The sequence below is a fragment of the Streptomyces sp. NPDC041122 genome (assembly GCF_055592445.1).
In genome coordinates, this window is sequence record NZ_JBVIYQ010000007.1 from 229140 (window position 1) to 342990 (window position 113851).

The 113851-nt window shown below is 72.0% G+C and carries 102 protein-coding genes, 2 pseudogenes and 1 riboswitch (2 of these 105 only partly in view); of the genes and pseudogenes, 61 read left to right on the forward strand and 43 right to left on the reverse strand.

Features of this window, described 5'->3' with window-relative positions:
• The 3 genes from ACZ6B8_RS25295 to ACZ6B8_RS25305 form a co-directional block, all read left to right on the forward strand.
• Nucleotides 1-361 carry the 3' portion of a helix-turn-helix transcriptional regulator gene (locus ACZ6B8_RS25295; RefSeq protein ID WP_471071483.1) on the forward strand. The gene continues 332 nt to the left of window position 1, outside the view, so the window shows 361 of its 693 coding nt (coding positions 333-693); its start codon lies off the left edge, out of view; its stop codon occupies nucleotides 359-361.
• 32 nt (nucleotides 362-393) lie between these two features.
• Entirely contained in the window at nucleotides 394-882 is a 489-nt protein-coding gene (locus ACZ6B8_RS25300; protein ID WP_471071480.1) for a DUF3291 domain-containing protein, read from the forward strand.
• Between the two features lie 125 nt (nucleotides 883-1007).
• Complete coding sequence (locus ACZ6B8_RS25305; protein WP_471608734.1) at nucleotides 1008-2087, forward strand: polyprenyl synthetase family protein; 1080 nt, start codon at nucleotides 1008-1010, stop codon at nucleotides 2085-2087.
• A 25-nt stretch (nucleotides 2088-2112) separates the two neighbouring features.
• On the opposite strand, the gene ACZ6B8_RS25310 is transcribed toward ACZ6B8_RS25305, so the two are convergent.
• A complete protein-coding gene (locus ACZ6B8_RS25310; RefSeq protein WP_471608735.1) occupies nucleotides 2113-2730 on the reverse strand; it encodes a hypothetical protein in 618 nt (205 codons plus the stop codon).
• A 99-nt stretch (nucleotides 2731-2829) separates the two neighbouring features.
• Here ACZ6B8_RS25310 and ACZ6B8_RS25315 point away from each other — a divergent pair, with 99 nt between their 5' ends.
• The gene (locus ACZ6B8_RS25315) at nucleotides 2830-3321 is read left to right on the forward strand and encodes a hypothetical protein (protein WP_471608736.1); all 492 of its coding nucleotides are present in this window, start codon (nucleotides 2830-2832) and stop codon (nucleotides 3319-3321) included.
• 90 nt (nucleotides 3322-3411) lie between these two features.
• Here the strand turns inward: ACZ6B8_RS25315 and ACZ6B8_RS25320 are convergent, their stop codons facing one another.
• From ACZ6B8_RS25320 to ACZ6B8_RS25330, 3 genes are all read right to left on the reverse strand, one after another.
• On the reverse strand, nucleotides 3412-4176 hold the full coding sequence (locus ACZ6B8_RS25320) for a ZIP family metal transporter (protein WP_471608737.1): 765 nt from the start codon (nucleotides 4174-4176) through the stop codon (nucleotides 3412-3414).
• Between the two features lie 64 nt (nucleotides 4177-4240).
• A complete protein-coding gene (gene thpR / locus ACZ6B8_RS25325; RefSeq protein WP_471608738.1) occupies nucleotides 4241-4870 on the reverse strand; it encodes an RNA 2',3'-cyclic phosphodiesterase in 630 nt (209 codons plus the stop codon).
• Between the two features lie 141 nt (nucleotides 4871-5011).
• Entirely contained in the window at nucleotides 5012-6250 is a 1239-nt protein-coding gene (locus ACZ6B8_RS25330; RefSeq protein ID WP_471608739.1) for a PP2C family protein-serine/threonine phosphatase, read from the reverse strand.
• A gap of 384 nt (nucleotides 6251-6634) precedes the next feature.
• Between ACZ6B8_RS25330 and ACZ6B8_RS25335 the strand changes: the two genes are divergently transcribed.
• A complete protein-coding gene (locus ACZ6B8_RS25335; protein ID WP_471608740.1) occupies nucleotides 6635-7471 on the forward strand; it encodes a lysozyme in 837 nt (278 codons plus the stop codon).
• Nucleotides 7472-7565: 94 nt separating this feature from the next.
• Here the strand turns inward: ACZ6B8_RS25335 and ACZ6B8_RS25340 are convergent, their stop codons facing one another.
• Complete coding sequence (locus tag ACZ6B8_RS25340; protein ID WP_471608741.1) at nucleotides 7566-8687, reverse strand: epoxide hydrolase family protein; 1122 nt, start codon at nucleotides 8685-8687, stop codon at nucleotides 7566-7568.
• Nucleotides 8688-9097: 410 nt separating this feature from the next.
• Here ACZ6B8_RS25340 and ACZ6B8_RS25345 point away from each other — a divergent pair, with 410 nt between their 5' ends.
• Nucleotides 9098-9682, forward strand: coding sequence for a CGNR zinc finger domain-containing protein (locus tag ACZ6B8_RS25345; protein ID WP_471608742.1), 585 nt, complete (start codon nucleotides 9098-9100; stop codon nucleotides 9680-9682).
• Between the two features lie 510 nt (nucleotides 9683-10192).
• Here ACZ6B8_RS25345 and ACZ6B8_RS25350 read toward each other — a convergent pair.
• Complete coding sequence (locus ACZ6B8_RS25350; RefSeq protein ID WP_471608743.1) at nucleotides 10193-10657, reverse strand: hypothetical protein; 465 nt, start codon at nucleotides 10655-10657, stop codon at nucleotides 10193-10195.
• Between the two features lie 529 nt (nucleotides 10658-11186).
• Nucleotides 11187-12152 carry a pirin family protein gene (locus tag ACZ6B8_RS25355; RefSeq protein WP_471608744.1) on the reverse strand — a complete coding sequence of 322 codons (966 nt, stop codon included), beginning with the start codon at nucleotides 12150-12152 and terminating at the stop codon, nucleotides 11187-11189.
• 398 nt (nucleotides 12153-12550) lie between these two features.
• On the opposite strand from ACZ6B8_RS25355, the gene ACZ6B8_RS25360 reads away from it, so the two are divergent.
• The 5 genes from ACZ6B8_RS25360 to ACZ6B8_RS25380 all read left to right on the forward strand — a co-directional run bounded on the left by ACZ6B8_RS25360 (nucleotide 12551) and on the right by ACZ6B8_RS25380 (nucleotide 18866).
• A complete protein-coding gene (locus ACZ6B8_RS25360) occupies nucleotides 12551-13438 on the forward strand; it encodes a DUF2382 domain-containing protein (RefSeq protein WP_471071442.1) in 888 nt (295 codons plus the stop codon).
• Nucleotides 13439-13718: 280 nt separating this feature from the next.
• Nucleotides 13719-16472 (forward strand): discoidin domain-containing protein, encoded by a 2754-nt coding sequence (locus ACZ6B8_RS25365; RefSeq protein WP_471608745.1) that lies wholly within the window; start codon nucleotides 13719-13721, stop codon nucleotides 16470-16472.
• Nucleotides 16473-16591: 119 nt separating this feature from the next.
• Nucleotides 16592-17227 (forward strand): ATP-binding cassette domain-containing protein, encoded by a 636-nt coding sequence (locus ACZ6B8_RS25370; protein WP_471071436.1) that lies wholly within the window; start codon nucleotides 16592-16594, stop codon nucleotides 17225-17227.
• Nucleotides 17224-18093, forward strand: a complete 870-nt coding sequence (locus tag ACZ6B8_RS25375; protein WP_471608746.1) for a metal ABC transporter permease — start codon at nucleotides 17224-17226, stop codon at nucleotides 18091-18093. The genes ACZ6B8_RS25370 and ACZ6B8_RS25375 overlap by 4 nt, the downstream gene beginning before the upstream one ends.
• Nucleotides 18051-18866 (forward strand): metal ABC transporter solute-binding protein, Zn/Mn family, encoded by an 816-nt coding sequence (locus tag ACZ6B8_RS25380; RefSeq protein WP_471608747.1) that lies wholly within the window; start codon nucleotides 18051-18053, stop codon nucleotides 18864-18866. Before ACZ6B8_RS25375 ends, ACZ6B8_RS25380 begins: the two co-directional genes overlap by 43 nt.
• A 122-nt stretch (nucleotides 18867-18988) precedes the next feature.
• On the opposite strand, the gene ACZ6B8_RS25385 is transcribed toward ACZ6B8_RS25380, so the two are convergent.
• Nucleotides 18989-20662 carry a class I adenylate-forming enzyme family protein gene (locus tag ACZ6B8_RS25385; protein WP_471608748.1) on the reverse strand — a complete coding sequence of 558 codons (1674 nt, stop codon included), beginning with the start codon at nucleotides 20660-20662 and terminating at the stop codon, nucleotides 18989-18991.
• Nucleotides 20659-22509 carry a CoA transferase gene (locus tag ACZ6B8_RS25390; RefSeq protein ID WP_471608749.1) on the reverse strand — a complete coding sequence of 617 codons (1851 nt, stop codon included), beginning with the start codon at nucleotides 22507-22509 and terminating at the stop codon, nucleotides 20659-20661. Before ACZ6B8_RS25390 ends, ACZ6B8_RS25385 begins: the two co-directional genes overlap by 4 nt.
• Nucleotides 22510-22650: 141 nt before the next feature.
• Here ACZ6B8_RS25390 and ACZ6B8_RS25395 point away from each other — a divergent pair, with 141 nt between their 5' ends.
• From ACZ6B8_RS25395 to ACZ6B8_RS25405, 3 genes are all read left to right on the forward strand, one after another.
• Nucleotides 22651-23829 (forward strand): acyl-CoA dehydrogenase family protein, encoded by a 1179-nt coding sequence (locus ACZ6B8_RS25395; RefSeq protein WP_471608750.1) that lies wholly within the window; start codon nucleotides 22651-22653, stop codon nucleotides 23827-23829.
• A gap of 145 nt (nucleotides 23830-23974) precedes the next feature.
• Nucleotides 23975-24607 (forward strand): TetR/AcrR family transcriptional regulator, encoded by a 633-nt coding sequence (locus ACZ6B8_RS25400; protein WP_471608751.1) that lies wholly within the window; start codon nucleotides 23975-23977, stop codon nucleotides 24605-24607.
• On the forward strand, nucleotides 24604-25026 hold the full coding sequence (locus ACZ6B8_RS25405) for a Dabb family protein (protein WP_471071415.1): 423 nt from the start codon (nucleotides 24604-24606) through the stop codon (nucleotides 25024-25026). Before ACZ6B8_RS25400 ends, ACZ6B8_RS25405 begins: the two co-directional genes overlap by 4 nt.
• A gap of 53 nt (nucleotides 25027-25079) precedes the next feature.
• Here ACZ6B8_RS25405 and ACZ6B8_RS25410 read toward each other — a convergent pair whose 3' ends face one another.
• From ACZ6B8_RS25410 to ACZ6B8_RS25440, 7 genes are all read right to left on the reverse strand, one after another.
• A complete protein-coding gene (locus ACZ6B8_RS25410) occupies nucleotides 25080-25988 on the reverse strand; it encodes a phosphatase domain-containing protein (RefSeq protein ID WP_471608752.1) in 909 nt (302 codons plus the stop codon).
• Nucleotides 25988-27076, reverse strand: coding sequence for an RNA ligase (locus tag ACZ6B8_RS25415; protein WP_471608753.1), 1089 nt, complete (start codon nucleotides 27074-27076; stop codon nucleotides 25988-25990). Before ACZ6B8_RS25415 ends, ACZ6B8_RS25410 begins: the two co-directional genes overlap by 1 nt.
• A 160-nt stretch (nucleotides 27077-27236) precedes the next feature.
• A complete protein-coding gene (locus ACZ6B8_RS25420) occupies nucleotides 27237-28244 on the reverse strand; it encodes a sugar ABC transporter permease (protein ID WP_471608754.1) in 1008 nt (335 codons plus the stop codon).
• Between the two features lie 226 nt (nucleotides 28245-28470).
• Nucleotides 28471-29700, reverse strand: a complete 1230-nt coding sequence (locus tag ACZ6B8_RS25425; RefSeq protein ID WP_471608755.1) for an MFS transporter — start codon at nucleotides 29698-29700, stop codon at nucleotides 28471-28473.
• Between the two features lie 132 nt (nucleotides 29701-29832).
• Nucleotides 29833-30864 (reverse strand): hypothetical protein, encoded by a 1032-nt coding sequence (locus tag ACZ6B8_RS25430; RefSeq protein WP_471608756.1) that lies wholly within the window; start codon nucleotides 30862-30864, stop codon nucleotides 29833-29835.
• A complete protein-coding gene (locus ACZ6B8_RS25435; RefSeq protein ID WP_471608757.1) occupies nucleotides 30861-31880 on the reverse strand; it encodes a hypothetical protein in 1020 nt (339 codons plus the stop codon). Before ACZ6B8_RS25435 ends, ACZ6B8_RS25430 begins: the two co-directional genes overlap by 4 nt.
• A 212-nt stretch (nucleotides 31881-32092) precedes the next feature.
• The gene (locus tag ACZ6B8_RS25440; protein WP_471071393.1) at nucleotides 32093-32587 is read right to left on the reverse strand and encodes a hypothetical protein; all 495 of its coding nucleotides are present in this window, start codon (nucleotides 32585-32587) and stop codon (nucleotides 32093-32095) included.
• 136 nt (nucleotides 32588-32723) lie between these two features.
• Here ACZ6B8_RS25440 and ACZ6B8_RS25445 point away from each other — a divergent pair, with 136 nt between their 5' ends.
• A complete protein-coding gene (locus tag ACZ6B8_RS25445) occupies nucleotides 32724-33704 on the forward strand; it encodes a LysR family transcriptional regulator (protein ID WP_471608758.1) in 981 nt (326 codons plus the stop codon).
• Nucleotides 33705-33720: 16 nt separating this feature from the next.
• Here ACZ6B8_RS25445 and pgl read toward each other — a convergent pair whose 3' ends face one another.
• The 5 genes from pgl to ACZ6B8_RS25470 form a co-directional block, all read right to left on the reverse strand.
• Nucleotides 33721-34470, reverse strand: a complete 750-nt coding sequence (pgl, locus tag ACZ6B8_RS25450) for a 6-phosphogluconolactonase (protein ID WP_471608759.1) — start codon at nucleotides 34468-34470, stop codon at nucleotides 33721-33723.
• 335 nt (nucleotides 34471-34805) lie between these two features.
• Nucleotides 34806-35474 carry a hypothetical protein gene (locus ACZ6B8_RS25455; protein WP_471608760.1) on the reverse strand — a complete coding sequence of 223 codons (669 nt, stop codon included), beginning with the start codon at nucleotides 35472-35474 and terminating at the stop codon, nucleotides 34806-34808.
• A 455-nt stretch (nucleotides 35475-35929) separates the two neighbouring features.
• A complete protein-coding gene (locus tag ACZ6B8_RS25460) occupies nucleotides 35930-36472 on the reverse strand; it encodes a GNAT family N-acetyltransferase (protein WP_471071381.1) in 543 nt (180 codons plus the stop codon).
• A gap of 119 nt (nucleotides 36473-36591) precedes the next feature.
• Nucleotides 36592-37266, reverse strand: coding sequence for a TetR/AcrR family transcriptional regulator (locus tag ACZ6B8_RS25465; protein ID WP_471608761.1), 675 nt, complete (start codon nucleotides 37264-37266; stop codon nucleotides 36592-36594).
• A gap of 54 nt (nucleotides 37267-37320) precedes the next feature.
• The gene (locus tag ACZ6B8_RS25470) at nucleotides 37321-38271 is read right to left on the reverse strand and encodes an alpha/beta fold hydrolase (RefSeq protein ID WP_471608762.1); all 951 of its coding nucleotides are present in this window, start codon (nucleotides 38269-38271) and stop codon (nucleotides 37321-37323) included.
• Nucleotides 38272-38307: 36 nt separating this feature from the next.
• Here ACZ6B8_RS25470 and ACZ6B8_RS25475 point away from each other — a divergent pair, with 36 nt between their 5' ends.
• From ACZ6B8_RS25475 to ACZ6B8_RS25490, 4 genes are all read left to right on the forward strand, one after another.
• On the forward strand, nucleotides 38308-38454 hold the full coding sequence (locus ACZ6B8_RS25475; RefSeq protein WP_471608763.1) for a hypothetical protein: 147 nt from the start codon (nucleotides 38308-38310) through the stop codon (nucleotides 38452-38454).
• Nucleotides 38455-38565: 111 nt separating this feature from the next.
• Nucleotides 38566-39204, forward strand: coding sequence for an HAD family hydrolase (locus tag ACZ6B8_RS25480; RefSeq protein WP_471608764.1), 639 nt, complete (start codon nucleotides 38566-38568; stop codon nucleotides 39202-39204).
• Between the two features lie 113 nt (nucleotides 39205-39317).
• The gene (locus ACZ6B8_RS25485) at nucleotides 39318-40538 is read left to right on the forward strand and encodes an acyl-CoA dehydrogenase family protein (RefSeq protein WP_471608765.1); all 1221 of its coding nucleotides are present in this window, start codon (nucleotides 39318-39320) and stop codon (nucleotides 40536-40538) included.
• A complete protein-coding gene (locus ACZ6B8_RS25490) occupies nucleotides 40535-41287 on the forward strand; it encodes an SDR family oxidoreductase (protein ID WP_471608766.1) in 753 nt (250 codons plus the stop codon). Before ACZ6B8_RS25485 ends, ACZ6B8_RS25490 begins: the two co-directional genes overlap by 4 nt.
• A 23-nt stretch (nucleotides 41288-41310) precedes the next feature.
• Here the strand turns inward: ACZ6B8_RS25490 and ACZ6B8_RS25495 are convergent, their stop codons facing one another.
• Nucleotides 41311-42576, reverse strand: a complete 1266-nt coding sequence (locus ACZ6B8_RS25495) for an MFS transporter (RefSeq protein ID WP_471608767.1) — start codon at nucleotides 42574-42576, stop codon at nucleotides 41311-41313.
• 412 nt (nucleotides 42577-42988) lie between these two features.
• Here ACZ6B8_RS25495 and pstS point away from each other — a divergent pair, with 412 nt between their 5' ends.
• From pstS to ACZ6B8_RS25510, 3 genes are all read left to right on the forward strand, one after another.
• Nucleotides 42989-44143 carry a phosphate ABC transporter substrate-binding protein PstS gene (gene pstS, locus ACZ6B8_RS25500; protein WP_471608768.1) on the forward strand — a complete coding sequence of 385 codons (1155 nt, stop codon included), beginning with the start codon at nucleotides 42989-42991 and terminating at the stop codon, nucleotides 44141-44143.
• A 158-nt stretch (nucleotides 44144-44301) separates the two neighbouring features.
• Nucleotides 44302-44424, forward strand: a complete 123-nt coding sequence (locus tag ACZ6B8_RS25505; RefSeq protein ID WP_471608769.1) for a hypothetical protein — start codon at nucleotides 44302-44304, stop codon at nucleotides 44422-44424.
• 152 nt (nucleotides 44425-44576) lie between these two features.
• Nucleotides 44577-44858 carry an SCO0607 family lipoprotein gene (locus ACZ6B8_RS25510; RefSeq protein WP_471608770.1) on the forward strand — a complete coding sequence of 94 codons (282 nt, stop codon included), beginning with the start codon at nucleotides 44577-44579 and terminating at the stop codon, nucleotides 44856-44858.
• A 490-nt stretch (nucleotides 44859-45348) separates the two neighbouring features.
• On the opposite strand, the pseudogene ACZ6B8_RS25515 reads toward ACZ6B8_RS25510, so the two are convergent.
• Nucleotides 45349-46342, reverse strand: a pseudogene (locus tag ACZ6B8_RS25515) (aldo/keto reductase).
• 91 nt (nucleotides 46343-46433) lie between these two features.
• Between ACZ6B8_RS25515 and ACZ6B8_RS25520 the strand changes: the two are divergent.
• Entirely contained in the window at nucleotides 46434-46574 is a 141-nt protein-coding gene (locus tag ACZ6B8_RS25520) for a hypothetical protein (protein WP_471071347.1), read from the forward strand.
• 72 nt (nucleotides 46575-46646) lie between these two features.
• Here ACZ6B8_RS25520 and ACZ6B8_RS25525 read toward each other — a convergent pair whose 3' ends face one another.
• On the reverse strand, nucleotides 46647-47225 hold the full coding sequence (locus ACZ6B8_RS25525; RefSeq protein WP_471608771.1) for a VOC family protein: 579 nt from the start codon (nucleotides 47223-47225) through the stop codon (nucleotides 46647-46649).
• Nucleotides 47226-47517: 292 nt separating this feature from the next.
• Nucleotides 47518-47696: riboswitch (cobalamin riboswitch) on the forward strand.
• A gap of 211 nt (nucleotides 47697-47907) precedes the next feature.
• On the opposite strand from ACZ6B8_RS25525, the gene ACZ6B8_RS25530 reads away from it, so the two are divergent.
• From ACZ6B8_RS25530 to ACZ6B8_RS25550, 5 genes are all read left to right on the forward strand, one after another.
• A complete protein-coding gene (locus ACZ6B8_RS25530) occupies nucleotides 47908-49407 on the forward strand; it encodes a CoA-acylating methylmalonate-semialdehyde dehydrogenase (protein WP_471608772.1) in 1500 nt (499 codons plus the stop codon).
• A gap of 5 nt (nucleotides 49408-49412) precedes the next feature.
• A complete protein-coding gene (locus tag ACZ6B8_RS25535; protein WP_471608773.1) occupies nucleotides 49413-50591 on the forward strand; it encodes an acyl-CoA dehydrogenase family protein in 1179 nt (392 codons plus the stop codon).
• Nucleotides 50588-51664 (forward strand): enoyl-CoA hydratase/isomerase family protein, encoded by a 1077-nt coding sequence (locus ACZ6B8_RS25540; RefSeq protein WP_471608774.1) that lies wholly within the window; start codon nucleotides 50588-50590, stop codon nucleotides 51662-51664. The genes ACZ6B8_RS25535 and ACZ6B8_RS25540 overlap by 4 nt, the downstream gene beginning before the upstream one ends.
• Entirely contained in the window at nucleotides 51661-52587 is a 927-nt protein-coding gene (gene mmsB, locus ACZ6B8_RS25545) for a 3-hydroxyisobutyrate dehydrogenase (RefSeq protein ID WP_471608919.1), read from the forward strand. The genes ACZ6B8_RS25540 and mmsB overlap by 4 nt, the downstream gene beginning before the upstream one ends.
• Nucleotides 52588-52783: 196 nt before the next feature.
• On the forward strand, nucleotides 52784-54322 hold the full coding sequence (locus ACZ6B8_RS25550) for a PepSY-associated TM helix domain-containing protein (protein ID WP_471608775.1): 1539 nt from the start codon (nucleotides 52784-52786) through the stop codon (nucleotides 54320-54322).
• A 199-nt stretch (nucleotides 54323-54521) separates the two neighbouring features.
• On the opposite strand, the gene ACZ6B8_RS25555 is transcribed toward ACZ6B8_RS25550, so the two are convergent.
• Nucleotides 54522-55211 carry a YoaK family protein gene (locus ACZ6B8_RS25555; protein ID WP_471608776.1) on the reverse strand — a complete coding sequence of 230 codons (690 nt, stop codon included), beginning with the start codon at nucleotides 55209-55211 and terminating at the stop codon, nucleotides 54522-54524.
• Between the two features lie 113 nt (nucleotides 55212-55324).
• Here ACZ6B8_RS25555 and ACZ6B8_RS25560 point away from each other — a divergent pair, with 113 nt between their 5' ends.
• The 10 genes and pseudogenes from ACZ6B8_RS25560 to ACZ6B8_RS25605 all read left to right on the forward strand — a co-directional run bounded on the left by ACZ6B8_RS25560 (nucleotide 55325) and on the right by ACZ6B8_RS25605 (nucleotide 67089).
• Nucleotides 55325-55783, forward strand: a complete 459-nt coding sequence (locus tag ACZ6B8_RS25560; RefSeq protein WP_471608777.1) for a four-helix bundle copper-binding protein — start codon at nucleotides 55325-55327, stop codon at nucleotides 55781-55783.
• 95 nt (nucleotides 55784-55878) lie between these two features.
• Nucleotides 55879-56430, forward strand: coding sequence for a GNAT family N-acetyltransferase (locus ACZ6B8_RS25565; RefSeq protein WP_471071319.1), 552 nt, complete (start codon nucleotides 55879-55881; stop codon nucleotides 56428-56430).
• 277 nt (nucleotides 56431-56707) lie between these two features.
• On the forward strand, nucleotides 56708-57907 hold the full coding sequence (locus ACZ6B8_RS25570; RefSeq protein ID WP_471608778.1) for an acyl-CoA dehydrogenase family protein: 1200 nt from the start codon (nucleotides 56708-56710) through the stop codon (nucleotides 57905-57907).
• An 89-nt stretch (nucleotides 57908-57996) separates the two neighbouring features.
• Complete coding sequence (locus ACZ6B8_RS25575) at nucleotides 57997-58251, forward strand: hypothetical protein (RefSeq protein ID WP_471071312.1); 255 nt, start codon at nucleotides 57997-57999, stop codon at nucleotides 58249-58251.
• Nucleotides 58252-58262: 11 nt separating this feature from the next.
• Nucleotides 58263-59000 (forward strand): hypothetical protein, encoded by a 738-nt coding sequence (locus tag ACZ6B8_RS25580; protein ID WP_471071309.1) that lies wholly within the window; start codon nucleotides 58263-58265, stop codon nucleotides 58998-59000.
• Nucleotides 59001-59164: 164 nt separating this feature from the next.
• Nucleotides 59165-60108: pseudogene (locus ACZ6B8_RS25585) on the forward strand (oxygenase MpaB family protein).
• Entirely contained in the window at nucleotides 60090-62327 is a 2238-nt protein-coding gene (locus tag ACZ6B8_RS25590; protein WP_471608779.1) for a serine/threonine-protein kinase, read from the forward strand. Before ACZ6B8_RS25585 ends, ACZ6B8_RS25590 begins: the two are co-directional and overlap by 19 nt.
• Before the next feature lie 378 nt (nucleotides 62328-62705).
• Nucleotides 62706-64280, forward strand: coding sequence for a phytoene desaturase family protein (locus ACZ6B8_RS25595; protein WP_471608780.1), 1575 nt, complete (start codon nucleotides 62706-62708; stop codon nucleotides 64278-64280).
• A 134-nt stretch (nucleotides 64281-64414) separates the two neighbouring features.
• The gene (locus ACZ6B8_RS25600) at nucleotides 64415-65542 is read left to right on the forward strand and encodes an NAD(P)H-dependent flavin oxidoreductase (RefSeq protein ID WP_471608781.1); all 1128 of its coding nucleotides are present in this window, start codon (nucleotides 64415-64417) and stop codon (nucleotides 65540-65542) included.
• Complete coding sequence (locus ACZ6B8_RS25605; protein ID WP_471608782.1) at nucleotides 65539-67089, forward strand: acyl-CoA synthetase; 1551 nt, start codon at nucleotides 65539-65541, stop codon at nucleotides 67087-67089. Before ACZ6B8_RS25600 ends, ACZ6B8_RS25605 begins: the two co-directional genes overlap by 4 nt.
• A gap of 78 nt (nucleotides 67090-67167) precedes the next feature.
• Here the strand turns inward: ACZ6B8_RS25605 and ACZ6B8_RS25610 are convergent, their stop codons facing one another.
• Nucleotides 67168-69576: a penicillin acylase family protein gene (locus tag ACZ6B8_RS25610; protein WP_471608783.1), complete on the reverse strand. Its 2409-nt coding sequence runs from the start codon at nucleotides 69574-69576 to the stop codon at nucleotides 67168-67170.
• 150 nt (nucleotides 69577-69726) lie between these two features.
• On the opposite strand from ACZ6B8_RS25610, the gene ACZ6B8_RS25615 reads away from it, so the two are divergent.
• Entirely contained in the window at nucleotides 69727-71244 is a 1518-nt protein-coding gene (locus tag ACZ6B8_RS25615) for an acyl-CoA synthetase (RefSeq protein WP_471608784.1), read from the forward strand.
• A 77-nt stretch (nucleotides 71245-71321) separates the two neighbouring features.
• Here the strand turns inward: ACZ6B8_RS25615 and ACZ6B8_RS25620 are convergent, their stop codons facing one another.
• Nucleotides 71322-71708, reverse strand: coding sequence for a helix-turn-helix transcriptional regulator (locus ACZ6B8_RS25620; RefSeq protein ID WP_471608785.1), 387 nt, complete (start codon nucleotides 71706-71708; stop codon nucleotides 71322-71324).
• Between the two features lie 272 nt (nucleotides 71709-71980).
• Between ACZ6B8_RS25620 and ACZ6B8_RS25625 the strand changes: the two genes are divergently transcribed.
• Nucleotides 71981-72652, forward strand: a complete 672-nt coding sequence (locus ACZ6B8_RS25625) for an anti-sigma factor antagonist (protein WP_471071283.1) — start codon at nucleotides 71981-71983, stop codon at nucleotides 72650-72652.
• 76 nt (nucleotides 72653-72728) lie between these two features.
• Here ACZ6B8_RS25625 and paaK read toward each other — a convergent pair whose 3' ends face one another.
• Nucleotides 72729-74027 carry a phenylacetate--CoA ligase PaaK gene (paaK, locus tag ACZ6B8_RS25630; protein WP_471608920.1) on the reverse strand — a complete coding sequence of 433 codons (1299 nt, stop codon included), beginning with the start codon at nucleotides 74025-74027 and terminating at the stop codon, nucleotides 72729-72731.
• Nucleotides 74028-74237: 210 nt separating this feature from the next.
• Here paaK and ACZ6B8_RS25635 point away from each other — a divergent pair, with 210 nt between their 5' ends.
• Together ACZ6B8_RS25635 and aroQ are read left to right on the forward strand one after the other, a co-directional pair.
• A complete protein-coding gene (locus tag ACZ6B8_RS25635) occupies nucleotides 74238-75083 on the forward strand; it encodes an alpha/beta fold hydrolase (protein ID WP_471608786.1) in 846 nt (281 codons plus the stop codon).
• A 137-nt stretch (nucleotides 75084-75220) separates the two neighbouring features.
• Complete coding sequence (aroQ, locus tag ACZ6B8_RS25640; protein ID WP_471608787.1) at nucleotides 75221-75844, forward strand: gamma subclass chorismate mutase AroQ; 624 nt, start codon at nucleotides 75221-75223, stop codon at nucleotides 75842-75844.
• Here aroQ and yczE read toward each other — a convergent pair.
• Nucleotides 75827-76546, reverse strand: coding sequence for a membrane protein YczE (gene yczE, locus ACZ6B8_RS25645; protein WP_471071271.1), 720 nt, complete (start codon nucleotides 76544-76546; stop codon nucleotides 75827-75829). The two genes, aroQ and yczE, sit on opposite strands and share 18 nt — an antisense overlap.
• A 58-nt stretch (nucleotides 76547-76604) precedes the next feature.
• On the opposite strand from yczE, the gene yczR reads away from it, so the two are divergent.
• Nucleotides 76605-78104, forward strand: a complete 1500-nt coding sequence (gene yczR, locus ACZ6B8_RS25650) for a MocR-like transcription factor YczR (protein WP_471071270.1) — start codon at nucleotides 76605-76607, stop codon at nucleotides 78102-78104.
• Between the two features lie 132 nt (nucleotides 78105-78236).
• Nucleotides 78237-79136, forward strand: coding sequence for a LysR family transcriptional regulator (locus ACZ6B8_RS25655; RefSeq protein WP_471073440.1), 900 nt, complete (start codon nucleotides 78237-78239; stop codon nucleotides 79134-79136).
• Nucleotides 79137-79140: 4 nt separating this feature from the next.
• Here ACZ6B8_RS25655 and ACZ6B8_RS25660 read toward each other — a convergent pair whose 3' ends face one another.
• Nucleotides 79141-80754 carry an acyl-CoA synthetase gene (locus tag ACZ6B8_RS25660; RefSeq protein ID WP_471608788.1) on the reverse strand — a complete coding sequence of 538 codons (1614 nt, stop codon included), beginning with the start codon at nucleotides 80752-80754 and terminating at the stop codon, nucleotides 79141-79143.
• A 232-nt stretch (nucleotides 80755-80986) separates the two neighbouring features.
• On the opposite strand from ACZ6B8_RS25660, the gene ACZ6B8_RS25665 reads away from it, so the two are divergent.
• From ACZ6B8_RS25665 to ACZ6B8_RS25710, 10 genes are all read left to right on the forward strand, one after another.
• On the forward strand, nucleotides 80987-81787 hold the full coding sequence (locus ACZ6B8_RS25665) for a crotonase/enoyl-CoA hydratase family protein (RefSeq protein ID WP_471071264.1): 801 nt from the start codon (nucleotides 80987-80989) through the stop codon (nucleotides 81785-81787).
• Between the two features lie 96 nt (nucleotides 81788-81883).
• Nucleotides 81884-82843: a Zn-ribbon domain-containing OB-fold protein gene (locus tag ACZ6B8_RS25670; RefSeq protein WP_471608789.1), complete on the forward strand. Its 960-nt coding sequence runs from the start codon at nucleotides 81884-81886 to the stop codon at nucleotides 82841-82843.
• Nucleotides 82843-83922, forward strand: coding sequence for a thiolase domain-containing protein (locus ACZ6B8_RS25675; protein ID WP_471608790.1), 1080 nt, complete (start codon nucleotides 82843-82845; stop codon nucleotides 83920-83922). The genes ACZ6B8_RS25670 and ACZ6B8_RS25675 overlap by 1 nt, the downstream gene beginning before the upstream one ends.
• 8 nt (nucleotides 83923-83930) lie before the next feature.
• On the forward strand, nucleotides 83931-85097 hold the full coding sequence (locus tag ACZ6B8_RS25680) for a thiolase domain-containing protein (protein ID WP_471608921.1): 1167 nt from the start codon (nucleotides 83931-83933) through the stop codon (nucleotides 85095-85097).
• Nucleotides 85098-85205: 108 nt separating this feature from the next.
• On the forward strand, nucleotides 85206-85448 hold the full coding sequence (locus ACZ6B8_RS25685) for a DUF397 domain-containing protein (protein WP_471071254.1): 243 nt from the start codon (nucleotides 85206-85208) through the stop codon (nucleotides 85446-85448).
• Between the two features lie 208 nt (nucleotides 85449-85656).
• Nucleotides 85657-86157, forward strand: a complete 501-nt coding sequence (locus ACZ6B8_RS25690; RefSeq protein WP_355809099.1) for a hypothetical protein — start codon at nucleotides 85657-85659, stop codon at nucleotides 86155-86157.
• A gap of 176 nt (nucleotides 86158-86333) precedes the next feature.
• The gene (locus ACZ6B8_RS25695) at nucleotides 86334-88727 is read left to right on the forward strand and encodes a glycoside hydrolase family 95 protein (RefSeq protein WP_471608922.1); all 2394 of its coding nucleotides are present in this window, start codon (nucleotides 86334-86336) and stop codon (nucleotides 88725-88727) included.
• A gap of 394 nt (nucleotides 88728-89121) precedes the next feature.
• Entirely contained in the window at nucleotides 89122-89601 is a 480-nt protein-coding gene (locus tag ACZ6B8_RS25700) for a lamin tail domain-containing protein (RefSeq protein WP_471071250.1), read from the forward strand.
• Nucleotides 89602-89617: 16 nt separating this feature from the next.
• Nucleotides 89618-89791: a hypothetical protein gene (locus tag ACZ6B8_RS25705; RefSeq protein ID WP_471071247.1), complete on the forward strand. Its 174-nt coding sequence runs from the start codon at nucleotides 89618-89620 to the stop codon at nucleotides 89789-89791.
• Nucleotides 89792-89899: 108 nt separating this feature from the next.
• On the forward strand, nucleotides 89900-90079 hold the full coding sequence (locus ACZ6B8_RS25710) for a hypothetical protein (protein ID WP_471608791.1): 180 nt from the start codon (nucleotides 89900-89902) through the stop codon (nucleotides 90077-90079).
• A gap of 139 nt (nucleotides 90080-90218) precedes the next feature.
• Here ACZ6B8_RS25710 and ACZ6B8_RS25715 read toward each other — a convergent pair whose 3' ends face one another.
• The 3 genes from ACZ6B8_RS25715 to ACZ6B8_RS25725 form a co-directional block, all read right to left on the reverse strand.
• Complete coding sequence (locus ACZ6B8_RS25715) at nucleotides 90219-92210, reverse strand: N-acetylmuramoyl-L-alanine amidase (RefSeq protein WP_471608792.1); 1992 nt, start codon at nucleotides 92208-92210, stop codon at nucleotides 90219-90221.
• Between the two features lie 265 nt (nucleotides 92211-92475).
• A complete protein-coding gene (locus ACZ6B8_RS25720; RefSeq protein WP_471071238.1) occupies nucleotides 92476-92883 on the reverse strand; it encodes a RidA family protein in 408 nt (135 codons plus the stop codon).
• Between the two features lie 184 nt (nucleotides 92884-93067).
• Nucleotides 93068-93340, reverse strand: coding sequence for a hypothetical protein (locus ACZ6B8_RS25725; protein WP_471071234.1), 273 nt, complete (start codon nucleotides 93338-93340; stop codon nucleotides 93068-93070).
• Between the two features lie 433 nt (nucleotides 93341-93773).
• On the opposite strand from ACZ6B8_RS25725, the gene ACZ6B8_RS25730 reads away from it, so the two are divergent.
• Nucleotides 93774-94205, forward strand: a complete 432-nt coding sequence (locus tag ACZ6B8_RS25730) for a hypothetical protein (protein ID WP_471608793.1) — start codon at nucleotides 93774-93776, stop codon at nucleotides 94203-94205.
• A 97-nt stretch (nucleotides 94206-94302) separates the two neighbouring features.
• Nucleotides 94303-94527, forward strand: coding sequence for a DUF6207 family protein (locus tag ACZ6B8_RS25735; RefSeq protein ID WP_471608794.1), 225 nt, complete (start codon nucleotides 94303-94305; stop codon nucleotides 94525-94527).
• Between the two features lie 54 nt (nucleotides 94528-94581).
• On the opposite strand, the gene ACZ6B8_RS25740 is transcribed toward ACZ6B8_RS25735, so the two are convergent.
• Entirely contained in the window at nucleotides 94582-96288 is a 1707-nt protein-coding gene (locus ACZ6B8_RS25740; RefSeq protein WP_471608795.1) for a putative Ig domain-containing protein, read from the reverse strand.
• A gap of 357 nt (nucleotides 96289-96645) precedes the next feature.
• Here ACZ6B8_RS25740 and ACZ6B8_RS25745 point away from each other — a divergent pair, with 357 nt between their 5' ends.
• A complete protein-coding gene (locus ACZ6B8_RS25745; protein ID WP_471608796.1) occupies nucleotides 96646-99891 on the forward strand; it encodes a helix-turn-helix transcriptional regulator in 3246 nt (1081 codons plus the stop codon).
• A 38-nt stretch (nucleotides 99892-99929) separates the two neighbouring features.
• On the opposite strand, the gene ACZ6B8_RS25750 is transcribed toward ACZ6B8_RS25745, so the two are convergent.
• From ACZ6B8_RS25750 to ACZ6B8_RS25770, 5 genes are all read right to left on the reverse strand, one after another.
• Nucleotides 99930-100286: an STAS domain-containing protein gene (locus tag ACZ6B8_RS25750; RefSeq protein WP_471071220.1), complete on the reverse strand. Its 357-nt coding sequence runs from the start codon at nucleotides 100284-100286 to the stop codon at nucleotides 99930-99932.
• The gene (locus tag ACZ6B8_RS25755) at nucleotides 100283-101581 is read right to left on the reverse strand and encodes a PP2C family protein-serine/threonine phosphatase (RefSeq protein WP_471071217.1); all 1299 of its coding nucleotides are present in this window, start codon (nucleotides 101579-101581) and stop codon (nucleotides 100283-100285) included. Before ACZ6B8_RS25755 ends, ACZ6B8_RS25750 begins: the two co-directional genes overlap by 4 nt.
• Entirely contained in the window at nucleotides 101581-102390 is an 810-nt protein-coding gene (locus tag ACZ6B8_RS25760) for an alpha/beta fold hydrolase (RefSeq protein WP_471608797.1), read from the reverse strand. The genes ACZ6B8_RS25755 and ACZ6B8_RS25760 overlap by 1 nt, the downstream gene beginning before the upstream one ends.
• A gap of 166 nt (nucleotides 102391-102556) precedes the next feature.
• Complete coding sequence (locus ACZ6B8_RS25765) at nucleotides 102557-104107, reverse strand: carboxylesterase/lipase family protein (protein ID WP_471608798.1); 1551 nt, start codon at nucleotides 104105-104107, stop codon at nucleotides 102557-102559.
• A complete protein-coding gene (locus tag ACZ6B8_RS25770; RefSeq protein ID WP_471608923.1) occupies nucleotides 104104-105078 on the reverse strand; it encodes an MBL fold metallo-hydrolase in 975 nt (324 codons plus the stop codon). Before ACZ6B8_RS25770 ends, ACZ6B8_RS25765 begins: the two co-directional genes overlap by 4 nt.
• Nucleotides 105079-105323: 245 nt before the next feature.
• On the opposite strand from ACZ6B8_RS25770, the gene ACZ6B8_RS25775 reads away from it, so the two are divergent.
• On the forward strand, nucleotides 105324-106259 hold the full coding sequence (locus ACZ6B8_RS25775; RefSeq protein WP_471608799.1) for a helix-turn-helix domain-containing protein: 936 nt from the start codon (nucleotides 105324-105326) through the stop codon (nucleotides 106257-106259).
• Here ACZ6B8_RS25775 and ACZ6B8_RS25780 read toward each other — a convergent pair.
• Nucleotides 106256-107263, reverse strand: a complete 1008-nt coding sequence (locus ACZ6B8_RS25780) for an immunity 49 family protein (protein WP_471608800.1) — start codon at nucleotides 107261-107263, stop codon at nucleotides 106256-106258. The genes ACZ6B8_RS25775 and ACZ6B8_RS25780 overlap by 4 nt on opposite strands.
• 279 nt (nucleotides 107264-107542) lie before the next feature.
• On the opposite strand from ACZ6B8_RS25780, the gene ACZ6B8_RS25785 reads away from it, so the two are divergent.
• Both ACZ6B8_RS25785 and ACZ6B8_RS25790 read left to right on the forward strand, forming a co-directional pair.
• Entirely contained in the window at nucleotides 107543-108016 is a 474-nt protein-coding gene (locus ACZ6B8_RS25785) for a methanogen output domain 1-containing protein (protein WP_471608801.1), read from the forward strand.
• A complete protein-coding gene (locus ACZ6B8_RS25790) occupies nucleotides 108013-108750 on the forward strand; it encodes a hypothetical protein (RefSeq protein ID WP_471608802.1) in 738 nt (245 codons plus the stop codon). The genes ACZ6B8_RS25785 and ACZ6B8_RS25790 overlap by 4 nt, the downstream gene beginning before the upstream one ends.
• A 201-nt stretch (nucleotides 108751-108951) precedes the next feature.
• On the opposite strand, the gene ACZ6B8_RS25795 is transcribed toward ACZ6B8_RS25790, so the two are convergent.
• The gene (locus ACZ6B8_RS25795; RefSeq protein WP_471608803.1) at nucleotides 108952-110139 is read right to left on the reverse strand and encodes an aminoglycoside phosphotransferase family protein; all 1188 of its coding nucleotides are present in this window, start codon (nucleotides 110137-110139) and stop codon (nucleotides 108952-108954) included.
• A gap of 234 nt (nucleotides 110140-110373) precedes the next feature.
• Here ACZ6B8_RS25795 and ACZ6B8_RS25800 point away from each other — a divergent pair, with 234 nt between their 5' ends.
• Nucleotides 110374-111867, forward strand: a complete 1494-nt coding sequence (locus ACZ6B8_RS25800; protein WP_471071187.1) for a DNA-binding protein NsdB — start codon at nucleotides 110374-110376, stop codon at nucleotides 111865-111867.
• 47 nt (nucleotides 111868-111914) lie between these two features.
• Here the strand turns inward: ACZ6B8_RS25800 and ACZ6B8_RS25805 are convergent, their stop codons facing one another.
• Entirely contained in the window at nucleotides 111915-113339 is a 1425-nt protein-coding gene (locus tag ACZ6B8_RS25805; protein WP_471608804.1) for a PP2C family protein-serine/threonine phosphatase, read from the reverse strand.
• A 167-nt stretch (nucleotides 113340-113506) separates the two neighbouring features.
• A protein-coding gene (locus tag ACZ6B8_RS25810; protein ID WP_471071182.1) for a TetR/AcrR family transcriptional regulator crosses the window boundary here: on the reverse strand, nucleotides 113507-113851 show its 3' portion. The gene runs 315 nt beyond the window's last position; the window shows 345 of its 660 coding nt (coding positions 316-660); the start codon falls outside the window, past its right edge; its stop codon occupies nucleotides 113507-113509.

Here is a 113851-nt window from a genome sequence, read left to right on the forward strand (position 1 = left end):
ACTCGACGCCCGGCTCTTCGCGGCGGCGCGTCGCCGGGGGGAGGCGGACCGCGGATCGGCCGCGCCCTGTGAGGGCCTGGACGACGCCATGGAGCTGCTGGCCGCGCGGGGCTACGCGCCGCACCTCGAAAACGCTGACGCCGAAGGCGCCGTCGGCGTCGACGGGGCCGGCCCGCGCGTCGTGCGCATGCGCAACTGCCCGTTCCACGTGGTCGCCGAACGCTTCCCGCCGCTCGTCTGCGGAATGAACCTCGCGCTCGTGGAGGGACTGCTCGGCAGTGGCACCGTGACGGCCCGGATGGACGCCCGGCCGGGGGAGTGCTGCGTCGTGCTCGAAGATTCTAAAAACAATATTGATTGACATAGAAAAGCGGGCCGTGCTGGGATGAGGTCATGACCTCTCCACAACACGCCTTCCACCTGGCCGAGTTGAACGTCGTCACGCTGCGCCACCCCTTCGACCACCCGCAGATGGCCGATTTCGTCGAGCAGCTCAACCCGATCAACGCCGCCGCCGACGGCGCACCCGGCTTCGTGTGGCGGCTCGTGGCGGACGGGGAGGAGGACGCCACGGGTCTGCGCCCGGCGGGCGAGGACGTCGTCGTCAACCTCTCCGTATGGCAGACACAGGAAGCCCTGTGGGAGTTCACCTACCGCAGCGGACACCTGGAAGTGATGCGCCGGCGACGCGAGTGGTTCGACCGGCATGTCGAGGCGCACCTGGTGCTCTGGTGGGTTCCCGCGGGGCACATCCCCTCCATCGAGGAGGCCCTGGACCGACTGGCGAGCCTGCGGACCGACGGGCCCTCCCCGCGGGCGTTCACCTTCACCAACTCCCACACGGCGGCGGAGGCCGCCGCCCTCCTTCCGGCGGCGCGATGAGCGGGCCGGGCCGGCTCGGGTGACGCATGTCCGGCCGTGCACGCTACCCACCCGCGGTCCAGTCACCTTCCATGGCGATGGCAGGCTGGGGAGAGACACCCACGGGAAGGCCGGTCGGAACGCAGATGAACAGCAGTGCCCAGAACGCCCTGGAACGTGCCGCCGGTCACCAGCAGCGCTTCGACGCGTCGTTCGAGAAGTACTTCGCCGACCTCGCCGAGGACCTCAACGGTGCGAGGCTGGGCCGCTTCACGCCCCGGTGCCTGGAACTGCTGGCGGAGTTGTCGTTGCGCGGCGGGAAGCGGATCCGGGTCGTCCTGATGTACGAGGCGGCACGCCTCGTCACGGAGGGGGAAGCGCCGGGACTGCTGGAGGCCGCGCTCAGTCTCGAGCTGCTGCACAGTCACGCGCTCATCCTCGACGACATCATGGACGACTCACCCACGCGCCGCGGTGGCCCCTCGACGTACTACGCGTGCCGCGCGGACCACCCCGACAACCCGCAGACGGCGATGGGGCTGGCCATGATGGCGGGCGATCTCGCCGGCTTCCTTGCGCTGCGCGTTCTGCACCGGGCGGACCTGCCCGCCGAGCGCAAGCGGGCCTTGCTCGACGTCCAGCTCGGCGTGACGACCGACACCGTCATCGGCCAGATCCTCGACCTCGAACGCGACGTCGCCCCATCGGTGGACGAGGAACTGCTGGAGACCGTGTGCGAGTACAAGACCTCCCGGTACTCCATCCTCGCCCCCCTGCGCCTGGGCCTGCTGGCCGCGGGCGAGGACCTGGCCGGACACGAGGAGAGCCTGCGCCGCTACGCCGTGCCGGCCGGCATCAGCGGCCAGATGCGTGACGACTACCTCGACCTCTTCGGCGACCCGGACGTCACCGGCAAGCCCAGCGGCGCGGATCTGCGGGCAGGCCGCCTCACCTACCTGGTCCGTGACCTGCTCGCCGCCACCGATGCGGACGACCACAGCACCGTCAAGGCCGCACTCGGGAGCCCCGCGTGCACACCGCAGACCATCGACCGTATCCGCGACATCGCCTACCGGTGCGGCGTGCACAGCCGTCTGCAGTCGTCCATCGACCGGTACGCGGAAGCCGCCTCCGCCGAAGCGTCGTCCTGGCGTCGGCGCTGGCGCCCCGAGGCCGTGGGCTTCTTCGAGCAGCTGCCCTCGTGGAACGCGAAGAGGACCCGGTAGTCCTCCGTAAAAGCGTGAGGGGTCGTCACCAAGAGCGGCGGCACTCCGCACCCGCCACCGCCTCGGCGACCCGGTCGGCCAAGTCCTCCCACGGGCGCGGAGCGACGACCGGCACGCCCGCCGCGTGTGCCTGCGCGGCGAGCCACCGGCCGTACAGCACGCTGACACGTGCGCGGTGGCTCTGCGGGCTGGCCGCCGGCTCCCGGCGCAGATAGTTGGCCGTCACCTGCGCCTCGTCGTCCTCGTGGAGGAAGACCGCGCGGACCGGGCCCCCGGGCGTCGCCGTCCCGGGCAGTACGTAGTCACCTTCCAGAATGATGGGTGTGCCGGTGCCGACGTGGTTGGCCACCACCGCCTCGATCGCGGGCTCCAGCGCCCGGGCGATCGCGATCTGCCGCTCGACCACCGACTCCGGCGCGCGATGGGCGGCCTCCGGGTGAGTGCGCCAGAAGTGCACCTCGGGCAGGTGCTCGGGCCGTGTCACCGCGAGGAGGGCCTCGACGATGTCGTCGGCCTCCACGACGGGCACGTCGTACCGCCGTGCCAGCGCGCGGCAGACTCCGGTCTTCCCCATGCCCGACGCGCCCCCGACGACGAGCACCCGCCAGTCGGCGAGGCCCTGCACCCGCTCCACTTCGTTCACGCGGGCAGAGTAACGGGACCCGGTCCTGCGGCCCGCTCGTCGGGCATAACCTCGCCGCGCGCACGATTCGGGTCATGGACCAGGGGTAGCCGTCTTCGTATGGCCCATACACATGCAAAGACGACGGGACTGCTCGTACGCGCCATCCAGCGTGGCACCACACCCCGGCACGCGCGGTCGAACCGTCGTCGTGGCCGCCTGCGTCGACGGCTCCTCGCCTACCGCGACGTGGAGATCCTGCATTCCGATGTGCCTTCCGCCCGTGAGCACAGCCTGCTTCTGGTGTACACGCGTCGAGTGGTCGGCCGGCTCACCTACGAGCTGTGCGACCAGTGCAGCAGCGGGCTGGTGACCGAGGTCTACGTCGAGTCCTCCCTGCACGACAGCGGCCTGGGCACGCGCGCCCTGTCCCACCTGCGCGCCTGCTACCCGGATGTCGACTGGCGCAGCAGCCTGACCCGGCGCATGACGCGCGATCTGTTCCGTCGTATGCGCCTGCCCTCCGTGAGCACCAAGCGGACGTGTGCCCACCTGCAGACCGCCGCGAGCGCGGGGTCATCTTCCACCCTGGCCTCCTCCCGGGCGGAGTGAGGCCCGACCTGTCGGACGGGAACGTCCTCCGGCTCGACGAGCGGCCACGGCACCATCGCTGACCACGGCACCACCGCTGAGGGGGAACCGTCAGGCCGCGTGCGAGAGCGCGAAGGAGACCAGGAAACCGGCGACCGTGATGAGCCCGATGGCCAGGTGGGCGTCCTCGAAGGCCTCGGGAATCATGGTGTCGGCGATCATGGCGAGGATCGCCCCGGCGGCCACCGCGGTCACCGCGGCGATCACGGAGGGGGAGAAGCCTCCGACCACGGCGTACCCGAGCACCGCTGAAACGGTGCAGGCAGCGGCGATGGCTCCCCACACGCCCAGGGTGTACGCCCGGCTGCGCCCGGCGCGCCGCATGCCTGCCGCACTCGACAGGCCTTCCGGGACGTTGCTGAGGAACACCGCCGCCACCGTCACCAGGCTGACCGCGCCACCGTCGAGCAGGCTGACCCCGATCACGGCGGATTCGGGCACTCCGTCCAGCAGCGCCCCGAACGCCAAGGCTGTTCCGGAGCCGGCCTGTTGAGCCTCCGTCGGCTGCTGTTGGGTTCGGTGGTGGCCGGAGCGCTTACGGTGCCGGGCGCCTCGCCTCGCCAGCCACACGTTCCCGGCGGTGTAGGCCGCGGCCCCGACGAGTGTGCCGATGACCGTGGGGGCGAGCCCCGCCTGCTGGTACGCCTCATCGATCAGCTCGAAGGAGACTGCCGAGATCAACACCCCGGCCCCGAAGGCCATGATCGTCGCGATCACCTTCTGCGGCACCCGCAGTAAGTACCCCACCCCCGCCCCGAGCAGCAGCGCGGAGCCTGCGACGAGCCCCCAGAGTCCGGCCAGTACGACATCTGCCATGCGCGGTCATGTACCCCGCAGGGCGGAAGGATCACGCTCGCGCGGTCGGTGATCGCGTCAGTGCTCAAGCACAGGAGTCCGTGGCGGTTGCGGATCGGGATGCTTCGGGCCGGTGGCCGGTGATCAGCGTCCAGGCGTCGATGTCCTGATACTGCCGGGGACCTGGATGGCCGACTGTCGTGCTGCCGACCAGGTGGAGGCGTTCGGTCCGCCAGGGGCGTCCGGTGAAGCCGTCGAGGCAGGTTGCCGCCGCCGTGACGGACGCGGTGTCGTAGCGGCGGGCGCGGGCCAGCGTGAGGTGGGGGCGCAGCGTACGTTCGGCGAAGGCGACGCCGCTGTCCCTGATCCGCGCCCGTACCGCTTCGGCCAGCTCGTGCAGCCCTTCGAGATCACCCTCGATGCCGCTCCACAGCACTCGCTCGTCGAAGTGCCCGCCACCGTGCAGCGCCAGTTCGAGAGAGGGACGGGCGGCCGCCAGCTCGGCGAGGGGCGAACGAAGCTGCTGGACGGTCTGCACCGGCAGCTCGCCCAGGAAGGCCAGGGTGATGTGCCAGTCCTCGATGCGGTTCCAGCGCAGGTCGGGATAGGCGGCATAGGCCGGGCTCAGTGCGTGCGCCAGCTCGTTCTTCGCGCCGTCGGGCGGCGCGAGGGCGACGAACGCGTGCTGGGTGGCGGTCGGGGGCGGTTCGGTCACGGATGTCTTCTTACCTCATGCGTCCGTCGGGCCGAAGCCCGGCTGCCCACGGAGCGGTCCTACGCTGCGCGCCCTGGGCAGCCGGCCGTGCCCCGAGGCTTTGACGACACCGCCTGGCGGAGTGGTGGGGCGGTCGTCGAGTCACCGCCCAGGAGCGGAGGCTTCCGCTCGCGACGGGGCGGAGGCGTCGGCGAGGTCGGCGCCGGTGTCGGCGTCGCGCCGGGAGTGGCCGACGCCGTGCCAGTCCAGGCACATGACGGTCGCGTCGTCCTGCAGGTGGCCGTGGTTGGCGTCGACGATCGCGGCAATCAGGGTGCGGGCGGCCTCGCGGGGATGCAGCGCGCGCGTGCGCACGATCAGATCCGGCAGATCGAGGCGGTCGGCGTTGCGCTCCAGCATGCCGTCGGTGAGCATCACCAACCGGTCGCCCGCTCGCAGGTCCAGCGACTGGACCCGGTAGGTGTGGGGGATCTCGAAGCCGAACGGCATGTCGACCTCCGGAGTGATCTCCTCCACCCTGCCGTCCCGCATGCGCAGCGGCCAGGGGTGCCCCGCGTTGATGAACTCGCTGCTGCCGTCGACGAGGCTGATGCGCAGCAGCTGACCGGTGACGTAGCTCTGGCGGCCGTGCTCGCGCATGGCCTGGTCGGCCTGGCGGGCCTGCTCGGCGAGGTCGGCACCGGCCCGTCGGGCCCGGCGCAGGGCACCCACCAGGAGAGTGGCCAGCAGCGCGGCGTCGACCTCGTGCCCCATGGCATCGGTGACGGAGAGCTGCACGGTGTCCCGGTCGACCACGTAGTCGAAGGTGTCGCCCCCGACGTGATCGGCGGGTTCCAGTGCGCCCGCCACCGCGAACTGCGCCGCCTCGCACGCCAGCGAAGCCGGAAGCAGCCGGTGCTGGATCTCCGCGGCCAGACTCAGCGGCGAGGTACGGCGACCCCACTGGTACACGTCGGTGTAGGACCGGTTCGCGATGACGATGTAGGCCAAGGCGTGCGCGGTCTCGCCGATCTCCCGCATGACCTCCTTGTCCGGCGCCGCGGGCAGGAAGAGTTCGAGGAGCCCGATGGCGTCCCCACGGTTGGTCACCGGCGCGACGATCCGCACCAGCCCGCCCTCGCCTCTGTCCTCCATGCAGGGCCGCTGGGTGCGGATCACGTCGTCGTACAGGGTGCCCCGCAGACTGATGCGGCGGGCGGGCTCACCGGTCTCGACGCTCCCCGCGACGCCCAGCCGGACGACCGAGGCACCGGTGAAATCGGTGATGAGGAACGACACCGACGCGGCCCCGAGGCGGTCTTGGAGTATGTGCGCGACCACGTCGAGTGATTCCACGGGCGCCGCGGCCTCCGCTGCCGTCAGCGCCTCCGCCAACGTCATGGCACTCCGGCCATCTCCGTTCGCGGCCCCGTTCCCGTAGGTACGAGTGGGTGGTTCACCGCCCGCCTGAGGCCCGTACCCGGTCACACTGTCTCCTCGCTGTTCGCGGCCTTGGGGGCGCGTTCCCGCGGTGGGCGCTGGGACGGTGCCGCTGCCGGCCAGATGATATTGCACCACAGAGCCCCAGTACCGGTATGCCCGTCGGGCAGGGACCCGCGTCCTTGCCGGCTGCCCCGGCCACCGTGTCGGGAGCTTGGACAGGCCGGCGATCGTCCGCTGAACGTACGGCGTATCAGGTGATATAAGCAGCGCTCTCCGCGCGCCTGACGGGGTGTTGCCCCGGCTCCCGTGCAGGTTGATGTCGACCGTCATAGGAGGCGTCCCATGTCTGTGCCCCTCTCCGCACGTCGCCGGGTCTCGACCCTCGTGTCCGTTCTGGGCGCGGGTATTCCCGCTCTCGCTCTTGTCCTGTCCGGTCCGGCAGGTGCCGCCCCCGGCACACCAGAGCCCTCGCGCCCCGAGGATGACTTCGCCGGCTCCCAGATCCTCAGGCACGAGGGGGCGAGCAAGAGTGGCGCCGCACTCGCCGCCTCCCGGGGGACCGAAGGGGTGGACGTCAGCAGTCATCAGGGCAACGTCCCGTGGTCCTCGCTGCGGAAGTCCGGCGTGAGGTTCGCCTACATCAAGGCGACGGAGTCCAAGAGCTACAAGAACCCCTTCTTCGCCCAGCAGTACAACGGGTCATACAAAGCGGGCATCATCAGGGGCGCGTACCACTTCGCCACCCCCAACACCTCGAGCGGCGCCACCCAGGCCCGGTATTTCCTCGCGCACGGCGGTGGCTGGTCCAAGGACGGCAAGACCCTCCCCGGCGCTCTGGACATGGAGTACAACCCCTACGGCGCCACCTGCTACGGCCTGAGCCGCCAGGGAATGGTCAATTGGGTGAGGGACTTCTTCAGGACCTACAAGGCCAAGACCGGCCGGAACGTCGTCCTGTACACCTCCACCAACTGGTGGCGGAGCTGCACGGGGAACTACTCGGGGTTCAGGAAGACCCATCCGCTGTGGGTGCCGCACTACGGTTCCTCCGTCGGAGCCCTGCCCGGGGGCTGGAAGTACCAGACGGTGTGGCAGTACACCTCCAAGGGGAAGATCGTCGGCGACCACGACCGGTTCAACGGGAGTCTCACCCGCGTGAAGGCCCTCGCCAAGGGCTGACCGGCGTCCGAACGGCGTCGGCCGTGCCCCGCCGGGTCCTCGGTGCACAGGACGACCCCCTGGGCGCGGGCTTCCCAGGGGGTGGCGCGGACAGTCAGCGGAACAGGCGGAAGAACCCGCGCACCTGATCGACCAGCGACGCCGGCTGCTCCAGCGCGGCGAAATGGCCACCACGCGGCAGCTCCTCGAACCAGCGCAGATCGGTGAACCGCAGCTCGGCCTCCCGCCTCGACGGGCGGGTTATGTCGCGCGGGTAGACGGACAGGCCCGATGGCGCGGTCACCTTGTCCCGGAAGCCTGCGAAGCTCTCCCAGTACAGGCGAGCCGACGACGTGGCCGACGCGGTGAACCAGTACACCGAGATCTCGTCGAGGATCGTCCGCCGCGACAGCGCGTCCTCGGGATGGCCGTCGTTGTCCGTCCACGCCCAGAACTTCTCGGCGATCCAGGCGGCCTGCCCCGCAGGGGAGTCGGTGAGGCCGTAGCCGAGCGTCTGCGGCCGGGTCGCCTGGATCGCCGAGTACCCCCGGCCGGTGCGCCGCATCTCCTGCTCGGCCTCGAGATTCGCCAGCTCCGCGGGCGTCGGGTCGTCGAACGTGCCCGCCGCCACGGATCCCAGGTTCAGGTGCACGCCCGCGACCCGCTCGGGCGCCACCTCGCCCAGCGCCCCGGAGAACGCCGAACCCCAGTCACCGCCCTGCGCGCCGTACCGTTCGTAACCCAGCGAGACCATCAACGTGTCCCAGGCCCGCGCGGTGCGCGTGAGGCCCCACCCGGTCGTCGACGGTTTGTCGCTCCAGCCGTACCCGGGCAACGACGGCGCGACCACGTGGAACGCGTCCGCCGGGTCACCGCCGTGCGCCCGCGGGTCGGTGAGCGGGCCGAGGACCTCCAGGAACTCGAGCACCGACCCCGGCCACCCGTGCGTGAGCACGAGCGGGAACGCGTCCGGCTCCGGCGAGCGGACGTGCAGGAAGTGGATGCCCAGCCCGTCGATCGTGTCGCGGTACTGCGGGAACACGTTCAGCCGCTCGGCGAACCCGAAGTCGTAGTCCTCGGCCCAACTGCGGCAGAGCTCCTGCGCGTACGCCAGCGGCAGCCCCTGTGACCAGTCGTCCACCGGCTCGCGCTCGGGCCACCGTGTCCGTCGCAGTCGTTCACGCAGGTCCGCGATCTCGGCTTCGGCGATGCTGACCTCGAATGGCTCGGCGGACATGGCAAGGCTCCTTGCTGGTCGAGTTGCTGGTCGAGTTTGCTGGTCGAGGCGTCAGCGGATCGGATGCTGGTGGGCCGTCGGCGCGGGCTCCCGCGCGCCGCGACCGGCATCGCGAGCGCGGAGGTCAGCGACCACGCGGCGAGAATCCATGCGGTGGCCCCGAACGGCACCGCGAGTGCGTGGCCGATGGCCGGCAGGGCCACCGACGGCGCTCCCAGTGCCACGTACATCGGCAGCACCAGCATCCCCAGCGTCAGCCCCAGCCGACGCCCGTCCGGGGCGTCGGTTCGCTCCGACGTCGAGTCCTTCCCAGACGGGATCGTGTGCCGCGTTGTCCCCTGCCGGGCATGTTGTGACATGCTAAAGCTCCTTTGAGTGTCACGTTAAGGAGCGAAGAGGAGACACGTCAAGTGCGGGATGCGTATCACAGCCCCTCGGGGGTCCAGGCAGCCGTCGACCTGGCCAACACCTTGATGCCGGTCAAGGGGGAGGACGAGCTCGAAACCGTGGAGCAGCTCCGGGAGTTCCTTGACGGCCATCCCGAGGTCGTGCCTCCGGGGTCGGCCGCGGACCAAGGAGCCGGTCCGCGGCATCTCACCCGTGCCGACCTGGCGGAAGTCCGCGCGGTGCGCGAGACGGTGCGTGCGGTGCTCGAACGGGCGGACACGGACGCGGTCGAGGCCGCGGCTCTGCTCAACGACGGTCTGCGTCGCAGCCGCGCCACCCCCGTGCTGCGCCACGAGGACGACCGCTGGTGGACCGAGGTGACCTCCGACGCCGACCGCTGCTCGGCGCATCTTGCTGCGACTACGCTCAGCGCCCTGGCCTCCGTCATCGCCACGCTCGGTCCCGCTCGTCTCGGCGTATGCGCCGGGCCGACCTGCCGGGCCACGTTCGTGGACCTCTCGCGCAACGGCTCGAAGCAGTACTGCACCCGAACCTGCGCCCACCGGGCCAGCGTCGCGGCCTACCGGAGTCGGCGCAGCCCGCGGTGAGCGCCGGCGCCTGACTCTGTCAGGACGGCTCCGGGGTGTCGTCCGAGGTCGCCACCGACGGACTCAGGTCCCCCAAGCTCGGCGACCAACTCGCTGACGTCTCCGCCGTCCTCCCCCTCTACGTCGTGTTCCTGACCGTCACGGCGTTGGCAGGGAATACTGTCGCCCAAATCATTCAGCCGTGACACACGCACGGCCTCGGCTGCCCCGGTCGGTCGATGAGTACGGGGTGTCCTTCACCCATCCAGCATGCAGAACGACAGCGTCCGGGCGAACAAGCGCGTCTCACCTCCTCGCGCGGGGGAGGCACACATCACCAGTCTGGCCATGCGGTCGGCGCCAGCGCCAGGTCGGATCGTCAACTCGCGGAGTTGCGGCGCGGGTTGAGCCTATTTCATCCTGTTCCTGGAGGATGAAGCGTGCAAACAGGTCATCAAGCGCACCGCAAAGTTCCGGGAATTGACCGATTGATCAGTGCTTGCCTTCCTGTCGATCGACAGAGGGTGTCACCTACAGGTCGTTCTGGAAATCGAACTTGTACGGCCCGGAAACGTACTTGTCGCTGGAGGTCAGATCCGCCGTAACGGCGTGATCAGGGAGAACCTTGCTGGCCGAACCGTTGAGGCTCGCGATATCGCGACCACCCTTGAATATGGTGATCGTGAACACATTGGTGCCGCCACTCTTGTTCAATCCGGTGTACGTGATCCGGGCGCGACCGCCGAAGTTGCCCAACGCGTCGCTGGGCGTGATGGAGTCCAGCCTCCAGTCACCATTTTGGATCGGCGGTTTCGTGCCCTTGCCGGCGGGAGGCGCCGCGCTGCTGGTCTTCCTCCCGTCGGCGGTCTCACCGGCGCTGGCCTTCGCCCCACTGTCGTTCGTATCGCTGCTGCAGGCGGTTAGGCCAGCCAGCAGTAGTACGCCGATGACTGCCGCCGATAATGGTTTCGTTCGTCGTCGTTGGACGATGTCCATCGCGCCTCCCGAGGGAATCCCCCGTGCCCTCTCATTCGACCGCTTACCGGCGGGTTTAACAACCCTCAGAACGAGTCGCAGTCTCCCGCGATCACCGCCGCCGGACTGAACGAGAATTTCTACTGCACCAGTTCGATTTGGGAGGGTGAAGGGTGGCCCGCGAAAGGGCCGTTCGCGCGTGTCATCGACGCGTCCGAGGGCTCCCGCGAAGCCGTACGCCTCGGCGAAAGGGAGCCGGTCGGCCTGCGCCGACTTTCCCCGCCGCTCGGGCAGGACGGAGTGACAGCCGGCTTCGCTCTCCGGTGTCTCGTAGTCGGTCGCGGACCGGATCGTCGGTCGCATCGGCCCGTTGCCCCTGCTCCAGATCCAGCTGTCCTTCGGCTCCGCCAGGTCGTCATCGACCGGCACCCGCCTGGTCGTCCTGGTCGGTGAGCCGTTGCACGGCAACCGGCATGGCTCCCCGTGGCTGGGAGGAGGCCGAGGCCACCTCCCGGCGTGCACGCTCCTCGCAGGAGTGCGTTCGCGGGGTTCAGCGAACCCGTGCTCGCGGCTTCAGAGGCAGATCCGGAAGCTGCGGCGCACGCAGCGGGGCCCCGTCGTAACCCTTCACCTCGCCGAATTGTGTCCCCTTCGCCCAGTCCTCGCGGGCCTGTTCGATCTCCTCCTGGGTGCGGCCGATGAAGTTCCACCACATGATCAGTTCCTCCTCGAACGGCTCGCCGCCGAGGAGCATGAGGCCCGCGTCGGACGTGGCGCGCAAGGCCAACTCGTCGCGTCCGCAGCCGAGGTAGAGCATCGACCCCGGCAGCAGGGGCACACCGTCCACGTGCGCCTCGCCCGACATCGACAGGACCCCGTACTCGAAGTCCGGGACGAGCGGCAGGCGGGTCTCCGTGCCCGCCGTCAGGGCGAGGTCGGCGCCGACGATCGGTGAGTACGTGGAGCCGGGCGACGCCGCGCCGTCGAGGGAGCCGAGGAGCACCGTCGCCTCAAGACCAGGGGCGGTGACCGTCGGCAGGTCGGCGTGGTGCTCGAACTTCGGCTCCGTGTGCCGGTGTTCGTCCGGCAACGCCACCCACAGCTGGGCGCCGTGCAGGAACCGGGCGTGCGACTTCGGCGACTCCTCGGAGTGCGAGATCGCCCGGCCCGACGTCATGAGGCCGAGCTCGCGCGGCCGGATCGTCTGCAGGCTGCCCGTGGAGTCGCGGTGCAGCACCTCGCCGTCGTGCAGCCAGCTGACCGTCTGCAGCCCCATGTGCGGATGGGGCGGCACCTGCATCCCCGGCTCGTCGGCGATGTCGTCGGGACCGTAGTGGTCGACGAAGGCCCACGCCCCGATCATGCGGCGCCCGAGGTTCGGGAGGAGCCGGCGGACCTCGGTCGACGCGCCGAGCTGTACGCGGCGAGGGCTCAGCAGTTCGCGTACGGGTTCGGCGACGACGAATCCGCGTCCGCCGCACAGGGAGGGAACCGCCTGACGGTCAAGGTTGCTCATGGCGCTCAACCTAGCCTGCGGTCGGGGCCGGGCGGCAGCCTTCCCCGGCCCTCGCCCTTTCCTTTCCGGTCCCGTCCGTCCACCTTCCGGTCCTGTCCGTCCGCCTTCCGGTCTCCTCCGCCCACCTTCCGGTCCCGTCCGTCCGCTCTCGCCCCGACCACGGTCGAGGCGCGACTCGGCGGGGTGACTCGAATGGGCTAGTGGCTGGGGGAGCGGACCAGATCGCTCCGATCGCCGTAATCGTGCCGCAGAACGCCCCTCGCCGGGCGATCCGCACACGCTCCGTGATTCTCCTGGTTGCGGAGTGCAGCGGGTGGGCGCGCGATGGAGGGGAGGCGTGCGTCGTCCGTGGCGAGAGTCGATTCTGCCCGTCGCGCGCTCCAAGGGAGTGATCACCCATGACGCAGGGCGAGGCCTTCACCAATCCCGACGGGCTTGCGGGCCTGACGGCCTATGACCAGACCGGCGAAAAGATCGGCAGCGTCGAGCAGGTCTACCTCGACGACCGCAGCGGTCGTCCCGAGTGGGTGACCGTCAAGACCGGTCTCTTCGGGATGAAGCAGAGCTTCGTCCCGCTCGCCGGCGCCCGTCGCCAGGAGGACCAGCTGCACGTCGCGACCACCAAGGAGGCCGTCAAGGACGCCCCGCGCGTGGACGCCGACCAGCACCTCGAGCCGGAGCAGGAGCACGAGCTCTACCGCCACTACGGTCTCGAGCGGCCCGCTGACGCCGTCGGTGGCATGGGTGGCGGCATCCGGCCCGGTACGGGGCGCGGCCGCGGTGACATGGCCGGTGCCGGAGCGGGCGCGGGTGCGGGTGCCGGACGCGAGTTCGCGACGCGCGCCGGAGCCGACGACCGCGACCGCAAGCGCGACGAGATGGTGCGCTCCGAGGAGCGGCTGCGCGTCGGCACCGAAGAGGAGACCGTCGGCAAGGCCCGGCTCCGCAAGGTGGTCGTGACCGAGGACGTGACGACGTCCGTGCCCGTCTCGCACGAGGAGGTGCGCGTCGTCCGCGAGCCCATCCGCGAGGGTGAGGGCACGCGCGCCAGGATCGGCGAGGAAGAGGCCGAGGTCACCCTGCACGCCGAGAAGCCGGTCGTCCGCAAGGAAGCGGTGCCGGTCGAGCGGGTCCGTCTGGAGACCGAGAAGGTCACCGAGACCCGTGAGGTCTCCGACCAGGTGCGCAAGGAGCAGATCGAGTACGACCGCGCCAAGGGCGAGCGTGGCCGCGGTGACACGAAGGGCGAGAACTGGCGCGACCGGAAGCAGGGCCCGAGCCACTGACGCCGGCGTCCGAGCGGCCGACGCCCGGACCGTCGACGCGGTGAGCGTCCTCTGACGGGCAGCTGAAGGCGCAGGGAGGGAACACCCGTACACGGGTGTTCCCTCCCTTTGCCGTGCCGGCATCCTCTCTCCTTCTCCTCCTGCCGAGGTGCGCTCATCCCGCCTGCGCTGCTGCGGATGCGTTCGGGACTTGACCGATATCTCGCATCTATTGACGTGGATCGTTCAGGAAATTTATGGTCCCTGGACCCTCACAGGCGAACCAGAGTGACGGAGAACAATGACGTACTCCCTCGGCGCACGGCCGCGTGCCGCCCGACTGGCCGCGGTCCTGCTTGCCGGGGCGCTCGTCGCCCCGGTGCCGTCCGCAGCCTCGCAGGCGGCACCGGACATCGCCACCGCGAGCCCGGCCGCCGCCACCCCCACGGATGCGAACTGCCGCGAGGGCGACGGCTGGACGCTCGGCACCACCAGCCCGTCCGCCACCGAGACCCATGACGCCTTCGTCGGCAACGGCTACTTGGGTCAGCGCGTACCGCCCAACGGTGCCGGCTACGCCGACAGCAAGATCAAGACGGGCTGGCCGCTGTTCACCCCCCGCTACGACGGTTCCTTCGTGTCGGGCCTGTACGCGCACAACAAGCGGACCGCGAAGGACCGTCAGGCCGCCGCCGCGCTGCCCACCTGGTCCGCGCTCGACGTCAGCATCGGCGGCGCACACGGCGATACCTTCAACTCTTCGACACCGTCCGGTCGCATCTCCCACTACCGGCAGACACTCTTCCTCCACTGCGGCGTCGTGCGGACCTCCCTGACGTGGACGGCCGCCGACGGCCGCCGCACCGACCTCGTGTACGAGGTGCTCGCCGACCGCGCCCACCCGCACGCGGGTGCCGTACGCATGAGCATGACGCCGCACTGGAGCGGCAGGGCGACCGTCACGGACCTGCTGGACGGTCGCGGCGCGCGGCGCCTTCGGCAGACCGGCGGCGGTGACCGGACCGCCGGGCATCACCCCGGCCGGGCGGCCGCGTCGAGTATGGACGTCACGTTCCGCACGGACGGCACGAAGGTCGACGGTGCCGTGGCCTCCACGCTCCACGCCGACAGCGGAACACGCGCCGTCAAGTCGCAACGAGCGGGCGCGGCAGTCAAACTGACGACACATCAGTCCCTTGAGCTGCCCGTCCGCAGCGGGCGGTCGTACGGCTTCACGAAGTACGTGGGCATCGACACCGCCCTCACCTCCCGCTCGCCGCGCCGGGACGCCACCGCCACCTCCCTGCGTGCCGCCGGCCGTGGCTGGGCGGAGCTCCTGCGCTCCCACACCACCGCCTGGGCGAGGCTGTGGCGCAGCGACATCGAGGTGCACGGCCGGCGCGCCATGCGGTCATGGGTGCGGTCCGCGCAGTACGGGCTGTACTCCAGCACCCGCGCCGGCGCGGCCAACAGCATCGCCCCGGCCGGGCTGACCAGCGACAACTACGCCGGTCTCGTCTTCTGGGACGCCGAGACCTGGATGTACCCCGGGCTGCTCGCCACCCGCCCCGAACTCGCCAAGACCGTCGTCGACTACCGCTACCGGACGCGCGCCGGGGCCCGCGCGAACGCCCGCGAGCTCGGCTACAGCGGGCTCTTCTACCCCTGGAACAGCGGGAGTTCGGGCGACCTGGCGAAGGAGTGCCACAGCGTCGACCCGCCGCACTGCCGCACCCAGATCCACCTGCAGTCCGACATCTCCCTCGCCACCTGGCAGTACTACCTCGCGACCAAGGACGACCGATGGCTGCGTGAGCGCGGCTGGCCGGTGATGAAGGGGATCGCCGAGTTCTGGGCGGATCGCGTCAGCCGCAACAAGGACGGCAGCTACTCGATCAAGGACACGGCAGGACCCGACGAATACAGCAACGGCGTCGACGACGCGGTGTTCACCAACGCCGGCGCCGTCACCGCTCTGCGCCACGCCACCCGCGCCGCCGAGCTGCTGGGCGAACAGGCGCCCGCGAAGTGGAAGGCGATCGCCGACCGCATCCGCATTCCGTACGACGCGCGGCGCAAGGTCTTCCAGCAGTACGACGGCTACGACGGCAGCACCATCAAGCAGGCCGACACGGTCCTGCTGATGTACCCGCTGGAGTGGCGGATGCCCGAGGGCGCCGCCGCCGGCACCCTCGACTACTACGCGCAGCGCACCGACCCGGACGGCCCGGCCATGACGGACTCGGTCCACGCGATCGACGCCGCCGGGATCGGTGAGGAGGGCTGCTCCACGTACACCTATCTGGAACGGTCCATCAAACCGTTCGTACGCGGGCCCTTCGCGCAGTTCTCGGAGGCGCGCGGTGACAAGGCCGGCGCCGACGACCCGCTGGCGGGCTCGCCCGCGCACGACTTCCTCACGGGCAAGGGGGGCTTCCTCCAGGTCTTCACCAACGGACTGACCGGCCTGCGGATGCGAGAGGACCGCGTTCACCTCGACCCGATGCTGCCGCCACAGCTCGGCCGCGGCGTCACCCTGCGCGGGCTGACCTGGCAGGGCCGTACGTACGACATCGAGCTCGGCGCGCACCGCACCACCGTGCGACTCACCGCGGGTGAGCCGATGACGATCGACACGCCGCAGGGCGAGCAGATCGTCAGCAAGGAGGTGCCCGCCGTCCTCAAGACGCGCCGGCCCGACCTCACCCCCACCACGAACAGCGCCCGGTGCACCGACGCCACGGCCTCCTCCGAGCAGCCCGGCATGTACGCGGGCGCGGCCGTGGACGGCAACACGGCCACGGCATGGGTCCCCGACGGCCCCACCGGCCATCTGACGACGGACCTCGGCAAGCGCGCCCGCATCAGGAAGGTCACCCCGACCTGGACCGACACCAAGCCGGCCGCCCACACCGTCGAACTCTCCCTGGACGGCCGGCACTGGCACCGCGTGAAGGCAGGTGACGACCGGCCGGCCCGCTTCGTACGGGTGACGGTGCGGGGTGACGCGGACGCGAAGAAGCACCCGGGAATCGCGGAGCTGAAGGTGACCTGACGCGACGACGGCCCCGCGAGGGGACGGTTGTTCTGGCGCACCGTCCCGCCCACCCAGCTGAGAATCCCGGGAACCAGCGCCCCCTCCTCCCCGACTGCTGAGGGGAACAGGGAGGTGGCATGGAGGGACTGGACGTCCGGATGCGTGACGTCGTCTGTCGGCACGGCCGGGTCGAGGCGGTGTGCGACGTCGACCTCGACGTCGCGCGGGGCCAGCGAGTGGCGATGACCGGGACCAACGGGTCGGGCAAGACCACGCTGCTGCGCGCGGTCATCGGTCTGCACCGGCAGTTCGCGGGCCGCATCCTCGTCGGCGGGCGCGGCACGGGGAACGCGGCGGAGTGGGCCTGGCGCCGCCGCGCCTGTGCGTGGATCCCGCAGAAGCCCGCGGCGGGCCGATTCCCGCTGCTGGCGGGCGAGTTGCTGCGCAGCAGCGGCGCACCCGCCGAGGCGGGCGAGGCGGCACGGAAGCTGGGCGTGGGCCCCCTCGTCGGCCGGCCGTTGCACACTCTCTCCGGCGGGCAGCTCCAGCGCATGTATCTGGCGCGGGCTGTCGGGTGCGTGGCGGCGGGTGCCGGGGTGCTGCTCGCCGACGAGCCCACCGCCGCGCTCGACTTCGCCGGGCAGGAGGAGGCCGCCGACGTGCTGCTCGGGCTGCCGGTGACCGTCGTGGTCGTCACCCACGACCGGGCGCTGGCGGACCGCTGCGACCGCGTCCTGGAGATGGCCGCGGGACGCCTGCGGGAGGTCCGGTGACCACCCTGGCCGCCGCCGACGTCGGGGAGCTGCTGCAGCTGGTGCCCGTCCAACGAGCTGGATTCGCGCTGCTGTTGGCCGCGGTCGGCCTGCCGGTGGTCGGCGTCGTCATCGTCGGGCTCGACATCATGCCGGTGCGGTTCGCGATGATGCACGTCGCGCTCCTCGGGATCGCGATCGGCCTCCTGACCGGTCTCGATCCGATGCTGTGCGCCCTGGTGGCGTGCGCGCTCGCCGGCGCGGGCGTCGCGCCCCTGGCCCGCACGCCGGACGGGCTCTCCGGCGCGATGGGTCTGGTGATGAGCCTGGCCGTCGCCGCCGCGCTGCTCGTCCTCTCGGTCTCGGGGGTGAACGCGGCCGGCGCGTTCGCGCTGCTGTGGGGGTCCATCCTCTCGGTGGCCGCCGCCGATCTGTGGGTGCTCGCCGCGCTCGCCGTGGCCGTACCCGGCCTGTTCTGGTGGCGGCGGCGCGACATCGCGCTGCTGCTGCACGACCGGGAACTGGCCGTCTCCAGCGGGGTGCGGGTCGACGGGCTCACCTTCGTCCTCCTCGTCCTGGTCGCGGTGGCGGTCGCCGGAGCCATCAAGCTCACGGGCGCGCTGCTCGTCGACGCCCTGACGCTGCTGCCCGCACTGGCGGCCCGGCGGCTCGGCGCCTCCCTGACCTCCATCACCGCCTGGGCGGTCGGCATCGGCGTCGTCGTGAACCTCACCGGGTTCCTCGTCGCGCTCCGCTTCGACCTGCCGCCCGGGCCCGTCCTCGTCCTCACGGCCGGCGTGGTTGTCCTCGCCGTCCACCTCATACCCGAACGGAGCATCACCTCATGGCGCGCACCCGCGGCCGCATCACTCCCCTCCTCACACTGACCCTCACGGCGGGCCTGACCCTGACGGCCACCGCCTGCGGTGGCGACAGCGACGCCTCGGACGGCACGAAGTCCAAGGACGGAGGCGGGGGACCGGTCGTCGTCGCCACCACCACCTGGGAGGCCGCGTTCGCCAAGGCGGCGGGCGCGAAGGACGTCGAGGTCATCGTCCCGTCCTCGGCCCAGCACGCCCCGGACTACGACCCGAAACCCTCCGACCTGGCCGCGGTCGCCAAGGCCGACTTCGTGCTCTACGCCCCCTTCGAGCCGTACGCGGAGCAGATCAAGGAGGCGGCGGGCTCCGACGCGGAACTGGTCGAGGAGAAGCTCGACAACGATCCGGCCAAGGTAAAGGCCGAAGTGACCCGGCTGGGCAAGCTGTTCGGCACCGAGAAGGACGCCGCGAAATGGAACAAGTCCTTCGACGCCGAGTACGCCACCCTCCGCAAGGACCTCGAAAAGGCGTGGCCGGACGGCAAGGCGCCGACCGCGGTCGCCCAGGTCTACTCCGCGTGGTCGGCGAAGATGGCGGGAGCGCGGATCGTCGGCACGTACGGCCCCGAGGCGGTGACGGCGAAGCAGCTGGCCGACCTCTCCAAGAAGAAGCCCGCCCTGGTCATGGACAACGTGCACATGTCGACGGGCAAGGTACTGCCCGACTCGGGGGCGCGCCAGGTGGGCATCGTCAACTACCCGGATCGGGACCTGGACTTGCTGGCGGTGTACCGCAACGCGGCGACGGCGGTGGAGAAGGCCATGAACGCATCCACCTGAGGTGAGTCGAGCTGGACAGGTGCCGGGGGCGCTCTCCCTCGGCTGACACCCCATCAAGGAACAAGAGGGACCGCCCGGATACTCCAGGCGGGCCCTCTCGCACGTCTCCTGTCACCCAGCGGTCAGCCCGCCGTCGCGACAGGCCGCCGCTGTTCCACCGGCCCCGCGACCCGCTCCCGCAGCGCGGCGCGGTCCGGTTTGCCCGCCGGGGTGAGCGGCAACTCCGCGAGGAGGAGCAGGCGTTCGGGGTGCTTGCGCCGCTCCAGGCCACGCGCGTCGAGGTGTGCTCCCAGTTCTTCCAGCGTGGGCGCGGCGCCGTCCCGCGCCACCACGCAGGCGGCGAGGCGTTCGCCCATGAGGGGGTCGGGCACCCCGACACACACCACGTCACGGACCGCCGGGTGCGCGGCGAGTTCGACCTCCACCTCGGCGGGACTGATGTTGGCGCCGCCCCGGATCACGACGTCCTTGAGCCGTCCGACGATCCGCAGCGCGCCGTCCCGCGCGATCATCCCGAGGTCTCCGGTGCGCACCCAGCCGTCCGACGTGCGGTACCGGGCGTCGAGTTCGGGCGCGGCGACATAGCACAGCGGCGTCATGGGGCCGCGGGCGACGATCTCGCCGACCGCGCCCGGTGCCGCCTCGACGAGCTGGGGCGTGCCGGGCTCCGCTATGCGTATGTCGGCCACCCGCCGGTCGGGGTGCCCCGCGAGGATGCCCGGGCCCGCGCCGTCGGTCGCCTCGCGGTTCTCCAGCCCCGTATGGCAGTTGACGCCGTCCGCGGAGCCGTAGAGGTTCACGACCGGGCAGCCGAAGGCCTCGCGCGCCTCCGCCGCCGTCGACGCGTCCAGCGGGGAGCCGCCGACAACCAGGGCGGTGGGCGGTGTCAGGTCGGGGTGGCCGCCCCGCGCGATCCGGTCGAGGAGCATGCGGATCATGGTGGGGACGCCCAGAAGGTGGGTCGGCCGGTGCTCGGCGAGCGCCTCCAGGGCGGCCTCGGGGGTGAAGTGGTCGAGCAGGACCAGGGTTCCGCCGTGCCGGGCGAGCGTGACGGCGGTGCCGTTGCTGCCGAACGCGGAGGCCAGCGGCACCAGGAACAGGCAGCGCGGCGGCTGTCCGTCCGGCATCAGGGAGCCGAGGAAGTTGCCGCGGCCTCCGGCGAGCGCGTTGTGCGAGTACGCCACCATCTTCGGCTCGGACTCCGAGCCGGAGGAGACGAGGATGCGGGCCGCCGAGTCGGGGTCGGGCCGGGCCGGTACGAACGCCGTCGGGTCGGAGCGGAGCAGCCGGGCGAGCGGCACGCTCCCCTCGGGGGCGTCGCCCGCCGCGACCACTGTGCGCAGCGCGGGCAGTTCACCCGCGAGCGCCAGCAGGTCGGCGGCGTGCCGGCTGCCCCGGTGCTCGGCCACCGCGATCACCGCGACCGCCTCCGACCTGCGCAGCAGCGAGGCGGCCTCGCGACCGCCCCGGCCGACCGGGAAGGGCAGCGCCACGGCGCCGACGGCGGCCAGCGCCAGGTCCGCGATGACGGCGGTACGTCCGTTGGGCAGTTGGACACCCACCACGTCCCCCGTGCGCACGCCGAGCTCCGTGAGCCCGGCGGCCAGACATCGGACCTTGCGGTCCAGGGCGGTGTAACAGAGCTTTCCCTTGCGGTCGATCACGGCGGTGGCGTGCGGGTCGGCGATCTGGCGTGCCCGGTAGAGGCTGTAGACGTCGAGGTCGGGGCAGGTGCCGTCGACGGCCCAGGAGCGGCGCAGCTCGGTGGGGAGGAGGTCGTGCAGGTCCACGGTCACAGGAAGCTCCAGGGGGTGGGCACGGCGGGGGCGCCGTGGGTGTCGCGGCTGATGGCGTCGGAGGAGAGCAGATCGGCGATGTCCGTGACGACGGGTACGGCGGACAGGCCGCGGGCGCGGAGCTGCCGCAGGGCCTGTTCGGTGGTGCGCCGCTCCAGGGCCGGGCCTGTGTCCGTCGCGCCCGGGGCCGGTCCGGGGGACGGTTCCCGCACGTCGTACGGGAGCGCGCAGGGGTCGGCGAGGGCGACGAGGCCGTCGGCGGTGGGCAGCGGACGCCGGAAACCGGCCGGTCGGCGCGGGTCGAGACCCTGTGCCGCCCTCGCCCGTGCGGGCGCGGTGAGCACGTCGGCGGCGCCGAGCAGGGAGGAGTCCACGCGGACGCCCGCGCCGGTGCGCTCGCGCAGCAGCAGGCCCGCGAGGACGGCCTCGGCGCCGAGCAGGCCGCCGAGCACGTCGAGCAGGGTCATCAGGGACGGCGTCGGCGGCTCGTCGGCCGGACGTGCGGCGGCGCCGACGCCGGTGCGGGCCTGCACCATGAAGTCGGTGCCCAACGGGGCGCCGGGCAGTCGGCCGGCCCAGCCGCTCGTGTAGGCGTACAGCAGGCCGGGGTTGTCGGCTGCCAAATCCACGTCTTCCAAGCCGAGTTGGGCGGCCTTGCCCGGTGCCCAGTTGTGCAGGAACACATCGGCTTCGGCCGCCAGGGCGCGCAGCCGGTCGCGGTCCGCCGCCGACTTGATGTCCACCTCGACGGCACGCTTGCCCCGGTTCAGGGCGAGCCAGCGTGCCGAGACGCCCGAGCAGGCGGGCGGCATGCCGCGCAGCGGGTCGCCGCCCGGCGGCTCCACACGGACGACGTCGGCGCCGAGCAGCCCCAACAGGTGGGCGGCGAGCGGCGCTTGGATACGGCGGCCCGCCTCCAGGACGGTGAGCCCGGCGAGCGGCGCGCTCGCGGAAACACCGGGGGAGCGAGGTACACCGGATGGCTCGGGAGCGCATGGGAAGGCGGCACGGTACGACGACCCCGCACGCGCGCTCAGTTCCCAGGGCGCCCGGCCGTCGAACTCGTCGGCCCGCTCCTGGAGCGACCGCAGCCGGCACACGTCGGCGCCGGCCGCGCCCGCCGCCTGTCGCACCCGTTCCCACGCATGCCCGCGTGCCGCTTCGTGCAGTGCGTCCGGAAAGGGCGCACACGCCGTCGCGTACCGGAACTGAAAGGGCCGCCACCCGTGCCGTACCGCATCCTCCGGCGCCCCCAACGAGCGCCAGAAGACCGCCCACACCCCGGGATCGAGCGTCTCCAGCTCGAAGACGACCCCGTCGGACGACGTGAACGGCGGCCCTCCGGCGGCGAGTTCGGCGGCTTCGCCCTCCTCGGCGCCCGCGGCGGCCAGATACTGCGAGACGGCGAGCAGCCCGGCCCGCTCCGCCGTCACCTCGACCTCGGCGGCCCGCCCGCCGCGGGCCCGGGCGACGAGCGCGGCCAACAGGCCCTGCACGGTGAGGATCCCGGCGGCGGTGGCCGCGTAATCCACGGCGAGGCCGCGCGGCCCGCCGTCCCGGCGCCCGTGCACCGCCATGATGCCGGTGACCGCTTGGACGGTGGCCTCGTCGACGACATCGGCTCGCGTGCTCCACGCCGAGCGTGCGCGGACCTCGCCCAACTCCCCGCCGCCCAGCGTGACCTGGCCGCCGGGCTGTCCGCCGGCGACGGCGCCGAGCAGGCGCAGATGCTCCGCGACGAGGCCGTCGGCGGGGCCGGGTGGCCCCGAGTTCTCCGTGCGCAGACCCTCCAGCGGTGCCGCGCTCCGCGCGAGTGCCGGTATGACCTGCGTGATCGGTGTCGCCATGTCTCTCCATTCCTTGCGCGCGGGATGCCTTGCGCGCGGGAACTCGGGGGCCCGCGCCCCCGACCTGTTCCACAGAAGAGTCAGTCGGACAGCCGTTCGCGGGAGTTCCCGGGCGGCGCCGGAAATGTGAGGGAGCGGCAGATGTGGGACGTACGCGGAGGGCCTCCGTGTCCGCAGGACACCGTCGGGATACGGGACCGGGTCGCCGCCTTCGTGCGTGAGCGCGTCATGCCCTGCGAACCGGTCCTGGACGCCGGCGGACCGGAAGCCGCGCCGCTCATGTCCCGCCTCCAGAAGGAGGCGCGGGAGGCGGGGCTCTGGGCACTGCCACTCCCCGTGGAGTTCGGCGGTCAGGGGCTGCCGCTCACCTCGTACGCGCACGTCGCCGAGGTGGAGGGGGCCAGCGAACACGGTCCCATGGCTCTCGGCTCGGCGCCGCTCCTGGACGTCCTGATGCTGGCCCGGCACGGCAGCCCCGGGGTGCGGGAGCGCTACCCGGCCCGGTTGACCGCCGGTGAACTCCGCACCTGTTACGCGATGACCGAGCCCGACACCCCCGGCACGGACCCGTTCCTGACCGAAACCCGCGCCGAGCCGCAGCAGGGCGGCGGATGGCGGGTGAGCGGACGCAAGTGGTTCACCAGCGGCGCGGGCGACGCCGACCTCGTCACGGTGCTGGCCCGCACCGACGGGCGAGCTCCGGATCGTACCGGCCTGTCCCTGCTGCTGGTGTCCACCGCGGCGCCCGGCTTCCGGGTGGTGCGCCCGCTGCCCGTCCTGGGCGCGGCCGGGCAGTGGGAGATCGCACTGGACGGCGTACACGTCGACGCGGACCACGTGGTCGGCGAACCCGGCGCGGCCCTGAACATTGCGGGCGAACGTCTGCAGCTCGGCCGTACCCTGCGTGCTCTGCGCTGGCTCGGACAGGCCCACCGCGCTTTCGAGTTGCTGCGCGCACGCGCCGTCACCCGCAGCCGTTCCGGCGGCCCGCTGGGTGACCTCCAACTCGTCCAGCGCCACGTCTTCGAGGCGTTGCTCGCCCTGCGCACCACCCGGCCGCTCGTGTACGAGGCCGTGGCCGAGGTCGCCGCGGGCAACGATGCCCACGTGGAGGTCGGCCTCGCGAAGGTCGCCGCCGCCCGCACCCTGCACCAGGTCACCGACGCCGCGATCCAGGTGTACGGGGCGGCCGGCCTCGGCCCGGACACCGCCCTGCCCGCTCTCTACCGCACGGCCCGCACCGCCCGGATCCTGGACGGCCCGGACGAACTCCACATCACCTCGGTCGCGCGCCGGGTGCTGCGCGCCGAACTGTCTTGAGGGGGAGGGGTGGTGGCCGGATCGCGGCGCCCGAGCTGCACTCCGGGAGCCTCTTCCCCCCAGCCTGACCATGACGGCTTGACAGACCCGGGAACACGCAAGATGCTAACGACGTTAGATTTACTAACGCCGTTAGGAGTTCGTGGTGGGGAAGCGGGAAGAGGTACGTCAGCGGACGTTCGCCGAGATCCTGGAGACCGCCGGCCGGATGGCCGAGGCCGAGGGCTGGCAGGCGGTGACCATCCGGCGGATCGCCGCCGAGATCGGCTACAGCGCACCGGTGATCTACCAGCACTTTCCGAGCAAGGACGCCGTACTGCACACGCTGCTCGAGCGGGGCAACGGCGAGTTGGCGGAGCGGATGCGGGCCGCGGTGGCCGGTGAACCGGCTTCACGGGGCCCGCACTTGGCGGCGGCCGCCTACCTGGAGTTCGCCCGGTCACGCCCCGCTCTGTACCAGCTCGTGTCGGGCGCACCCGGCACGGACGTCGATGCCTCCGCCCGCCGCTCCGCCGCCGGCCACGTGATCACCTTCACCCGGCAGCTGATCGGCGCCTGGGCGGACGAGACCGCAGCCGACCTGCCCGACCTCGAGGACGCCGCCGACCTGCTCTGGGGCACGCTGCACGGTCTCGCGAGCATCGGGTCGATCGAGGACGTCGGCTTCGACCGCGCCCGGCGCCTGGCCGACCAGGCGGTGACCGCGCTGCTCGGATACTGGCTGGCCCCGCCCACGAACCTCGTAGACCGCCCGCAGACCACCGAAGGAGAGAAATGATCTACCACCACAACCGCTTCACCTTCAAGACCACCGTCACCGCCCCCCAGCGCGAGGAGGCCCTCGCCAGCTTGCGCAACCAGGGCGAGTCGATCGACGCGGTCGAACGGTACGTCGTCGGCAGGGACATCGGCGGCGAGTTCGAGTACGGCGCCGTCTTCCTCATCGAGGACCTCGACGGCTACTGGGAGTACCTGATGGCGCCCTCGCACGCCCACACCGACCGGATCGGCCTGCCGCTGCTGGAGTCCTTCGTCTCCTACGACACCACCGACAGCGACGACCCCGGCATAGCCGACAAGATCGCCGACCTGCACGCGCGACGCTACGCGGGCGACCCGGCCCTCACCCGGCTCGTCGCCGACCTCCCCTCGTACACCGGCAGCAGCGCGCCGAGGCCCGTCGCCGACCCCGACTGACACGGCGGAGTCGACAACGGGACCGGTGCTGCCGCACCCCCGGGCCGGTCGCGTCAGAAGTCTCCTTCGGCGACCTGAAGCACGGTCAGGCCGATGGCCCGCCACGCCTGGACGACCTGGCTGCGGTCGTCGAGCACGCAGAGGACGTCGTACGCGTCCCGCACATGGGCGTCGAAGAGCTCCACCTTGACGATCGAGTCCTTGCGGGAGTCGCCGGCCGGCCGCATGAACGGCCCCGCGTACGGGACGCCGACGTGCTCGGTCAGCCACGCCTCGGTCGCCTCGCGGCATCCCTCGGTGCGGCCGGAGAGGAACACGATCCGGTTGCCCGCCGCGTGCAGCGCCCGGACGACCTGGACGACCGGCGGGTTCGGCACGTCCTCGTGCACGCGGGTCTCGTCGAACGGGTTGCGGCCCGTCATCTGGGCGACCGTGCCGTCGATGTCCACCAGAACCGCCTTGGGAGCGTCGGGCTTCGGCTCGTACGGGCGTCCGGTCGGCGGGGCGGTCCGGCTCTCCTCGGGCAGCGGCAGCGGTGAGCTCTTTCCCGCCAGGTAGCGCAGGTGGAGGTCGCGGATGGCGTCCTCGCCCACGGGGGCCTCGCGGGCCGCGTCCCGCTCCAGGCAGGTGGCGAGCGGGACATGGGTGAAGTCCCGTACGTGCAGCTCGGCGCAGGCCTGCGCCGCGAGCCGGGCCAGGTCGCGGGCGACGCGCTGCGGCAGGTTGGTGTCGTCGCAGACCACGTCGTACCCACGGCGCAGCAGGTCGAGGATGGCCGCGTCGCGGACGGCCATGACGCGCTTCTCCGTCACGCCCTTGACGTGCTCGCCGGAGTCGAGCATGGCGCGCAGGTCGTCACGGTTGACACGGGCCCGGCCGGCCCGGTCCTCGGCGGTCCAGGCGCGGGCCCACGTGGTCTTGCCGCTGGCGGGCAGGCCACGGGTGAAGTGCAGGGAAGGCATCAGGAGTCGTCCTCGGGGGTGGAGTGGAAGGGGCGCGTGTCGCCCTCGGGCCGCAGGGTCTGCCAGATCCGGTCCGACGGATCGCGGCCGTCCAGGAGCTGGAACAGCCAGCCGCGCAGCGGTGAACGGCTCGCGAGGGCGGCGTACTCCTTGCGCGTCCAGCCTTCGGGCAGGGCCGCGAGGACGCGCCGGTGCTCGGCGTTCGCCTCGGAGAGGGTCGCCTCGCGCCGTGCGGTCAGGTCGGCCGCGACCTCCTTGACCCAGCCGTGGAACTCGTCGGGCAGCCCGTCACAGATCCGCGCGACGGTGTCGCCCGCGCCGAGGCGCTCCCAGACCACCCGGGCGTTGAGGCCGGTGATGATCCGGTGCAGCGCCACATAGTCGTCCTGCTTGATCTTGATCATGGTGTCGGCACGGCCGGGGAACCGCAGTACGAAGCCCTCGGCGCCCGGCCGCGGTGCGGCGGCCAGGGCCTCGGCGAGTGTCGCGAAGCCGAAGGTGTCCACCCGAGGCCCCTCCCACGGCAGGTCGGCCGCGGGTACGGGCGCGCCGGTCGCGAGTTCGACGCCGCCGAGCAGCACGAGATCGTCGAGGGCGCCGTAGTCGCAGACGATCCGGTTCTTCGGGAAGATGATCTCGAAGAGGTAGGTGACGCCGGGGGCGATCGTGGCCGTGGCGGCGTAGCGCTCCTGCCATATCTCCGTCGCGTGCAGGGCCTGGTCCGAGGCGAACGAGCCCCGGGTGGCTATCGCGTGGCCGCCGCCGGGGACCGGGTAGAGGATGCCGAGCGAACCGTCGAGCTTGTCGGTGACGACCACGGGGTCGTCCAGGCCGAAGGTTCCCTCGGGGTGTTCCGAATAGTTGAAGAACTTGGCGTACGGCCGGGCGACGACGTGCCCTTGACCGTCGATGACGAGCCCGCGGCACTGCCGGGTGACCTGGTTCCACTCCCGCTCGAACTGCGCCCTCTCGGTGTAGTTGAGAATGCGCAGCGGCAGCGAGGGGTGGCTCTGCTCGCGGACGAAGCCTTCGTCGAGGCAGTGTGCGAGCAGGGCGGGGTCGAACAGGTCGCCTATGGGGGCAAGCATCGTCGTCTCTCCTGACGAGCCGAGTGGTCGGAAGGTCCGATCATGCCTGAATGCCTGAGAGCTGCGCCTTTGGTTTTTCCGCGCGGAGGTCGGGTGTGCGGGGCACGGGGTTGGTGAGCGCGAGGGTGGAGGGGCGAGGCGGAGGCGGGGGTATCGCCGGCTACAGCTCCCGGGCGTCGATCACTCCGGTCAGGACCGCGAGGGCGCAGGCGAGGAAGAAGTCGCCCCAGACGAGTTCGTGCCGGACGGCGGTACCGGATCCGAGGTCGTAGCAGCCGTCCAGCAGCCGCCCGTCCTCCGTGACGTGGTCGCGGACGAGCTTCGCCAGGAGGGCGGTGGCTTGGTCCCGTCGTCCGAGCTTCAGCAGAGCGAACGCCGAGAGCGCGGCGGCGGAGGTGTCACGGGGGCCGTCCGGAAACGCCTCATCAGCGGGTGGAACGCGGAGGGCGGGCGCCAATGTTCCCAGCAGGGCGTCGAGTTCGTACGGGCGAGGCCACCGGTCGTGCTGACCCGTGAGGTGCTGCACGGCGTCGGCGACGGCCAGGAGGAGCCAGGCCGGGCCCCGGGCCCATCCGGGTGGCGGCTCGTCGCGGGCCGTCCAGCCGGCGTCCGCGTCGTACCGCAGGCACCAGGTGAACGGTGGCCCAGCGAGGCAGAGTTGGAGGTGCCGGCGCAAGTGGGAGGCCGCCGCCTCGGGTTCCACCGCGGCCAGCATCGGCACGAGGCCCGGAACACCGTCCACCCTGGCGAGGAGCCGCTCGCCGCCGAAGGCCGACCCCCAGGGAACCAGACCGAGTTCGGGTTCGTACGAGGACAGCACGGCGTGCGCCGCACGGTCGCGCAACGCCTTCGCCGCCGGGTCGTCCGCGAGCGCGGTGCCGTACCAGAAGATGAGCCCGCGAGTGGCGGTGTCCGCTTCCACCATGGCCACGAGCCGGCCGGTGCAGCGGGCGGCGGCCTCACGGTCCGCCGCCTCGCCGGTGACGCGGGCGCGCAACCACAGGAGACCGGACCAGAACCCGCCCGTCCACGAACCCCGCAGGGACGTGGTCCACCGGCCCGAGCCCGGCTCCGCGAAGAGCGGGAAGCGGTCGCCCACCTGGGCGTGGGTGACGGCGACCCGGTCGAGAAGGGCGGACAGGGCCGCCTCGGCACGAGCGCGAGTCATCGGCGACGGACCGCCGGACGCAGTCGATGTCACCCCGCCGTCCCACGCACTCATCGGCCGCCTCCTGCCGACCACGGCACGTCGTCGTATGTGCTCATCGGCCACTCGCCGTCCGCGACAGCACGTCGTCGTACGTACCCCCCGGGCCGCCCCCACCCACATCGGTCCGCCTGACAAGTACTCACCGGCCACCCACTGCCCGCATCGGCACGTCGCCCCGTCGCGTTCACCGGCCGCCCACCACCCGCGCCGACGCGCCCCGCTCACGCGCCGCCCAGGTCAGGGCCACCGCACCGGCCGCCGCGAATTCGCCCGCCACCACCAGCCACCCGGCCCCGTACCTTCCCGCCGACGCCAGCATCCCGAACAGCGGGGGGCCGACGGCGAAACCGGCGAAGAAGCCCGCCGAGACCAGCGCCGAGTCCTGGCCCGCCCGGCCGGGGGCGGCGCGCTGCATGACCAGGACCATGGAGACCGCGTTGGCCGACACCGCGAAGACACCCACGGCAGCCGCCGCGAGCCACGCCAACGGACGCGCGTACGCCGACGCGGCCAGCAGCAACGCCGCCGCCACCGCCCCGACGGCGAGCGCCGCCGGCAACCGGCGTGCCCGGTCCGGGTCGCCCGCGACCTTCGACCAGCCCACCCGCCCCCCGATCCCCGCGACGCCGAGGACGGCCACGAGGGCGCCGGCCGCCGTGGGCCCGCATCCGAGCCGCTCGGCACCGTACAGCGACAGATAGGTGTTGACGGACGCGATGCCGGCCCCGAGCAGCAGCGAGAAGGCCGCGAGCCACGCGATCGTGCCGCGTGGCCACCAGGCGGCGCGTGGAGGCGGGGACTTCGGGGCCGGGTCGGCCGGCAGCGAACGCGCCGCCCACACCGCGGCTCCCACCGCCGCGGCCGCAGCCGTCCACACGGCCGCGCGCCAGCCCACGAGCCCGGCGAGCGCGGTGAGCGGCAACCCGGCCGCGAACGCGCCGAGTTGCACCCCCGACTGCTTCATTCCCGTGACCGCGCCCCGGCGTTCAGCGGGCACCGCGGCCAGGATCGCCTTGTTGGTGGCCGGGTTGGCCAGCGCCTGCGGCAACCCGCCGAGCGCCACCGCCGCCAGCAGGAACCCGGCACCGGGCGCCGCCCCGATCAGCGCGAGCGCCCCAGCCGCCACCACGAGCAGCACCACCAGACACCGGCGCGGCCCCACCCGGTCGACCACCCGGCCGCCGAGCGGCGAGAGCACGGCCGCCGCACCGAAGCCGACGGTCGTCGTCAGGCCCAGCACCGTCGGCGAGACATCCAAGTCCCGTACGAGACGCGGGCCGAGTGCGCCGAGCAGGAACAGCTGCATCATCGAGAAGGCCATGGCGCCGGTCAGCAGCGCGGTCAGCGCGCCGTCGGAGCGCGGCCCGCCCCCGTCCGCGGCTGTCGGGTGCACGTTCCTCGCCTCGGCCGTCACAGGCACTCCTTCGCTCCCCGGTACGTCAGGTCCTCAGGGCCTGTCCGCAGGTCCTCGACAGGAGTCGGCCCGTGCGCGCCACGAGTTCCGGCGGATCAGTGTGAACTGGACCACGGCTCCCGCCGTGCGCGCTCACCCACCGCACTCCCGGGCCCGGCGCACCGCCCCACTGAGCAGATCGACGCGTTGCCCGGCCCCTTCCTTGAGGATGTACAGGGTGCCGTCACCGGGCGACCAGTTGCGGGGGACGAGGAAGATGCGGTCTCCCGAGACGTGGAAGAGACGCAACCCGGCGTACTCGTAGGCGAACTGGCTCCCCTTGTCCGTGACGCGCCGGAAGCAGCTGCCGCCACCCCGGATCATGAGGTCCTTCTCGCTGAACACGACGACCGCGGGGAACTCGCCGCGAACGGTCCGCTCGGTCAGCTCCGCGCGGCCCCGGCCCGCGATCGCCGCGTACGCCGACACGGCCCAGAAGAGCGAGAGGACGCAGATGAAGGCCGTGAGCCCCCAGAGCCGCAGGTCCTGGCGTTCCCGGGTGCGGGCGTACGCGCTGAGCGCGAAGCCGCCGATCGCGGTGAGCGGCAGCAACAGGTCGAACAGCCAGGGTCCGAGCGGGTACAGCGGTACGAGCGCGACCGGCACCGTCCAGGCGAACCGCAGGATACGCACGGCGCGAACGAGCCGTTGCGGTTCGGCCGCGGCCCGGTGGAGCAGCCCGAGCATGCCGAGCGCGACGCCCGCCGCCAGCCAGGCGGGGAGATAGAGCGCGCTGACACTGCGCAACAGATAGTCGCTGGTGGACAGGTGGAACACGGTGTCGCGCAGCCCCAGCGCCTTGGTCTCGGCGTCGGTGCTCGCCCAGCCGAAGTAGAAGAGGACGGCGGTGAGGAGGGTGACCAGGGATCCGATGGCCCCGACGATCTCGACCCAGCCGACCCCGGAGGGGGTGGGGGCTGGTGTCGGGCTGGGTGTGGGGGAGGGGGCTGGTGCCGGGTCCGGGTTCGGTGGTGGCGCGGGAGCAGGGGTGGGATCAGGGTTCGGTTCCGGGCCGGGATCAGGGCTCGGCGTCGGTCCTGGCCGTGGCCCCGGGTCGGGATCAGGGCTCGGGTCCGGCCCCGTCCTCCTTCCCGGCTCCGGAACCGGGGGAAAGGGCTCGCTCATCGAGCGAGCACCTTCGGCAGGGCGTCACCCGCGATACGGATCGACCGTGACGCCGAGGAGGGCATGAGCGCCGTGGACGGCGCGGGAGCCCGGGCGACACCGCTCCAGTCGAGGGTGAACGCGGCCCGCTTGACCACCCTGGCCCCGCTCTTCGTCACGAGCGTCACGTCGACCACCGTCGGACGTTGCCCGCCGAACCCGTCCGGCCCCGGCAGGTCCACGGCGACCGTCGCGTCCTTGCAGCACCGTGCCTTGTCGTCCGCGTCGCCGAAGGGCCTCAGCACCAGAGGTTGCGACAGTTCCGCCGCGCGCAGTTCCACCGTGTCGGGCTCGTCGGGCCAGGTGCCGTCGAAGCCGGCGGTGGAGCCGGGTGCGAAGCTCGGGGCGGTGGCGGCGAGCTTGATGGCGCAGGCCGCGGTTCCGGCCGGGGCGGAGCGCAGCACCACCCGCTCACCGGGACGCTGTCGGTAGTAGTCGACGAAGCGCCGCAGGACCGCGTAGGCGTCGCCGTCCTTGCACCGGTACGCGGTGTTCGCGGGCCGGTAGCCTGCGGCGCGCAGCCGTGCTTCGGCCCGGGTGGCGATGCCCATGCCGGCAGGCTCACCGCGTGCGGCCTTGCAGATCCCGGCGAGTCCCTCGATCACCTTCCAGGACTGCGGGGAGCCGGTGTTGCTGTTCCACTCCTCCGGTGACAGGGCGCTGTGGTAAGCCTGCTCGCACTCGCCGCGCTGGAGGAGGTCGTACAGACTGTCCGGCTCGAACTGCTCGTCGGTGTTGGGTGACTTGGGCCCCCAGGGCAACCAGCCGGGCGGCGTCCCGCCCCCATGACCACCGCCCGCGCCGGTGTCGCCGCCCCCGGGGCCGCTGCCGTCCCCGCCACCCGTCTGCCAGGCCCCGTCCGTCGCCCCGCTCGACGAGCCGTTCGCTGTCCCGCCGGTGGCGCCGCTCCCGTCCGATCCGCCGCTGCCGCCCGCGGCACCCGTGCCCGCAGCCCCCCGCAGTGCCCGTACTCGCACCCGTATCCGAGCCGCCACTCAGCGAGCCCCCATTGTTCCCACTGCCCCCGCCACCCCGCGCCCCGCCCTCCGGTGACGCGACTCCCCTGATGCCAAGGAAGAGCCCCACCACAAGAACGAACCCCAGAACCGCATAAGCCCATACCGGTACTCGAACGGGCCCCGGACCGAAGCGAATAGCCATGACGGCACCCCCGTTTCGCTTCCTTACATCATGCTGCCGAGGGGCGGCGCCCGGTATCCCTTTGGGTGATGGTCCGGGATTCCCGTGCCGCTGCCGTGCATTCGATCTTTATCGCCCCGTCCGCCGACCTGGTGAGAACGAACTGGCCGCCGTGCGAGGTGATCTGCTGTAGCGTTTCCAGAGTGCTCAACTGGGCGGTCTCCACGACCGAGTCGCGAGCGGCGCCGGCGGCTTCTTCGCACACGCGCACGGCGGCGTCCGTGCGCCGCATCAGCGTGTACGTGACGGCGGCCACGAGGGACGCGCTGACCGGGGCGCCGATGACCAGGGTGACGAGCAACCAGGCCGGGCAGCCCGTCTGTTGGACGAACAGGGCCGTCGCGGGCGAGGTCGCCCCGCAGCCCACGGCGACGAGTCCGGTGTTCAGGGCGCGGCGCTGCGGTACGGGATCCAGGGGGGAATTCCGTCCGCGCGCCGATGCCGACGACTGCTTTCCACCCGTCGCCTGCCTCCTGTTGGTCACCGCGGACTCCCGAATTCCACCGGACACCCCTGTGTGTCGTGGGCTCATGCACCATTATCCCGGCAGGGGTTGAGTGCCGGTCAATGGCACAAGTTCGTAAGAAGCCTATGTTCCGGCGGCATAGACGGGGGTCGGAATGACCATCGAACTGCAACAGCTGACCTACTTCACTGCCGTGGCCACATCGGGTTCCTATGTATTGGCGGCAGAGCGTCTGCACGTGTCCCAGCCGGCCCTGTGGCGGAAAGTGAAGAGCCTGCAGGGGGAGTTGGGAGTGCCTCTCTTCGAGAGGTCCGGCAACCGCGTGGTGCTGACGTCGGCGGGCACCCTTCTGCTGGCGGAGGCCCAGCGGGTCCTCGGCGCGAACGACAGGCTCTGCGAGATCGCGGCGGACCTGAGCCAGGGCCGTACCGGCCTGGTGCGGTTCGGCTGCTTCCCGGTGCACATCAGATATCTGCTGGCACCCGTCATCGGCGCCTATCTCGCCGAACACCCCACCATCAGAATGGAGTTCACCGGACTCGCGGACAGCAGGCGGGCCGAGGTCGCGCGGCGGCTCTACGAGGACCTCCGCCTCGGCACGCTCGACCTGGCCATGGCGCCGGGCCCCAGGAACGACTTCGACGGGTTCAAGGCGTACCGGGCGGACATCGTGGCGGTCCTGCCGGAACACCACCCGGACCACGGGAGTGCCCAGGTCGAACTGGCCGCCCTGCGGGGCTTTCCCCTGCTCACCGCCCCGCTCGGCTACTTCTCCAGGGTCGAGCTGGAGCGGGGCGCGGCCAAATGCGGGTTCAGCCCGCACGTCCTGGTCGAGAGCTCGAGCCCCCTGTCGCTCCTGGCGCTGGGGCGCGGCGGCGTGGGCATTCCCATCGTGGCCCGGGACAACATCGACCCGTCCGAAGCGGACCGTGGCAGCGTGCTCATGGCGTCGGACGGCGCCATTTACACGGACGTATGGCTGCACTGGAAACCGGACAGCCTTTCCTCGGCCGCCATGATTTTCGCCGAAATGATCCGTGCCGCATCTCTCGGCAGGAAGAAGTCCTTGAGCGGGGAGAAGCTCATGGACGACATGGATGAGTGCAATCGGCAGCTCGCGGACGAGGGAAATTGAGTACGGGAATGCCACCTCACCCGGAGAGTTTTCCGGCCGCTGCCTCGTCGAGCAGCCAGGTGACCCGTCCTCCCGCCGCCTCCACCGCTCGCACCGCACGCGCCACCGGGAGCTTGTCGTCGCCCTCCAGCGCCCCGGCGATCACCTCGGCCTTGCCCGCGCCGGCCGCGATGACGAGGCAGTCCTGAGCCCCCCGCAGCGCGCGCAGGGTGAGCGTGATGCGCTCCGGGGGAGGCTTCGGCGCATCATGCACCCCGACGACGAGCCGATCCGTCACCTCGACGGCGTCCAGGCCCGGGAACAGGGACAACGTATGGCCGTCCTCCCCGACGCCCAGCCACACATGGTCCAGCCGGGGCAGCCCGTCGGCGTTCTTCGGCAGCAGGGTGAGAGCGGCCTCGTAGTGCGAGGCGGCCTCCTCGGGCGACAGGGCCCCTTCCGGCACCAGCAGCCGGCCCGGCTCGACCGGGACCCGGTCCAGCAACGCCGCCGAGGCCTGCCCCCAGTTGGAGTCGGGATGGCTGACGGGGACGCAGCGCTCGTCGCCGACCAGGACGTGCAACCGGGGCCAGTCGATGGCGGGCCGCTCCGCGGAGGACTGCTCCTCGGCGAGCAGTCGGTACGCGGCTGCCGGGGTGCTGCCGCCGGCGAGGACCCAGGTGGCGCCGCCCGCCCGGTCGACGGTCGCACCGAGGGAGCGGGCCGCGTGGTCCGCGACCGCGCGTGCGAGTTCGGCGGGGTTCGCGAAGACGTGCGTTTCAGCCACTGAATCCTCCTGGCGGGATGGTGTTCGAGGTTTCTTCCGCGCCAGGCTACTGCGGCTTTCGTACCCCGTGAACGGGCCAATTCGGCAGCGTCCCTATGCCGCCACGGCATAGGGGGTCATGACGATCGGATTACCGACGCTATCGGCTCACGAAGGCGCAACGATCAATCACCGTCCGAGTGAATGCGCATTCACTCATTGACCCGAAGTGACGTATTGATGCCCCACTTTTTGCGGGTTCCCGGACGCCCCCGCGGGGTCGTACACCCCGCGCCCACGTGCGGCGGTCCCGTGTGCCTGGACGCAGGCACACGGGACCGGTCGGAGCGGGTGCGCTAGCGCACGGTGACCTGGAAGACCGGCGACAAGGTGGCGCCGCTCTTCATGCGCAGGTCGTTCTTGCCCTTCAGGCCGAGCTTGACGCGCAGGGAGTACGCGCCGGACTTGTTGACGCTCGTGGAGGCGGGCAGCGTCTTCCACGCCCCGTGCTGCTTCTGCTGCAGGCTCACCTTGCTGCCGGCCTTGATGCCCGTCGCCCTGCCGCTGACACGCAGGTCCTGCCAGGCCTTCACGGTGGTCGCCGACGGCTTGGCGGTCAGCGAGGCCTTCGTCGTCGCGGTGGGGCTGTTCTTCTGGGTGCCGAGCGACTTGCCGGTCCTGACGTCCCAGATCGCGTACGGCACACCGCCACCCTGCGTCTTGCTGTAAAGGCGCTTGCCGTCGGCGCTCAAGTGCACGTAGATGCCGTCGTCGACGGTCTGGCCCGGCTTGATGACCTTGCCGTTGTAGTACGGGTGGCCGTCCTTGACGGTGATGGTGACACCGGCACCGATGTCGATCTTCGTGGTGTGGGCGGCGGACGCGACGGGCTGCACGGCGGCGGGCCGTTCGGGGGCGGACGTGCTCGCCAGGGCCGCCGCGGCCGGAGCCAGCAGGGCGGTGCCGGCGATGACGGAGACGGTGGCGGTGCGCAGGGCGCTGCGGCGGTGGGTGATGGTGCGCATAACGGCGGTGTTCCCCTTCACGATGCGGTGGTGTGCACTCGCACGACGCGAAACCACTGGTCGAATGGCTCTGCGCGGTTGCAGATCTTTTGTCTCTGTAGTCCGGCGAGTACGGAATAAGAGTAAATCGCCGCCCATTACAGACAGTCATAGATCGTGTAACGGTGCCCCGTAGATCACCACACGGGTGTACGTCGGGCTGCGACACGGCCGACCGGCTCTGCCGCGTCCCGAGCGGAGACGAGCGGTTGGACCATAGGGACGAGCGCAGGCATGTTGTCCCCAGTGCCCGCGTTGGGACGCGTACGACGCCACCGGTGGGATCATCGCCGGTCACCACGCCGACGACATGCCCCCGCGGGGTGCTACGGCCGCTGAGCGCAGACGTGGGGATGCAGGGCACCCGGGGCCGGCCACCCGGGCGCCGTCCGTCAGGGGGATGTCGCGGTGTGAGCTCAGGGGCGCCAGTACAGTGCCGGATCCGGATGGTCGACGAAGCCCAAGTCCCGGTAGAGCGGCTCGCCTTCGTGCGATGCGTACAGGTCCACGCGGGAGGCTCCTCGCGCGCGGAACCAGTCCTGCAGTGCCCCCATGATCGCGCGACTGTGGCCCCGTCGCCGGTACGCCGGATCGGTGACCACGCCGATCACGTGGCCCACCCGGCCGTTGTGATTGTGCGGACCCGGGAACCACTGGTCCACCGTGCCGATGCCGCACGCGGCGAGACCCTCCTCGCCGTCCACGACCAGGATGCACGCGGAGTCCGACGTGAGTTTCTCGCGCAGTACGGAGGCGAGTTCGCGGCGCCACGCGCTCTCCTCCGGCGACGGATTGAAGTAATCGCCGCCGAGCGTCTCGAAGAGCAGCGCCCGCAGACGCACGAGCTCCGGGAGGTCCGCCTCCACGGCCGGGCGGACGCGGGTGCGGGGCATGGTGAGCTGTCCGGTCGGTGACTGCTGATCGCTCGCGTGATCTCCGTGAATGCTGTGCTCTCTCATGACGATCAGCCTGGTGTAAGCGCCTTGTGCGCCACAACCCTTACGAGGTGCTGCTCGCCGGCCGGGCGTGACAGAGAAGGCGTGACAGAGAAGGAGAAGCCCGACAGAGAATGGGCCTCTCAGCGGCTGCTGCCGCCCGCGGGCTGCGTCGCGGGATCCTTCAGCTGCAGCCCGTTCTCCCAGATCGTGTTGAGCGTCGTGACGAGCCGCTCGTACGGAATCCGCTGCCCGAGCACGAAGACCAGGTAGGCCATGCGGCTCACCATCACCGACAGGGCGTGCGCGGTGACCAGCGGGTCCAGGCTCGCGTCCGCGCGGCCGTCCTCCTGCAGGGTCCGGATCAGCTTGGCGTTGCGCCGGGCGAAGGCGTTGCCGCGCTCGATGCGCAACGCCATGAACTGCTCGTCGACCTGGGCGACTTGCTCGAACAGCGCCATGAGGCGGGCGTTCTTCTTGTACGCGCGCAAATACTCGCGGTTCGACGCGTCGATGAGCTCGCGGGGATCGGTGATCCCGGTGCGCTCGCGCAGGTGCGGGTGGAGCATCTCCTCCTGCACCTGCGCGACGAGCGCCTGGAAGATCTCTTCCTTGCTGTTGAAGTACGTGTAGAACGACCCGGACGCGACATGGGCCGCCCTGGAGATGTCCGCGATGCGCGCGTCCAGGTACCCGTCGCGTTCGAAGACCTCGCGGGCGGCGGCGATCAGGGCGTTGCGCGTCCTGACGCCGCGGGCGCTGCGGGGAGTGATCGGTTGCTTCTGACCGCCGTCCGCGGCCGGGGCCTGGGCAGCCACCGCTATCCATTCACTGTCGGTCGAACCTGTACGTATCGGTGGCAGCGGATGGTATCAGCCGACCTCGGAGAGGAACTCCAGGAGAGCGGCATTCACCTCGTCGGGCCGCTGCTGCTGGATCCAGTGGCCCGCGCCGTCGATCACGAGCGTGCCACGCCGGTCGGTGAGCATCCGGTCCAGGTCCTTCGCCGGCATGAACTGGGCGACGGGGTCCTTGGACCCGGTCACGAACAGGGAAGGCTGCGTGACGCGGCGCTCGGCGAGATGCTCGGTGAGGGCCCAGTTGCGGTCCAGATTGCGGTAATAGTTGAGGCCGCCGGTGAAGCCGGTCGCCTCGAACGTGTCGACGTAGTAGGCGAGTTCGTCGGCGTCGAGCCACGGCGGGGGAGCTGACTCACCCTCTTCGCGCTCGGTCCTGGCGGCCCACCGTGCGGAGTAGATCTCCTTCGTCACGAGCGTCCGGCGCACGTCGTGCCGCAACGCCGCATCGGCGACGCCCGGCTCCTGGAACCACACCATGTAGAAGTCCTCACCGAGCCGCTCGCGCAGGATCGGCAGCGGCGGGGCCGGCGCCCGCCGGCTCACCGGCACACTCATCCCGGCCACCGCGCGCACCCGCTCCGGGTGGGCCAGGGCCATCTGCCACACCACGTTGGCGCCCCAGTCGTGCCCGACGAACACCGCGTCGTCCGCGCCCACGTCGTCGAGGATCGCGGCCAGGTCGCCGCAGAGCGACAGGATGTCGTACGCGTCGATGTCGGCCGGCCGTGAGCTCCCTCCGTATCCCCGCATGTCGGGGGCCAGGACGCGGTACCCCGCCTCCGCCAGCGCGAAGACCTGGTGACGCCACGAGAAGGCCAGCTCGGGAAAGCCGTGGCACAGCACCACCGGAGGCCGGCCGGGCCGTCCCTCTCCGTGATCGAAGACCCGGAGCGTGACATCGCCCGAGGTCACCTCGCGGGTCGCCACCCGCTCCCACTCGGCGATCGAAATGTGCTTCCTCATGTACGGATCTCCTCAACCGGTCGCGTCGGGACGTATGTGACCTACGTCAGGACGAACGTCAGGACGAACTTCTGGACGTACGTCACGCCGGACACCCTGCCGATCAAGATCGTCGAACACAAGGTCCTGACTCGCCTCGTCCCGGAGCGATCGGCCGACCTCCGTGCGCGGCGTCCGATCTGACGTCATGACGCACCCCAGGGATACCACGCGGGCCGTCATCGGCCCACCCTTGAACCTGAACCCGGATTCAATTACGTTGACCGGACCCGAGGCGAGGGAAGGTGCGGTGCGATGGCCGGCGTACGGACGCGCGGTGCGGTTCTGTTCGACTTCGGTGGGGTGCTCACCACGAGTGTCGTCGCCGCCTTCGAGGAGATCGGCCGTGAACTCGCCGACGATCCACGCCTGTTGCTTCGCGTGCTCGCGAAGGACGAGGAAGGTGGTGCGCTGCTCGTGGCGCACGAAGAGGGCCGCATCGGTGAGCGGGAGTTCGAGGACGGCCTCGCCGTACGCCTGCGCGCGCACGGGGCTGACGTCCAGGCGCCCGGCCTGGTGCGGCGCCTCCAGGCCAGGATCCGTCCGGACCCCGCCATGATCGCCCTGGTGGCCCGGGTCCGGGCCGACGGTCACCGGGCCGGGCTCCTCTCGAACTCCCTCGGCGACGACTGCTACGCGGGCTTCGACCTGCCCGCGATGTTCGACGCCGTGACCGTCTCCCGGGAGATCGGGGTGCGCAAACCCTCGCGGCGCGCGTACGCCCTCGCCTGCGAACGCCTCGGCGTACGCCCGCAGCACACGGTGATGGTCGACGACCTGCCCCAGAACATCGTGGCGGCGCAGCGGCTCGGCCTCGCCGGGGTGGTGCACCGCGACGCCGCCGCCACGGCCGCCGAGCTGGCACGGCTCCTCGGACCCGCGGCCCACCTGTGACACGCCCCGACCCGTGACAGGGCTCGGACGCGGGCCGACAGCCGCGGCGCGGTGTATCCACCGGGCGCGCCCCGGGCCCAGACTCAGATCCGACCAAGACCGCTGGAGGACCCGTGTTCGACGTGACCGACCGCGCCAAGGAGTACCAGGAGAGGCTGCTCGCCTTCATGGACGAGCACGTCTACCCCGCCGAGGCGGTGTACGAGGAGCAGATGGCGCGGGCGGGCGACCCGCACTTCCAGCCGCCGGTCATCGAGGAGCTGAAGGCCGAGGCGAGGCGGCAGGGCCTGTGGAACCTGTTCCACCCGCACCCGGAGTGGGGCCCGGGCCTGACCAACCTGGAGTACGCGCCACTCGCCGAGATCATGGGCCGCAGCGCCCACCTCGCCCCGGAGGCCACCAACTGCAACGCGCCGGACACCGGCAACATGGAGGTCCTCACGCTCTTCGGCACCGACGAGCACAAGGAGAAGTGGCTCAAGCCGCTGCTCGCCGGCGAGATCGCCTCCGCGTTCGCCATGACCGAGCCCGCGGTCGCCAGCTCCGACGCCCGCAACATCGAGATGCGGATGGTCCGCGACGGCGACGAGTACGTCCTCAACGGCCGCAAGTGGTGGACGTCGAACGCCCTGCACCAGAACTGCCGCGTCCTGATCGTCATGGGCAAGACCGACCCGGACGGGCCCGGCCACCGTCAGCAGAGCATGATGGTGGTCCCGCTCGACACGCCGGGCGTGACCGTCCTGCGCGGGCTGCCCGTCTTCGGCTACCAGGACCGCGAAGGCCACGCCGAGGTGCTGTTCGAGAACGTACGGGTGCCGCGCACCGCCCTGCTCGCGGGCGAGGGCGACGGCTTCATGATCAGCCAGGCCCGGCTCGGCCCCGGCCGCATCCACCACTGCATGCGCACCATCGGCATGGCGGAGCGCGCCCTGGACCTGATGATCGACCGCGCTCAGTCACGGACGACGTTCGGCGCGCCCCTGACCGACCGGGCCAACATCCAGGACTGGATCGCCGAATCCCGGGTCGAGATCGAGATGGTCCGCCTGCTCACCCTCAAGGCGGCCCACCTGATGGACACCGTCGGCAACAAGGAGGCCCGCACGGAGATCGCCGCGATCAAGGTCGCCGCCCCCGAGGTGGCCCTCAAGGTCGTCGACCGCGCCATCCAGGTGCACGGCGGCGCGGGCGTCAGCGACGACTTCCCGCTCGCGAGCATGTACGCCCACCTGCGCACGCTGCGCCTCGCCGACGGCCCCGACGAGGTGCACAAGCGCACCATCGCCGTACGTGAACTGCGCCGTCGCGAGGCCGATCGGAGCGCACGATGAACGACTCCCTCCACGGAAAGGTCGCCGTCGTCACGGGCGCGTCGCGGGGTATCGGACTCGCCGCGGCCGCCGCCCTGCGGGACCGCGGCGCGCAGGTCGTCATCACCTCGCGCAGCCAGGAGCGCGCCGAGGAGGCGGCCCGTGAACTCGGCGCCGGCGTCACGGGGTTCGGCGCCCACGCCACCGACGAGGACGCCGCCCGCGCCTGCGTCGACCACACCCTGGCGACGCACGGGCGCCTGGACGTCCTGGTCAACAACGCCGGTACGAACCCGGCGTACGGCCCGGTCATCGATCAGGACCACGGGCGCTTCGCCAAGACGATGGACGTCAACCTGTGGGCGCCGATCCTCTGGACGTCGCTGGCGGTGAAGGCGTGGATGGGGGAGCACGGCGGATCCGTCGTCAACACCGCGTCGATCGGCGGCCTTTCGGTGGCGCAGGACGTCGGCATCTACCACGTCTCCAAGGCCGCGCTCATTCACCTCACCCGCCAACTCGCCCTGGAACTGGGCCCCGAGGTCCGCGTCAACGCCATCGCCCCCGGCGTCGTGCGCACCAGACTGGCCGAGGCGCTGTGGCAGGAGAACGAGGCCAAGGTCGCCGCGGCCACGCCCCTGGGCCGCATCGGCGAACCGGAGGACCTGGGCGAGGCCGTGGCGTTCCTCGCGGGCGACGGCGCGCGCTGGATCACCGGGGAGACCCTGGTGGTCGACGGCGGACAGCTCCTGGGGTCGGGGCCGCTGTGACGGACGGCGGGTGACGGGCGGCGTCAGACCGGCAGCCGCCGCCCCAGGCGTGCCAGCGGGGACAGGGCCATGCACACCGGGGACAGCGCGAGCCCGGCGGCGGCCACCAGCAGGCCGCGCCGCAACCCCCAGGCATCGGCCAGGACGCCGCCGAGCAGCGACCCGAGTGGAGTCAGCCCCATCCCGACGACGTTGATGGTCGCGACCACCCGGCCCTGGAGCCGGACGGGCGTGACGGCCTGGCGCACGGCCATGAGAGCGACGTCGACCAGCTGACCGCAGGTGCCGAAGACGAAGTTGACGCCCATGAGCAGCCAGACCGTCGTCGCGGTGGAACCGTGCGCGACGGGCACGCAGAGCATCACACCGTCGGCGAGCACCGCCGAAGCCACCAGGACCCGTCCGTAGCCGTACCGGACGGGGAGCCGGGCGGCGAGCAGCGACCCGAGGACCGCGCCCGGCCCCGCCGCCGCGAGCGCCAGGCCCACGACGGCGCCCGGCAGCCGCAGTTCGCGCGGCAGGAAGAGCAGATACACCGTCATCAGGGCGGCGAACGAGAACTGGAAGACGGCCGAGGCCAGCCCCACGGCCCGCAGCGCCCGGTGGCGGACGACGAAACGGAGGCCTTCGAGTATCTGCCGCCGGACGGGTACCGACGACTGAGGGGGAGGGGGCGCGGCTTCCTCGCGGCGGATGCGCCCCAGGGACAGCGCGGACAGCGCGAAGAAGAGACCGCTCACCGCCGCGGCGCCCGGGGCCGACAGGAGCGATACCAGCGTGCCACCGAGCGCGGGCCCACCGATCTGCGCGGCGGACCTGCTGCCTTCGAGGGCACTGTTGCCCCGGGCCAACTCGGCGCGGGGCACCAGGCGTACGAGGCTCGCCTGATACGCGACGTCGAAGAACACCCCGGACACGCCCACCAGGAACGCGGCGCCGAACAGCACCGGCAGCCCCGGTGTGCCCAGCAGATACGCGAGGGCGACGGCGGCCGGCGCCAGCACGCGCCCGATGTCGGACAGGACCATGACGTCACGGGCGCGGCGACGGTCCACCCACGCGCCGGCGAACAGGGAGAAGAGCAGGATCGGAGCCTGTCCCACCGCGCGCAGCGCGCCGAGACGGCCGGTGGAGGCGTCGAGGGAGAGGACGGCGATGAGCGGCAGGACGACCTGGGTGGCCTGCGCGCCGAACTGCGAGGCGGTCTGACCCGCCCAGAGCCGACGGAAGTCGGGATCGCACAGGAGGCCATGGGAGGAACGCGAACGGGAACGGGTGCGGGACGGCACGACAACCCCTTGTGGGAGCCGGGAGAAGGGCTCGCTGTGCCGCCGTGGGTACGGGTCCGGGCAGGTGCCGCACGGGTAGGCGCGGGTGCCGCGGGTGCGGGGCAGCACGCGGTGACGGGTCGAACGACCTGAACGTCAGCGCGTGCTCGGGCGACCGGGCATCTCGACTCCTCGCAGGGGCGGGTGCTGCCGTGAGACTACCGGGGCGGGTGGCGCGGGCGAAGCGGATAACGCCCCTCCGCGCGAGCCCCTGCCCCTCGTGCCCCCCGTGTCCCATGGGTGGCCTCCCCTCCGTACCCAAGCGTGTCGCCCGCTGTTCGCCCGGGCGTCACCTGCCGTCACCCCGGATCGGCGACCATTCAGTCCGGCATTCCGGTTGAGATCCGTTTCGCGGTACCCCGAGGGGAATACGTTGCAACGCCCACGTCCAGGACGTACGTACCAGAGAGGGAGAGCGCGCACGGCCCTCTCCCTGACGGCCCTGCTGTCGCTGTCCCTGGCGGGATGCGGTGTCGCGGGACTCGGGGACGACGACGGTGACGGCGAGGGGCGGGCCGCCGCAGGGGCATCCGCCGTCGCGGGGATCGACTGCGCCGGCACGGGCAGGGTGCAGGGGACCGGTTCGAGCGCCCAGCAGAACGCGATGAAGCACTGGATCAAGCAGTACCAGGGCGCGTGCCCGGGGGTGCGGATCGCGTACAACCCGATCGGATCCGGGGCGGGCGGCGCCCAGTTCCTGCGCGGCGCCACCGCGTTCGGCGGCTCGGACAGCGCGCTGAAGCCCGAGGAGGCCGCGCTCTCGAAGGACGTCTGCCGCGGCGGGCGGGCGATCGACCTGCCCATGGTCGGTGGGCCCATCGCCCTCGGGTACGACGTCCCCGGCGTCGACGATCTGGTGCTCGACGCGCCGACCCTCGCCAGGATCTTCGACCGCGAGATCACCACGTGGGACGACCCGGAGATCCGGCGTCTCAACCCCGGCGCCGACCTGCCGTCCACGCCGGTACGCCCCGTCCACCGGTCCGACGACTCCGGGACCACCCAGAACTTCCAGGCCTACCTCGCAGGTTCGGCCCCCAAGGAGTGGCCGCACCCGGTGGGCAAGGCCTGGCAGGGGACGGGCGGAGCCTCCGCGAGCGGATCGAGCGGCGTGGCGGCGGAGGTGACGTCGGGGTTCGGCGCGATCGGGTACTTCGAGCTGTCCTTCGCGCGGGCCCGCGAGATCAAGACCGTGGCACTCGACACGGGCGCGCCCGCCCCGGTCGAACCCACGCCCTCGACGGCGTCGGCCGGTATCGCCCAGGCCCGGGTCGCGGGCCGCGGCAACGACATGACGCTGAAGTTCCGCTATGGCGCCTCGGCGCCGGACGCGTACCCCATCGTCCAGGTCACCTACGAGATCGTCTGCGACAAGGGGAACCAGCGGCAGACCCTGCCCGCGCTGAAGTCGTTCCTGACCTACACGGCGAGCGAGGAGGGACAGCGGGACCTGTCCCGGCTGCACTACGCGCCGCTGCCGGAGTCCGTCGCGGGGCAGGTGCGGGACGTGGTGCGCACGCTCTCCTGACACCGGGCGCCGGCTACTCCGGCGCCCAGCAAGAAGGCCCTGATTCCGCCGAGCTCCTCGTCGGTGAGGTCGCTTTCGGTGACATCGCTGAGCAAGTCATGCGTGGGCGCGGCCCGTGTGGCGAGACGAGCTCGCGCATGTATTCGTGGATGGCCGCCATGGCTGCCTCTCGCTCTTCCTCGGTGGCGGCCAGGGGTATGGACGTCTCGGTGTGCCGCTGGAACGTGTCCCGGTCGGCGGAGGGCACGTCGAGCAGTTCGCAGGTGATGGACTACCTGTGAGGTCGCGCGGGTGCGTTTGAGTACCCGTACTCATGATCGGCTCGCCCGGCTCGCGCAGGCTGGGGGTGCAACCCGAAGCCGAGGAGAGGGAGCCAGCAGTGACCAAGGGTAATCGAGTTCGTCCGCTCTCGCGTGTGATCGGAAGCCGGCCGGTGCGATCGGTCGTGGGGCTCGCACTGGCGGGCGTGACGGCCGCGGTGCTCACCGGCTGTTCCATGGAGGACGCGACCTGCGGCGGCGGGGAGTATCCGGTTCTGAGGGTGGGAAGCAGCGGATCCGCGTGCGCCCCCAAGGGAGAGGAGCCGCCCAAGGGCTATTCACGCTATCCCGCGGGCAAGGTCCCTGAGCACGTCGGCGACAAGTGGGATACGTACTGGGAGACGCACACCGTCGACAAGGACGGGAAGATCATCAAGCTGAAGGACGGTCAGTGAGCCTCGGGCGCCGGAGCGGAAGGCGGGAGCGGGGCCGGACGCCGGAGCGGGAGCCGTCCGGGCGCTGGGCGTCCGAACGGCGGTCGCCGGGCCGGAGTTGGGCCGCTCGTTCCTCGCTCTCGATCCTGTTGATCGCGTAGACGGCCGGCATCAGGCCCGAGGTGGCCAGAAACGCCCCCAATAGGTCGGCGCCGGTGCGGAATCCGAGGCCCCGATCGGGTTCGAAGAGACACACGGCGGCGAGGAGGGTGGCCGCGCCGATCGGCACGTTGATGAAGAAGATGGAAGCAGGAGTCCACCGAAGGCGATCATGTAGGCGTGGTCGAGCCAGGCGAGGTTCGATTGTGTGAAGTCCAGTTCCCTTCCGATCGTGGGGAGCGCCACGGTGACGACGCTGCCGTCCAGAACGATGATCAGCACCCCGGTACACAGCGTGGCGCGACGTCAACGACCTCGGCGAGCTGGACGTCGTGCGCGTCGAACCCGCCGGCTAACCCCGAGCGACCTCAGCGGTGTGTGCGGGGGCGTAGCGCTCACCCACTACCTGGTCGCTCAGCGGGTTCAGCGCGGCCAGCGTCTCGGCGTCCAGTACGAGTTCCAGCGCGGCCGCGTTCTGCTCCAGCCGGGCCGGGCTGCGGGTGCCCGGAATGGTGGCCACCGCTACCCCGAGCCGCTCGGCCTGGGCGTACACCCAAGCCAGCGCCACCTGGGCCGGGGTGGCACCCAGCCGGTCGGCCACCTCGCGCACGGTCTGCGCGATCCTCTCGTTGGCCTCGCCCGCTTCGTCGGCGAAGCGGGGGTTGGTGCGCCGGAAGTCCCTCTCGCCCAGCGTGGAGCGGTCCAGGGTGCCGGTCAGGAACCCCCGCCCCAACGGCGAGTACGGCACCAGCCCGATCCTCAGCTCTGCCATCACCGGGGTGACCGCCTCGGCTTCGCGGGTCCAGAGCGAGTACTCGCTCTGGACCGCGGCGATCGGGTGCACCGCGTGGGCCCGGCGCAGCAGCTCGCCGTCGACCTCGGACAGGCCCAGATGGCGGACCTTGCCCGCCGCGACCAACTCGGCCGTCGCCCCGACGGTCTCCTCGATTTCCACGTCCTGGGGCGGCCGGTGGGCGTAGTACAGGTCGATCGTCTCGACGCCCAGCCGCAGCAACGAGGCGTCACAGGAGCGCAGCACGAAGTCCCGGGCACCGCGGATGCGGCGTCCCCGGGTCGCCGGCACTGCGGTCGATGCCGAACTTGGTGGCCAGCTGCACCTGGTTCCGGCGGCCGTGGATGGCCCGGCCGACCAGCACCTCGTTGTGCCCGGTGCCGTAGGCGTCGGCGGTGTCCAGGAACGTGACGCCCAGCTCCAGGGCCCGGTCGATGGTGGCCAGGCCGCCGTCCCAGTCGGCGGGGCCGTAGCTCTCGCTCATCCCCATGCACCCCAGGCCCATCGCGCTGACGGTGAGACCGGGCGAGCCGAGCGCGGTTCGGGTGATCATGCGTGGATGCTCCTCCGGGTCAGGTGCGGCGCGAGCGGGTGAGGGTGAAGCGCTCCACCTTCAGCGGGTCGCCACAGGACCCGGACACGAGGTGGGTTACCGGATCCTGCGCCGGCACGGGCTACCGCGTGGCCGTGTCCGCCGCATCACCGTCATCGCCGAGGACCTCGCCGCCGACGCCCGCCAGGGGGGCCGCATCGGACCCGCCGGCGCCTTCCAGCGCGTCAGCTGACCCGCACAGTCCCGCTACGCGCTCCCGGTCTGAGGCAAAAGCGCCGCTTCGGCCTGCGCCACGGGGTACGGATCAGCGCCAGCGGTTGTTGCTGGTATGGTCCCCGGCGAGCCAACGGGCGAGGTCGGCGTGTGCGGTGGCGCGCTGCTCGACGTCGATCTTCTCCACGTCGGGGTGGTCGACGGCGAACTCCAGGATCAGCCCGTTGGGGTCCGTGACGTACAGCGAGACACAGAAGCCGTGGTCGATCACGTGAGGGTTCGCGTCCACGGAGCCGGCCGCCTCGACGCGCTCGCGAATGGCTTCTTGTGCCCCGGCCTCGACCTTGAAGGCTATGTGGCGCAGAGGAGTTGAGTTGATGCTGGTCCTGAACTCCTCCTGGTCGTTGCGGTCCGCGAACTGAAAGAAGGCGAGCGCGCTGCCGTCGGCCAGGCCGTAGAGAGCGTGACTGTAGGCGCGCTCGACGCCGTGCATCACCTCGCGCTCGGTCCACGTGGCCACTAACGGCAGGCCGATCACGTCCTCGTAAAAGCGGCGGTTGGCTTCCTGGTCGTCGGTGATCCAGGCGTGGTGGTGGAGACGGAGGGGCAGGGACCGGGCCTGGGCGTGCGGCTCAGACCGTGTCTGCATCTGCGTCGGTGTCTGCGTCATGTCGGTCATCTCCTGTACGTAGGCGCGTAGTTGGCTGGTCGTCGATGCTGGTCGGCGTCGCCCTGAAAAGAATGCCACTAGCACAGGTTGAAGGTTAAATCATTTCTGGCCATGTTCGCGGTCAGGCCGCTTGCCGGCCGCCCCGGCCATCAACGGCGCTTTCGGGGATGAAGCGACAGGAAGAAACGATCCCAAAGGCGCGGCGGCACGTTCGGCCGCCGGCCCGCCGCGCGGTCCGGACCCGTGTGGCCGGAAAGGCGGGGGTGGACTTACTAGGACGTCCAACTATATGTTCGTGACCAGAGCCCGCGGTGCAGGGAAGCCGGTGTGAATCCGGCGCGGTCCCGCCACTGTGACCGGGGAGTGCGTTCTCGCCGAGCGATACGCCACTGACGGACGAGTCCGTCGGGAAGGCGGGAGAACGCGCGCTGATCCGGGAGTCAGGATACCGGCCGCGGGGTGTTCCGTGTTGTCCACGAGGATGGAGCAGACACGCATGGCACCGGTCCGTACCCACGACCCAGGTGATCCGGCGAAGCGAGCGGCGGCCGTCGCCGACGCTCGACTCCACGACGGCTCTTAGGCCTTCGCGTCCCACGTCAGGCCCATCGATCCGCCTGTCCGGCGGTGCCGTCGGCCTGCCGTGCCATCTTCGGATCTCACCTGACGAGAGCAGGCTCTCATGGTCCGTGAACTGACACATTTCATCGGCGGCAAGCACGTGCGCGGGGCCTCCGGGCTGTTCGCCGACGTGTACGACCCCAACTCCGGCTCCGTACAGGCCCACGTGCCGCTGGCGGGGCGCGACGAGACGGCCGCGGCAATCGCCGACGCCGAAGCGGCGCAGCGCGGCTGGGGCGAGTGGAACCCGCAGCGGCGCGCCCGCGTGATGCTGCGCTTCCTCCAACTCGTCGAACAGGAGCGGGAGTCGTTGGCCCGGCTGCTCTCCTCCGAACACGGCAAGACGATCGCCGACGCCCACGGCGACCTGCAACGCGGCCTAGAGGTGGTGGAGTTCGCGGCGGGCATCCCGCACCTGCTGAAGGGTGAGTTCAGCGACAACGCCGGCACCGGCATCGACGTGCACTCCCTGCGCGTACCGCTCGGCGTCACCGCCGGGATCACCCCGTTCAACTTCCCCGCGATGATCCCACTGTGGAAGGCCGCGCCCGCGCTCGCCTGCGGAAACTCCTTCGTTCTCAAGCCCTCCGAACGCGCGCCCTCGGTGCCGCTCCGGCTCGCCGAGCTGTTCCTGGAGGCGGGGCTGCCGCCCGGCGTCCTGAACGTGGTCAACGGCGGCAAGGAAAGCGTGGACACCCTCATCGAGGATCCGCGCGTGCAGGCGCTCGGCTTCGTCGGCTCCACGCCCGTGGCCGCGCACATCTACGCGAGCGCCGCCGCACACGGCAAGCGCGCGCAGTGCTTCGGCGGCGCCAAGAACCACATGATCGTGATGCCGGACGCCGACCTCGACCAGGCCGTGGACGCGCTGATCGGCGCCGGGTACGGCTCGGCGGGGGAGCGGTGCATGGCCATCTCGGTCGCCGTGCCCGTCGGTGAGGAGACCGCCGACGCGCTCGTCACCCGCCTCAAGGAACGCGTCGCGGAGCTGCGCATCGGCCGCTCCGACGACCCCGAGGCGGACTTCGGCCCGCTGGTCACCCGCGACGCCCTCGACCGGGTCCGCCGCTACGTGGACATCGGCGTCAACGAAGGGGCCGAACTCGTCGTCGACGGACGGGACGTCACCCTGCCCGGCCACGAGGACGGCTTCTTCGCGGGTGCCACGCTCTTCGACCGCGTCTCGCCCAGGATGCGGATCTACCGCGAGGAGATCTTCGGCCCGGTCCTCTGTGTGGTCCGTGCCGCGGACTACGAGGAGGCCCTGCGCCTGCCCACCGAACACCCCTACGGCAACGGCGTCGCCCTCTTCACCAGGGACGGGGACACCGCCCGCGACTTCACCCGCCGCGTCGGCGCCGGCATGGTCGGCGTCAACGTGCCGATCCCCGTGCCGGTCGCGTACCACACCTTCGGCGGCTGGAAGCGGTCCGGCTTCGGCGACCTCAACCAGCACGGCCCCGACGCCGTGCGCTTCTACACCCGTACGAAGACCGTCACCTCGCGCTGGCCGTCCGGGGCCAGGGAAGGCGCGAGCTTCACCATCCCGACGATGGGATGACGGCGATGACACCGACGGCCGCCGCCCTCACCAACGACCATCCCGCCGCCCTCACCAAGGACCAACTCGCCCTGGCCGAGGTCACACTGGACTTCGCCGAGGAACACCTCGCGCCGCACGCCGTCGCCTGGGACCGCGACAAACACTTCCCCGTGGACGTACTGCGCAAGGCCGCCGCGCTGGGCCTCGGCGGCGTCTACGTACGCGAGGAACACGGCGGTTCGGCGCTCGGCCGCACCGACGGAACCCTCGTGTTCGAGGCCCTCGCCACCGGCTGCCCCTCCATCGCCGGCTACCTCTCCATCCACAACATGGTCGCCTGGATGATCGACCGGTACGGCGACGAGAGGCAGCGCGCCCGCTGGCTGCCCGACCTGTGCACCGCGGCAACGCTGGGCAGTTACTGCCTCACCGAGCCGGGGGCCGGATCGGACGCCGCCGCCCTGCGGACGCGCGCCGAACGGGACGGGGACGGCTATGCGCTGACCGGCGTCAAGCAGTTCATCTCCGGAGCGGGCGCCTCGGCCGTCTACCTCGTCATGGCCCGCACCGGAGAGGAGGGCCCCCGCGGAATCTCCGCCTTCGTCGTCGAACGCGACGACCCCGGCCTCTCCTTCGGCGCCGACGAACGCAAGATGGGCTGGAACGCCCAGCCCACCCGCCAGGTGATCCTCGACGGCGTGCGCATCCCCGCCGACCGGCGCCTCGGCGCCGAGGGCGACGGCTTCCGCATCGCCATGACCGGCCTCAACGGCGGACGCCTCGGCATCGCGGCCTGCTCCCTGGGCGGCGCGCAGAGCGCACTGCACCGCAGCGTCACCCACCTCGCCGACCGCGAGGCGTTCGGCGCGCCCCTGCTGGACGCGCAGGCACTGCGGTTCCGCCTCGCCGACATGGCCACCGAACTGGCCGCCGCACGCGCGCTGGTGCGCCAGGCCGCGGACGCCCTCGACCGGGGCGACCCGCGGGCCCCGCAGCTGTGCGCCATGGCCAAGCGGTTCGCCACGGACACCGGCTACTCCGTGGCCGACCGGGCCCTGCAACTCCACGGCGGCTACGGCTACCTCAGCGAGTACGGCATCGAGAAGATCGTCCGTGACCTGCGGGTCCACCAGATCCTGGAAGGAACCAACGAGATCATGCGTCTCATCGTCGCCCGCGGCCTCACCGAGGCCGTCCGATGACCGCGGCCGACGACTCCGTGGTGCTCCGCGTCGAAGGCCGCGCGGCCCACGTGGTCCTCAACCGCCCCAAGGCCCTCAACGCCCTCACCCACACCATGGTGTGCCGTATCGACGAGGCGCTGGCCGCCTGGGCGGACGCCCCCGGGATCGAGACCGTCGTGCTCACCGGCGCGGGGGAGCGCGGCCTGTGCGCAGGCGGCGACATCCGCTCCATCCATGAGGACGCCACGACCGGCGACGCCGGGGCGACCCGGGAATTCTGGCGGGCCGAGTACCGCCTCAACGCCCGCATCGCGCACTACCCGAAGCCGTACGTCGCCGTCATGGACGGCCTCGTGATGGGCGGCGGGGTGGGGATCTCGACGCACGGCAGCGTGCGCGTGGTCACCGAAAGGTCCCGGGTGGCCATGCCGGAAACCGGCATCGGCTTCGTGCCCGACGTCGGCGGAACCTACCTCCTGAGCCTCGCACCGGGCGGCCTTGGGGCTCATCTGGCGCTCACGGGTGCCCAGGTGGCGGCGGGCGACGCGCTCAGGTGCGGGTTCGCCGACCACTTCGTACCGTCGTCCGCGCTGCCCCGCCTGCTGGCGGACCTTTCCGACGCGCCGGTACGCGAGGTGCTCCCGCGGTACGTGTGCGACGCCCCGCCCTCTCAACTCATCGAAGACCGGGGGTGGATCGACGCGTGCTACGCGGCCGACACGGTCGAGGAGATCGTCGAGCGGCTCCAGGCGGCCGGCCCGCGTGCGGCGAAGGAGGCCGCCGAGACACTCCTCTCCCGCTCACCGACCGCCCTCAAGGTGACCTTGGAGGCGTTGCGGCGGGCGCGTGAAATGGGGTCGCTGGAAGCGGTGTTGGACCAGGAGTACCGCGTCTCGTGCGCGGCCCTCGCCTCGGCCGACCTCGTGGAGGGCATCAGGGCGCAGATCGTCGACAAGGATCGGGCGCCGCGCTGGGACCCCGGCACGCTCGCCGAAGTGACCGCCGGTGACGTCGGACGTTTCTTCGCCCCGCTCGGGGCCCGCGAACTGGGTCTGGCAGACGGGGCGACGGATCAGGAGGTGGCGTGGTGACATCCGCACAGTCCACGGCGGCACGGAACGTCGCCTTCATCGGCCTCGGCCACATGGGCGGGCCGATGGCCGCGAACCTGGTCGGGGCCGGATACCGCGTCACCGGCCACGACCTCTCGGCCGAGGCCGTGACTGCCGCCGCCGAGCGGGGCGTGCTGCCCGCCGCCTCCGCCACTGCGGCCGCGCGGGAGGCCGACGTGGTGATCACCATGCTCCCCGCCGGACGCCACGTACTCGCCCTCTACGGTGAGGAAGGCCTGCTCACGGCGGCGCCCCCGGGCACGCTGTTCGTCGACTGCTCCACCATCGACGTCGCGGACGCACGCGCCGCCCACGAGGCCGTCGCCGCGGCGGGGCACCGGGGCCTCGACGCCCCGGTGTCCGGCGGCGTGGTGGGAGCCGAGGCGGGCACCCTGACGTTCATGACCGGTGGCGGCCCCGCGGAGTTCGCGGCGGCGGAACCGTTGCTGGCCGCGATGGGAAAGCGGGCGGTGCACTGCGGCTCCGCCGGGGCCGGGCAGGCGGCGAAGATCTGCAACAACATGATCCTCGGCATCACGATGGTCGCCGTCAGCGAGGCGTTCGTCCTCGGCGAGAGCCTGGGCCTCACCGCGCAGGCCCTGTTCGACGTGGCTTCCACAGCATCCGGGCAGTGCTGGGCGCTCACTTCCAACTGCCCCGTGCCGGGCCCTGTCCCCACGAGCCCGGCCAACCGCGACTACCGGCCGGGGTTCGCCGCCGCGCTCATGGCCAAGGACCTCGGCCTGGCCGCCGGCGCGGCCCGCGCGTCCGGCGTGGACGCCGCGCTCGGACTGCGGGCGGCCGCGCTGTACGAGGAGTTCGTCGCGGACGGCGGAGCGGGGCGGGACTTCTCGGCGATCGTGCAGGCGATCCGTGAGCGGTCCGAAGGGGACGCGGCGTGACGGATGCCGTCGTGGGACCGCCGACGACGCTCGGCGGCGGAGCGGCGAAGTCGGCGGCCCCCGAAGAGGAGCCCGTGCAGCGCCCGGTGCCGCACGTCACATGAGGTGAACGGAACCCGACGGAGTTGCGGTCCGACTCCTGGACCGGCCCGGCGCAGTAGCCGGACCGCGGCCCGTCGATCCAGGAGAGCACCACATGTCCGCCCAGCCCACCCTCCTCACCGAGGGCGACCCGCAACCGCCGAGCGCCCCACCGACTCCTCCGCGCGCCCCGGAGGGACGGTCCACGGAACGGCGGTCCGGCTGGGCGTCCCTGCGCCCGCTCGTGCTGCGCCTGCACTTCTACGCGGGTGTGCTGATCGCCCCGTTCCTGCTGGTCGCAGCGGTGACGGGGCTCCTGTACGCGGGTTCGTACCAGGCCGAGAAGATCGTGTACGCCGACCAACTCCGCGTCGACGTCCCCGCGGACGCGGCCGAACTCCCGCTGACCCGCCAGGTGGCCGCCGCCCGTGAGGCGCACCCGGAGGGCGCGGTCAGTGCGGTCCGGCCGGCACCGGAGGCGGGTGCCACCACGCGCGTCCTGCTGTCCGGCGTCCCCGGCGTCGACCCCGGCCGCACCCTCGCCGTCTTCGTGAACCCGTACACCGGTGACGTCCGCGGCGCGCTGGAACAGTACGGCTCGTCCGGCGCTCTGCCGCTGCGCACGTGGATCGACACCCTCCACCGCGACCTGCACCTCGGCGAACCGGGACGTCTCTACAGCGAGCTCGCGGCCAGCTGGCTCTGGGTGATCACGGGCGGCGGCCTCGTCCTGTGGTTCGGCCGGCGCAGGTCCCGGCGGCGCGTGCGGGGCACGGAGGGCGGCGGCCGCCGCCGGACGCTGACGCTGCACGGTTCGGTCGGCGTGTGGACGGCCCTCGGTCTGTTCTTTCTCTCCGCGACCGGGCTGACGTGGTCGACGTACGCGGGCGGCAGCATCAGCGAGCTCAGGGAGGCCATCGGTCAGGCGACGCCCACGGTGTCGACGAGGGTCGATCACGGGACGGGGACAGGGGCGTCCGGAGCGATCGGACCGGACGAGAGCGGCGGACCGGATAGGTCCGGCGGATCCGGGGGAGAGCACGCGGAGCACATGAGGGCGGGGGCGGGCCCGGACGCTGCCGGATCCGGCCCGGGCGGCAAGGACGTCGGCCTCGACGCGGTCCTGAAGTCCGCCCGTGGCCAGGGCCTTTCGGACCCGGTCGAAATCGTCCCGCCGGCCGACGCCACGGGATCGTCCGCGTACGTCGTCAAGCAGATCCGGCGCAGCTGGCCCGAGAAGCAGGACTCCGTCGCCGTCAACCCGGCGAACGGCGAGGTCACCGACGTCCTGCGGTTCGCCGACCACCCGGTGCTCGCCCGGCTGACGCGCTGGGGCATCGACGCCCACACCGGCTCCCTCTTCGGCCTGCCCAACCAGATCGCCCTGGCCGCGCTGGCCCTTGGCCTGATCCTGCTGATCGTGTGGGGGTACCGCATGTGGTGGCAGCGCGGCCGCGCCTCCCGGTTCGGCCGGCCGGTGCCGCGCGGCGCCTGGCGGAACGTACCGCCTCACATCCTGGTGCCGCTGATGGCAATCACCGCCGTCCTCGGCTACTTCGTGCCACTGCTGGGCCTTCCGCTCGCGGGGTTCCTGATGCTGGACATCGTGCTGGGGGAGATCGCGTACCGGCGCGGCAGGCGGACGTACGCCTGACACCGGACCGGGGCGGGTCGCGCCCTCCGTGGTCGGAGGACGAGACCTCGGCGACGGTCGTCGGGCATTGAGTTCGCAACTCAGTGCGACTCGTGGGTGTGAGCGTCTCCCCAGCGGGCACTCGACTGGTGGGTCCCGCCGTGTCTCCCCCGTCGCGGCGGGGCCCGCTGCATGTCAACGGGCGGTCAGGACGGCGTCGTCAGGCGTGTTCGCGGTACGCCGCCGCGGTGACCGCGACGACCACGGTCGTGAGGAGCAGCGGCCAGCCGATTCCGTGGTGCAGGACCAGCCACGCGCCCGGGACGGCGCCCAGGATCATCGCGCTCACGGCGATGGTCCGGCGGGCCGCGCGCCGGTCGGCGCCGCCCGCGAGCCGCGAGTCGGCGGCGAGCGCGGCCAACGTGCGGGTCAGCACCGTCGTACTCATGGCGGGGACGGCCAGCCGGCCCGCGGTGCCGTTGCGCAGCCCCATCGCGAGGGCGATCAGGGCGATCACCGGGTACGGCGGTCTTCCCCCGCCCGCGAAGGCGACGGCCGTCGCGATGCCGAGCAGCGCGGCCTCGCACCACACCGCCGTGCGCACCCACGGCACCCGATGCCGACCCCGGAACGCGTTGGCCAGGCGTCCCGCTGCCACGGCGCCGAGGAGGAAGGCCGCCAGCGAGACGAGGGAGCCCGTGACGGAGAAGCCGGGCGCCCCGGCCAGGGCGAAGCCGACGAGGACGATGTTGCCCGTCATGTTGGCGGTGAAGACCCGGCCGAGCCTCAGATAGCAGATGGCGTCGACGAGACCGCTGACCACCGTCAGGGTGATGAGCACCAAGGACAGGGGGTGGCGGTCGCCGATCTCCCCGGTCGGTACGTCCCGGCTGCCGTGCTGAGTCGTCATGCCGACGTTCTACCGCGCCGGCCGGCGGTGGATCGGGCGCGCCGCACCGGTGCACCGGCGGGTTTGGTCCCGCGCGCCTCGGCTACCCGTGCGGGACCGAAGGGAGGGGTTCCGTGACCGCCACGACGACCGCCACGACACCCTCACCGGCCGTGGACGCGGTGCCGGGCGCGGTATCCGACGCGCCCGTCGCCGCGCCAGCCGCCCCGCCGCAGCCGGGGGCGGAGCCCAGCCGGCAGGACCTCGTCCGCTACTTGGAGGACCGGTTCGCCTGTGCGCAGGCCTGCGACGAGTGCGTCAGCGCGTGCCTGGGCCGCCGGGGCCCCGCGGACTGGGGAGACGCGTCACGCCTCAACACCGCCTGCGCCGACGTGTGCGACGCGACGTCCCGTGTCCTCGCCGAACAGGGCGACCAGGACGAACAGCGGGTCCGTATGCAGGTCGAATGGTGCCGCGCGACCTGTCTGCGGTGCGCGGCCCTCAGCGACCTCCGCCCCGCCTCCGCCGGCTGCGCGGAAGCCTGCCGCCGATGCGCGAAGGCCTGCGACGACTTCCTGACGACCCTGGGCTGACCGCCCCCGCGGCCGGGCGAACGGTGGCGGGGCGGAGCTGGCTCCCGATCGGCGAGCGCGAAGACCTCGGCGGGCCCGGCGTGCTCGAATGAGGGATGACTTCGTTCTGGAGGGGCGGGCGGATACGCCTGCGGGGGATCGAACCCGACGACTGGACCGCGTTCATGGGCTTCACCGCGGACGAGGAGGGGCTCGGGGACGTGATCCAGCCTCCCCGTTCCGCCGAGAGCTTCCGCGCGTGGGTGAGGGAACAGGCCGTGGCCGGCTCCGACGGCGACTGTTTCGGGCTGGCCATCGAAGCCGTCGATACGGGGGAGGCGGTCGGTGTCATCGGCTCGCGCATGGCCGACCCGCGCTCGGGCTGGTTCGAGTACGGCATCACGATGGGCGCGGAACACCGGCGCAAGGGCTACGCGACGGAGGCGGTGGTGACCCTGCTGCGCTACATGTTCGCCGAGCGGCGCTACCACCGGTGCCAGGTGCGGATCTTCGCCCACAACGAGGCGTCGCTGGCCCTGCACCGCCGGCTCGGCTTCGTCGAGGAGGGGCGGCTGCGCGACCACGTGTTCTTCGCGGGCGAGTACCACGACCTCGTGATGATGGGCCTGCTCGCGGAGGAGTTCGCCGGACGGCACGCGATGCGGTGACGCCGCGGGAGCCGGGGCGGCAACTCGGCTCGACCGAGGGGGCCGGCCGGGGAGAACATCCTGACCGTGGCCGTCGGGGCAGGCCGCCTGTCATGGCCGAGTACTCCTCTCAAGGCCGCACGCCGCCGCCATTCCCTATTTCTGAAACGGGTTCTACTGTGTGCGCCGTCGGATCCGGGACCGCCCGGCGAGACGGCGGCCGGACGAGCCGGTGGCCGGCAGGAGCTGGTCTCCGGAAGCGCCAGCGGTCGCAAGCACCAGGAGACCTGGAGGGGCCGTGCACCTCGAATACACGCCCGAGCAGCAGCAGTTGCGCACCGAGCTGCGTGCGTACTTCGCCGAGCTCGTGCCCGACAACGCCTACGCGCGGTACGGGGAACCGGCCGCCCAGAAGCGCTTCTACCGGGAGACCATCCGGCGTCTGGGGTCGGACGGCTGGCTCGGAGTGGGCTGGCCCAAGGAGTACGGCGGGCGCGGGCTCACGCCGATGGAGCAGTTCATCTTCTTCGACGAGGCGGCCCAGGCGGGGGTCCCGCTGCCGCTGATGGCCCTGAACACCGTCGGCCCGACGATCATGGAGTTCGGTACGGACGAACAGAAGGCGTACTTCCTGCCGCGCGTCCTCTCCGGCGAACTCGACTTCGCCATCGGCTACAGCGAGCCCGACGCCGGAACCGACCTCGCGTCCCTCAAGACGAAGGCAGTCCGGGAGGGCGACGAGGAGACCGGCCACTACCTCGTCAACGGGCAGAAGATCTGGACCACCAACGGCGACACCGCCGACTGGGTCTGGCTCGCCGTCCGCACCACTGTGCCCGAAGAGGGCGTGCCGCCGCACAAGGGCATCACCATGCTCCTGGTCCCCACGAGCGACCCCGGCTACTCCTGCACCGTCATCAACACCCTCGCCTCGCACGACACCACCGCCAGCTACTACGAGAACGTCCGCGTCCCCGCGTCCCGGCGCGTGGGCGAGGAGAACAAGGGCTGGCGCCTGATCACCAACCAGCTCAACCACGAACGCGTCACCCTCGCCGCCCACGGCACCATGGCGATCCGCGCCTGTCACGACGTGCAGCGCTGGGCCATGGACACGAAGCTCGCCGACGGCCGCCGCGTCATCGACCTCGGCTGGGTCCGCCAGTGCCTCGCGCGCACCCACACCAAGCTCGACGCGATGAAACTCCTCAACTGGCAGATGGTGAACGCCGTCCACGAAGGCACCCTCACCCCCCAGGACGCCTCCGCCGTCAAGGTCTACGGCTCCGAGGCGCGCCGTGACGCGTACGCCTGGCTCATGGAGATCGTGGGCGCGGCCGGCGCCCTGAAGGAAGGCTCGGCGGGCGCGGTCCTCCACGGCGAGCTGGAACGCGGCTACCGCTCGGCCGTGATCTTCACCTTCGGCGGCGGGAACAACGAGATCCAGCGCGAGATCATCTCGTGGATCGGGCTGGGGATGCCGAGAGTCCGCCGCTGAGCGGCGCGGTGACCTGGCCGGTGGAAACCCACCGGGGGCGGCGCCGGGTACAGGGGCGTCATGGCGGTCCGGCCGCGGCCGTTCCGGCTGTGGTCGGACACGGGGCGCCCGGCCCCGGCTGCACCGGCCGTACACCGTGCGCGGCGTACGAGCTGATCCGCCGCGACGAGCCGGCCCGCGGTCCGTACGCGGGCACCGTCATGGTCGTCGGCGCCGACGGCTCGATGGACGCCACGCTCGCCTCCGCGTCTGCGATGGGGGCGGCGGCATCGCGTCCACCGCGCGCCGCCGTCCCCGGTGCTGTCCGCCGCCCCGGTCGCCGCCGCCTCCCTCCGCACCACTAATCTTCGTACGCATGACCGAATCCTCAACGAGTGAGCGACGTGCGACCGGGCTCGCGAGACCGCCGGCCCGCCGCGTCTTATGGTGCGCCGCCGGTATCACCGCGTCGTTGCTCGTCGCCGACCTCGCCACCCGCGCGTACAACCACTACGACTCCATCCCCAGCATCCGCCGTCTGGTGAGCGTGGACGTCGAGGCCAACCTGCCCACTTGGTGGAACAGCACGCTGCTGCTGGCCGTGGCGGGCATGGCGCTGACGGCCGCCCTGCTCAGCTCGGACGCGGCGCGGCCCGGGCGGCTGTCCTGGCTGGGGCTCACCGCCGCGACCGCCCTGCTCAGCGTCGACGAGACCGTCTCGCTGCACGAGCGCCTCGGCGAGGTCGGCCGGTCGTGGAAGCGGTGGGCCGGAGGTTCGCTGCCCACGCACGCCTGGATCCTGCCGGGCGCGGTCCTCGCGGCGGTGGGCACCGTGTGCGCCGTGCTGTGGGCGCGGGGGCTGCCGCGTGCCCTCAGGCGCGGGCTGCTCGGTGCGCTCGCCGTGTACCTGGGTGGCGCGCTGATCGCCGAGGCGTTCAACGGCTGGGCCAACGAGCACAGTTACCAGACCGTGCTCATGCTGGGCACGATCGTGGAGGAGGGGCTGGAGATGGGCGGCTGCCTCGTCGCCCTCGCCGCGCTCGGCCGCTATGTGGTGCTGGAGCACGATCCGGCGTCGGGGCGGGCGGCCGTGCGGCTGCGGGACAGCGGGTAGCCGATCCTCGGGAACCCCGTCCGGGCCCGGCCCCAGGAGGTGGGCCGCGACCTGGAACCGGGCCACGACCTGGAACCGGACCGCGACCTGGAACCGAGGGGGAAACCTCGTCACACTTGAAGCCCTGCCCCGAGCACCGCCGCGCGTCAGGAGATGGCCTCGTCATGCCCGAGCACACACCCGCTCCCGACCCGGACCCCGGCCTCTTCGGACCGGCCTCCGTGACCTGGCAGATCCACTCCGACCCCATGATGTGGGTCGCCGGCATCCGGGCCCTCTACCTGCAGGCCCTGCACCCCCGCGCGGTCCGCGGCGTGATGGAGAACTCCGAATTCCGCAAGGATGCCTGGGGACGGCTGATGCGGACCGCCGGCTTCGTGGGCACGACGACCTACGGCACGACCGAGGTGGCCGAGAAGGCGGGCGCCCGGGTGCGGAAGATCCACACGATGCTCAAGGCCACCGACCCGGAGACGGGGGAGCGCTACGGGGTGGACGACCCCGAGCTGCTCCTCTGGGTGCACTGCGCGGAGATCGACTCCTACCTCCACGTCGTACGCCGCTCGGGGATCCGTCTCACCGACGCGCAGGCCGACCGTTACGTCGACGAGCACCGGCAGAGCGCCCGGCTCGTGGGCCTCGACCCCGACGACGTACCCGCGTCGACGGCCGCGCTCGCCGCCTACTTCGCGCAGGTGCGGCCCGAGCTCGCCGTCGGCGGCGACGCCCGCGCCGTCGACGACTTCCTGCAGCGCCCGCCCACACATCCGCTCCTCGTCCCGGCACGCCCCTGCTCTGGCGGCGCGTGGCGAACCTCGCGTACGGCTCGCTGCCGCCGTACGCCCACGCGCTGTATGGAAGGGCGGCCCCGCCGCCCGCCGCGGTGACCCGTCGGCTGGTCCTCACGGGCACCATCCTGCGCGGCATTCCCGCCCGCGTACGCTGGCAACTTCCGCCCAAGCACATCCTGCGGGCCATGGCCAGGCTCGGGCCGGGCAGCCGCCCGGCCCCGCACGGACTCCGCAGACGGAACGCCATACTGGACGAACCGGGGAGGGCGCGGCGAAGCAACGGGGGCGACAGCGGGAGATGGCGGACACGAGGCTGATCCAGGGCCGTTACCGGCTCCTGGATCTGATCGGCCGTGGCGGCATGGGCGAGGTGTGGCGGGCACGCGACGAGTCGCTCGGCCGCCGGGTCGCCGTCAAATGCCTCAAACCGATGGAACTGCAGCACGACGAGTCCTTCGCGCGCGTGCTGCGCGAGCGGTTCCGGCGCGAGGCTCGCGTCGCGGCGTCGCTGCAGCACCCCGGGGTCACCGTCGTCCATGACTTCGGTGAGTTCGAGGGCGTGCCGTACCTGGTGATGGAGCTCCTCGACGGCCACAACCTCAGTGAACTCCTGGAGGAGAGCAAGCAGCGCCCCCTGCCGGTCGCCGACGTCGTGGAGATCGCCGGCCAGGTCGCCGCGGCCCTCGCGTACACCCACGAACAGGGCATCGTGCACCGGGATCTGAAGCCCGCGAACATCATGCGGCTCGCGGACGGCACGGTGAAGATCTGCGACTTCGGCATCGCCCACCTCGGCGCCGACATCGGCTTCAGCTCGCGCCTGACCGGCACGGGCGTCGCGATGGGCACGCCGCACTACATGTCGCCCGAGCAGATCGGCGGGGACGCCGTCGACCAGCGCAGCGACCTCTACTCCCTCGGCTGCGTGCTCTACGAGATCGCCACCGGGGCCCCACCGTTCGACATGGAGGACGCCTGGTCCGTGCTCGTCGGGCACCGCGACACCGAGCCCGAGCCGCCCCGCGCCCACCGTGACGAACTGCCGGACTACTTCGACCGGATCGTCCTCGACCTGCTCGCCAAGGAACCCGCCGACCGGCCGCGCGACGCCCACGAGCTGGGCCGGCGCATCGCCGAGGGGCGCGGCACGCCGCCGTACGTCACGCCCCCCGCACCCGCCTCCCGCCGCCGCCCCGAGCTGCCGCCGTCCGCCGAGGACCAGCTGCCTTCGTGGACCCGCGGCATGACCACCGGTCACAAGGCGAGCGGCCCGTCCGCGCTGTGCGCCACCCCGCCCGAAGCGGCGGCCGGCCTGACCGGCGAGTGGATCCCGCGCGTCGACGCGCGCCGCGAGGCGGCCCCGCGCGGGCCCGAACGGCCCGCCCCGCCGCCGGAGGTGGTCGCCGCGCTCATCAGCCGGCACAACGCGGGGCTCAGCCTGGGGCGCCTCGGCCGCTGGGACGAGGCGGGCGAGGTGCACCGCGCCGTCGCCACGGAGCGCGAGCACGCGCTGGGCCCCGACCACCCCGACACGCTCGCCAGCCGCTACGAGGTGGGCTTCACGCTCTCGCGCACCGGCCGCGCCGCCGACGCGCTGCGCGAGTACGGCCGCGTCGTGCGGGGCCGGGAGCACGTGCTCGGCGCCGAGCACCCGGAGACGCTCGCGGCCCGCCAGGAGATGGCCTTCGTCCTGGGGCAGCTCGGCCGGCACTTCGACGCCCACCAGGCGTACGTCTCGGTGCTGGCGGCCCGCGAGCGCACCTCGGGGCCCGACCATCCGGACACGCTGCGCTGTCGCCACAACCTCGCGTACAACCTGAGCCGCCTCGGCCGCCTGGAGGACTCGCACCGGCTGGCCGAGGAGGTCGCCGCGGCCCGCGCCCGCGTGCTCGGGCCGACCCATCCCGACACGCTCGTCACGCGGTACGAAGTGGCGTATGCGCTCGGCCAGTTGGGGCGCTGGCCCGAGGCGCTGGAGGCCTATCGCGAGGTCGCCGAGGCACGGACACGGGCGCTCGGCGCCGACCATCCCGACACCCTCGCCGCCCGCTACGAGGTCGGCATCAGCCTCGGCAGGCTCGGCCGCAGCGCGGAGGCCCTCGAGCTGTACCGCGACCTGATCGACGACCGCACGCGCGTGAACGGCCCCGCCGACCCGGAGACGCTGCGGGCCCGGCACGGGCTGGGCGTGAACCTGGGCCGCCAGGGCCGCTGGGAGGAGGCGCTGGCGGAGGCCCGCGACGTGTGCGCCGTCCGCGAGCGGGTACTCGGCCCCGACCATCCCGACACGCTGGTGAGCCGCCGCGAGGTCGCCGTCGGCCTCGGCTGGCTCGGCCGCTGGGCCGACGCGCTCGTCGAGTACCGCGGGGTCGCGGCGGCCCGGGAGCAGGTCCTCGGCGCCGACCACCCCGACGCCCTCGCCAGCCGCAACGACGAGGCCCACTGCCTGGAACAACTGGGCCGCGGCCCCGAGGCGGTGGACCTTTACCGCAGCGTGGCGGTGCGCCGGCAGCGGTGGGCCACGGGCGGGTACTGAACGCACGGCGGTGCGGGTGTCCCCTTTCACTTGGTCCGCCGAGGGGGCGGGAGGGGGCGGCTGATGCGGCGCTCGTGACCGGCGTACGCGGGCCCAAGTGCCAAGGCAGCGGCTGCCACTGGCCATCGCGGGTCCCAAGCGGCCCGTCCCGCTGGCCGGTTGGAGGTGAGCGGTAGCCCGGTCGTACGGGTTCGTACGGGATCGGACGGGCGGAAAGGGCGGAGGGCAGGTCGGCCGGAGGACCGGATGACCGGAGATCGCCGCCCGGGGCCGCCCCGCCTTGGGGCACCCACCTCGGGTGCGGTCCGGTGTGGAACCGCCACGCCTGTCCCGACGGCGAAGGGCCACGGGCCCGCGCCCTCCGTGCTAGGAAGAGCCATGCCTGATCGTGATGCGTACGACGCCGTCATCGTCGGCGGGGGCCACAACGGTCTTGTCGCCGCCGCCTATCTCGCCCGCGCCGGGCGGTCCGTGCTGCTGCTCGAGCGGCTCGCCGGGACCGGTGGCGCCGCCGTCTCCAGCAGGCCCTTTCCCGGGGTGGACGCGCGCCTCTCGCGCTACTCGTACCTCGTCAGCCTGCTCCCCAAGAAGATCGTCCGGGACCTCGACCTGGACTTCAGGGTCCGCACCCGCACCGTCTCCTCGTACACCCCGGCCGAACGAGCCGGCCAGGCCACCGGCCTGCTCGTCGGCGGGGGCGAGGCCCGTACCCGGCAGGCCTTCGAGCGGCTGACCGGGGGGCACCGCGAGTACGACGCCTGGCGGGAGTTCTACGCGATGACCGGCGAGGTCGCCCGGCGCGTTTTCCCCACCCTCACCGAACCCCTGCCCGAACGCGCGGAACTGCGTGCCCGGGTCGACGACGACACCGCGTGGCGGACTCTCTTCGAGCAGCCGATCGGCGCCGCGATCGAGGAGCGCTTCGCGGACGACCTGGTCCGCGGGGTCGTCCTCACCGACGCGCTCATCGGCACGTTCGCGGACGCCCACGACCCTTCGCTGCGGCAGAACCGCTGCTTCCTGTACCACGTCATCGGCGGCGGCACCGGCGACTGGAACGTGCCCGTCGGCGGCATGGGCGCCCTCACCGCCGCCATCGCCGACTCCGCGCGGGCGTCGGGCGCCGTGTTGCGCACGGGGTGCGAGGTGACGGGCATCGAGACCGACGGGCGGCGCGCCGAAGTCACGTACGCGACGGAGGACGGGGTGCACACGGCGGCCGCCGGCCACGTCCTGGTCAACGCCTCGCCGCAGGCCCTCGCCGCGCTGCTCGGCGACGAGCCGCCCGAGCCCGCCGAAGGCGCCCAGCTCAAGGTCAACATGCTGCTCAAGCGGCTGCCGAAGCTGCGCGACACGACCGTCGACCCGTACGAGGCGTTCGCCGGGACCTTCCACATCGCCGAGGGGTACGAGGCGCTGGCCGCCGCCTACGCCCAGGCCTCCGCGGGCAGGCTGCCGGCCGCGCCGCCGTCCGAGATCTACTGCCACTCCCTGACCGACCCGACGATTCTCGCCCCCGACCTCGTCGAGAGCGGCCACCACACCCTCACCCTGTTCGGCCTGCACACGCCCGCCCGCCTCTTCGCCCACGACAACGACGCAGTTCGAGCCGACCTCCTCACCGCCACCCTCGCCCAACTCGACGCCCACCTCGCCGAACCGATCGCCGACTGCCTGGCCCTCGACGCGGAGGGGCGCCCCTGCATCGAGGCGAAGACCCCCCTCGACCTGGAACGCGAGCTGCGCCTCCCGGGCGGCAACATCTTCCACCGCGACCTGGCCTTCCCCTACGCCCAGGAGGGCACGGGCCGTTGGGGAGTGGAGACCGGCCACGCGAACGTCCTGCTCTGCGGCGCGGGCGCGGTACGCGGAGGCGGCGTCAGCGGCATTCCGGGGCACAACGCGGCGATGGCCGTGATGGAGAGGGACGGGATGGGGGCGATGGGCGCATGACCGATGCCGTGCCCCCTCTCGGAGGTGGGGGACGACGGTGAGGTGACGCGCGCCTGAAGCGTGCGGCGGCATCAAGCTGACACTGCATCAGAAAATCTCTTCCCTCGGCCACGCCACTGCGGCATCCTGCGCCCATGCAGACGGAGTTGAGCAGGAAACTGGGGATCGAGCACGCCATCTTCGGCTTCACGCCCTTCCCCGCGGTGGCCGCCGCCATCAGTCGGGCGGGTGGGTTCGGGGTGCTCGGTGCGGTGCGCTACACCGCGCCCGACGAGCTGGCCAGGGATCTCGACTGGATGCAGGAGCACGTCGACGGCAGGCCTTACGGGCTGGACGTCGTCATGCCCGCCAAGAAGGTCGAGGCCGCGGACGGGCAGCCGCTCACCGAGGCCGACATCGAGGCGATGATCCCCGAGGGGCACCGGGAGTTCGTCAGGGAGACCCTCGCCAAGCACGGCGTTCCCGGACTCGACGAGGGCGAGGCGTCGGGCTGGCGCATCACCGGCTGGATGGAGCAGGTCGCCCGCAACCAGCTCGACGTCGCCTTCGACTACCCGATCAAGCTCCTCGCCAACGCGCTCGGTTCGCCACCGGCGGACGTCATCCGGCGCGCCCACGAGCACGACCTCGTGGTCGCCGCCCTCGCCGGCAGCGCCCGCCACGCGCGCAAACACGCCGAGGCGGGCATCGACATCGTGGTGGCCCAGGGGTACGAGGCGGGCGGCCACACCGGCGAGATCGCCTCCATGGTGCTCACCCCCGAAGCCGTCGAGGCGGTGGCGCCGCTGCCCGTGCTCGCCGCCGGGGGCATCGGCAGCGGCCAGCAGATCGCCGCCGCGCTCGCGCTCGGCGCGCAGGGCGTCTGGCTCGGCTCCCTGTGGCTCACCACCACGGAGGCCGACCTCCACTCGCCCGCCCTCACCGAGAAGCTGCTCGCCGCCGGCTCCGGGGACACGGTCCGCTCCCGCGCCCTCACCGGCAAACCCGCCCGCCAGCTGCGCACGCGCTGGACCGATGCCTGGGACGACCCGCAGGGGCCCGGCACGCTGCCGATGCCGCTGCAGGGACTCCTGGTCGCCGAGGCCGTGTCACGCATCCAGAAGCACGAGGTGCGGGAGCTGCTCGGCACCCCGGTCGGCCAGATCGTCGGCCGGATGAACAGCGAACGCAGCGTCCAGGCGGTCTTCGACGAGCTGACCCGCGGCTTCGAGCGGGCCGTCGACCGAGTCATCCGCATCGCGGAAAGGGGAAGTCAGTCGTGAGCACACCCCCCAACGGCTTCTGGGCCCAGGCCGTCGCCGACCCCGGCAGGACCGTCCTCGTGGCGCCCGACGGCGAGGAGTGGACGGCGGGCCGACTGCACGGCGTCGTCAACCAGTTGGTGCACGGGCTGCGCGCCGCGGGACTGGAAAGGGGCGACGCGTTCGCCGTCGTCCTGCCCAACGGCGTCGAGTTCCTCACCGCCTTCCTCGCCGCGTCCCAGGCCGGCTTCTATCTCGTCCCCGTCAACCACCACCTGGTCGGCCCGGAGATCGCCTGGATCGTCGCCGACTCCGGCGCGAAGGTCCTGATCGCCCACGAGAGGTTCGCGGACGCCGCGGTGGCGGCGGCCGACGAGGCGGGCCTCCCGGCGAGCCACCGCCATGCCGTCGGAGACGTGCCCGGCTTCCGCCCCTACGCCCAACTCCTGGACGGGCAGCTGGAGTCGGTGCCCGCCGAGCGCACCCTCGGCTGGGTCATGAACTACACCTCGGGCACCACCGGCCGCCCGCGCGGCATCCGGCGCCCGCTCTCCGGCAAGCTTCCCGAGGAGTCCTACCTGGGCGGCTTCCTCGGCATCTTCGGCATCAAACCCTTCGACGGCAACGTCCACCTGGTGTGTTCACCGCTCTACCACACCGCCGTCCTGCAGTTCGCGGGCGCCGCCCTGCACATCGGCCACCCACTGGTCCTCATGGACAAGTGGACACCCGAGGAGATGCTGCGCCTCATCGACGCGCACAAGTGCACGCACACCCACATGGTGCCCACCCAGTTCCACCGGCTGCTGGCGCTGCCGGACGCCACGAGGGCCGCGTACGACGTGTCCTCCATGCGGCACGCCATCCACGGCGCGGCTCCCTGCCCCGACCACGTGAAGCGCGCCATGATCGAGTGGTGGGGCGAGTGCGTCGAGGAGTACTACGCGGCCAGCGAGGGCGGCGGCGCCTTCGCCACCGCGCAGGACTGGCTGAAGAAGCCCGGGACGGTCGGAAAGGCCTGGCCCATCAGCGAGTTGGCCATCTTCGACGACGACGGCGAACGCCTCCCGCCCGGCGAACTCGGCACCGTCTACATGAAGATGTCCACCGGCGGCTTCTCGTACCACAAGGACGAGTCGAAGACGAAGAAGAACCGCATCGGCGACTTCTTCACCGTCGGCGACCTCGGGCTGCTCGACGAGGACGGCTACCTCTTCCTGCGCGACCGCAAGATCGACATGATCATCTCGGGCGGGGTGAACATCTACCCCGCCGAGATCGAGTCCGCGCTGCTCACCCACCCCGCGGTCGCCGACGCGGCCGCGTTCGGGATCCCGCACGACGACTGGGGCGAGGAGGTCAAGGCCGTCGTCGAGGTGGTCGAGGGCCGTGCGGCCGACGACGTGCTCGCCGCCGAGATCCTCGCCCACTGCGAGCAGCGGCTCGCCGGCTACAAGCGGCCGAAGACCGTCGACTTCATCGAGGCGATGCCCCGCGACCCCAACGGCAAGCTGTACAAGCGGCGGCTGCGCGAGCCGTACTGGGAGGGCCGCGAGCGCGCCGTGTGACGGGGCGTCAAGACCGATCCCGAGGTGGTGGTACGGGCAAGGAGTTCGCCCGTACCACCACCCGAAGTACCCGCCGCCTCAACGGCGTTCGCGTACCCGCACCACCTTCAGGGCCGGGTCGCCGAGAATGTCCTTCTCGCAGAAGCGCGAGGTCACCCAGCGCTCCTTCGCGTACAGCTTCGTCTGGTCGCTGTAGTGCGGCGAGCGGGGGTTGGAGGACTGTGAGTACGACAGGAGCGTGCGGGCCTCGGGGCAGCGGCCGTCGTTCCACCCGACCGCCTGGATGTGGCTCGACCCGTGCACGACCTCGGTGTAACCGCGCGCGGGATCCCACTCGGCCTCGACCTTGTTCCAGACGCCGAGGGACTCCGTACCGCCGGAGACCGGGATGCGCTCGCCGCTCCGCACCACGTACTGGTTCTCCCGCAGCGGCGCGTCCAGGGCGATGTCCGCCGCGGTCAGCTCCGTCACCGCGTCGGCCAGCGCGGTCTGGAAGCCGGGCAGTGCGGTGTCGAGGGTGTTCGGCGTGCGCACCGGATCGGCCGCCGAGAACGGCACCTTCCAGAGCCGCGCGTTCGGCACGGCCGCCGTCAACTTCCGCCAGAAACGGTCGAAGAGCAGCGCGCCGCGGCTGCCGGTGTCCATCCGGTGGTCCCAGCGGGCCAGCGCCCCGCACGCGCCCGACACGTCGACTGCCTTGCCGTCACTGCCCGTCGCGGCGCCGCCCGGCAGGGCCGCACAGGCCTTCGCCGCGTCGTCGGCCGCGAGGTCCGCGGCCGGCACCCGGTTCGCGAACTGTTGGCGTTGCAGATCCCGGACCGTGAGGCCGCCTTTCGCCGCCATCGCCGACACGTCCTCGATGGCGCCGCGGGTGCGCATCGACCGCTGGGTGCCGACCGTGCCGAAGATCCGTTCGTAACCGGTGAGCGGCTTGTCGGCGTTGGTCAGCCAGGCGCTGTCGTTGGAGTTCTCCGCGTACGGGGCGTCCTTGAGGGTCGGCATCCTCGACGGGCCGAAGATGCCGGGCTGCACCGCGTCCTTGTCGGAGCCGAGCGCGCACGCGCCGCGCGAGCCGTCGAGGACGGCGACGCCCGAGGCCGGGTAGGTGACCTTGCCGAGCGCGGTGCTGCAGCGCCCCGCCAGGTCGTCGGTGATCCGGGGGAGCACCTGGGACTGGCTGAGCAGCGAGTGGCCGCGGCGGTCGGCGGCGACGGTGTTCACCCAGGGCAACCCCTGAGTGGTGCGCAGGGCCTTGAGGACGTCGGCGGTCGAACGCGCTTTGCCGAAGCCGAGATCGGTGTCGCTGCCGCGCAGGTTCGCGGCGTTGGGGTCGTTGAGCGCGTAGGCCGTGGTCGAGGACCAGGGCAGCGGCAGCTGAGGGCCGAGGCCGGTGACGACGGGACCGTACCGGGTCCACCACTGGGTACGCGTCACCGGTGCGCCGTCCTTGACCGGCACCGTGACCGTGCGTTTCGTCATCTTCCGCCGCTCGCCGTCCACCAGATACGTGGTCGGGTCGGCCGGGTCCAGCGTGAGCTGGTGGAGGTTGAGGGTGACGCCCGTCGCGACCGTGTGGCTCCACGCCACATCGCCGTTGAAGCCGATGTTGACCACGCTCGTGCCGAGCAACGAGCCACCCGACACGTTCAGTTCACCCGGAATGGTCTGCTGCGACTGCCAGAAGCGGCGCCCGCCCTGCCAGGGGTAGTGCGGGTTGCCGAGCAGCAGCCCCCGGCCGTCGGCGGTGGTCCTGCCGCTGAACGCGACGGCGTTGGAGCCCATGTCGGCGTTCTGCGCGGAGAACAACTCGCGGGCGGCCCTCGCCGTGCGGCGCGGATCGGGCGTGCGGTCATCGGTCGCGGTCGCCGGTGGCGCGGCGGCCGTGATGCCGTCGATGCCGCGGCCCTGACCGCCGAGCACCTGCACCGCGAAGCCCTGCCGGGCCACGTCGAGCGCGGTGATCGGCCGCACCCAGTCGGCCTTGGCGCAGGCCGGGTCGGTGACGCGGTTCTGCTTCAGCCACGCGTTGTAGCCCGCGGCGAAGCCCCGCATGAGGTCCTTGGTGCGCCGGCCGGGACCGGCCGGCGCGGGCTGGTCCAGGAGCTTCTCGACGGTCCCGGCCTCGCGCACGCCGCGGAAGTACAGGTCGCTGCTGAGGTTCGTGGCCGCGGACGACAGCGCGCCGCCGGGGGAGGAGTCGGGGCCGAAGTGGCGCGAACGCTCACCGCGGACGGTCAGATAGCCGTCGGCGAGGGTGCAGATCTGGTCGGCTGCCTGGGCCCAGCCGGTGCCGAAGCCGAGGTTCTCGTAGTCCTCGGCGAGGATGTGCGGAATGCCGTACTCGGTGTAGCGGACGGTGGCGTGCAGGCCGCCGTCGGAGGGGCGGGCGTCCCGGGGCGCGGCTCCCGCGCCGGACGACGGGAGCAGGGCCACCGCCGTCAGCAGGGTGATCCCCACCGCCGCCGTGCGTCTCGTGCGGATGCGCATCGTGCCTCCCAACTGGGTTCAGGGAAGGAGCGGTTGAGCGTACCAAGCGGTCGGTCATTTGCCCGCCCGTCGGCCGGTCCGGCCGCCCTTCCCGGGTCCATCCGTTCACGGTCCCTTGACCGCGGGGCGCGGGGGCCACAGGATCACGCCATGACGGGTGCGGGTGGCAGCAGAGTCGACGACATCCTCGCGCGTAGCGCGCGCCGGACACCGCGGCGGGTGGCGCTGCGCCATCAGGAGCGCGCGTGGACGTACGCCGAGCTCGACGACGCGGTGACCGCGGCGGCCGGAGTGCTCGCGGAGGAGGGGCTGCGCCGCGGTGACCGCGTCGGGGCCTACGGACACAACTCCGACGCCTACGTGATCGGCTTCCTGGCCTGCTCCCGGGCGGGCCTCGTCCATGTGCCGATCAACCACGGCCTCACGGGCGAGGACCTGAGGTACATCGTCGAACAGTCGGGCAGCGCCACCGTCCTGGCCGATCCGCACCTGCGGGACCGGCTGAGTGGCCTTTCCCGGGTGCTGCCGCTGCGCGACACCGCGGACTCGCTCCTCGACCGCGTCCGCCGCCGACAGGGGGACGGCGGGGCGGAGTTCTTCCCGGGTGCGGACGGCGGTGACGGGCTCGTCCAGCTGCTCTACACGTCCGGCACCACGGCGCTGCCGAAGGGCGCGAAGATGTCGCACCGCGCCCTGCTCCACGAGTACGCCAGCGCGATCACGGCCCTGGACCTCAAGGAGACCGACCGGCCCGTCCACTCGCTGCCGCTCTACCACTCGGCGCAGCTGCACGTCTTCCTCATGCCGTACCTCGCGGTCGGCGCCGAGAACACCCTCCTCGACGGGCCCGACCCGGAACGGATCTTCGACCTGGTGGAAGCTGGGCGGGCGGACAGCCTGTTCGCGCCGCCGACGGTGTGGATCGGCCTCGCCCACCATCCAGGCTTCGCCCGACGCGACCTGAGGGCGCTGCGCAAGGCCTACTACGGGGCGTCGATCATGCCGGTGCCGGTCCTGGAGCGGTTGCGCGCCGCGCTGCCCGGGCTCGCCTTCTACAACTGCTTCGGGCAGAGCGAGATCGGACCGCTCGCCACCGTCCTCGGGCCGGACGAGCACCAGGGGCGGATGGACTCCTGCGGGCGGCCGGTGCTCTTCGTCGAGGCCCGTGTCGTCGACGAGGACGGACGCGAGGTGCCGGACGGCACCGCGGGTGAAGTCGTCTACCGCTCGCCGCAGTTGTGCGACGGCTACTGGGACAAGCCGGAGGAGACCGCGGAGGCGTTCCGCGACGGCTGGTTCCACTCCGGGGACCTCGCGGTGCGCGACGCCGAGGGGTACTTCACGGTCGTCGACCGGGTCAAGGACGTCATCAACTCCGGGGGAGTCCTCGTCGCCTCGCGGCAGGTCGAGGACGCGCTCTACACGCATCCGGGCGTCGCGGAGGCCGCGGTGATCGGCCTCCCGGACGAGCGCTGGATCGAGGCGGTGACCGCCGTCGTCGTACGCGGCGACAAGGAGCTCACGGAGGCCGGCCTCATCGCGCACGCTCGGGACAGGCTCGCCCACTTCAAGGCTCCGAAACGGGTCCTGTTCGTCGACGAACTGCCGCGCAACGCCAGCGGCAAGATCCTCAAGAGGGAACTGCGGGACCGTTTCCGCACCGACTGACCATGCGGATGGGCCGCTTCCCCGAGGCGCGTACGGCGGGCGCCGGCGCGCGGCGCCGGCCCTTGCCCGTCGTACGGTCAGGCGCTGGCGTGATGACGCCCACCGCTCTCGGCGGACGCGCCGCCTTCGGCAGATGTGCCGCTCTCGGACGGCCCGGTGCGGTCGGCCTCGTCCCGGGCCAGCAGGGAGAGCAGCGAGGCGACGGCCAGCCCGGACTCGGCGGGGTGGCGCAGCACCTTGCTGGGGTCGATCGCGTACGTGTTGGAGCGCCCCTCCTTGGTGTGGGAGAGGTATCCGTCCTGCTCCAGGTCGGCGATGATCTTCTGAACGGCGCGTTCCGTGAGCCGGCAATGCGCGGCGATGTCACGGATACGGGCGCTGTGATCGTCGGCGATGGCCGCCAGTACGCGCGCGTGATTGGTGAGAAACGTCCATCCGGTGTGTGACTCGGGCACTCCATCCATAGGCCAACTCTATGACGAGTTATACACGGTTTCAAAAACACGTACTGGATTTCAGGTATTAGTTGACGTGTGTGCGGGGTGGAGGGCAGCCTAGGACCGGCGGTAGGCGATGAGGAGAGGAAGAGGCCATGCCGGAGCCCGCGTTCTGTTGTGAACCCCTCGTGGGGGAGGGCAGTGGTGACAGCCGTACCCGGGTTCCGCTTCCGGCACCTCCGGTTTCGCCGTCGCCCCGCCCGTCGGCGCGCCCCGCACCGGAGGCGGGCCGGGTAGCCGTGGCCGTGCGGGGCGAGCTCGACCTCGATGCCGCCCAGCGGCTCCGGTCCGAGCTGTACGGCGCCCTGAGTCGCGCCGCCGAGGGTGTCGACGTGGACCTGCGCGAGGTGGACTTCTGCGACTGCTCCGGCCTCAATCTCCTGCTCGGCCTCCGCCAGCAGGCCATGGAGCAGGGCAAGACGGTCCTCATCGCCAGGAACAGTCCCGCGATGGAGCGCGTCTTCGAGCTCACCGGCACCCGCCACCTGTTCACGCCCGCCGGGCAGACGGGCGGCCCGGATGCGGCATGCCCGGTCGTCCACGGAACGGCCGCGGACGACGCCGAGCAGGATCTGCGGAGCGTGGTGACCCAGTTGCGGCGCGCCATGCAGACCCGGCCCGCCATCGACCTGGCCCGCGGCATCCTGATGTCCTCCTTCAACCTGAGCCCGGAAGCGGCCTGGGACGTCCTGGTCACCGCCTCGCAGAACACCAACATCAAACTGCACGTGCTCGCCGGGGACGTCGTGGCGACCGTCCAGGGCTGCGCCCTGCCCGCCGCCGTCCGCAAGCAACTGGAGTCCGCGGTCGCCAAGTCGAACGCGGCGCGCTCCAGCCCGGCGACGACACCGCGGCCCGATCTCGTCGTCACCGCGGTCGACCCGGGCCCGCCGCCCGACAGCATCGCCTGACGCACCGCCCCACCAGGGCACTCCTGGCCGCACGCCTCACCCGCCCCCGGCGACGTCGACCCAGGCCGTCGCCCCGTCAGCCCCGGCCGTCCCTCTCGCGCTGATCCACGATGCGCTTGAACTTGCCCACCGACCGCTCCAGCGTCTCCGGATCGACGATCTCCACGCCCACCGAGACGCCGATGCCGTCCTTCACCGCCGCCGCGATCTCCCGGGCCGCGCTCTCGCGCCGCGCCGTCGGAGTGTCCGCGCGGGCCTCGGCCTGCACCGTCAGGGCGTCCATCCGGCCCTCCCGCGTCAGGCGCAGCTGGAAGTGCGGGGCGATGCCCGGGGTGCGCAGCACGATCTCCTCGATCTGCGTGGGGAAGAGATTGACCCCGCGCAGGATCACCATGTCGTCGCTGCGGCCCGTCACCTTCTCCATCCGCCGGAAGATCCGCGCCGTACCGGGCAGGAGCCGGGTCAGGTCCCGTGTCCGGTAACGGATGACGGGCATGGCCTCCTTCGTGAGCGCGGTGAACACCAGCTCGCCGCGCTCGCCGTCCGGCAGCGGCTCGCCCGTGACGGGGTCCACGACCTCCGGGTAGAAGTGGTCCTCCCAGATGTGCAGCCCGTCCTTGGTCTCCACGCACTCCTGCGCCACGCCGGGGCCGATCACCTCGGAGAGGCCGTAGATGTCCACGGCGTCGATCGCGAAGCGCTCCTCGATCTCCCGCCGCATCTCCTCCGTCCACGGCTCCGCGCCGAAGATGCCGACGCGCAGGGACGTCGTACGCGGATCGATGCCCTGCCGCTCGAACTCCTCGAGGAGGGTGAGCATGTACGACGGGGTCACCATGATGATCTCGGGGCGCAGGTCCTGGATCAGCCGCACCTGACGCGCCGTCATGCCGCCGGAGGCCGGGATCACCGTGCAGCCCAGCCGCTCGGCCCCGTAGTGCGCGCCGAGGCCGCCGGTGAACAGGCCGTACCCGTACGCCACATGGACCTTGTCGCCGGGCCTGCCGCCCGCCGCGCGGATCGAGCGCGCGACCACGTCCGCCCACATGGACAGGTCCTGCTCGGTGTAGCCGACGAGCGTCGGCAGCCCGGTCGTTCCACTGGAGGCATGCAGCCGGCGCACCTCCGACTGCTCGACCGCGAACATCCCGAAGGGGTAGTTGGCCCGCAGGTCGTCCTTGGTGGTGAACGGGAACCGCGCGAGGTCGGCGAGGCCGCGGCAGTCGTCGGGGTGCAGCCCCGCCTTGTCGAAGGACGCCCGGTAGAACGGGACGTTCTCGTACGCGTGCAGCAGGGTGTCCTGGAGCCGTTCCAGCTGCAGGGCCCCGAGCTCGCGCGGGCCGAGCCGTTCCGCCGCGTCGAGCAGTAGCGGCATACGCGTCATAACGAGTGCTCCCGTCCCGAACGGGCGACCGATCATTCGGTCGTCGATCTTCTGTGCAGCTCAGTAATCCAGGCCCGGCAGTAGGCGTCAAGAGATCGGGCGCGGCTGCTTTGAGCTGGGGCGCAGGGGCATGGGCCACCGTCATGGGCCAGATACGTCCGGCATTGCCCGGGCGGGCCCCGGGATGTGATGATCACCCGCATGCCGACATTCAGCGCGTACGACGGGACGGAGCTCGCCTACCACGAGAAGGGGGAGGGCGAGCCGCTGCTGTGTGTGCCGGGCGGCCCCATGCGCGCCTCCGTCTACCTCGGCGACCTCGGCGGACTCGCCGCGCGCCGCAAGCTGATCCTGCTCGACCTGCGCGGCACGGGCGACTCCGCGGTGCCGAAGGACCCGGCGACGTACCGCTGTGAGCGGCTCGTCGACGACATCGAGGCGCTGCGCGAGCACCTCGGGCTCGGCCGGGTCGACGTGCTCGGCCACTCCGCCGGCGGTGACCTCGCCACGCTGTACGCGGCCCGCCACCCGAAGCGGATCCGCACCCTCGTCCTCGTGACCCCCGCGACCTTCGCGGTGGGCGGCGTCGTGACCGTCGAGGACCGGATGGGAGCGGCCGCGCTGCGCAAGGGCGAGCCCTGGTATCCGGCGGTCGAGACGGCGCTGCGCGAGATAGCGGCGAACGGCGCCCCGAGCGCGGGCTGGGACGTCATCGCCCCGCTCACATACGGCCGTTGGGACGAGCAGGCGCAAGCCCACCGGGCGCAGAGCGCGGCGCAGAAGAACGCGGAGGCCTCCATGGCGTACTACGGCGAGGCGACCTTCGACCCGCCCGCGACCCGGGCCGCGCTCGCGGAGCTGACGGCCCCGGTGCTCGTCCTGGCGGGCGGCTTCGACGGTGGCCCGAGCCCCGCCCGCGCCGAGGAGCTCGCCGCGCTCTTCCCGGGCGGCGTGTGCCAAGTGCAGCCGGGCGGCGGGCACTTCCCGTGGCTCGACGACCCGGAGTGGTTCGTGCGACGGGTCGAAGGATTCCTCGCACAGCACTGACGGACCGACACGGCGCTGGGATTCCTCGGGCCGAAGTGTGGCGGGGTGTACGGCGGGACGGAACTCCGGCTCGTACGATGACCGGCGACCGTGCGCGGTCGCCGGACCGCCGTCACCGACCCTCAGGGGGAACCGCCGTGCGCCTCGCCGCCGACACCCGCCGCCTCGTCACCGCCGGCACGCTGGCCGCCGTCCTGCTCGCGGGCGGCGGCAAGGCAGCCGTGGCGGCGCCCGCGCAACCCACCCGGCCCGCCGCCTCCGCCGCGCCCGCGAGTTCGTATGCCCGGCTGCACGCGCTGGCCGGCCTGTCCGCGCGGCGGCTGGCCACCGCCGACCTGGTCGCCGCCGCCAAGTACGGCACGGACAGCCCCATCGACGACCCGGCCCGCGAGCGCCAGGTCCTGGAGGCGGTGGCCCGGCAGGCGGAGGAGGCGGGCGCCGACCCCGAGGCGACCGTGCGGATCTTCCGCGACCAGATCGAGGCCAACAAGGTGGTCCAGCGAGGGCTGTTCCGCCGCTGGGACGCCGACCCCTCCCAGGCCCCGAAGGAGCGGCCCGACCTCGACGAGGTCCGCGAGGAGATCAACCGCGTCAACGCCGAACTGGTACGGGGCATCGCCCTGTCGCCCGAGGCGCGGACGGCACCGTACTGCGGCGGTGTCCTGACCGTCGCGGCCGTGCGCGGGCGGCACGAGGACCGGCTCGACGGCCTGCACTCCGCCGCCCTGGGGCGGGCGCTGCGGTCAGTCTGCGCGGACTGACACACGCGGTGCGTCGCGGGGGTAGGCGGCCCACGGCAGGAAGTACTGGGTGACGGTGCCGACCGCGACGGCGTACAGCACGGTGCCGGCGCCCACCGTCCCGCCGAGCAGCCAGCCGGCCGCGAGCACGGTGAGCTCGATGACGGTGCGGACCCGCCGCAGTGAGTGGCCGGTCAGGGCGGCCGTACCCGTCATCAGCCCGTCCCGGGGGCCGGGCCCGAAGCGCGCGCCGACGTAGACGGCGACGGAGAGGCCGTTGAGGACCACCCCGCCCGCGAGCAGCCCGATCCGGGCGGGCAGGCCCAAGCCTGCGGGGAGGACGAGCAGGCCGAGGTCGGAAGAGACGGCCAGGACGGCGATGTTGGCGAAGGTCCCGAACGTCGGCCGCTGCTTCAGCGGGATCCACAGCAGTAGTACGAGCACGCCGAGCACGGCGCTGATGGTGCCGAAGCTGAGCGGCGTGCGGTGCTCCAGGCCTTCGTAGAGCACACTCCACGGGTTCACGCCGAGCGCCGCCCGGACCAGCATCGAGAGGCTGAAGCCGTAGAGGGCGAGGCCGAGCAGGAGCTGGGGCAGACGTCTCAGGGGCCGCTCGTGGAAGGGGACGTACGAGATGTCCTGCCGCATGTTCTGGCCTCCGTGCCGGGTGAGCGGGTGCGTGCTCCGAGGACTGCGGGGGAAGCCGCGGGTCTTCGGAGCCATTGCGGCCACTCTGTAGAGTGATTGGCCCGGAAAGCACAGCCAATTTCAGGAGAATGGTGTGGTCGACGCGCGCCCCCAGCGGCCCCCGGCCCCGGACGAGCGGGTCCGCAGGGCGGACCGGACGACGCTCGGCAGCCGCCAGCTCGCCGCGCTGCTGCCCGACCCCGCCGGCATGCGGCCCGCCTACCGCCATCTGGCCCGCGCCATCAGCGAGTTGATCCTGGACGGCCGGATCGCCCTGCACGTCAGGCTGCCCGCCGAACGCGAGCTGGCGGCCGCGCTCGACACCAGCAGAACCACCGTCACCGCCGTGTACGACCTGCTGCGCGAGAGCGGCTACGCGCACAGCCGTCAGGGCGCCGGCACCTGGACCGCGCTGCCCGAGGGGCGCGCCCCGCACGGCGTACGCCGATTCCTCGCGGCCGAGGACACCGCGATCGACCTGGCCAGAGCCGCGCCCGGCCTGCCGGAGCGGGAGCTCACCGACGCCCTCGCCCGGGTCGCGTCCCAGCTGGCGGCCCACGCGCACACCCCCGGCTACCACCCCTACGGCCTGCCCGAACTCCGGGCCGCCGTCGCCGAGTGCTACACCCGGCGAGGGCTCGCCACCGTGCCCGAGCAGATCCTGATCACCTCGGGCGCCCAGCACGCGCTGACCCTCGTCCTGGGTCTCCTGAGCGGCCCCGGTGACCGCGTCCTGGTCGAGAACCCCTCCTATCCGAACGCCCTGGAGGCCATGCGCCGCGGCCGGCTGCGCACGGTCTCCGTTCCCGTCACCGAAGAGGGCTGGGACAGGAGGGTCGTCGAGTCGGCATTCCGCCAGACGGTTCCCCAACTCGCTTATCTGATCCCGGACTTCCACAACCCGACCGGCTGCCTCATGCCGCCGGAGGAGCGGGCCGTGGCGCTGCGTGCCGCCCGCCGGTGCGGCTCCTGGCTCGTCGTCGACGAGACCCTCGCCGAGCTCGCCCTCGACGTACCCGCGCCGGCGCCCTTCGCCTCGCACGCCGCGCCGGGCGGCGCCGGCCAGCTCATCACCCTCGGCTCCATGAGCAAGACCCACTGGGCGGGCCTGCGCATCGGCTGGCTGCGGGCGCCCGCCCGGCTCGTCACCGAACTCGCCGGGCAGCGCGTCGCCACCGACATGGGCGGCTCCGTCCTCGACCAGCTCCTGGCCCTGGACCTCCTCGACCGGGCGGACGACCTGCTGCCCCGTCGGCTGGAGCAGCTGCGGGCGGGGCGCGCCGCGCTCACCGCCGCGCTGACCGACCACCTCCCCGGCTGGAGCTGGCACCTGCCACCCGGCGGACTGTCGCTCTGGGTGGATCTGGGCGAGCCCATCGCGTCGGCTCTGGCCGAGCGGTCGCTCGACCACGGGGTACGGATCGAGAGCGGCTCGTGCTTCGCCACCGACCCGGGCGTCTTCGAACAGCGGCTCCGCATCCCGTACACGACCGCGCCCGACACCGTGCGCGAGGCGGTGCGCCGGATGGCCGCCGCACTCGCCGACGGCCCGGTGCCGTCACCGGCCGCCGCACGCCCGCACTGGGTGGCCTGAAGCGGGGGTGCGCGGAGACGCGCGTCGCGTTCCCTCCGCGCTGGATGCGGCGGGAAGGTGGCACCGTGCCAAAATCAACATCCACCCCTCGAACCGGACGTGAAGACGCAGCTCAGGAGCTCGGAATTGGCACTGGACCTCAACCTGCTGCGCGTGCTGGACGCCCTGCTCCAGGAGAACAGCGTGACCCGCGCCGCCGAGCGGCTCGGCACGTCACCCGCGGCCGTCAGCCGCACACTGGCCCGCCTGCGCCGCGCCGTCGGCGACCCGCTGCTGGTCCGCGCCGGGCAGCGCATGGTCCCCACCCCGCGCGCCCTGGAACTCCGCGGCGAGGTCGGCGAGCTGCTCCGCAGCTGCGACGACCTCCTGCGCCCCGGGGCCGGATTCGCCGCCGCCCGGCTCCAACGCACCTTCACCGTGCAGGCCACCGACCTGCTCCTGGCGGGGCTCGCGGGCACGCTCACCGAACGGATCCACGCGGCGGCCCCGCACGTGGACGTGGTCTTCCTGCCGGAGTCGGTGGAGGGCGGCCCCGCGCTGCGACAGGGCTGGCTGGACGTCGAACTGGGCTCGCTGGGGCACCTGGATCCGGAGATCCGGACCCAGCGGCTCGCGCGGACCCGGGTGGTCGCCGTCGCCCGCAGCGGCCACCCCCTCTTCGACGGGCCGATCGACGCCCGCCGCTTCGCCGCCGCCGACCACATCGGCATCTCCCGGCTCGGCAAACGCGAGGGCCCCATCGACGGTGCCCTCGCGGCCCTCGGCCTGCGGCGCCGAACTGCGGTCGTCGTGCCCAGCCACACCAGTGCCATGGTGCTCGCCAGGAACACCGACCTCGTCGCGCTGACCCTGGACGACTGGCTCTCGGACACCATCTCGGCCCTCGGCCTGCGCACGTTCCCGATCCCGCTGGACCTGGAACCGGTGGAGCTCGGCATGGCCTGGCATCCGCGCAACTCCTCGGACCCGGGGCACCGTTGGTTCCGCACACACCTGGCGGCCGCGGTCCTGGGGGCGGAGTCCGCCGCCTAGCGGGCTACCCCGCGGCCGCCACCGTCTTCGCCCACCGGTAGTCGGCCTTGCCGCTGGGGGAGCGCTGGATGCGGTCCGTGAAGACGACGGCGCGCGGGATCTTGTAGCCCGCGAGCCGCTCACGGCAGTGCGACTGCACCGCCGCCAGGTCCAACGCCGGTGCTCCGGAACGGAGTTGGACGACCGCCGCCACCCGGCTGCCCCACCGCTCGTCGGGCACCCCGGCCACCAGCGCGTCGTACACGTCCGGATGGGATTTCAGGGCCTGCTCGACCTCCTCCGGATACACCTTTTCGCCGCCCGTGTTGATGCACTGCGAACCGCGCCCGAGCACGGTGACGATGCCGTCCTCGTCGACCGTCGCCATGTCACCGAGCAGCACCCAGCGCTCCGCGCCCTTCTGGAAGAAGGTCTCGGCGGTCTTCGCCGGGTCGTTGTAGTAGCCGAGCGGTACGTGGCCGCGCTGGGCCAGCCGGCCCGGCTCGCCCACCGGGACCGGCTCGTACGTCGCCGGATCCACTACCTGCGTCCGCTCGTTGACCTCCAGGCGGAAGCCCTTCTCCGGACCCGAGTCGTCCGTCGCCCGGCCGTTGGAACCCGACTCGGACGAGCCGAAGTTGTTCAGGAGCAGCACGTTCGGGACCAGCTCCTGGAACTGGGCGCGGACCGTCTCCGACATGATCGCCCCGGACGAGGAGACGCTGAACAACGACGACAGATCCGTGCCCTCGAGCGGGCCGCGCAGCGCGTCGATGAGCGGCCTGAGCATCGCGTCGCCGACCAGCGAGACGCTGGACACCTTCTCCTTCTCGATCGTGCGCAGCACCTCCTCGGGGACGTACTTGCGGTGCAGGGCCACCCGCTGCCCGTAGTTGAAGGCGATGAACGACGTCAGCGTCGACGTGCCGTGCATCAACGGGGGAGCGGGGAAGAAGGTGAGGCCCGGGCCGCCCGCCGCGACCCGTTCGGCCAGCTCCTCGGGGCGCTTCACCGGCTCGCCAGTGGGCTCGCCGCCGAAGAGCCCCGCGAAGAACAGGTCCTCCTGGCGCCACATCACGCCCTTGGGCATGCCGGTCGTGCCGCCGGTGTAGATGATGAAGAGGTCGTCCCCGGAGCGCGGGCCGAAGCCGCGCTCGGGGGAACCCGCCGCCTCCGCATCGGCGAAGGCCACCACGTCGAGCGGGGGAGCGTCCGCGGGCGGCGCCCCCACCCGTATCAGGTGGCGCAGCTTCTCCGTGCGCGGCAGCGCCGCCGCGACCCGCTCGGTGAACTCGGCGTCGAAGACGAGCGCCGCCAGATCCGCGTCACGGTAGAGGTAGACCAACTCCTCTTCCACGTAGCGATAGTTGACGTTGACGGGTACGAGGCGTGCCTTCAGGCAGCCGAGGACGGTCTGCAGGTACTCGACGCCGTTGTACAGGTGCAGACCCAGGTGCTCGCCGGGCCTGAGGCCGCTGTCGATGAGGTGGTGGGCGATACGGTTGGCGGCCGCGTCGAGCGCGGCGTACGTCCGCCGGTGCTCCGCGCCGGTGCCGGGGTGGTCGATGTAGACGAGCGCCTCACGGTCGGGGACCACGTCGACGACCGACTCGAACAGGTCGGCAAGGTTGTACTCCACCGCACTCCTCCTGACCCCGGTGCCCCACGGCGACGTCCGGCCCGGCGGTTCGTCGGGCCGGCTTGGCGGTCATCAGAGCAGAGCGGCCCCCAAGTGGGAAGGGCCCCCGCGGAAGAAAACTGACTGAGTGTCAGAAAACTATTGAACTGGCTCCCCGGCTACTGCAACCTGTTCCAGGTCCGGAGGCGACAGGCCGCCCGCGCGGTGGCCGTCGATGGAGGGAGCACGGCACATGGGTGGGACGGAACACCTCTCCGTGCGGCGCGAGGGCGCCACACTGATACTCACACTGAACAGGCCCGAGGCGAAGAACGCCCTGTCCCTCGCGATGCTCGTGGGCCTCTACGACGGGTGGCTCGCGGCCGACGAGGACGACGAGGTCCGCTCCATCGTGCTCACCGGCGCGGGCGGCGCGTTCTGCGCCGGCATGGACCTCAAGGCCCTCGCGGGCAAGGGCATGGAAGGCGAGCAGTACCGGGACCGCCTCCAGGCCGACCCCGATCTGCACTGGAAGGCGATGCTGCGTCACCACCGCCCCCGTAAGCCCGTCATCGCCGCGGTCGAGGGCTACTGCGTGGCAGGCGGTACGGAGATCCTCCAGGGCACCGACATCCGCGTCGCCGGTGAATCCGCCACCTTCGGGCTCTTCGAGGTCCGGCGCGGACTCTTCCCCATCGGCGGGTCGACCGTGCGGCTGCCCCGGCAGATCCCGCGGACGCACGCCCTGGAGATGCTGCTCACCGGGCGGCCCTACTCGGCGGCGGAGGCGGCCGCCGTCGGCCTCGTCGGACACGTCGTACCGGACGGCACGGCGCTGGAGAAGGCGCTGGTCATCGCCGAGCAGATCAACGCGTGCGGGCCACTGGCCGTGGAGGCGGTCAAGGCCTCCGTCTACGAGGCCGCGGAGCTGACGGAGACCGAGGGCCTCGCGGCCGAACTGAAGCGGGGCTGGCCCGTCTTCGACACGGCCGATGCCAAGGAGGGCTCCCGGGCCTTCGCGGAGAAGCGCGCCCCCGTCTTCCGGCGCGCGTAGCCCTCACCCCGACCGCGAGGCCGCCGTGGCCGGCCGCGCGGTCCCCGCGCCCCCCCTCCGGGGCGCCCCGTCGTCGCATGAAACGGAGTCCCGGTCATGGCATCAGCGTCCCCCGAAGTCCTGCGCGCCCCGCTGGTCGTCGAGTTCCCCTTCACCCGGTCCCTCGGGCCTGTACAGAGCGCCTTCCTCACCGGGCTGCGCGAACGCACCCTGCTCGGGGTCAGGACCGGCGACGGACGCACCCTCGTGCCACCCGTCGAGTACGACCCGGTGACCGCCGAGGAGATACGCGACCTGGTGGAGGTCGCCCCCACCGGCACCGTCACCACCTGGGCCTGGAACCACGACCCCCGCCGCGGCCAGCCCCTCGACACCCCCTTCGCCTGGGTCCTGGTACGGCTCGACGGCGCCGACACCGCGCTGCTCCACGCCCTGGACGCCCCGGGCCCCGACGCCGTCCGCACCGGGATGCGCGTCCGCGTCCGCTGGACCGCCGAACGCGTCGGCGCCATCACCGACATCGCCTGCTTCGAACCGTACGAGGAAGCCGGCGCAGCAGCCGAAAGCGCCCCGCACAGCGGGGAGTTCGCCGATCCCGTCACCGGGATAGTCGCCGCCGCCCGGCTCGACTACACCTACTCGCCCGGCCGTGCCCAGAGCGCCTACATCCACGCCCTCTCCGAGCGCAAGACCGTCGGTGAGCGCTGCCCCTCCTGCCACAAGGTGTACGTCCCGCCGCGCGGCGCCTGCCCCACCTGCGGGGTCGGCACGGTGGAGCGGGTCGAGGTCGGGCCGCGCGGCACCGTCACCACGTACTGCATCGTCAACATCAAGGCGAGGAACCTCGACATCGAAGTGCCCTACGTCTACGCGCACATCGCGCTGGACGGTGCCGACCTCGCCCTGCACGCACGCATCGCCGGCATCCCCTACGACGAGGTCCGCATGGGCCTGCGCGTCGAACCCGTGTGGACCGAGGGCGGCCGCTACCCCGACCACTACCGGCCCACGGGTGAGCCCGACGCCGACTACGACACGTACAAGGAGCTGGTCTGATGGCGCCCCGCAAGCCGACTGTGATGCGACCCGTCCGCGACGTCGCCGTCGTCGCCTTCGGGCAGAGCGACCACCTGCGCACCACCGACGAGCTCTCCGAGGTCGAGATGCTCATGCCGGTACTGCACGAGGTCCTCGCCGCGACCGGCCTGAAGACCAGCGACATCGGATTCACCTGCTCCGGCTCCTCCGACTACCTCGCGGGCCGCGCCTTCTCCTTCACGATGGCACTCGACGGGGTGGGCGCCTGGCCGCCGATCTCGGAGTCGCACGTCGAGATGGACGGCGCCTGGGCGCTGTACGAGGCATGGGTGAAGCTGCAGACCGGCGAGGCCGACACCGCGCTCGTCTACGCCTACGGCAAGTCCTCGCCCGGGTCCGTGCGCGACGTGCTGACCCGCCAGCTCGACCCGTACTACGTGGCCCCGCTCTGGCCGGACTCCGTGGCGCTCGCCGCCCTCCAGGCGCAGGCCCTGATCGACGCGGGCGAGACGGACGAGCCCGCGCTGGCCGGCGTCGCGCGCCGCAGCCGTGCCGACGCGGCGGGCAACTCCCATGCGCAGCTGAGCGGTTCGGTCGCCCAGGGCGAGTACGCCGTCCGCCCCCTGCGCACCGGGGACTGCCCGCCGATCGGTGACGGAGCGGCCGCCGTGATCCTGGCCGCGGGGGACCGGGCCAGGGAGCTGTGCGAACGGCCGGCCTGGATCCGGGGCATCGACCACCGCATCGAGGCCCACGCCCTGGGCGTGCGGGACCTCACCGACTCGCCCTCGACACGACTGGCCGCCGAACGCGCCGGAGTCTTCGAACGTCCCGTGGACACCGCGGAGTTGCACGCCCCGTTCACCTCCCAGGAGGTCGTCCTGCGCAAGGCCCTCGAACTTGGCGACGACGTGACGGTCAACCCCTCCGGCGGCGCCCTCGCCGCCAACCCCGTGATGGCCGCCGGGCTGATCCGGCTCGGCGAGGCGGCCGCCCGCATCCACCGGGGCGCCTCGGACCGGGCCGTCGCGCACGCCACGTCCGGGCCCTGCCTGCAGCAGAACCTGGTCGCCGTCCTGGAAGGAGACGCACGATGAGCACTCCGGTGGGCAAGGAGCCCGTGGCCGTCGTCGGGATCGGACAGACCAGACACGTGGCCGCGCGGCGGGACGTGTCGATCGCCGGACTGGTCCGGGAGGCCGCTCAAGCCGCCTTGACGGACGCCGAGTTGACGTGGGCGGACATCGACGCCGTCGTCATCGGCAAGGCCCCGGACTTCTTCGAGGGCGTCATGATGCCGGAGCTGTACCTCGCGGACGCCCTCGGCGCCGTCGGCAAACCCATGCTCCGCGTCCACACGGCGGGCTCCGTCGGCGGCTCCACCGCGCTGGTCGCCGCCAACCTGGTCGCGGGCCGCGTGCACGGCACCGTCCTCACCCTCGCCTTCGAAAAACAGTCGGAATCGAACGCGATGTGGGGCCTCTCCCTGCCCATCCCCTTCCAGCAACCGCTGCTCGCGGGAGCCGGCGGATTCTTCGCCCCGCACGTGCGCGCCTACATGCGGCGCACCGGCGCGCCCGACACGGTTGGCTCGCTCGTCGCGTACAAGGACCGCCGCAACGCCCTGAAGAACCCCTGCGCCCACCTCCACGAGCAGGACATCACGCTGGAGAAGGTGCAGGCGTCACCGATGCTGTGGGACCCGATCCGCTACTCGGAGACCTGCCCGTCCTCCGACGGCGCCTGCGCGATGGTCCTCACCGACCGTGCGGGCGCGGCCCGTTCACCCCGGCCGCCGGCCTGGATGCACGGCGGGGCGATGCGCAGCGAGCCGACCCTCTTCGCGGGCAAGGACTTCGTCTCCCCGCAGGCGGGCAAGGACTGCGCCGCCGACGTCTACCGGCAGGCCGGCATCGCGGACCCGCGCCGGGAGATCGACGCCGTCGAGATGTACGTGCCGTTCTCCTGGTACGAGCCGATGTGGCTGGAGAACCTCGGCTTCGCGGCGGAGGGCGAGGGGTGGAAGCTCACCGAGGCCGGAGTGACGGAACTCGACGGCGACCTTCCGGTGAACATGTCCGGCGGTGTCCTGTCGACCAATCCCATCGGCGCCTCCGGGATGATCCGCTTCGCCGAGGCGGCGCTCCAGGTGCGCGGTCAGGCGGGGGAGCACCAAGTCGACGGCGCTCGTAAGGCGCTGGGCCACGCCTACGGAGGCGGCTCGCAGTTCTTCGCCATGTGGCTGGTCGGCGTCGAACCCCCCACCACCTGACGGCACCCGGCCCGCCAGGCGAACCGGAGTCCTGCCCTCGCGGCCTGTCCGGCGCCCGGAGCGAAAGCTAGGCTGGCGCCGGACGACGCATTCGGGAGGAGCACGGACGTGGCCGACAGCACCATTCAGCACCATCCACTCGCGGGCTGGGACAAGCCGGAGCTCGACCTCAGCACGGCGGACTGGCGATCGAGCAGCGAGGGGCAGGGCGATGTGGAGATCGCCTTCGTCGAGGGCTTCGTCGCGATGCGCAACGGTCGGCGCCCCGAGAGCCCTTCCCTCATCTTCACCCCGGCGGAGTGGGGAGCCTTCGTCCATGGCGCCCGCGCGGGCGAGTTCGACCTGACGTAGGCCGGCGCGCGCTTCTCGTGGTCAGGACGCACGGCCCGTCCGGCACCGACGCGGTGCCGGACGGGCCGTGCCGGTGAGGAGGCCGTCCCTCGCTTCCCCCGCCGCGCCCGCCGCCGGTGCTCCGTGGCTGGTCGCGCCGCGCCCGGCGGTCCGCGAGGGCGCCCCGCCCCCGCGTCGGGAAAGGCCGGAGGCCACGTACCATGGGCGCATGTCCTTCCTCCGCCGCCGCAGCTCCGCCACTCCCGCGGGCCCGGACTTCGACGTCCTGGCCATGGACCCCGGTGACTGGCCCGGCAATCTCGGCGCGGGCCTGCTGCCCGCCCCCGACGGCAGCTGCCAGGGCGTCTTCCTGCGGTACGACCTGTTCGGCGGCCGAGGCCCCGCGATGATCATCGGCAACCTCCCCGAGGGCTCGCCCGCCCGCGAGACCGCCGAGGGCGAGGTCCCCTTCGAGGTGGCCCAGCTGCTCCTGGCCCTGGAGAACGACGAGGAGGTCACCGTCGTCTCGTCCGAGGACCTGCCGGTGATGCAGGGGGACAACCTCCTCATCGTGCGCCGCCTCAAGCTCTCCGAGAGCCGGATTTCCTGCGTGCAGTTCGACCGCAGTGACAACGTCCTGGTGACCATCGCCGCCTGGGACCGTCCGATCACCGACGACCTGTACGCACTGCTCAAGCCGCTGCCCGCCGAGCTGTTCCAGCAGGGCTGAGCCGCCGCCCGCGCGCCGGGGCTCGCCCCGCGCATCCGCACTTCCTTCCGCGCACTGCCCCGATCCGGTCCAGGGATCGGGGCAGTTTTGTGTCGTGCTCTTGCCAGCCAGTCATCGGACTTTTAACGTGACCGGTCATGACTCAGGGGACCCACGGGATTACGCGCAGGACGACCATGAAGTCCGCGCTCGGCAGTGCTGCCGGGCTCGCCGCAGGGAGTGGCGCACTTGCGGCCGCCGGCCCCGGAGTGGCGGCCGCCGAGGAAGCGAAGCGCGACACCTCCGATGAATTGACGCTCTGGTACGACAGACCTGCCGGTGACTGGGAGCGGGAGGCCCTGCCCATCGGCAACGGGACGCTCGGCGCCATGGTCTTCGGCACCCTCAGCTCCGAACGGCTCCAGTTCAACGAGAAGACCCTGTGGACCGGCGGCCCGGGCTCCCGGGACGGCTACGACTTCGGCAACTGGCGCACGCCCCGGCCCGGTGCGCTCGACGCCGTCCGCGACGACCTCGCCGCGCGGGGGCGGCTGACCCCCGACGACGTGGCCGCGCGGCTCGGCCAGCCACGCCGCGGCTACGGCGCCCACCAGACCTTCGGCGACCTCCACATCGACGTGGCCGGCGCCCCAGCGGCGTCCGACACCTCCTACCGCCGCACCCTCGACCTGCGACAGGGCCTCGCGACCGTCACGTACCGCCAGGAACACACGGGGCACCGAAGGGAGTTCTTCGCCTCGTACCCCGACGGGGTGATCGTCGGACGACTCTCCGCCGACCGGCCCGCGCAGCTCACCTGCACGCTCCGCCACTCCTCGCCGCGCGCCGACTGCACCGCCACCGCGCACGACGACCGGATCGCCGTCCGGGGCGAACTCGCCGACAACGCGCTGAAGTTCGAGGCCCAACTGCGCGTGGTGCAGCAGGGCGGGACGCGCGTCGCGCACGACGACGGGGGCATCACGGTGACCGGCGCCGACCACCTGTGGTTCGTACTCGCGGCGGGCACGGACTACGCCGACACCTTCCCCGCGTACCGGCGCGAGGACCCGCACGCCGCCGTCACCCGCACCGTCGACAAGGCCATCGCGACGGGCCACGCCGCGCTGCGCGCCCGCCATCTGCGCGACCACCGCGCCCTGTTCGACCGCGTCACCCTGGACATCGGGCAGGCGCTCCCCGACGGCATGCCCACGGACCGGCTGCTGAAGGAGTACGGGGCGGCGTCCGCCGGGGCCGACCCGCAGGCGGCAGCTGCCGCCGACCGCGCGCTGGAGGCGCTCTTCTTCCAGTACGGCCGCTACCTCCTCATCGCCTCGTCGCGCGCCGGCTCACTGCCCGCCAACCTCCAGGGCGTCTGGAACAACAGCACCACTCCGCCGTGGTCGGCCGACTACCACACCAACATCAACCTCCAGATGAACTACTGGCTCGCCGAGGCCGCCAACCTCCCCGAGACGACCGCCCCCTACGACCGCTTCGTCGAGGCGCTGCGCGCGCCCGGCCGGCGTACCGCCGAGGAGATGTTCGGCAGCCGCGGCTGGGTCGTGCACAACGAGACCAACCCCTACGGCTTCACCGGGGTGCACGACTGGGCGACGTCCTTCTGGTTCCCCGAGGCCGCCGCCTGGCTCACCGCCCAGCTCTACGAGCACTACCGCTTCGGCGGCTCCACGGACTACCTGCGCGCCACCGCGTACCCGGCGATGAAGGAGGCCGCCGAGTTCTGGCTCGACAACCTGCGCACCGACCCGCGCGACGGCACCCTCGTCGTCACGCCCAGCTACTCGCCCGAGCACGGCGACTTCACCGCGGGCGGCGCGATGGCCCAGCAGATCGTCCACGACCTGCTGACGAACACCCTCGAAGCGGCCCGGGTGCTCGGCGACTCACCGGCGTTCCGCGCCGACCTCGAGAAGACCCTGGACGGCCTGGATCCGGGCCTGCGCATCGGCTCCTGGGGCCAGCTCCAGGAGTGGAAGGCGGATCTGGACGGCCGCACGGACGACCACCGCCACGTCTCGCACCTCTACGCCCTGCACCCCGGACGGCAGATCGAACCCGGCAGCACGTGGGCGGAGGCGGCGAAGGTCTCCCTCACGGCGCGCGGCGACGGCGGCACCGGCTGGTCCAAGGCCTGGAAGATCAATTTCTGGGCGCGGCTGTACGACGGCGACCACGCGCACAGGATGCTCGGCGAACAGCTCAAGTCCTCGACGCTGCCCAACCTCTGGGACACCCACCCGCCCTTCCAGATCGACGGGAACTTCGGCGCGACGTCGGGCATCGTCGAAATGCTGGTGCAGAGCCAGCACGACGTGATCGAGATCCTGCCCGCCCTGCCGACGACCTGGCCGAAGGGTTCGGTCCGCGGACTGCGGGTACGCGGCGGCGCGACCGTCGACATCGACTGGGCGTCGGGCCGCGCCACCCGCATCGTCCTGAAGGCGTCACGCACACGGGAACTGATCCTGCGCAGCACGCTGTTCGACGCGGGCAAGGGCAAGGGCAAGGACAACGGCGAGAAAAGCGTGAAGGCGCAGGCGGGCCGACGATATGTCTTCGACTGACCTTGTCCTTCGGCGATGCGTGCGGGGCGGGACCGCACGTGCGAAGAAATGTGCAGAACGGTCGTTACCAAGTCGGACAGGTCCGTTCGGGTGATGTGCTCGGCGGTGTCACCGGCCGTGCGCCGGAGCGCACAAGCGCTTGCCATTGATCTTTCAACGGGTGGGTGTAGAGCTCAGTGAATGTCAGGGTCACGACTTTTATGAGCTGCTGAGACGTTCAGGCAATGGTTACGGAAATGTCCGTGATTCGTAACTGATCCTGGTCGGCCTGCCGGAGGCGTCACCGAAGCTTCACAGTTTGGTTCCTCGGCCCACACCGGACCGGGAACTCGTACCGCGCACCCACCAGTCTCGGTATCGGCTGGTGGAGCACTGCTCTTGAGGGGACAGCACCATGTCTGCTTCTTCGACCGCCCGCCGCATCGCCGCCACGGCCGTGACCGTCGGCGCCGTCATCTCGACCGTCGCGCTGCCGGCCGCCGCCGCCGACCACGGCCACCACCGGCAGCCGCAGGTCGCGATCAGCGGTGTCCAGGCCGACAGCCCCGGCCGTGACGACAACTCCAACCGGTCGCGGAACGCCGAATGGGTCAAGGTCACCAACACCACCCGGCACTCGGTGAACCTGAAGGGCTGGACGCTGCGCAACCGCGACGGCCAGACCTACCACTTCCGAAACGTCTGGCTCGCCGGCCGGTCGTCGGTCAAGGTCCACACCGGAGTGGGCCACGACACCCGCGCCGACCTCTACCAGGACCGTCGCCACTACGTGTGGGACAACCACGCCGACAAGGCGATCCTGCGCAACGACCACGACCGCACCGTGGACGTGAAGTCCTGGGGCCGCGGGGGACACCACCACAACCACCACTGACCCTTCCACGGGGTGAGTGAGTGATCCCGTCCGCGCCGGGCAGCCTGTGCTGCCCGGCGCGGACGTGCGCGGGTCGCGGGGCGACCGGTTCCGGCAGGCCCACTGGAACGACGACTTCGGAGCGGCTGGTTCAGGCGCTCACATCGATGCGCTCAGCAACGGCGGCACCGGCGGAGTGGGCACCGCCTGAGCGCATGAGGCCAGGCCGCCGACGGTCCCTCGTATGCCACGCGCGGGATGCGGCACGGCGGACGCACCGCTGCACTGGAGACTCCACGTACCGATTGGAGTGAGGTTCATGCGTACTCGTCGACTTCTCACCGCGGGCATGACCACCGTGACCGTCCTGATGATCGGCGCCGGCACCGCGATGGCCGACGACCCCGCCGCGACCACCCAGGGCGGCAAGGGGGGCGGAGGCCTGCTGGGCGGCCTCCTCGACGGTCTCCTCGGCGGACTCCTGGGCGGGCTTCTCTGAATCCCCCGATCCGCCTCTTCGAGGAGAACGCGTGCGCCGGTGGCACGCACCCCTTTCCGCATCGCAGGAGAGGGGCCGGTCGTACGTCGGGTCCGGGCCTGCCCCTTGCAGACCCGGACCCGACGCTCATCTGACGTCGCTAAGCGGCCGACCGCACCACCTTCACGTCGGCGGCCCGCACGTACCCGACCCGGTGCCCGTACTGGATCACGTAGTACATGTCCTTGCCGCGCACCACCTTGTGCGGCGCCGTGTCGAACGTCGGGGCGTAGAAGTACTCGCCCGGCACCTTGTCGCCGATCACGTACTTCTGGCCCGCGAGGATCTTGTACGGCAGGGGTGAGACGGTCTGCACGGGCACGCCCGCCGGGTACGCCTCCTTCTCCGGGTACGCGCGTCCGTACACGGGGACCTCGGCCGCGCCGTCCTTCGGCGTCACCACGGAGCCTCGCGCGTCCACCGCGGTGGGCTGCTGCTCCGGGTTCTTGAACCAGGCCTTCTGGCCCAGGTACCAGACGGCCGTCCAGTCGCCCTGGCGGTCGGCCACCGCGTACTGCTGGCCGGTGGAGAGCCGCGCGCCCGTGTCGTTCACGTCGATCGTGGAGTCCTGGCCGCCGGGGCGCCTGCCGATGTCCTTGACCAGTGGCGCGTCGTCGCGCGGCTCGGTGTGCACGCGCACCGCGGCCGAACCGTGCGGCGCGCACGTCTCACCGGGCTTGACGCAACCCGTGTACTCAGTACGGTTCTTGGCGTAGTCGGGGGCGATGGTGACCAGCCCGCCGCCCTTGCCCTTCGTGGCCTTGAACGGCTTGCCGAGCAGCGTGAAGTAGTGCTGCCAGTCCCAGTACGGCCCCGGGTCGGTGTGCATCCCGGGGATCGACGACGTCACCGTGCCCTGGACGTTGTCGTGGCCGAGGATGTGCTGGCGGTCCAGCGGGATGCCGTACTTCTTAACGAGGTACTTCACCAGCCGCGAGGACGTGCGGTACATCGCCTCCGTGTACCAGGTGTCGGGCGCGGTGAGGAACCCCTCGTGCTCCAGGCCGATCGACTTGGAGTTCACGTACCAGTTGCCCGCGTGCCAGGCGACGTCCTTCGCCTTGACGTGCTGGGCGATGTGGCCGTCGGTGGAACGCAGGGTGTAGTGCCACGACACGTAGGTCGGGTCCTGCACCAGGTTCAGGACGCCCTCCCACCGGCCCTCGGTGTCGTGGATGACGATCGAGTCGATGCTCTGGCTCTTCGGCCGGTCCGCCAGGTCGTGGTTGCCGTAGTCCGGGTTGCCCTGCGGGTCCTTGAACTCCTCGTACGGCGCCGGGATCCACTCGCACGACACCGTCTTCGGGCACTCCGTCTGGCCGGCCGGCGCCTTGCGCAGCCCCATCCGTCGCACCTGTGCGGCATCGGGCCTGAGCCCCGGCACCGGGGCGAGCGCCACCCGCTGACCGGAGTCCGTGGTGCGCCGCTCGCCGTCACGCATCACCGCGAACACGTCGTTGGCGTACGTGGCCGCCGTGGCCTCATCGTCCGCCCCGGAGAAGCGGGCGATCGCGCCGTACCAGTCGGCCGGATCGCCGCTCAGGGGTTTGCCGAGCCCCCGCTGGGCCGCCGCGAGCAGCGCCGCGCCACCCGCGACGTTCGCGGCGGGATCGGTGCGGAGCTGCTGCGCGGACTTGCCGGTCAGCTTCGCCGCGCGGGGCAATGTCTTGAGCCGCGCGGGGAGTTCGGACTCCGCGGGCACCTCGGTGGTGGGCGGCGCGGCCGGGCGGGATGTGTCGCCGCGCGCGTCCTCCGTGCCCTCGCTGTGGTGCGGGGCCGAGGCCAGGGCGGTGCGGGCGTCGGTCAGATGCATGGGGCCGTAGCCGCCGGTGACGCTGGCCGCGCCGCCGTGCCCGTCCCAGCGCGACTGCAGGTACGAGACGCCGAGCAGCACGCTCTGCGGTACGCGGTACTCGGTGGCGGCGGCCGCGAAGGCCTCCTGCAGCCCGTCCGCCGAGGTCGGTCGGGGCGCGCCCGAGGAGGGAGCCGCGCCGAGCAGCGGTACCAGCAGGCCGGCCGCCGCGAGGGCGCCTGCCGTCCTGACGGTACGTCTGCGCGCGGACGGGGTGGGGGCGGTGCCGGATGCTCGCAATGCAGCCTCCTGGGACTTCTGGGCCGGTGAAGCGTGACGGGGCGTGCGGGGCCGGGCGTGGGTCAGTGGTACCGGCTCTCCGACGATCCGTCAATCATGCCCAGGGCACGGGATTTCCCATGTCAGCGCGGGGTTCGGCGGGTTGGGGTCGGGTTTTCGCCACAGGCGGCGGCACCGCCTGCGTCGCGTCAGTGGCGTGGACCAATGAGGGGGTGGGGGGCTCCACGAGATCCACCTGTTCGGTGGAGCCTTCCGGTCGCCGGCCTCAGTCGAGGACCGCGGTGGCCTCCACCTCGACCAGGTGGGCGGGTATGTCCAGCGCCGCGACGCCCAGCAGGGTGCCGGGCGGCACCGGAGTGACCCCCAGCTTCGCGGCGGCCCTGGCCACGCCCTCCAGGAACAGGGGCATCTTCTCCGGCACCCAGTCGACGACGTGGACGGTCAGTTTCGCCACGTCGGCGAAGGAGCCGCCGATCGCGGACAGGGCGGTCCCGATGTTGAGGTAGCACTGCTCGACCTGCGCGGCGAGGTCGCCCTCGCCGACCGTGACACCGTCGGCGTCCCAGGAGACCTGCCCCGCGATGTGGACGAGGCGGGACCCGGACGCGATCGAGACCTGATGGTAGGGGGCGACTTCCGGCAGGCCGCTCGGGTTCACCAGGGTGATGGTCATGCTGTGCCGCCCTCTCGTGTGCGGGGCCCGTACGCGTCGCTCGTGGACATGGTGCGTACGCGTCCCTCGTCGTTACTCCAAAACCGTAGGAGAGCCGCCGCTGACGTGGAAGAACGCACTTCTGGGTGACCGAGGAACCTGATGGTGACCCAACAGGTCGGTGCGGGTCCGGCCCGCTCGCGGTTCACGGGGTGTCGCCGGACCAGTCGAAGCGGCCCGGGTCGCGCGGGCGCGGCCCGTATGTCGCCCGTCCTCCGGCTCCGAAGCGCCCCAGCTCCGTCGGGAGCGCGACGCCCGTGTCGATCTCCTCCGGTGTCCACCCGGTGATGTCGAGCAGCAGCCCGTCCAGCGGCCCGCCGACGAGTTCGGCGTAGCGCTGTCCCGGCCGCGGGCCCGGCTGCTCGTGATCCTGGCCGTACACCCGGCCGCGCAGCAGCTGCTCATCGTCGCTGTCCATACGGTCCAGCGTCTCAGCCACCACTGACAGCGACCCCGGGGGCCAGCCCTTCGCATTCGCTTGCATAAAGTGTGGAATGTCGTTACGCGATAGACTTCAAAGCGGCGCAGGGACGAATCGCCCCCATGGTGCGACACGCCGAATTCGGGCCAACTGCCGTCTCCGGTAAGGCCGATGAGGAAGGGGGCGGCGTCGCCCCCGGCCGAATTCTGTCAGTGGCCGCAAGTAGGATGGCCGAATGACAAATCGGGGGCGCACATGCAAAGTTGCAGCCGTACTCACGTTGTCGGCGCTCGCGCTGACGGGGTTCACCACGGGGCGAGGCCACGGGGGAAGCAGCCGTCACGGAGGCGGCGGGGGTGGGGGCGGGTGCAGCAGTTCGAGCCAGGACCACGACAGTTCCTCGTCGAGCAGCTCCGGTTCCTCGGGATCGGTGTCCGCGGGTTCGGATTACGACGATGACGACGACTCGTACGGCAGCAGCACCAGCGGCGGGAGCGCAAGCAGCGGCGGCCGGTCGAGCGGCGGAGCGTACAACCGCAGGCCGAACCACGACTCCACCGCCTCCAGCTCGCCCGGCGGCCATGCGCTGCGCGACGCCAAGGCCAAGCTGGTGAAGTGCGCGAGTCCGGCGAAGCCGTACGCGACCGTCAAGGTCACGAACAGCAACGGCAGGACGAGCCGCTTCTACGTCTCCGTCACCTTCGTCGACGCGGCCGGCATCACCATCGTGGAGCGGAGCGAGAAGGTGAAGGTTCCGGGCCACGGCAAGGCGACGGCCCGAGTGGAGATCGGGGGCGGAGGCCTGGCGGAGTCGGTGGACCACTGCGAGGTCGACCCGCAGGCGTTCCCCGTCTCCGGCTGAGCCCGGGCGGGCAGCTTGCCGCCTCAAAGGTCCCTTATCCGGATGAAGCGGCCGCTTTGCCCGAACCGCCGCCATGGGGCGGGTTGTCTGTTCCGGCATGACTTCTCAAGGCGCACATCTCACCCATCCCGGCCTCGCCCGGATCACCGTCCACTCCGCCGACGCGACGACCGTGAACGCCGTGGCCCACGCCATCGCCGACCACCTGAACGCCACCAGCCCCACCGATCCGGAGCCGCTGCCGGACGAGGGCGGGGTGGTGGTGCACCAGTACGTCTATGCGGCACAGCCCGACGAGACGCCCCAGGTGACGGAGGAGTAGCGGGAGGCCGAGGGAACGAGAGGAGGGCGGCGGCTCACGGGGGCGGGACCCGGGTCAGGACCAGACCGTGAACGTCACGGTGACGGACGACTTCCTGCCCGCCGCGTCCGTGACCGTCAGGGTCGCGTTGCGGAAACCCCAGCTCGTCGGGGTACCCGAGATCACGCCCGTCGTGGGGTGGACGGCCAGCCCGGCGGGGAGGTTCGTCGCGGTGAAGGTGTACGGGGCCGTGCCGCCGGTCGCTGTCAGCGGCAGGCTCACCGGGCGCCCCACGTAGGCAGTCTGACTCCCCGGCGAGGCGAGCTGCGGCGCCCCCGTGCCAGGCGCGGTGACCTTCCACGCGAAGGACGTGGACCCCTTCTTGCCGGCCGAGTCCGTCGCGGTCACCGTCACCTGGTACGTCCCGGCGGTCGTCGGTGTGCCCGTGACGGTGCCGGTCGACGCCGCAACGGACAGCCCCGGCGGCAGCCCGGTGGCGGTCCACGTGTAGGGAGCCGTTCCGCCTTCCGCGCTGTTGCGCAGCTCCACCGGACTGCCGGTCGAGCCGGTCTGCGCGGACACGGCCGCCACCGTCACCTCGCCGGGTTGAGGGTCCGACGTGGCAAGCCGGGCACCGAACTTGGCGAGTGCCTCGTTCACCGGCTGGAAGATGGTGAACTTCTCGCCCCCTCCGCTGCTGCAGGTCGCGCTGCCGCCGCCCGAGTGCAGGCCCACGGCCTTGCCTCCGGCCGCGGTGACGTAACTACCGCCCGAGTCCCCGCCCGCCGAACAGGCGCTGGTGTAGGAGAGTCCGTCGATCACCACGTTCCCGTAGTCGACGCTCTGGTCGACCTTGGTCACCTCGCCGCACTGGTACCCGGTCGTCTGACCGGAGTGGCACACGGCCGTCCCGACCACCGCGTCGGACGAGCCTGTCACGGGGACGTCACCCTTGCCCCAGCCCGCGACCCTGGCCGCCAGGGACCAGCCCGGCTGGTCGACGTCGACGATGCCCATGTCGCCCTCGCGGGCGTTGACCGACCCCGAACCGTTCCTGTTCGAGGTGCCTACGCGTGTGCCGTCCTTGCCGTACGCGGGCTGGTCGGTGTCGTTGGTGCAGTGCCCGGCCGTGAGGAACGCCTTGCCGCCGCCGCTGGTCCGCGTCACCGGAAAACCGATGGAGCAGGGGGACTCGCTGCCGGGTATCCACTTCTCTCCGCCCACCACGTCGCCGCCCTGCTGACGGGGCAGGTCGTGGGACTCGACGACGCGTACGAGAGCGCCGAGGGAGGCGAGTCGGGTCCGCAGGTCTTTCGTGGCACTGGTCGACGCGTCGGGGTCGAGGACCACCTCGACCCGTCCCGACCGTGCGTCCGGGCCCCACGAGCGGACCCCGGGAACCCCTCGGCTCCAGGCACCGACCGTCCGCGTCACCGCCTCCAGCTCGGCGTGGGTGGTGCGTGTTCCGTGCGGTACGGCTCCGACGGCTCGTACGGCCGCGGCTGCTCGGTCCGTGGTGACGGACACGTGCAGGCGGCCGTCGGCCGCGTCGAACCAGAGCGCGGTGGCGCGGTCGCCGACCGTGGCACGGACGGCGGTCGCCGCACGCTGCGCGCGCCTCTCGTCGGCCAGGCGTTCGCGTACCCCAGCGGCATCCAGCCCCAGATCACGCGCCAGGGCGGCGCGGAGCCCCGCGGGCAGGGGAGGGGGCGCGGTGCTGCTGTCGGCGTGGGCGAGCGGTCCTGGCAGGGCGCCGAGCCCGGCGAGGGCCGCGACGGCCACGAGGCCGGCCAGCAGAGGCCGAGACCGAGGGCGAGAGCGGCGTGTTGGGGTGCGCATGGGGGAGTCCTTTCGGGAGCGGGTGTGCCGGTGGCGGGGTGTCAGCGGCGGTTCGGTCGTGAACCGGGGTGGTCGGGCGCCTGGTGAGGCAGGTGTGGGCGATGGCGTGCCGTCACTGAACGGGGCACAGCGTCCTGGTGCCGGGGCGCGGGCGGTATCCGGGAGGGCCCCTGTCGTGTGTGGGGGAGGGGCTGAGGGGGGCCGGGAGGGATCAGGGGGATGTCAGGGAGATCCCTCGCTCCGTGCGTGCGCCACGCACGGGCGTTGTGGCCGCGGAGCCGTCCGCCTACGGTGCCCGGTGTGCGAGGACGGACGAGCGCGGACGGAGAGTTCGATGCGTGCGCGGCGGAGGACGGCTGGGCAGCCGTGGTCAGCGGCGCCGCATCCCTGCTGCGACGCCACGGCCGACTGGCGGTCACCGGCCCCTGGGGCGCGGGCAAGAGCATGCTGCTGGAGGCCTTGGCCGAGCAGCCGCCGGCCCAGGACGGGGCAACGGCGCGGTGCTGCCTGCGGGTGACGGCTCAGGAAGGTGACGCCGACGTCCGCTACGGAGGGTTGGTCCAACTGCTCAGCGCGGCCGAGGTGAACGGTGGCGACGGCGGGATGTCACCCGGTACGCGGGATCGCGCCGGTGCCGTCGTCCCGGAGCCGAAGGGCGCCCTGTCCGGTGCGGGTTCCGGGAGCTGCCGCAGCTCCGACCTCCAACACCCCACAGCCGAGGGGCGCCCCGCACAGCCCCCTCGCCCCACGACGACCGCCGCCTCTCTGCTCCTGCGACATCTCGCGGCACCGCCTCCCGTACGAGGGCCGGCTCCCGGCCAAGGGCGAGTCACCGGGAACGACCACACCCACCCCCGCCCCAGCGCGTTCTCCTACGACACCGGCATCGACATCGACGTCGACGACCGGCTGGCGCTGCGGCTGGGCCTGACACGGATGTTCAGCGAAGGGCCGCCGCTGCTCCTCGTGATCGATGGCGCGCAGTGGCTGGATCCCGACAGCGCGGAACTGATCGGCTACGCGCTCCGCACGGTTCCCCGGGCGCAACTGGGGGCGCTGGTCGCCGAACGCACCGGCGGCCGGCCTGCCGTCGCGGCCACGCTGCTCGGCGGGCATCCGGCGGTCTTCTCCGTACCGCCCGCGGACCTGACCGAGACGGCCGCGACCTGCGCGCGTGCCGGGCTGTCCGTGCGGTGGGCGGCGTCCGTCCACCGGCACTGCGGGGGCCACCGGGCCCTGCTCGACGCGTGGGTCCGCCATGGATCCGCTCCGGCGCGGACGCCCGACGCGCCGGCTGCCGCGCCCCGGACGCCTGTCGCATCGGCTGCCCCGCTCCCCACGCCAGGCACGTCGGCCGCCGACGTCCGGCGACCGGGCGAGCCGACCGTGCCCGCGGCACTGCCTCGCACGGCCGCCGACCACCCCCGGCCGCCCGCCGCACCGGACGCCCCCGCCATAAGGTCCGGCGCGACGGCCGGCCTCTCGCCCGCCCCACCCCGCCAGGTGCGCGAGCTCGCCGCCGCGTGGCTCGCCTCCGTCCCGCCGGACGTGCTCGAGACCCTCCAGGTCGCCGCTCTGGCCGGCACCTGTGACGTGGACCTGTTGCGCCACAGCGGCCGGCGTCAGGCCGAAGACCAGCTCTCCCACGCGTGTGACGCGGGGCTGCTCCTCGACGACCAGGACCAGGACCAGCCCCAAGGCCCGGACCCGGCATCCGGCCACGCCCCGCACGGAGCCTCGTACCGGTTCGCCGCGACCGCCCTGTCGGACGCCGCAGCCGCCACCGTGTCCCGCGACCGTCGCACCGCCATCCACCGTGCACTCGCGGCCTGCTTCCACGGCCCCGTCGCACGGGCCCTGCACACCGCCCTGGCCCAGGAGACACCTGACCCGGGGGTCGCCGAGGAGACCGCGTACGCCGCGACCCTGGCGCGCGCCGCGGGTGAACGCCCGCGCGCCGCACAGCTGTTGCTCCTCGCCGCCCGCCTCACCCCGGCCGACCGGCCCCGACCGCGCCTGGAGCGGTTCGCCGCGGCCGCGGAACAGGCGGCGGCCGCCGGGTCCGCCGCCCTCACCCGCCATGCGGCGGACCGCATCATGACGGAACACGGCACCCCCGCCCAGCAGGTGCACGCCCTGCTGGCCGTCGTCGACGCGACCGGACAGGACACGGCCGGCGCCCGCCCCCTGCTCGCCACCGCCCGCAGGATCGCCGCGGACGACCCGGACCTGCTCGCCGCCGTCGAGCTCCGCGCCGCCGTCCAGGCGAACATCTCCGGCGAGGACCACGCAGGCGCCCTGCACCACGCCGAGGCCGCCACCGCCCTGGCCGTAACAGCGCGCAACTCGCCTCTGGAGGCTGCCGCGTTGACGATGACCGCCCGGATGCGGCGCGTACTCGGCCGCGTGGATGCCGCCGCGACCGCACTGGAGCGGGCGCTGTCCCTGGCCGTGCCGCCGGCGCGGCTCGGGGTACGGAACAGTCCGCAGTATCTCGCCGCCCGCCACGCCGTGTTCGACGCCCGCCCGGCGGAAGCCCGCTCGCTGCTGCTCCAACTCCTGCCCGTCGCCGAGGAGTCGGGGGAGCCGGAGGACCTGGTCGACCTGTGGCGGAGCCTCGCCGAGGTGGAAGCCGGCCGCGGTGCCTGCGGCGACGCCCTGCGCTGGGCGGAGCGCGCCGTCGACCTCACCGCGGCCGCCGGCCTGTCACCCGGCCCCGCCTGGTACACCGCCGCCCTGGCCCAGGCCTGCGGCGGACGGCACGATCGCGCGCTGCACTTCGCCGTCCACGCCGTACGCGCTTCCCGGGAAGAGGAGGACGCCCTGCACACGGCGCGCGGCCTGTGGGTTCTCGGGGCGACGCTCCTGCACACCGGCCGCGTCGAGAGCGCCGCCGCCGCGCTCGCCGAGGTCGCCGAGCTGGAGTCCCGGTCCGGGGCCGCCGACCCGGCCGTGCTCCGCTGGCAGGGCGACGCGGTCGAGGCGTTCGCCCTCAGCGGGCGCACGCGTGCGGCACAGGGACTCCTGGAAACCATGCAGGAGCGCGTCGGACCGCATCCCGCGCACGCCGCGTTGCGCGCCGCGCTCACCCGGGCCCGCGGACTCTGTCAGCACCTCGACGGCGCGGGCGACGAGGCCGCCGAGCTCTTGGCGGACGCGGCGGCGGTCTTCGCCCGGCTCGGTCTGCCGGTCGAGGAGGGCCGCACCCATCTGCTGCGCGGCCGGGTCGAGCGACGCCGTCGCCGCGCCGCCGCGGCCCGCGCCGCGTGGGAGACGGCCCGGACGCTCTTCGCGGACGCCGAGGCACACCCCTGGAGCGCGCTCGCCGACGACCACCTGGCGCATCTGACGGGCCGTACGCCGGGGCAGCTCCTGACCGATCACGAGCTGCGGCTGGCCGAACTGGTGCGCGGGGGTGCGACCAACCAGGAGGCGGCACAGCAGATGTTCATCTCGGTCAAGACCGTGGAGACGGTCCTGAGCCGCGTCTACCGCAAGCTCAACATCCGCTCCCGCACCCAGCTCGCCGCCGCGCTCACCGTCTGACGACAGGCCTCCCGGCCCGGGGCCCGTCAATGCGCGCGTCAGCTCGGCGGCCGCCACGCGGCCTGTGCCGCCTCGACGGTCGGATGGGTGGGAAAGACCTCTTCCAGTCCCGCGATGCGGAACACGCGGGTGACGCGCGCGGGCACCGCCGCCAGGACTATGGCCGCGCTCGCGGCGAGCGCGTAGTTGCGGGCGGCGAGGAAGACCGTGATCCCCGTGGAGTCGCAGAAGGTGAGTCGCCCGAGGTCGAGGACCAGTTGCTGGCCGGACCGCAGTTCGAGTCCGCGGAGCGCGACATGGACGTCGGGGGCGGTGCGGTGGTCCAGTTCCCCGGTCAGCTCTATGACCGCTCCGGCCGGGCCGACGAGCGTACGGATCGTCAGGAGTGGGGTCACTGCTGCTCTTCACTGGTGGGTCGGGGGACGCTGATGGCCAGGACGGCGGTGTCGTCGTCCACGCCCGTGCCGAGGGTGTCGAGCAGCTCGCGGATCGCGGCGATGGTGTCCGCGGCCGTGGTGGGCGCCAGACCGCGCGCGAAGTTCAGGAGGGCCTCGTCGCCGTAGCGGTCGTTGGCGCCCGTGCTCGCGGTGTGCGCCTCGGTGAGCCCGTCGGTGTGCAGCAGCAGGGTGTCGCCCGCGTCGAGGCGGATCGTGGTGGTGGCGATGTGGGCGTCGGGCAGTACGCCGATCAGCTGGCCGCCGGGCGTCGGGACGTAATCGGCGGTGCCGTCGGCCCGCATCAGCACCGCGGAGGGGTGGCCGCCGCTGGCCAGCGTCACCCGGAAACCGCCGTCGTCCCCCTCGGGCGTCATCAGGCCGAAGATGACGGTGCAGAACCGGGGGTCCGTGCCGTGGTACTCGTGGTTGAGCACGGTGTTGAGGTTCTTCAGGACCGCCACGGGATCCGGGTCGTAGACGGCGGCGGCACGCAGGGTGTAGCGGGCGAGGGAGGTGACCGCCGCGGCGGCGGCGCCCTTGCCGCAGACGTCACCGAGGAACAGGCCCCAGGCACCCGAGCCCAGGGGGAAGAGGTCGTAGAAGTCGCCGCCGACCTCGTCCGTGGACGCGATGTGGTAGTGCGCGGCCACGTCCAGACCGGGCACGCTCGCCAGCGTCGGCGGCAGCAGCGTCCGCTGCAGGGTGGCGTTGAGCCGCTGCAGGCGCTCCCGCTCCCGCTCGGCCTCCTGACGGGCGCGCAGCAGCTCCATCTCGTACGCGCGACGGTCGCGGGCGTCGAAGAGGGTGGTGCGGATCAGCAGCGGCTGTCCGTCGCTGCCGGTCTTCACGACCGACGTGACGAGAACCGGGAGCCGGGTGCCGTCGGCGGCCTTGAGCTCCAGCGCGATGCCGCTGATCTCCCCCTGCATGCGCAGCAGCGGTGCGAAGTGCGTCTCGTGGTAGAGCCGGCCGCCGACGGTCAGCAGATCCGAGAAGTGCTTGTTGCCGACCAGGTCGCCGCGCCCGTAGCCGAGCCAGTCCAGCAGGGTGGCGTTGACCTTGGCGATCCGGCCGTCGAGGAGCGTGGAGAGATACCCGCACGGAGCGTGCTCGTACAGGTCCTCCGCACTGTCTTCGAGCAGGGCGGAGAACTGCGCGCGCTCCTCCGCCGAGCCGGAGCCGAGACCGGGCTCGTGGTCCCCGCTGCCGCGTCCTCCGCCGTTGCCGTGCTCCCCGCTGTCGGTCTTGCACATCACCTGAGGGCACCCGCGAACGCGGCGATGGCCGAGGAGGTCTCCTCGGGGGCGGCGAGCTGCGGGCAGTGCCCCGTCGCCTTCAGCGTCACGAACTGGCTTCCGGCGATCTGCTGGTGCACGAACGCGCCCACCTCGGGCGGCGCGATCGCGTCGTGGGAGCACTGGGCGACCAGCGTGGGCACGCTCACCCGCGCGAGGTCCTCGCGGTTGTCGGAGAGGAACGTCACCCGCGCGAAGACCCGCGCGATCTCCGGGTCGGTGCGGCAGAAGCTGTTCGTCAGCTCCTCGCCCAGCTCGGGCCGGTCGGGGTTGCCCATGATGACCGGCGCCATGGCACCCGACCAGCCCAGGTAGTTCGCCTCCAGCGACTCGAGCAGCTCCTCGATGTCCTCGGCGCTGAACCCGCCTCGGTAGCCGGTGTCCGGGTCGTCGATGAAGCACGGGGACGGGGCGAGCAGCACGAGACCGGCGAACGCCTCCGGCTCCCGCGCCGCGGCGAGCACGCCCACCGTCGCGCTCACCGAGTGCCCGACGAAGGTGACGGGACCGAGCGCCAGCTCGCGGCAGATGTCCAGGACGTCCTCGACATAGCCGTCGAGGCTCGAGTAACGCTCCTTGCTCCACGCCGAGAGGTCGGAGCGCCCCGCGCCCACGTGGTCGAAGAGGACGACGGTGAAATCGCGCTCCAGCGCCGGCAGAACCAGCCGCCACATGTTCTGGTCGCACCCGAAGCCGTGCGCCAGCATCAGCACCGGCCCGTCGGGCCGGCCGGTCACCGTCACGTGGTTCCTGCTCCGTACATCCATGGGTACATCCTTTCAGACGGGGAAGCGGCGGGCGTCCCCCGGTCGGGTCCCCTGCGAACGGCCTCCTTCCCTCCGAATCTCAGCAGAGGGCGGGCGCATCTTTGTTCAAGGGGTAGCCCCTGCGGGGTGGCCCCGGGCGCGGCCCTTAACGGGGTGCCCCGGGCAGTCAGCGTGCCCAGGCCCGCCGCAGGGACCCGCGGGGGTCCTCGCACACTTCCCAGTCGCGGTCGATGATCATCGTCGACCGGCTCCGAGTGTCGTACGCGGCCCAGCCGGGGTCGCCGGTGCGGGCGAACCGGATCCAGGCCGCCCGCATCCGCGCGGACAGACCGGCCGGCGGGTCCCCGGGGCCGAGCAGCGCGGCGGGCCCGCGCAGCGGAGCGGGATCGGCACCGAAGACGAAGGGGAGCTCCGTCGTATGGGTGGCGCCGAGCTCCCCGCCGAAGGCACGCGAGCGCCACGCGAACAGATAGCTGTACGTGGCACCGGTGGACCCCTCCGCGTGCGCGTCGGCCAGGGCCCAGCTGCCCGCGCCGAACAGCGCGTCCCCCAGGACGGCCGACCGCAGCCGCCCCGGCGCGGCTCCCGGGTACGCCGCGCGGTAGGCCGCCACGAGGAGATCGGGCGCCGGGTGCGCGTCCTCGGCGACGGCTCGCACGTCCGCGCTCGTGGACGTGGCGTGGGCCCCCGAGGGCACCAGGTAGAGGTTCCCCTCTTCCGCGTTGGTGCCGACGAGGAGGTCCACGTCGGCCCCGCTCCCGGCGGCGAGGGCCTCGGCGGGCTGCCGGTCGGCGACCACGCTGAACGGACTGAGCCGAACGAGGGGGTCGAAGGCGCCGGCGGTCCGCAGATCGATACCGCCGAGCCCGGCGGCGGCCTCGACCAGCCGCGCGTCGGAGACGGGAGCGAACGCGTCGGCGTGCGGCGCGACACCCAGCGCGGCCGCGGCCGCCTCCCGTACCCGCCCGGCCTGCTCCGGCGTGAAGGCCCCCAGACCGCTGCCGCTCTGGACGATGGCGCGCCGCACCAGACCCCGGATCCCCGACACGGCGATGGCGGCCGCCGTCAGCGTGGCCCCGGCGGACTGCCCGAACAGCGTGACCCGCTGCGGATCGCCCCCGAAGGCCGCGATGTTCTCCCGCTCCCAGCCCAGGGCGGCGAGTACGTCCAGGAGGCCGCGGTTGCGGGGCGCGCCGGGGAGATCGAGGAACCCCGCGATGCCCAGGCGGTAGTTCACCGTCACCAGGACGACTCCGCCGCGGGCGAAACCCGCGCCGTCGTACAGGCTCGCGCGGGTCGAGCCCGCCACGAAGCCACCGCCGTGCACGAAGACCATGACCGGCAGGTCCTCACCGGCGGGCTCGGGCGCCCACACGTCGAGGGTGAGGTAGTCCTCCGTGTCCTTGTCCCGGAAGCCCTCGCCCTCCCGGAAGTCCTCGCCGCGGACCCAACCGGGTCCGAAGTAGGGCGACATGTCGATGGCCCCGAGGTCGCGCCGGGCCTGGGGCGCGGTGGGGCCCGGCACCGTCGCGTCCCGCACGCCGGCCCAGGGCGCGTGCGGCCGGGGTGCGGCGAAGCGGGCGGCGCCGACCGGGGGAGCGGCGTACGGAATTCCGCGGAAGACCGTGAAGCCCTTCTCACGTGCGCCGGCGACCGCCCCGTGGGCGGTGCCCACGATCCGTGGCTCCGCGCCGTCGCGCCGAGGGACGCCGCTCATTCGCCGTCCTCCTCACCGGTGTCCGAACCCGCACGGACGTGCGGGTTCTCACGGCAGTACGGGTCAGCACCGGCGTACGGGGTGAAGGGGGCCCAACCCTTGACGGCGAAGGCGTCGCCCGAGCGTTCGACCACGGCCGCGCCGTGTCCACCCAGGTGCGCGGGTACGACGAGGGCGTTGTGGTCGGCCGCCCGGCCCAGCACCCGGCGGCGCGTGGCGCGGGCCTCGGCGGGGTCCTCGCAGAAGCAGCTGTTGTGGTCCGGAGCGACGATCTGTGCGGGGCTGTGCAGCAGATCCCCGACGAACACCGCCCGGTCCGTGCCGCTGTCGAGGGTGAGGACACTGGAGCCGGGGGTGTGGCCGGGCGCCGCCTCCAGGACCAGGTTGGCGTCGATCCTGTGCCGCCCCTCCCAGAGCCGGACCAGGCCGGCCCGGTGCACGGGGGCGACGCTGTCCTCGAAGACGTTCTGGTTGCCGCGCCCGAGCCGGGTCCTGTGACCGTTCTCCGGGTTCCAGAAGACGAAGTCGGCCTCGGGCATCAGATACGTGGCGTTGGGGAAGGTGGGGACCCAGTCCCTGCCGTCCAGGCGGGTGTTCCAGCCGACGTGGTCGATGTGCAGATGCGTGTTGATCACCACGTCGACGTCCTCCGGGACGACGCCGGCCCGCGCCAACTCGCCCAGGAAGTCGGTGTTCAGATGGCTCCACACCGGCGCGTAGGGGCGCTCCTTGTGGTTGCCGGCCCCGGTGTCGACGAGGATGGTCCGGCCCTCGCTGCGCAGCAGCCAGCTCTGCGCCGCAGCGTTGACGACGTTCGTGCGCGGATCGAGGAAGTCGGGTGTGTGCCAGGCGGGGTTCTCCCAGGCGGCGGGCGGGCTGGTCGGCAAGAACGCGTCGGGCGTCATGCCGACGGGCCCGTAGTACTCCTTGACCCGCGTGACGGTGACCGCGCCGAGCTCGATCTGCTCCACGGGGAGGCGATGCTGCGCGGGGAGGCCTTGTTCTGCGCGGATGCGGTGCTCCACGGGGTGGTTCTGCGCTGCGGGGAGTTCTTGTTCCATCGGTGCTCCATGGCGTCGTCGTGCCGTCGCCTCACGGCCGGGCGTCGGCTCCGGATCACCACCGTCACCGGGCCCGCTCGGGGCAGCCAGACCCGCCGCTGCCTATCCCGGACAGGGGCAGGCTCGCGGGCACGGTCCGGCGGCAGACTGGAGAGATGAGACAGCGAGGCCGACTCGGCGACTTCCTGCACGCGCGACGCTCACAGCTGCGTCCCTCGGACGTCGGCCTGAAGGACTACGGAGACCGGCGGCGCGTCAGCGGCCTGCGCAGGGAGGAGATCGCGCTGCTCGCCGGGGTCAGCGCCTCGTACTACACGCGGCTGGAACAAGGGCACTCGACCGGAGCCTCCCCGGAGATCCTGGACGCCGTCGCCTCGGCCCTGCGGCTGGACGGGGCGGAGCGCACGCATCTCCACGATCTCGCCGACGCGGGACGACGACGTACGCCGGCCCGACGCCCCCGGCCCGAGCACGTGGGTGCCGCCACCCTGGACCTGCTGCACAGCCTCGACGGCGTGCCCGCCCTGGTCACGGGCCGCCGCGCCGACGTCCTCGCCTGGAACGGCCTCGGCCACGCCCTGTTCGCGTCGCACATGGACCCCGCCGGCCCGCGGCGGGCGGCCGAGCGGCCCAACCTGGCCCGCATGCTCTTCCTCGATCCGCACACGCGTGAGCTGTACGTCGACTGGCGGGCGAAGGGCGCAGCGATGGTGGAGAACCTGCGCATGGTCGCGGGCCGGCACCCCGACGACACGCTGCTCTCCGCCCTCATCGGCGAACTCGCCGTGAAGAGCCCCGAGTTCACCGCCATGTGGTCCGGCCACGGGGTACGCCCCTGCCACCTGGCACGGCACGAGATGCGGCACCCGCTGGTCGGCACGCTCACCGTCACCCACCAGAGCCTCGGGCTGCCGGATTCCGGGGACCAGCACGTGGTCCTGGCCGTCGCCGAGGCCGGTTCGCCGTCGCAGGCGGCCCTGACGCTCCTGGCCCAGGCCACGGTGGCGGACCGCGAGCCGGACGGCGGGGCGGACTTCCGGGCGGACCCCCGGGCGGGCGCGGGCCAGGGACGCCAGGAGACGTCGGCCTAGCGGCGTGCGGTCCACTGGCCCAGGTTGTTGCCCCCTCCTTCGGCCGCCTGCCGGAGCGCGTCCGTGCGGCCCAGCAGATCGCGCGGCAGGTAGTCCGAGCGGACGCCCAACTCCCACCCGTGCACCTGGACCGCCAGCGCGGCGAGCGCGATCGTGCCGGTGGGCAGCAGGGTCCGGGGAGGCGCGGACGAGGGCTCCGCGCCCGCGCCTTCCGGCCGCCCCGCACCCACCCCGTGCTCCATGCCCTGCCTGTACTCCACGAGCCGGGCGACAAGGGCCTGTTCGAACGCAGACCGATCGTCGTCGAGCAGCACCCGGAGCAGTCGCTGATCCGGTGACAGGGAGCCCGCGCCGTCCAGCGCCCGGGCCGCCTCCGCGCGCTCCTCGGCCTCCGGCTTCCGCAGTGCAACGGTGGGCCAGTCCCGGGGCAGGTGGCCGCCCGCCTCGGTCAGATAGCGGCACAGCGCGTCCATCCCGGCGAGATCGGCCGGGCGCGAGACCGACTCCAACGTCGAGTAGGGCACGCCGTCCCGGATCGCGGGCGCGTAGTCGCCGCGCAGCACCAGGCCTGTCGCGTCCCGCCAGTCCCACACCGTGCCGGCCACCACGCACAGCGCGAACGCTTCGACCCACGTCCGCGCGGTGGGCGCCCTCCCGACGACGCTGTCTCCGAGGCAGAGCTCCTCCGTGCTCAGTACCTCATCGACGAGGGGGAGAGCGATCTCCTGGTCCCCGTCGGGGAAGCAGCCGACGCTCAACGCTCCGAGCGCACAGGCCGCCGCGGTCCGCAGGGCGGTCCGCGTGTCCTCGTCGAACGGGGCGTCCCGCGTCGTCGTCCGGGCGGCGACGTGGTCCAGGAGGTCGTCCCGCAGGGACCTGACCCCGGCCAGGGAGAAGCGGTCGTAGCGCAGCGTGTGCCACTGCCCGAAGGCGCGCCCGCGGATGTCCTCCAACGCCCGGTCCAGATCCTGCCGCCCGACCTCGTGACGTGCCACTTCTCGCACGATGCCCGTCCCTTCCACGCCCCGCCGTTGACCCGTCAGATGATCACCCGACGGACAACCGCACGCTAGCAGCGAGGTGTGACAAGGGCATTGGGGCAGGGGCGTGGGGCAGGGAGACGTGATTCGTCTCCCCCCATGACCGAATCGGTCGACAACACGTGTCACCGCACGCAATCATGGAGTGACGATAGGTGAAGCCCGCACGTCGGACGGGTACACCGCGAGGGGGCCCCAGTGGAACCATCGGAAGCAGACATCGCCCTCGATCGCGATGTGTTCATGCGGAGCCTGATCCGTGAACTGGCAAGAGTGCTGGAGGACGTGGTCGGCCTGGAGGAAGCGGCCGGATACGTCAGCCTCGTCAGCCAGACCCTCGGCGCGGACATCAACCGCCAGTACGCCAAGGCGCTTTCGGCCGACCGGCTCGACCTCGGACAGGTGGCCAAGGTCATGGTCGACCTGAAGAGGCGCCTGGGCGGCGACTTCTTCGTCATCGAGGAGAACGACCAGCGCATCGTGCTGGGCAACCGCGTCTGCCCGTTCGGCGAGAAGGTCGTCGGACGGCCCTCGATGTGCATGATGACGTCGAACCTCTTCGGGACCATCGCCTCGGAGAACCTCGGCTACGCGCGCGTGGAGCTGGACAAGACCATCGCCCGCTGGGACGTGGGCTGCCGCGTCGTCGTCCATCTGCGGCCGCCGTGCGAGGCGGACCAGGGCACCGGGCGTGAGTACTACGGCGACATCCCGTGATCCATGACGAGACACTGGGACTGTTCCGCAAGATCACCGGACTGCTCACCGAACCGGTGCTGCTCGTCGCCGCCGATACGCGGGTCCTGGCCGCGAACCCGGCGGCCGTGCGGCTGCTGCCGGGCGTCGAGGACGGTCTGTCCCTGAGCGCCATGGTGTCCGAGACCGCCGACGACGTGGCCTCGTTCGTCCGCCAGTGGCTACGCACCGGCCACCCCACGCCCGCCGGCCTCACCCTGCACGGATACGACGGCTCGCGCGTGCGGTGCCGTTGCTTCGGTGCCCGAGCGCAGTGGCTCGCCACCCCGACCGTCCACCTGCGCGCCGTCCGCATCGACCCCGGCGACCGCTTCCTCACCCTGAAGGAGCGGGTCACCGCCCTGGACCGCGAACGCACGCTCCGCTTCCGCGCGACGGAGGACCGCATCGCGCTCACCGCGGCGCTCGATGCCGCCCGCGCCAGACTCGACCAGACGCACGCCCTCGTCGTGACGCTCAGGGAGGCCGCCACGGCGGCCGAGGTGGTCCGGATTGTCGCCGACCGCGTCCCCGGGGTCCTGGACTGCGCGAGGGCCGACCTCTACCTCGCGCCGGTTCCGCCCGCCCCCACCCGCCTGCACGTCCCCGTGCCCCCGCACGCCTCCCTCGTCCTCACCACGGACACTCTGCCCGCGCCGGACCACCTGGAGTCGGTGACGACCCTGATCGCCACCGCGCTCAACTCCCTTGCCTGAAACGGCGCGACGGTCCTCGCCGGACCGTCGGACGGGCCCGAGTTTCGCAGGGCCCCAGGGCCTCGCAAGGGCGTCGGCGCACAGGCGTCGCGTACCTGTCGCATACACGCGTCCGCGTCATAGTCACTGGGAAGTCGCCGGAGGCATACGAAAGTCCGCAGTGCGCCCCTGTCCAAAGCGCACTGCGGACCTCGTCCCCCGTCAGCGAGTGCCGACCGCCGCGCGCACGGCCCGGCGGGCCAGCTGGCAGTCGTCGTGCAGCCGCCTCAGGAGCAGCCGTTGTTCCTCGCCGGACGGCGCGGCACCGGGGTGGGCCTGGACCGGTGCCGTCGGGGTCGCGTCGTGCATCGAACGCTGCACGGCGGATTCGTACGTACGGATCTCGCGGGTCAGCACCAGCATCAGGTTCACCAGGAACGCGTCGCGCGCCGCGGGGCCCGCGGCCTGCGCCAGCTGGCTGATCTCGCGCCGGGCCATCGGGGCGTCACCGAGGACCGCCCACAGCGTCGCCAGGTCGTACCCCGGCAGGTACCAGCCGGCGTGCTCCCAGTCGACCAGGACGGGGCCGGTCGGGGAGAGCAGGATGTTCGACAGCAGGGCGTCGCCGTGGCAGAACTGCCACATGGCCTGGGAGCCCTGGCCCTGGTGCCCCACCGAGTGCGCGATGCCGTGCAGCAGCTTCTGCAGGTCACCCATGTCGCGGTCGGTCAGCAGCCCCAGCTCATGGAAGCGGGAGATCCGCTTGCCGTAGTCGAACGGCCTGCCGAACATCTCGGCCGGAGGGCGCCACTGGTTGAGACGGCATACCGAACCGAGCGCCGCTCGGATGTCGGCACGGGGCGGCGACTCGATCGGGTGGCGGAGCAGCGCCGCCACCCGGCCGGGCATCCGCTCGATCACCAGCGTGCAGTCGTCGGGGTCGGCGGCGATGAGCCGTGGAGCCCGGACCGGCGGGCGGTGCCTGACGAACGAGCGGTAGGCCGCTATCTCGTGCCTGATCCGCTCGGCCCACACCGGTGAGTGGTCGAGCAGACACTTGGCGACGGCGGTACCGCGCCCCGCCGTGCCGACGAGCAACACCGTACGCCCGCTGCGGCGGAGTACCTGCACGGGATTGAACTCCGGGCAGATGCGGTGCACCGAGGCGATCGCGGTGCGCAGTTGCGCCCCCTGGGGGCCTGACAAGTCGAGTCTCCCGCTGAGCGGTTGCGTGCCGGAACCCGGCATGCGGGGCGTGCGGCCCACGCCCAGCGGTGCGCCGACGGCGCGCACCGGCTCCAGGTAGGGGCCGCTCCCCGACGTGGGGGGGATCTCGCGGCTCCGGTGGACCGGGGGGCGCGGGCGCAGCGGCCGGGGCGGGGCGGACACGGAGGACGATGCTGCGTACATGGGCGATACAGATCCCTTCGTGTGCCTGTGAGTTGCGTGCGCCTCCCGGCCCGGCCGCTTCGGGTGCACCCTGGGGAGTGCCGTGCGGCGGCCGGGTCGGGGTGGCGCATTCCTACCTGACACCCGTCGTCCCCTGGCACACCATCTGGCGCACCCTGGCGAACCCTGGCGAATAGTCGCTCAGCAACTGACAGAGGGTTACTGTCAACTCAGCCGAGAACCTGGGGGCTTGACGTGAACGGACAACCCAACACCCGCCTTTCGGACCTGTTCGGCCTGGCCGGCTGGTCCAAGGGGGAGCTCGCGAGACTGGTGAACCGGCAGGCGGCGGCCATGGGCCACCCGCAACTGGCCACGGACACCTCGCGGGTGCGGCGGTGGATCGACACGGGAGAGATCCCGCGCGATCCGGTGCCTCGGGTGCTGGCTGTTCTCTTCACCGAGCGTCTCGGCCGTGTCGTGACCACTGAGGATCTAGGCATGGTCCGGCACGGGCGCGCAGGGAAACGGCGTGGCGACGGGAGTGTGGAGCACCCCGACGGCGTGCCGTGGGCGCCCGAGCGGACAGCCGCGGTCCTCACCGAATTCACGGGAATGGACCTCATGCTCAACCGACGCGGCTTGGTGGGCGCGGGCGCTGCGCTTGCCGCAGGCTCCGCACTCAGCAGCGCCATGCACGACTGGCTGCACACCGATCCGGCCTTCGCGGCCGACGCCCCCCACATCGACGATCCCCTGCACGCCGACCCCGCTGGGTTCGACCGCTACGAGGCCGCCCCCATCGGGTCCCAGGAGATCGAGGAACTGGAGCGCTCGGTCGAAGTGTTCCGCGCGTGGGACGCGGCCCGCGGCGGCGGGCTGCAGCGCAAGGCCGTGGTGGGCCAGCTCAACGAGGTGGGCGGCATGCTCGCCTACCGGCACCCCGACCATCTGCAGCGGCGCCTGTGGGGCGTCGCCGCCAACCTCGCCGTACTCGCCGGCTGGATGTCGCACGACGTCGGGCTCGAACCCACGGCACAGAAGTACTTCGTCATCGCGGCGCACGCGGCCCGCGAGGGCGGCGACCGGCCGCGTGCCGGGGAGGCGCTGTCCCGCGCCGCGCGCCAGATGGTGCACCTCGGCAAGCCGGACGACGCCCTGGACCTGATGAAGCTCGCCAGGTCCGGCGCCGGCGAGGAGGCGCTGCCCCGCACGCGGGCGATGCTGTACACCATCGAGGCGTGGGCGCACGCGTCGATGGGGCGCGGCCAGGCGATGCGGCGCACGCTCGGCATCGCCGAGGACCTCTTCGTGTCGGACAAGGGGGATGTGCCGCCGCCGAGTTGGATGCAGATGTTCGACGAGGCGGACCTGCACGGCATGCAGGCCCTGGCGTACCGCACCCTCGCCGACCACGAGGCGTCCGCGGCGAACGTCGCCCAGCGGCACGCCAAGGAGGCGATCGAGCTGCGGGCGAAGAACCGTGACCGGTCGCAGATCTTCGACTACATCTCCCTCGCCTCGGCCTGCTTCATCGCCGACGACCCCGAACAGGCCGACCGCTATGCGCGGCTGGCACTGGTGTCGATGCGGGCCAACTCCTCGCAGCGCACCTGGGACCGGCTGCGGGAGATGTATCGCCTGACGGCGCAGTACGGCGGCTATCCGAAGATCCAGGACCTGCGGGAGGAGATCAAGCTCGCGCTGCCGAAGGCGGCCAGGGGCGCGGGGAGGACGGCGAGGGCGTAGCGGGTACGGAGAGGGCGCAAGGCACGGGAAGGGCTGGGGCGTTCGGCTCAGATCCGCACGACCAGCAGGCACGCGTCGTCCTCGCGCGGAGAAACGTCGAACTCCTCGACGACGGTGCGCACGCAGTCCTGTGCGGTACGCGTCTCGGTGAGGCGGGACGCGAGGGAGAGCAGCAGTCCCGTCGCGGAGTCCCTGTCCTGCCCCGGCACCAGGCCGTCGGTGTGCAGCAACAACAGGTCACCTGAACGGAGTTGCTCTTCGGCCTGTTCGTACGCCGCCCCCGAGGTGGCGCCGAGGAGGACGCCGTGCGGGGGCGTCAGGGCGCGTCCCGTCCCGTCGCGGAACAGCAGTGGGGTGGGATGGCCGGCCTGTGCCCAGGTGAGGAGGTGGGTGGGCGGGTCGTAGCGGCAGCAGACGGCGCTGCCGAGGGCGGGCTGGACCGTGGCGTCCAGCAACTGGTTCAGCCAGCCCATGATCCGGCCCGGTGCGGCTCCGGCGACCGCCATGCCGCGCAGCGCGCCGAGCAGCATCGCCATGCCCGAGGTGACCGACACGCCGTGCCCGGTGAGGTCGCCGACGCTCAACAGGGCCGTTCCGTCGGGGAGTTCCATCGCGTCGTACCAGTCGCCGCCGATGAGCGAGCTGGTCGAGGAGGGGAGGTAGTGCGCGGCGAGATCGAGCCGACCGGGGCCGCCGTGCGGAAGCCGCAGGGAGTCGCGCCATGGCGGCAGCACCGCCTCCTGCAGCTCGACCGCGAGGCGGTGTTCGGTCTGCGCGATGTCGTGCCGGCGCCGGAGGGAGTCGCGGCTCTCGCGCAGCACGCGCTGGCTGCGGCGTAACTCGCTGACGTCCCGAAGCACCGCCCACATGGAGGCGGTGGAGCCGTCCGCGGCGAGCACCGGCTCACCCATCATGTGCACCTGCCGCAGCCGGCCGTCGGAACGCTTGACACGGAACTCGCCGTCGATGGGCTTTCCGTCGATGAGGCAGTCCGTGACCATCGTGGTGAGCCGCGGCTGGTCCTCGGCGTGCACCAGGGAGGGGAGTTCGTCCAGGGAGAGCGGGGGAGCGGCCGGGTCGCGGCCCAGGATGTGGTAGAGCTCGGCGGACCAACTCGCCTCGTCGGTCAGGAGGTTCCACTCGGCGCTGCCCACCCGGCTCAGAAGCGATCCGCGGTGTGGATCGGCGCCCTCCGCGGCGGCCGGGACCGCGGGCTCCCCACCCGCCCGCGGCGGACCGTCCCGCAGCTGCGCCAGATGATCGTCGAGGTCGTTGAGCTGATGCACCGCCAGGTCGCACAGGGCTCGCTGCCAGCGTCCCTCGAGGTCACCGCGGCCGGCCTCGGCCACGGCGTCACGCCGCACGGCGTCGACCTCGCCGCGCAGCCGGCGCGTCTGCGAGATCAGCGCGTCGACCGTGCCGCGCTCGGGCGGCCGGGCGGCTGCGTGGTCCGCGAAGACATGGGACGGCATGAGGTGCTCCGGTGAAGGTGCGGTGCGACCGACTTGGCGGGTGGTGGACCGCTAACGACTTTCGCACAGCAGGGGGTGGCCCGTAAGGGATTTGGCAACACACGATGCGGTGGTGCTTCTGACATATGCCGTTGGCCCACGGGTATGTGGACGCTGCGGAGGAGGCCCTAGCCGGGGCGGATCGCGGCCTCGATGTGGCCCAGCTGGGCCGCAAGGATCTCTTCGAACGCGGGCCGGCGGTCCGCGCCGAGCGGACGGACGTCACGGGCGAAGTGCGCCAGGGCGGGGAAGCGTTCGGGGTCGGCGCCGAGGACTGTGACGCGGAACAGCTCCATGCCTTGCTCGTACTCCTCCGGGCTGATCGTGTCGACTCCGGCCTCGGAGGCGACCAGCGCGGCGATGAGGACCGCGAGCCGGTGATAGCGCACCGGGACCTCTTCGTCGGGCAGGCCCGAGGCGCGCAGGGCCTGCAGAATCTCCTCCACGACCAGCCGGGAACCGGCGCCGCCCGA

Coding starts and splice junctions, on each gene's coding strand:
- ACZ6B8_RS25315 (WP_471608736.1), top strand. CDS start 2,830: ATGGCCCATACACATGCAAAGACGACGGGACTGCTCGTACGCGCCATC.
- ACZ6B8_RS25305 (WP_471608734.1), top strand. CDS start 1,008: ATGAACAGCAGTGCCCAGAACGCCCTGGAACGTGCCGCCGGTCACCAG.
- ACZ6B8_RS25455 (WP_471608760.1), bottom strand. CDS start 35,474: ATGCGCACCATCACCCACCGCCGCAGCGCCCTGCGCACCGCCACCGTC.
- ACZ6B8_RS25320 (WP_471608737.1), bottom strand. CDS start 4,176: ATGGCAGATGTCGTACTGGCCGGACTCTGGGGGCTCGTCGCAGGCTCC.
- ACZ6B8_RS25420 (WP_471608754.1), bottom strand. CDS start 28,244: ATGACTCGCGCTCGTGCCGAGGCGGCCCTGTCCGCCCTTCTCGACCGG.
- ACZ6B8_RS25330 (WP_471608739.1), bottom strand. CDS start 6,250: ATGACGTTGGCGGAGGCGCTGACGGCAGCGGAGGCCGCGGCGCCCGTG.
- ACZ6B8_RS25355 (WP_471608744.1), bottom strand. CDS start 12,152: ATGAGCAACCTTGACCGTCAGGCGGTTCCCTCCCTGTGCGGCGGACGC.
- ACZ6B8_RS25335 (WP_471608740.1), top strand. CDS start 6,635: ATGTCTGTGCCCCTCTCCGCACGTCGCCGGGTCTCGACCCTCGTGTCC.
- ACZ6B8_RS25635 (WP_471608786.1), top strand. CDS start 74,238: ATGCCGACATTCAGCGCGTACGACGGGACGGAGCTCGCCTACCACGAG.
- ACZ6B8_RS25755 (WP_471071217.1), bottom strand. CDS start 101,581: ATGTGCAAGACCGACAGCGGGGAGCACGGCAACGGCGGAGGACGCGGC.
- ACZ6B8_RS25525 (WP_471608771.1), bottom strand. CDS start 47,225: ATGACGCAGACACCGACGCAGATGCAGACACGGTCTGAGCCGCACGCC.
- paaK (WP_471608920.1), bottom strand. CDS start 74,027: ATGCCGCTACTGCTCGACGCGGCGGAACGGCTCGGCCCGCGCGAGCTC.
- ACZ6B8_RS25595 (WP_471608780.1), top strand. CDS start 62,706: ATGCCTGATCGTGATGCGTACGACGCCGTCATCGTCGGCGGGGGCCAC.
- ACZ6B8_RS25410 (WP_471608752.1), bottom strand. CDS start 25,988: ATGCCTTCCCTGCACTTCACCCGTGGCCTGCCCGCCAGCGGCAAGACC.
- ACZ6B8_RS25340 (WP_471608741.1), bottom strand. CDS start 8,687: ATGTCCGCCGAGCCATTCGAGGTCAGCATCGCCGAAGCCGAGATCGCG.
- ACZ6B8_RS25480 (WP_471608764.1), top strand. CDS start 38,566: ATGGCCGGCGTACGGACGCGCGGTGCGGTTCTGTTCGACTTCGGTGGG.
- ACZ6B8_RS25765 (WP_471608798.1), bottom strand. CDS start 104,107: ATGAGCGGCGTCCCTCGGCGCGACGGCGCGGAGCCACGGATCGTGGGC.
- ACZ6B8_RS25600 (WP_471608781.1), top strand. CDS start 64,415: ATGCAGACGGAGTTGAGCAGGAAACTGGGGATCGAGCACGCCATCTTC.
- ACZ6B8_RS25365 (WP_471608745.1), top strand. CDS start 13,719: ATGACGTACTCCCTCGGCGCACGGCCGCGTGCCGCCCGACTGGCCGCG.
- ACZ6B8_RS25620 (WP_471608785.1), bottom strand. CDS start 71,708: ATGGATGGAGTGCCCGAGTCACACACCGGATGGACGTTTCTCACCAAT.
- ACZ6B8_RS25550 (WP_471608775.1), top strand. CDS start 52,784: ATGTCCGCCCAGCCCACCCTCCTCACCGAGGGCGACCCGCAACCGCCG.
- ACZ6B8_RS25610 (WP_471608783.1), bottom strand. CDS start 69,576: ATGCGCATCCGCACGAGACGCACGGCGGCGGTGGGGATCACCCTGCTG.
- ACZ6B8_RS25390 (WP_471608749.1), bottom strand. CDS start 22,509: ATGGCGACACCGATCACGCAGGTCATACCGGCACTCGCGCGGAGCGCG.
- ACZ6B8_RS25590 (WP_471608779.1), top strand. CDS start 60,090: ATGGCGGACACGAGGCTGATCCAGGGCCGTTACCGGCTCCTGGATCTG.
- ACZ6B8_RS25555 (WP_471608776.1), bottom strand. CDS start 55,211: ATGACGACTCAGCACGGCAGCCGGGACGTACCGACCGGGGAGATCGGC.
- ACZ6B8_RS25405 (WP_471071415.1), top strand. CDS start 24,604: ATGATCTACCACCACAACCGCTTCACCTTCAAGACCACCGTCACCGCC.
- ACZ6B8_RS25360 (WP_471071442.1), top strand. CDS start 12,551: ATGACGCAGGGCGAGGCCTTCACCAATCCCGACGGGCTTGCGGGCCTG.
- ACZ6B8_RS25805 (WP_471608804.1), bottom strand. CDS start 113,339: ATGCCGTCCCATGTCTTCGCGGACCACGCAGCCGCCCGGCCGCCCGAG.
- ACZ6B8_RS25690 (WP_355809099.1), top strand. CDS start 85,657: ATGTCCTTCCTCCGCCGCCGCAGCTCCGCCACTCCCGCGGGCCCGGAC.
- ACZ6B8_RS25505 (WP_471608769.1), top strand. CDS start 44,302: ATGGCTGCCTCTCGCTCTTCCTCGGTGGCGGCCAGGGGTATGGACGTC.
- ACZ6B8_RS25710 (WP_471608791.1), top strand. CDS start 89,900: ATGCGTACTCGTCGACTTCTCACCGCGGGCATGACCACCGTGACCGTC.
- ACZ6B8_RS25735 (WP_471608794.1), top strand. CDS start 94,303: ATGACTTCTCAAGGCGCACATCTCACCCATCCCGGCCTCGCCCGGATC.
- ACZ6B8_RS25725 (WP_471071234.1), bottom strand. CDS start 93,340: ATGGACAGCGACGATGAGCAGCTGCTGCGCGGCCGGGTGTACGGCCAG.
- ACZ6B8_RS25370 (WP_471071436.1), top strand. CDS start 16,592: ATGGAGGGACTGGACGTCCGGATGCGTGACGTCGTCTGTCGGCACGGC.
- ACZ6B8_RS25695 (WP_471608922.1), top strand. CDS start 86,334: ATGAAGTCCGCGCTCGGCAGTGCTGCCGGGCTCGCCGCAGGGAGTGGC.
- ACZ6B8_RS25670 (WP_471608789.1), top strand. CDS start 81,884: ATGGCATCAGCGTCCCCCGAAGTCCTGCGCGCCCCGCTGGTCGTCGAG.
- ACZ6B8_RS25785 (WP_471608801.1), top strand. CDS start 107,543: ATGCGGAGCCTGATCCGTGAACTGGCAAGAGTGCTGGAGGACGTGGTC.
- ACZ6B8_RS25580 (WP_471071309.1), top strand. CDS start 58,263: ATGACCGAATCCTCAACGAGTGAGCGACGTGCGACCGGGCTCGCGAGA.
- ACZ6B8_RS25380 (WP_471608747.1), top strand. CDS start 18,051: ATGGCGCGCACCCGCGGCCGCATCACTCCCCTCCTCACACTGACCCTC.
- ACZ6B8_RS25675 (WP_471608790.1), top strand. CDS start 82,843: ATGGCGCCCCGCAAGCCGACTGTGATGCGACCCGTCCGCGACGTCGCC.
- ACZ6B8_RS25530 (WP_471608772.1), top strand. CDS start 47,908: ATGGTCCGTGAACTGACACATTTCATCGGCGGCAAGCACGTGCGCGGG.
- ACZ6B8_RS25395 (WP_471608750.1), top strand. CDS start 22,651: ATGTGGGACGTACGCGGAGGGCCTCCGTGTCCGCAGGACACCGTCGGG.
- ACZ6B8_RS25795 (WP_471608803.1), bottom strand. CDS start 110,139: ATGTACGCAGCATCGTCCTCCGTGTCCGCCCCGCCCCGGCCGCTGCGC.
- ACZ6B8_RS25460 (WP_471071381.1), bottom strand. CDS start 36,472: ATGAGAGAGCACAGCATTCACGGAGATCACGCGAGCGATCAGCAGTCA.
- ACZ6B8_RS25775 (WP_471608799.1), top strand. CDS start 105,324: ATGAGACAGCGAGGCCGACTCGGCGACTTCCTGCACGCGCGACGCTCA.
- ACZ6B8_RS25445 (WP_471608758.1), top strand. CDS start 32,724: ATGACCATCGAACTGCAACAGCTGACCTACTTCACTGCCGTGGCCACA.
- ACZ6B8_RS25615 (WP_471608784.1), top strand. CDS start 69,727: ATGACGGGTGCGGGTGGCAGCAGAGTCGACGACATCCTCGCGCGTAGC.
- ACZ6B8_RS25565 (WP_471071319.1), top strand. CDS start 55,879: ATGACTTCGTTCTGGAGGGGCGGGCGGATACGCCTGCGGGGGATCGAA.
- ACZ6B8_RS25760 (WP_471608797.1), bottom strand. CDS start 102,390: ATGGATGTACGGAGCAGGAACCACGTGACGGTGACCGGCCGGCCCGAC.
- ACZ6B8_RS25540 (WP_471608774.1), top strand. CDS start 50,588: ATGACCGCGGCCGACGACTCCGTGGTGCTCCGCGTCGAAGGCCGCGCG.
- ACZ6B8_RS25350 (WP_471608743.1), bottom strand. CDS start 10,657: ATGGACATCGTCCAACGACGACGAACGAAACCATTATCGGCGGCAGTC.
- ACZ6B8_RS25430 (WP_471608756.1), bottom strand. CDS start 30,864: ATGAGCGAGCCCTTTCCCCCGGTTCCGGAGCCGGGAAGGAGGACGGGG.
- ACZ6B8_RS25415 (WP_471608753.1), bottom strand. CDS start 27,076: ATGCTTGCCCCCATAGGCGACCTGTTCGACCCCGCCCTGCTCGCACAC.
- ACZ6B8_RS25300 (WP_471071480.1), top strand. CDS start 394: ATGACCTCTCCACAACACGCCTTCCACCTGGCCGAGTTGAACGTCGTC.
- ACZ6B8_RS25470 (WP_471608762.1), bottom strand. CDS start 38,271: ATGAGGAAGCACATTTCGATCGCCGAGTGGGAGCGGGTGGCGACCCGC.
- yczE (WP_471071271.1), bottom strand. CDS start 76,546: ATGGCTCCGAAGACCCGCGGCTTCCCCCGCAGTCCTCGGAGCACGCAC.
- ACZ6B8_RS25720 (WP_471071238.1), bottom strand. CDS start 92,883: ATGACCATCACCCTGGTGAACCCGAGCGGCCTGCCGGAAGTCGCCCCC.
- ACZ6B8_RS25490 (WP_471608766.1), top strand. CDS start 40,535: ATGAACGACTCCCTCCACGGAAAGGTCGCCGTCGTCACGGGCGCGTCG.
- ACZ6B8_RS25535 (WP_471608773.1), top strand. CDS start 49,413: ATGACACCGACGGCCGCCGCCCTCACCAACGACCATCCCGCCGCCCTC.
- ACZ6B8_RS25665 (WP_471071264.1), top strand. CDS start 80,987: ATGGGTGGGACGGAACACCTCTCCGTGCGGCGCGAGGGCGCCACACTG.
- ACZ6B8_RS25700 (WP_471071250.1), top strand. CDS start 89,122: ATGTCTGCTTCTTCGACCGCCCGCCGCATCGCCGCCACGGCCGTGACC.